The organism is Acinetobacter sp. 1000160, assembly GCF_000588715.1.
Classification (GTDB): Bacteria; Pseudomonadota; Gammaproteobacteria; order Pseudomonadales; family Moraxellaceae; genus Acinetobacter; species Acinetobacter courvalinii.
In genome coordinates this window covers 1-92,299 of sequence record NZ_JFWP02000012.1, presented here as the reverse complement: position 1 = coordinate 92,299, position 92,299 = coordinate 1, and the positions used below count along the sequence as shown (strand labels likewise).

83 protein-coding genes, 6 tRNA genes, 3 rRNA genes and 1 riboswitch are annotated in these 92,299 nt (G+C 44.5%); of the genes, 33 read left to right on the top strand and 59 right to left on the bottom strand.

Features of this window, described 5'->3' with window-relative positions; translation table 11 throughout:
• From J699_RS00915 to J699_RS01005, 19 genes are all read right to left on the bottom strand, one after another.
• A partial coding sequence (locus tag J699_RS00915; RefSeq protein ID WP_032871183.1) for a GTP-binding protein occupies positions 1-656 on the bottom strand: 656 nt, incomplete at its 3' end.
• A 164-nt stretch (positions 657-820) separates the two neighbouring features.
• A tRNA-Thr gene (locus tag J699_RS00920) sits at positions 821-895 on the bottom strand.
• 11 nt (positions 896-906) lie between these two features.
• Positions 907-982, bottom strand: a tRNA-Gly gene (locus J699_RS00925).
• Between the two features lie 29 nt (positions 983-1,011).
• Positions 1,012-1,095, bottom strand: a tRNA-Tyr gene (locus J699_RS00930).
• A gap of 52 nt (positions 1,096-1,147) precedes the next feature.
• Positions 1,148-1,223 (bottom strand) — tRNA-Thr (locus J699_RS00935).
• A gap of 99 nt (positions 1,224-1,322) precedes the next feature.
• Positions 1,323-2,816 (bottom strand): anthranilate synthase component I, encoded by a 1,494-nt coding sequence (gene trpE / locus J699_RS00940; protein WP_032871185.1) that lies wholly within the window; start codon positions 2,814-2,816, stop codon positions 1,323-1,325.
• A gap of 112 nt (positions 2,817-2,928) precedes the next feature.
• Entirely contained in the window at positions 2,929-3,594 is a 666-nt protein-coding gene (locus J699_RS00945) for a phosphoglycolate phosphatase (protein ID WP_005226384.1), read from the bottom strand.
• 71 nt (positions 3,595-3,665) lie between these two features.
• Positions 3,666-4,280, bottom strand: coding sequence for an FHA domain-containing protein (locus tag J699_RS00950; protein ID WP_005226382.1), 615 nt, complete (start codon positions 4,278-4,280; stop codon positions 3,666-3,668).
• Between the two features lie 62 nt (positions 4,281-4,342).
• Positions 4,343-6,610 carry a type II secretion system secretin GspD gene (gene gspD / locus J699_RS00955; RefSeq protein ID WP_032871188.1) on the bottom strand — a complete coding sequence of 756 codons (2,268 nt, stop codon included), beginning with the start codon at positions 6,608-6,610 and terminating at the stop codon, positions 4,343-4,345.
• Between the two features lie 40 nt (positions 6,611-6,650).
• Complete coding sequence (locus J699_RS00960; RefSeq protein ID WP_005280987.1) at positions 6,651-7,490, bottom strand: type II secretion system protein N; 840 nt, start codon at positions 7,488-7,490, stop codon at positions 6,651-6,653.
• Positions 7,490-8,233 carry a type II secretion system protein N gene (gspN, locus tag J699_RS00965; protein ID WP_005226377.1) on the bottom strand — a complete coding sequence of 248 codons (744 nt, stop codon included), beginning with the start codon at positions 8,231-8,233 and terminating at the stop codon, positions 7,490-7,492. The genes J699_RS00960 and gspN overlap by 1 nt, the downstream gene beginning before the upstream one ends.
• Before the next feature lie 177 nt (positions 8,234-8,410).
• Positions 8,411-8,737, bottom strand: a complete 327-nt coding sequence (locus tag J699_RS00970; protein WP_005280991.1) for an H-NS family nucleoid-associated regulatory protein — start codon at positions 8,735-8,737, stop codon at positions 8,411-8,413.
• Between the two features lie 379 nt (positions 8,738-9,116).
• Positions 9,117-9,563, bottom strand: coding sequence for an acyl-CoA thioesterase (locus J699_RS00975; RefSeq protein WP_032871191.1), 447 nt, complete (start codon positions 9,561-9,563; stop codon positions 9,117-9,119).
• Positions 9,564-9,571: 8 nt separating this feature from the next.
• Entirely contained in the window at positions 9,572-10,765 is a 1,194-nt protein-coding gene (locus J699_RS00980) for a hypothetical protein (RefSeq protein WP_032871195.1), read from the bottom strand.
• Between the two features lie 6 nt (positions 10,766-10,771).
• On the bottom strand, positions 10,772-11,599 hold the full coding sequence (locus J699_RS00985; RefSeq protein WP_032871196.1) for a hypothetical protein: 828 nt from the start codon (positions 11,597-11,599) through the stop codon (positions 10,772-10,774).
• Positions 11,596-12,372, bottom strand: a complete 777-nt coding sequence (locus J699_RS00990; protein WP_032871199.1) for a uroporphyrinogen-III synthase — start codon at positions 12,370-12,372, stop codon at positions 11,596-11,598. Before J699_RS00990 ends, J699_RS00985 begins: the two co-directional genes overlap by 4 nt.
• A complete protein-coding gene (gene hemC, locus J699_RS00995; RefSeq protein WP_032871295.1) occupies positions 12,372-13,289 on the bottom strand; it encodes a hydroxymethylbilane synthase in 918 nt (305 codons plus the stop codon). The genes J699_RS00990 and hemC overlap by 1 nt, the downstream gene beginning before the upstream one ends.
• A gap of 110 nt (positions 13,290-13,399) precedes the next feature.
• The gene (locus tag J699_RS01000; protein WP_004773988.1) at positions 13,400-14,140 is read right to left on the bottom strand and encodes a LytR/AlgR family response regulator transcription factor; all 741 of its coding nucleotides are present in this window, start codon (positions 14,138-14,140) and stop codon (positions 13,400-13,402) included.
• Between the two features lie 59 nt (positions 14,141-14,199).
• Positions 14,200-15,345 carry a sensor histidine kinase gene (locus tag J699_RS01005; protein WP_032871203.1) on the bottom strand — a complete coding sequence of 382 codons (1,146 nt, stop codon included), beginning with the start codon at positions 15,343-15,345 and terminating at the stop codon, positions 14,200-14,202.
• On the opposite strand from J699_RS01005, the gene argH reads away from it, so the two are divergent.
• Both argH and J699_RS01015 read left to right on the top strand, forming a co-directional pair.
• Positions 15,336-16,766: an argininosuccinate lyase gene (gene argH, locus J699_RS01010; protein WP_032871205.1), complete on the top strand. Its 1,431-nt coding sequence runs from the start codon at positions 15,336-15,338 to the stop codon at positions 16,764-16,766. The two genes, J699_RS01005 and argH, sit on opposite strands and share 10 nt — an antisense overlap.
• Before the next feature lie 49 nt (positions 16,767-16,815).
• On the top strand, positions 16,816-17,088 hold the full coding sequence (locus J699_RS01015; RefSeq protein ID WP_005226361.1) for an oxidative damage protection protein: 273 nt from the start codon (positions 16,816-16,818) through the stop codon (positions 17,086-17,088).
• A 297-nt stretch (positions 17,089-17,385) separates the two neighbouring features.
• On the opposite strand, the gene phoU is transcribed toward J699_RS01015, so the two are convergent.
• Entirely contained in the window at positions 17,386-18,108 is a 723-nt protein-coding gene (gene phoU / locus J699_RS01020) for a phosphate signaling complex protein PhoU (protein ID WP_004773981.1), read from the bottom strand.
• Between the two features lie 147 nt (positions 18,109-18,255).
• Positions 18,256-18,376, top strand: a riboswitch (TPP riboswitch).
• Positions 18,377-18,460: 84 nt separating this feature from the next.
• On the opposite strand from phoU, the gene thiC reads away from it, so the two are divergent.
• From thiC to gluQRS, 5 genes are all read left to right on the top strand, one after another.
• Complete coding sequence (gene thiC, locus J699_RS01025; protein ID WP_032871207.1) at positions 18,461-20,356, top strand: phosphomethylpyrimidine synthase ThiC; 1,896 nt, start codon at positions 18,461-18,463, stop codon at positions 20,354-20,356.
• 75 nt (positions 20,357-20,431) lie between these two features.
• Entirely contained in the window at positions 20,432-21,043 is a 612-nt protein-coding gene (locus J699_RS01030; protein ID WP_032871209.1) for an NUDIX domain-containing protein, read from the top strand.
• Positions 21,044-21,066: 23 nt separating this feature from the next.
• The gene (gene cpdA, locus J699_RS01035; RefSeq protein WP_005226353.1) at positions 21,067-21,882 is read left to right on the top strand and encodes a 3',5'-cyclic-AMP phosphodiesterase; all 816 of its coding nucleotides are present in this window, start codon (positions 21,067-21,069) and stop codon (positions 21,880-21,882) included.
• A 290-nt stretch (positions 21,883-22,172) separates the two neighbouring features.
• Complete coding sequence (gene dksA, locus J699_RS01040; RefSeq protein WP_005226351.1) at positions 22,173-22,703, top strand: RNA polymerase-binding protein DksA; 531 nt, start codon at positions 22,173-22,175, stop codon at positions 22,701-22,703.
• Positions 22,704-22,706: 3 nt separating this feature from the next.
• Positions 22,707-23,639 (top strand): tRNA glutamyl-Q(34) synthetase GluQRS, encoded by a 933-nt coding sequence (gene gluQRS / locus J699_RS01045; RefSeq protein WP_032882983.1) that lies wholly within the window; start codon positions 22,707-22,709, stop codon positions 23,637-23,639.
• A gap of 51 nt (positions 23,640-23,690) precedes the next feature.
• Here gluQRS and ftsW read toward each other — a convergent pair whose 3' ends face one another.
• From ftsW to J699_RS01075, 6 genes are all read right to left on the bottom strand, one after another.
• A complete protein-coding gene (gene ftsW, locus J699_RS01050) occupies positions 23,691-24,884 on the bottom strand; it encodes a putative lipid II flippase FtsW (protein ID WP_005226348.1) in 1,194 nt (397 codons plus the stop codon).
• 17 nt (positions 24,885-24,901) lie between these two features.
• Complete coding sequence (murD, locus tag J699_RS01055) at positions 24,902-26,254, bottom strand: UDP-N-acetylmuramoyl-L-alanine--D-glutamate ligase (protein ID WP_032871214.1); 1,353 nt, start codon at positions 26,252-26,254, stop codon at positions 24,902-24,904.
• A 114-nt stretch (positions 26,255-26,368) separates the two neighbouring features.
• The gene (locus tag J699_RS01060; RefSeq protein WP_032871216.1) at positions 26,369-26,659 is read right to left on the bottom strand and encodes a hypothetical protein; all 291 of its coding nucleotides are present in this window, start codon (positions 26,657-26,659) and stop codon (positions 26,369-26,371) included.
• 52 nt (positions 26,660-26,711) lie between these two features.
• Positions 26,712-26,963 carry a DUF6587 family protein gene (locus tag J699_RS01065; RefSeq protein WP_005281026.1) on the bottom strand — a complete coding sequence of 84 codons (252 nt, stop codon included), beginning with the start codon at positions 26,961-26,963 and terminating at the stop codon, positions 26,712-26,714.
• A 53-nt stretch (positions 26,964-27,016) separates the two neighbouring features.
• Positions 27,017-28,870 carry a ferrous iron transporter B gene (feoB, locus tag J699_RS01070; protein ID WP_032871219.1) on the bottom strand — a complete coding sequence of 618 codons (1,854 nt, stop codon included), beginning with the start codon at positions 28,868-28,870 and terminating at the stop codon, positions 27,017-27,019.
• Entirely contained in the window at positions 28,867-29,127 is a 261-nt protein-coding gene (locus J699_RS01075; RefSeq protein WP_005226344.1) for a FeoA family protein, read from the bottom strand. The genes feoB and J699_RS01075 overlap by 4 nt, the downstream gene beginning before the upstream one ends.
• Before the next feature lie 149 nt (positions 29,128-29,276).
• Here J699_RS01075 and xerD point away from each other — a divergent pair, with 149 nt between their 5' ends.
• From xerD to thrC, 4 genes are all read left to right on the top strand, one after another.
• A complete protein-coding gene (xerD, locus tag J699_RS01080) occupies positions 29,277-30,197 on the top strand; it encodes a site-specific tyrosine recombinase XerD (protein WP_032871223.1) in 921 nt (306 codons plus the stop codon).
• Positions 30,198-30,321: 124 nt separating this feature from the next.
• Positions 30,322-31,137 carry a DsbC family protein gene (locus tag J699_RS01085; protein WP_032871226.1) on the top strand — a complete coding sequence of 272 codons (816 nt, stop codon included), beginning with the start codon at positions 30,322-30,324 and terminating at the stop codon, positions 31,135-31,137.
• A gap of 129 nt (positions 31,138-31,266) precedes the next feature.
• Entirely contained in the window at positions 31,267-32,568 is a 1,302-nt protein-coding gene (locus tag J699_RS01090) for a homoserine dehydrogenase (protein WP_004773963.1), read from the top strand.
• Between the two features lie 107 nt (positions 32,569-32,675).
• The gene (thrC, locus tag J699_RS01095) at positions 32,676-33,815 is read left to right on the top strand and encodes a threonine synthase (protein WP_004656353.1); all 1,140 of its coding nucleotides are present in this window, start codon (positions 32,676-32,678) and stop codon (positions 33,813-33,815) included.
• Between the two features lie 126 nt (positions 33,816-33,941).
• On the opposite strand, the gene pbpG is transcribed toward thrC, so the two are convergent.
• Positions 33,942-35,006 (bottom strand): D-alanyl-D-alanine endopeptidase PBP7/8, encoded by a 1,065-nt coding sequence (gene pbpG / locus J699_RS01100; protein ID WP_126687697.1) that lies wholly within the window; start codon positions 35,004-35,006, stop codon positions 33,942-33,944.
• 210 nt (positions 35,007-35,216) lie between these two features.
• Here pbpG and J699_RS01105 point away from each other — a divergent pair, with 210 nt between their 5' ends.
• The 3 genes from J699_RS01105 to J699_RS01115 are packed head-to-tail and all read left to right on the top strand — an operon-like array spanning position 35,217 to position 38,902.
• A complete protein-coding gene (locus J699_RS01105; protein WP_004773961.1) occupies positions 35,217-35,852 on the top strand; it encodes a response regulator in 636 nt (211 codons plus the stop codon).
• A 26-nt stretch (positions 35,853-35,878) separates the two neighbouring features.
• Positions 35,879-37,447, top strand: a complete 1,569-nt coding sequence (locus J699_RS01110; RefSeq protein ID WP_032871232.1) for a sensor histidine kinase — start codon at positions 35,879-35,881, stop codon at positions 37,445-37,447.
• Positions 37,448-37,465: 18 nt separating this feature from the next.
• Entirely contained in the window at positions 37,466-38,902 is a 1,437-nt protein-coding gene (locus tag J699_RS01115; protein ID WP_032871235.1) for a sigma-54-dependent transcriptional regulator, read from the top strand.
• Between the two features lie 40 nt (positions 38,903-38,942).
• Here J699_RS01115 and J699_RS01120 read toward each other — a convergent pair whose 3' ends face one another.
• The 4 genes from J699_RS01120 to lptF all read right to left on the bottom strand — a co-directional run bounded on the left by J699_RS01120 (position 38,943) and on the right by lptF (position 43,962).
• Positions 38,943-40,115: a S41 family peptidase gene (locus J699_RS01120; protein WP_005281046.1), complete on the bottom strand. Its 1,173-nt coding sequence runs from the start codon at positions 40,113-40,115 to the stop codon at positions 38,943-38,945.
• 9 nt (positions 40,116-40,124) lie between these two features.
• Positions 40,125-41,669, bottom strand: coding sequence for a 2,3-bisphosphoglycerate-independent phosphoglycerate mutase (gpmI, locus tag J699_RS01125; RefSeq protein WP_032871237.1), 1,545 nt, complete (start codon positions 41,667-41,669; stop codon positions 40,125-40,127).
• A 122-nt stretch (positions 41,670-41,791) separates the two neighbouring features.
• Positions 41,792-42,862, bottom strand: a complete 1,071-nt coding sequence (lptG, locus tag J699_RS01130) for an LPS export ABC transporter permease LptG (protein WP_005281054.1) — start codon at positions 42,860-42,862, stop codon at positions 41,792-41,794.
• Complete coding sequence (gene lptF / locus J699_RS01135) at positions 42,862-43,962, bottom strand: LPS export ABC transporter permease LptF (RefSeq protein ID WP_005226334.1); 1,101 nt, start codon at positions 43,960-43,962, stop codon at positions 42,862-42,864. Before lptF ends, lptG begins: the two co-directional genes overlap by 1 nt.
• A gap of 153 nt (positions 43,963-44,115) precedes the next feature.
• Here lptF and J699_RS01140 point away from each other — a divergent pair, with 153 nt between their 5' ends.
• The 3 genes from J699_RS01140 to J699_RS01150 are packed head-to-tail and all read left to right on the top strand — an operon-like array spanning position 44,116 to position 46,626.
• Positions 44,116-45,564 (top strand): leucyl aminopeptidase, encoded by a 1,449-nt coding sequence (locus J699_RS01140; protein WP_032882982.1) that lies wholly within the window; start codon positions 44,116-44,118, stop codon positions 45,562-45,564.
• On the top strand, positions 45,557-45,964 hold the full coding sequence (locus J699_RS01145; protein ID WP_005281060.1) for a DNA polymerase III subunit chi: 408 nt from the start codon (positions 45,557-45,559) through the stop codon (positions 45,962-45,964). Before J699_RS01140 ends, J699_RS01145 begins: the two co-directional genes overlap by 8 nt.
• A gap of 35 nt (positions 45,965-45,999) precedes the next feature.
• Entirely contained in the window at positions 46,000-46,626 is a 627-nt protein-coding gene (locus J699_RS01150) for a hypothetical protein (RefSeq protein ID WP_032871241.1), read from the top strand.
• Between the two features lie 41 nt (positions 46,627-46,667).
• Here J699_RS01150 and J699_RS01155 read toward each other — a convergent pair whose 3' ends face one another.
• The 7 genes from J699_RS01155 to glnK all read right to left on the bottom strand — a co-directional run bounded on the left by J699_RS01155 (position 46,668) and on the right by glnK (position 53,507).
• A complete protein-coding gene (locus J699_RS01155; RefSeq protein WP_004773951.1) occupies positions 46,668-47,327 on the bottom strand; it encodes a riboflavin synthase in 660 nt (219 codons plus the stop codon).
• Positions 47,328-47,477: 150 nt separating this feature from the next.
• A complete protein-coding gene (locus tag J699_RS01160; RefSeq protein ID WP_032871244.1) occupies positions 47,478-48,317 on the bottom strand; it encodes an MIP/aquaporin family protein in 840 nt (279 codons plus the stop codon).
• A 381-nt stretch (positions 48,318-48,698) separates the two neighbouring features.
• A complete protein-coding gene (locus tag J699_RS01165; RefSeq protein WP_004773949.1) occupies positions 48,699-49,991 on the bottom strand; it encodes a DNA adenine methylase in 1,293 nt (430 codons plus the stop codon).
• On the bottom strand, positions 49,988-51,088 hold the full coding sequence (gene ribD, locus J699_RS01170; protein ID WP_032871246.1) for a bifunctional diaminohydroxyphosphoribosylaminopyrimidine deaminase/5-amino-6-(5-phosphoribosylamino)uracil reductase RibD: 1,101 nt from the start codon (positions 51,086-51,088) through the stop codon (positions 49,988-49,990). The genes J699_RS01165 and ribD overlap by 4 nt, the downstream gene beginning before the upstream one ends.
• Before the next feature lie 12 nt (positions 51,089-51,100).
• The gene (nrdR, locus tag J699_RS01175) at positions 51,101-51,565 is read right to left on the bottom strand and encodes a transcriptional regulator NrdR (RefSeq protein WP_005226327.1); all 465 of its coding nucleotides are present in this window, start codon (positions 51,563-51,565) and stop codon (positions 51,101-51,103) included.
• Between the two features lie 124 nt (positions 51,566-51,689).
• Positions 51,690-53,099: an ammonium transporter gene (locus tag J699_RS01180; RefSeq protein ID WP_009508419.1), complete on the bottom strand. Its 1,410-nt coding sequence runs from the start codon at positions 53,097-53,099 to the stop codon at positions 51,690-51,692.
• A gap of 69 nt (positions 53,100-53,168) precedes the next feature.
• A complete protein-coding gene (gene glnK / locus J699_RS01185) occupies positions 53,169-53,507 on the bottom strand; it encodes a P-II family nitrogen regulator (RefSeq protein WP_004656379.1) in 339 nt (112 codons plus the stop codon).
• A 275-nt stretch (positions 53,508-53,782) separates the two neighbouring features.
• On the opposite strand from glnK, the gene J699_RS01190 reads away from it, so the two are divergent.
• The 3 genes from J699_RS01190 to J699_RS01200 all read left to right on the top strand — a co-directional run bounded on the left by J699_RS01190 (position 53,783) and on the right by J699_RS01200 (position 56,507).
• Positions 53,783-54,010, top strand: a complete 228-nt coding sequence (locus tag J699_RS01190) for an accessory factor UbiK family protein (RefSeq protein WP_005226325.1) — start codon at positions 53,783-53,785, stop codon at positions 54,008-54,010.
• A 69-nt stretch (positions 54,011-54,079) separates the two neighbouring features.
• On the top strand, positions 54,080-55,567 hold the full coding sequence (locus J699_RS01195) for a YifB family Mg chelatase-like AAA ATPase (RefSeq protein ID WP_032871297.1): 1,488 nt from the start codon (positions 54,080-54,082) through the stop codon (positions 55,565-55,567).
• Between the two features lie 175 nt (positions 55,568-55,742).
• On the top strand, positions 55,743-56,507 hold the full coding sequence (locus tag J699_RS01200) for a sulfite exporter TauE/SafE family protein (protein ID WP_032871249.1): 765 nt from the start codon (positions 55,743-55,745) through the stop codon (positions 56,505-56,507).
• Between the two features lie 102 nt (positions 56,508-56,609).
• On the opposite strand, the gene J699_RS01205 is transcribed toward J699_RS01200, so the two are convergent.
• Positions 56,610-57,386 (bottom strand): TorF family putative porin, encoded by a 777-nt coding sequence (locus J699_RS01205; RefSeq protein WP_032871251.1) that lies wholly within the window; start codon positions 57,384-57,386, stop codon positions 56,610-56,612.
• 738 nt (positions 57,387-58,124) lie between these two features.
• Between J699_RS01205 and J699_RS01210 the strand changes: the two genes are divergently transcribed.
• Entirely contained in the window at positions 58,125-59,498 is a 1,374-nt protein-coding gene (locus J699_RS01210; RefSeq protein ID WP_032871254.1) for an OprD family outer membrane porin, read from the top strand.
• Positions 59,499-59,597: 99 nt separating this feature from the next.
• On the opposite strand, the gene ppa is transcribed toward J699_RS01210, so the two are convergent.
• Positions 59,598-60,125 carry an inorganic diphosphatase gene (ppa, locus tag J699_RS01215; protein ID WP_004656389.1) on the bottom strand — a complete coding sequence of 176 codons (528 nt, stop codon included), beginning with the start codon at positions 60,123-60,125 and terminating at the stop codon, positions 59,598-59,600.
• 114 nt (positions 60,126-60,239) lie between these two features.
• Positions 60,240-60,638 (bottom strand): MAPEG family protein, encoded by a 399-nt coding sequence (locus tag J699_RS01220; RefSeq protein WP_032871256.1) that lies wholly within the window; start codon positions 60,636-60,638, stop codon positions 60,240-60,242.
• A gap of 150 nt (positions 60,639-60,788) precedes the next feature.
• Between J699_RS01220 and J699_RS01225 the strand changes: the two genes are divergently transcribed.
• On the top strand, positions 60,789-61,181 hold the full coding sequence (locus tag J699_RS01225) for a hypothetical protein (RefSeq protein ID WP_005226313.1): 393 nt from the start codon (positions 60,789-60,791) through the stop codon (positions 61,179-61,181).
• Positions 61,182-61,230: 49 nt separating this feature from the next.
• Here the strand turns inward: J699_RS01225 and J699_RS01230 are convergent, their stop codons facing one another.
• The 5 genes from J699_RS01230 to J699_RS01250 all read right to left on the bottom strand — a co-directional run bounded on the left by J699_RS01230 (position 61,231) and on the right by J699_RS01250 (position 68,457).
• Positions 61,231-62,910: an AMP-binding protein gene (locus J699_RS01230; RefSeq protein ID WP_032871258.1), complete on the bottom strand. Its 1,680-nt coding sequence runs from the start codon at positions 62,908-62,910 to the stop codon at positions 61,231-61,233.
• Positions 62,911-63,067: 157 nt separating this feature from the next.
• Complete coding sequence (parC, locus tag J699_RS01235) at positions 63,068-65,287, bottom strand: DNA topoisomerase IV subunit A (RefSeq protein ID WP_032871260.1); 2,220 nt, start codon at positions 65,285-65,287, stop codon at positions 63,068-63,070.
• A gap of 250 nt (positions 65,288-65,537) precedes the next feature.
• Positions 65,538-66,182, bottom strand: a complete 645-nt coding sequence (locus J699_RS01240; protein ID WP_005226310.1) for a trimeric intracellular cation channel family protein — start codon at positions 66,180-66,182, stop codon at positions 65,538-65,540.
• Between the two features lie 52 nt (positions 66,183-66,234).
• Positions 66,235-66,705: a YchJ family protein gene (locus J699_RS01245; RefSeq protein ID WP_032871264.1), complete on the bottom strand. Its 471-nt coding sequence runs from the start codon at positions 66,703-66,705 to the stop codon at positions 66,235-66,237.
• Between the two features lie 168 nt (positions 66,706-66,873).
• Positions 66,874-68,457 carry a TerC family protein gene (locus J699_RS01250; protein WP_005226308.1) on the bottom strand — a complete coding sequence of 528 codons (1,584 nt, stop codon included), beginning with the start codon at positions 68,455-68,457 and terminating at the stop codon, positions 66,874-66,876.
• A gap of 325 nt (positions 68,458-68,782) precedes the next feature.
• On the opposite strand from J699_RS01250, the gene J699_RS01255 reads away from it, so the two are divergent.
• The 6 genes from J699_RS01255 to J699_RS01280 all read left to right on the top strand — a co-directional run bounded on the left by J699_RS01255 (position 68,783) and on the right by J699_RS01280 (position 74,568).
• Positions 68,783-69,409, top strand: coding sequence for a TIGR00730 family Rossman fold protein (locus J699_RS01255; protein WP_032871266.1), 627 nt, complete (start codon positions 68,783-68,785; stop codon positions 69,407-69,409).
• A gap of 197 nt (positions 69,410-69,606) precedes the next feature.
• The gene (mdtD, locus tag J699_RS01260) at positions 69,607-70,995 is read left to right on the top strand and encodes a multidrug transporter subunit MdtD (protein WP_032871268.1); all 1,389 of its coding nucleotides are present in this window, start codon (positions 69,607-69,609) and stop codon (positions 70,993-70,995) included.
• Positions 70,996-71,041: 46 nt separating this feature from the next.
• Complete coding sequence (locus J699_RS01265) at positions 71,042-72,010, top strand: hypothetical protein (RefSeq protein WP_032871269.1); 969 nt, start codon at positions 71,042-71,044, stop codon at positions 72,008-72,010.
• An 11-nt stretch (positions 72,011-72,021) separates the two neighbouring features.
• A complete protein-coding gene (locus J699_RS01270) occupies positions 72,022-72,783 on the top strand; it encodes a GH25 family lysozyme (protein WP_032882981.1) in 762 nt (253 codons plus the stop codon).
• Positions 72,773-73,840: a DNA polymerase IV gene (gene dinB, locus J699_RS01275; protein ID WP_032871273.1), complete on the top strand. Its 1,068-nt coding sequence runs from the start codon at positions 72,773-72,775 to the stop codon at positions 73,838-73,840. Before J699_RS01270 ends, dinB begins: the two co-directional genes overlap by 11 nt.
• Before the next feature lie 371 nt (positions 73,841-74,211).
• Positions 74,212-74,568 (top strand): RidA family protein, encoded by a 357-nt coding sequence (locus J699_RS01280; RefSeq protein WP_004773913.1) that lies wholly within the window; start codon positions 74,212-74,214, stop codon positions 74,566-74,568.
• Here the strand turns inward: J699_RS01280 and J699_RS01285 are convergent.
• The 5 genes from J699_RS01285 to J699_RS01305 form a co-directional block, all read right to left on the bottom strand.
• A complete protein-coding gene (locus J699_RS01285; RefSeq protein ID WP_005226302.1) occupies positions 74,565-75,104 on the bottom strand; it encodes a DUF2726 domain-containing protein in 540 nt (179 codons plus the stop codon). The genes J699_RS01280 and J699_RS01285 overlap by 4 nt on opposite strands.
• A 302-nt stretch (positions 75,105-75,406) precedes the next feature.
• A complete protein-coding gene (locus tag J699_RS01290) occupies positions 75,407-77,788 on the bottom strand; it encodes a YgiQ family radical SAM protein (RefSeq protein WP_009508435.1) in 2,382 nt (793 codons plus the stop codon).
• A 157-nt stretch (positions 77,789-77,945) separates the two neighbouring features.
• A complete protein-coding gene (locus J699_RS01295; protein ID WP_032871276.1) occupies positions 77,946-79,154 on the bottom strand; it encodes an MFS transporter in 1,209 nt (402 codons plus the stop codon).
• A gap of 78 nt (positions 79,155-79,232) precedes the next feature.
• On the bottom strand, positions 79,233-80,486 hold the full coding sequence (locus J699_RS01300; RefSeq protein WP_032871278.1) for an esterase-like activity of phytase family protein: 1,254 nt from the start codon (positions 80,484-80,486) through the stop codon (positions 79,233-79,235).
• Positions 80,487-80,636: 150 nt separating this feature from the next.
• Positions 80,637-81,044 carry a helix-turn-helix domain-containing protein gene (locus J699_RS01305; RefSeq protein ID WP_032871280.1) on the bottom strand — a complete coding sequence of 136 codons (408 nt, stop codon included), beginning with the start codon at positions 81,042-81,044 and terminating at the stop codon, positions 80,637-80,639.
• A gap of 80 nt (positions 81,045-81,124) precedes the next feature.
• Between J699_RS01305 and J699_RS01310 the strand changes: the two genes are divergently transcribed.
• The 5 genes from J699_RS01310 to J699_RS01330 all read left to right on the top strand — a co-directional run bounded on the left by J699_RS01310 (position 81,125) and on the right by J699_RS01330 (position 84,181).
• The gene (locus J699_RS01310) at positions 81,125-81,616 is read left to right on the top strand and encodes a DUF2938 domain-containing protein (RefSeq protein ID WP_032871282.1); all 492 of its coding nucleotides are present in this window, start codon (positions 81,125-81,127) and stop codon (positions 81,614-81,616) included.
• A gap of 10 nt (positions 81,617-81,626) precedes the next feature.
• Positions 81,627-82,202, top strand: a complete 576-nt coding sequence (locus tag J699_RS01315) for a flavodoxin family protein (RefSeq protein WP_032871284.1) — start codon at positions 81,627-81,629, stop codon at positions 82,200-82,202.
• A complete protein-coding gene (locus tag J699_RS01320) occupies positions 82,199-82,417 on the top strand; it encodes a DUF2798 domain-containing protein (RefSeq protein ID WP_032871286.1) in 219 nt (72 codons plus the stop codon). The genes J699_RS01315 and J699_RS01320 overlap by 4 nt, the downstream gene beginning before the upstream one ends.
• Positions 82,418-82,743: 326 nt before the next feature.
• Positions 82,744-83,307 carry a lytic transglycosylase domain-containing protein gene (locus J699_RS01325; protein ID WP_032871288.1) on the top strand — a complete coding sequence of 188 codons (564 nt, stop codon included), beginning with the start codon at positions 82,744-82,746 and terminating at the stop codon, positions 83,305-83,307.
• A 331-nt stretch (positions 83,308-83,638) separates the two neighbouring features.
• The gene (locus tag J699_RS01330) at positions 83,639-84,181 is read left to right on the top strand and encodes a lytic transglycosylase domain-containing protein (protein WP_050441713.1); all 543 of its coding nucleotides are present in this window, start codon (positions 83,639-83,641) and stop codon (positions 84,179-84,181) included.
• Between the two features lie 65 nt (positions 84,182-84,246).
• Here J699_RS01330 and cysK read toward each other — a convergent pair whose 3' ends face one another.
• The 8 genes from cysK to J699_RS01365 form a co-directional block, all read right to left on the bottom strand.
• Positions 84,247-85,248: a cysteine synthase A gene (gene cysK / locus J699_RS01335; RefSeq protein ID WP_032871290.1), complete on the bottom strand. Its 1,002-nt coding sequence runs from the start codon at positions 85,246-85,248 to the stop codon at positions 84,247-84,249.
• A gap of 122 nt (positions 85,249-85,370) precedes the next feature.
• Complete coding sequence (locus J699_RS0218925) at positions 85,371-85,910, bottom strand: hypothetical protein (protein ID WP_032871292.1); 540 nt, start codon at positions 85,908-85,910, stop codon at positions 85,371-85,373.
• Positions 85,911-85,937: 27 nt separating this feature from the next.
• A complete protein-coding gene (locus J699_RS01340; protein ID WP_032871293.1) occupies positions 85,938-86,768 on the bottom strand; it encodes a hypothetical protein in 831 nt (276 codons plus the stop codon).
• Between the two features lie 171 nt (positions 86,769-86,939).
• Positions 86,940-87,054, bottom strand: a 5S ribosomal RNA gene (gene rrf / locus J699_RS01345).
• Between the two features lie 158 nt (positions 87,055-87,212).
• Positions 87,213-90,105, bottom strand: a 23S ribosomal RNA gene (locus J699_RS01350).
• 373 nt (positions 90,106-90,478) lie between these two features.
• Positions 90,479-90,554, bottom strand: a tRNA-Ala gene (locus J699_RS01355).
• 54 nt (positions 90,555-90,608) lie between these two features.
• A tRNA-Ile gene (locus J699_RS01360) sits at positions 90,609-90,685 on the bottom strand.
• A 59-nt stretch (positions 90,686-90,744) separates the two neighbouring features.
• Positions 90,745-92,281 (bottom strand): 16S ribosomal RNA (locus J699_RS01365).
• The 16S, 23S and 5S rRNA genes sit together here with 2 tRNA genes alongside, the layout of an rRNA operon.
• Positions 92,282-92,299: the final 18 nt, after the last annotated feature.

Below are 92,299 nucleotides of genomic sequence, written 5' to 3'. Positions count from 1 at the left end.
TCTTCGATTGGCATCAAGAATGCTTTGTCGATTGCACGTTCTGGTTCTGGAATGTAAGAGTCAAGCGCTTCAACAAGAGCGATAACTGCTGATTCGCCATATTGACCAGCATCACCTTCCAACGCTTTAAGCGCTGAACCACGGATAACTGGAGTGTCATCACCTGGGAAGTCATAAGTAGAAAGAAGTTCACGAACTTCCATTTCTACCAATTCAAGTAATTCTTCGTCATCAACAAGGTCACACTTGTTCAAGAATACAACGATGTAAGGTACACCAACCTGACGTGAAAGAAGGATGTGTTCACGAGTTTGTGGCATTGGACCATCAGTCGCAGCACATACAAGAATCGCGCCGTCCATCTGAGCAGCACCAGTAATCATGTTTTTAACATAATCGGCGTGGCCCGGGCAGTCTACGTGAGCGTAGTGACGGATTGGAGAATCGTATTCTACGTGTGATGTATTAATTGTAATACCACGTGCTTTTTCTTCAGGAGCTGAGTCGATTTGTGAGTAATCTTTCGCTTCACCGCCGTAAGTTTTTGCACAGATCGTTGCAATCGCAGCAGTTAAAGTTGTTTTACCATGGTCAACGTGACCAATTGTACCCACGTTTACGTGTGGTTTGTTACGTTCAAACTTAGCCTTAGCCATTTTGATTTTCCTCGTTTACGTCGACACCAGTTTAGAGAAAAACAACCCTGAAAAACCTTCTTTATCGACATTCGCCTAAAAAACTAGACACCTAATACTTGAAAAGCAGACTATAATAGCCTGCTTCTTTAAAAACTTGTGGAATAACCACTAAACTGTATATCTGGAGCTCTTATCGAGATTTGAACTCGAGACCTCTCCCTTACCAAGGGAGTGCTCTACCACTGAGCTATAAGAGCGACATCTTCGATGGAGCGGGAGACGAGGATCGAACTCGCGACATGCAGCTTGGAAGGCTGCCACTCTACCAACTGAGTTACTCCCGCATGTTGGTACGACATCTATCGAAGTTAGATGGTGGTGAGAGAAGGATTCGAACCTTCGAAACTTTCGTAGCAGAGTTACAGTCTGCCCCCTTTGACCGCTCGGGAATCTCACCATATCACACTTACACAGTGCTGTTCTTTACTTTATACTACCACACTTTAAGATGGTGCCGGCACACGGATTCGAACTGTGGACCTACTGATTACAAGTCAGTTGCTCTACCAACTGAGCTATGCCGGCTCTTTCTTAGTGTTTCGTACGTTTCGTATCGGAACGGTGTGCAGTTTAGCAAAACTTAGAATCGATGCAAGTGCTTTTTTAAAAAAAACCGTTAAAAACTCATAAAATCAATCCGTTTGACGATAATTCAACCGCTTTGATCACTGCGCGAGCTTTTATTTGGGTTTCATTCCACTCAGATTCAGGATTTGAGTCCGCAACCAGCCCTGCTCCAGCCTGTACATAGACCTTTTTATCGCGAATCACACAGGTTCGAATGGCAATCGACATGTCCATTTCGCCGTGCCAGCCTAAATAACCCACTGCACCGCCAAACACCCCCCGTTTTACCGGTTCAACTTCGTCAATAATTTCCATGGCACGTATTTTGGGAGCACCGGAAAGTGTTCCAGCTGGAAAAGTCGCCTTAAATACATCCAGAGCATCAATATCATCACGTACCTCACCCTGCACATTAGATACGATATGCATGACATGTGAATAACGTTCGATCACCATACGGTCTGTCACTTGCACTTTACCAATCTTGGATACCCGCCCGACATCATTACGCCCAAGATCAATCAGCATTAAATGTTCGGCAATCTCTTTTTCATCCGCCAGTAAATCTTGTTCCAAGGCCAGATCTTCTTCTTTGGTTTTGCCACGTGGTCGGGTCCCCGCTAAAGGACGTACTGTTGCGATACCATTTTCCAGACGGGACAAAATCTCTGGTGATGATCCTACAATATGAAAAGGTTTTTGATCAGTCAGTGTCTGACCTTGCACCAGAAATAAATAAGGCGATGGATTTAAATGACGTAACGCACGGTAGACCTGTAAGGCCTCGCCATCAAAGTCAGATACCATACGCTGACCAGGCACCACCTGCATCACATCCCCCGCCCGGATGTATTCCTTAACCTTGTCCACGGTTTCCAGAAACTTTTCCTTGCCGGTAATCGATTCAAAATGTGGGGCGGTATGCGGTTTTGCTTGCAGACTCACTGGTGTTGCCAGTAACTGCTCTAGCTGATCTAGCTTGCCTTGTGCTTTATTATAGGCATCTGGCTCACTGACATCAGCATGATGGATCAGGAACAGCGTATCTTTTAAATTATCAAACACAATCACGGTTTGAGACAGCATCAACCATAAATCAGGTAGAGTCACCGGATCAGCTGCCGGGACATTCTTGAGTTTTGGCTCAATATAACGCACGGCGTCATAGCCTAAATAACCCACTAGACCACCGGTAAAGCTTGGTAAATCTGGTAGTTCGGCTTTGCTGGGAACTTTAAACTGACTTTGAAAATTACGAATATATTGAAACGGATCTGCACAATCCTGTTGCGTTACTGTGCCATCTGCTTGCTGGATGGTTAACACACCAGCATTGCATGAAAAAACGGTAGATTCGCCGAGGCCAATCATGGAATAGCGCGCCCAGTTCTCGCCACCTTCTACAGACTCAAATAGATAAGCTTGTTTCTGTTCCTTAAAACGTGCAAAAACAGATAACGGGGTTTCAGTATCAGCCAGGCGTTGACGATAAACTGGAATGGTGTTGTAGCCTGCTGCTTTTAATTGTTCAAACTGGATTGATGTTGTCATGAGTCATCTCTTATGGTTTCGATTTATCTGCGTTTCCCTGTTTTAATACTGCTTTAATCCCGCCATCGAAAAACCATCATCATCCTCATACCTCTTTCCCTATCTGATTTTCTTAAACTAACTCTGCCAGACGATCAACCACTTGCTGTGGCTGGCAGTCATAAATACTTTCCCCATGATTATAGCCATAGCTGACTACAATACAATCAATACCTGCACGCCTTGCAGCTTCAACATCATTGCTTGAATCGCCAATCATCAAGGTTTCAGCCGTGGTTATTCCTGCTTGCTCTACACAATGCAACAGCGGCAACGGATGCGGTTTACGCTCCGCCAAACTGTCCCCACCTACGACCATTTTAAAATAAGGTGCAAGCTCTAAAACGTCCAGAATTCCTCGGGCCAGATGTTCAGGCTTATTGGTGACACAGGCCATGGTAATATTATGGGCCTGACAATACTCCAGAAAGGGCAACACACCATCATATACCTGCGTATCGACACAGAGCTCTTGCGCGTACACCTGCATAAAGGTGCTTAACAGCTGCGTTTGCTGTTGCGCATCGACCTGTCCAAATAAATGGCTCAGTACCGCTTCACATAATTTTGCGGCACCCTTACCCACCCACACTCTCACCTGCGCTTCAGTCACCAGCGGCAGCCCTAGCTTGGTCAGACTCAGATTCATGGCACGATATAGGTCAGCGGCCGAATCTACCAGTGTTCCATCCAGATCAAATAACACCAGATGACGACTTTGCAACTGCGCAACAGACATGAAATTTCACCCTCATAATAAAAAAGGCACACCCAAGCGGGCATGCCTTTGATTGTAAAAGCTTCGCCCGATTATTTAAAGAACAGCCAGGCAATCACAGCTAAAATGATCAATACAATAATTGAAATAAGTCCAACCGAAGCATTCTTCTGTTGCTCTTTTTCTTCAGCCACACGTGAAACAGGCTCTTCAAGCGCAACAGGTTGTGGTTCAGGCACAGCCTGTACCTGCACACCTTCAGGAATGGGTGCCGGTTTTGGAATCGCGACCTGTTGTGGCATCCCGTCACGGGTAATCGGTGTTTCTGCCGCACGTTCGGCAATGCTCGGCATACCTTGATCATGCGTGTTTGCTGTCACAGGCTCTGCTTCAATTTCAGGTAATTCTGTTGCTGCCGCCGGCGCAAGTACCGAGAATACGAAGCTGGCAAACTGCAAAATATCACCATCATGCAATTCAGTTTCCTGCTCGATTCGCGCATCATTAATAAATGTGCCATTGGACGAGTTTAAGTCTTGCACCCAAAGCTGTTGATCTTTGAGTAACAACGCCGCATGACGACGCGAAATATCGGCGGATTGCAACAAAATATCGGCATCCTGATGTCGGCCAACCAACATATCACGCTCAATATTCAGTTCCTGCCCCGTAAATTCACCTGTAATGGCTTGTAATTTCCAAGTCATAGATGCATATCCTTTATCATTTTCCACAATCGTAACATTGTGACATAAGCGTTTCTGTGCAGCTACTGTGAAGACGCAGGGCGAATCGTAGTGGTAGTGACCGTATTTTTACTCCGCTCGGTTTCCTTCACCGGCAGCTGTACGGTTTTCTGCTGCAGCTGAGGCTGCTCAACCGCAACCGGCGTAGTCACCACAACGGTTTTTTGGGCTTGCATCGCGGTCGGAACCTTTTGATATGGGGAATTCTTCACAATCGCCTGCGGGTTATAAATATCTGCAACATTTTCAGGCAGTTTGGCAAAGTTGCCATTCTTGTCCATTGAAAGTTGCAAACTATAGAGCTGATTATAACGCTGCTGAGAAATACGACGTACGTCATTGGCATCACCAACAATGGTTGGATGGATAAACACCAGAAGATTACGCTTGATATTACTACGCGCATCGGCACGGAATAAACGCCCTAGATACGGGATACTACTCAGTCCAGGAATTCCCTGACGAGACAATGCGGTATTGTCCGCAATCAAGCCACCCAATACTACCGTTTGTCCATGCTCTGCCAGTACAGCGGTTTTAATGGCGCGCTTATTGGTCACAAGGTCGGTTGCCTGACCTTTATTGTTTTGAACATCAGATACTTCCTGTTCTACTTCAAGACGAACCGTACCATTATCCCCAATATGTGGAATCACTTTTAGGGTTACACCCACATCCTTACGCTCAACAGTGGTATAAGGATTAACACCTGTACTGTTTGTGGTCACTGAACCTGTCACAAACGGAACATTCTGACCGACAACAATATAAGCTTCTTCGTTATCCATCGTTACAATCGACGGCGTAGACAAGAAATTGGATTTGGTATTGGTTTTCAAGGCCTGGATCAGCGCGCCATAAGCCTTACGTGAATTATCAAAATTACCGACACCTATCGTTGCACCATTGCCTTTACTGGCATCTCCAGCAATCGCTGCCGCTGCACCACTTGCACCCCCAGTCGCATAACCTGCAGCAATCGATGCCAGACTTGCCCCGACATTACTAAAGCTAATCAGGCCGACACCACTGCTTAAATCTCCCAATGCCCATTGAATCCCCAGCTGGTCGGCATCATCACCAGAGACTTCAATAATCGCAGCCTCAATCAGGACTTGCTGGCGACGAATATCTAGCTGTTGAATCGCCGCTTCAACTTCACGCATCAATTGTGGCTCTGCTTTGACCACCAATGCATTTTGCGTTGGGTCAGCAATAATACTAATGCCTGCCCCATTAAAACTGGTAATACCTGCGTTTTGATTATTATTTGAATTGCTATTCAAATTAATTGAAGGCGTCGACACAGAAGAAGATGAAGAACCACTTGATGTGCCTGAATTCTGGTTATTTGAAATCAGGTTATTAATCGAATTTGAACTACTGTTGCTATTTGACGAAGATGATGATGAAACAGATTGCCCGGTGACCAGCCCCTGTAAAATCTCAGCCAGATTCTTGGCACTGGCATATTTCAAACGGAAGACTTTAAGCCCCCCTAAACGGTCTGCCGAGGGCACATCCAGCATTTCAATCATTTGACGCAAACGCTTGCGCGAGTCCGGATCACCTTTGATTAAGATACGATTGGTCCGGTTATCTGCAACCACACGGACACGCGATCCAATGAAGTCCTTGGATGCACCTGTGGCACTCATGGTCTCGAGCAAACCAATAATTTCTTCGGCCTGACTGGATTGCAGACTAATTGCCTCAATGTCGTTTTGCCCAGTTCCATCCAGATTACGCACGATATTTTCAAGCTGGTAAATATTGGTGGCACGGTCAGAAACAATTAAGGCATTGGTTCCAGCCACCGCAGCAAGATGCGCGAACTGTGGCATCAATGGACGTAATGCCGGGATCAGGTCATTCGGATTGGTATTTTGCAGCCAGATCACCCGCGTGACAATCTGGTCACCGCCAGCACGACTTCGGGCATCATAAGGAATACCCGAATTCTTGGCATTACTGTCTGGTACCAGTTTTACCGTATTGCCAGAAGGTAGTGCCACCACACCATTGACGTTGAGGACGCCCAGAAATAGGTCATACACCTCATCTTTATTCAGCGGTTTATTGGAAATAACCGTAACATTGCCCCGTACACGTGGGTCAACCGCAAAGTTCTTCCCGGTAATATCAGCAACTTCGTTAATAAATGCAGTTAAGTCCGCATCACGTAGATTGATCTTCCATGTTTGTGCTTGCACATGGGTACTGACTGTCGCAATTAAAGGCGCTGCAGCAAGTAATGCCCAAAGTGGACGTTGATGATTCAAGAAAGCCATAACCTGCACTTATTCCTAACTGATGTGTGACGTGTGATCACTAAAAACTTTGTTGTATGGTCATCACCTGATCACCACGTTTTATTTCTATTTTGGCATGCCCTTCACGACGTACTTGCTCTAATAATTGTACTTCGTTGAGCCCCTGCCCGACGCTTTGGCCATTGATCGACAGAATACGATCACCCGAACGCAAACCTAAGTTATTTTTTAAGCTTGAGGGCGTCTTATCCGAAATTTCATAGCCTTCCCCTCCACTACTGACGCCCATATTTTTCAGATATTGTTCCCGGTTATCCTGCATTTGCTGGATAGCCTGCCCTAAAGCAGACTGGGGCGAATTCTGAGCAGGCGCAGGAGCTGCTGCTGGAGGGACGCTTGTTCCATTATTTAAAACAGGCGCAGCCGGTTGATATAAACCATTGTCCAGTCCCTTAAATTTGACTTCACGTGTTGCACCATTGCCTTGACGCAAGATTACGTGATCCCAATACACTTCTGCCAGCTGATAGGAGGTAGAACCAACGGTCTCGCCTACCCGATAACGTTCAGCAGTATCATTCATTTTAATGACCGCAGAAGACAAGTAATTTGGTTGACCGAGCAATACACCCTGTAACTCCAGATTGATATTGTCATCGGCTGAAGCTGCTGCGGGTTCATTAAATAAGGCAAATGAACTGATATTGGGGACCTGGGCTTGCTGCGAACCCAGTTCAACCCGGTCAAACTGCATCGGTTGTGGCGGTGCAACCACCCACCAGAATAAGGAGGCCAGTTTCCAGCATAACCATAAAATCAGTAAAGCCAGAATCAGACCACTTAACTTATCCAGCTTCTGCCAACGCAATTGTTGCATTTTTTCAGTGATTGCTTTCATCAAAAACCACCCTGCAACAACGGCTGACGTGAACTGATCACATAGGTATCCAGACCGGCTTTACCTTGATAGGATGGAATATTCAATAACATGCGTTGCGTCAGCTGTACATCCAGCATCAGGTTGGCATCTAAGCTGAGATTCCCCATTTTCTGGCTACGCTGATCACGGATATCAATCTGGAGTTGGCCGTTTTCATCTTTTATCTCAGCCACCAAGGAAGGCATATTCATACGGTCCTGACGCTGACCAAAGGTATAACTCAAGGCACCGCCGCCCCAGTTCAACTGACCTTCTGCTGCGCTAAAACCTTTTTCTTTTTGATAGTTAAATTGCACGTCTTTCAATTGAATAGAATTTTCAGGCCATTGCCAGTTTGCAAAATACTTTAATGTTTCTGGCGAAATCGCACCCTGCAAATCCTTGATCATGATTTTTTGTCCTAAACCATAACCAAATACTCCATTGAATTGCGTATTACCGCTATGGATATCAAGATTTGCCCCTAAACGTAACAATAACAAATCTAAAGGACGGGTTTTCCAATGCACCGAGCCGCGTAGCTGGCCACGTTGCCAGTCGGCTTGCCCCTGCCAGATATTGCCGCTGACATTATGTAATATTTGATTATCTTTTGAGAATTTTGCAATTAACCATGTCGCTGGAATTTGTAAAATAATAAAAATTAAAAATGCAAAAATGGCGAAAAGCCACCATCTCCATTGCTTGGTTTTTTTCTTCATTCAACCCTTACCAACATGCAAAATATCATCCTTTTCGAGACACTCGCCCCTGAATGACATTATGCATACTTTTTCAACATCGCCAATTCTCTCATATAAAAAAACCAAGCTTTTTAAGCCTGGCTTTTGATTCAGGATAAAGCCATCGTATGACAAAACGATGACTTTAAAACTTGCTTAGATTAAGAAATCTTCAAGTTTTGCACCTTTTTCTAACTCGGCAACTAACCAGCGTGGCTGTTTACCACGACCTGTCCAAGTTTCCTCAGTATTGTTTTTGTTGCGGTAGCGTGGCTCTACAGCTTTACGCGTCGTTTTCTTACGCTTTTGCTCACCTACTTCTAATAACTCTTCAACGCTAAAACCAATTGCTTCAGCAATAGCAACAATTTGATTATAAGCATCTTCAATTGCCTGATCTTTTTTGCTGGCAATTAAAGCTTCAGCTTCAGCCTGTAAACGCTTTAAATCTTCTACCGATAATTCGCTAATATCTGGTTTCATTCGAACCACTCCAACTTAATAAGAAAAAAATATCACTCAAAAATAAAAATGAATTTAGAATTCTATTCAATATTAATTTATAAGCGATTAAATAATCAATATGAGAATAGCTCACTTAATCGTATATCAACAATAAAATGGTATTTTATTTACAATAAAACAAAAAAAGGGAGAATTTAGATATCTAAACAGATTTTAAAAATTAAATAAACAACCTTAACCAACACCAGTTATATTAACGTATTCTTAAATTTCACTAAAAAATTTCTTATTTTTTGATTTAGTTCATGGTGCTTTAATTTGCCTGTTTTTCCGGCCACTCAAAAGCACCACATTATGAAATTTGTTATATATTCAAATAAAATAGACATAATTGTCTTTATGATGACGGGCCTAATATTAATTGATGCCCGACATTTTCTTCAAGCTGAATAATTTTCTGCCGAATTGAATCCGGGATATTACGTTTGTTGGATGTTACCTTATCTACACAAACCATAACCGCCTCACCGGTGGCAATCATTTGATTCTGGGATTCACTCCATAATACATAATGCATACGAAATGCACTATTTCTTAACTCTTCAATACGCGCACCAATATGCAGCACATCGGGATAAAATACCGGCCGTAAATATTTACACTGACTCGAGGCAACCACCGTCAATATCTCCTGTTTGAAGATATTTAATGCCATTAAATAGGCAATACGGGCACTTTCCATATAGCGATAATATTGCACATTATTGACATGCCCAAACGCATCCATATCGCCCCAAGCCACGGATTGCTGATGAATAACCGGATAGACAGACAGTTCTTTCATATTTACACTCATATCTTGAAATTAAGAAAATTCACATCATTTTCAAATATTAAATTTAACTGTTTGATTAAGTCCTGATTATCGCCCAAGGTCGACTTAATTCTTAAATAACTCATTAATATATTATCAGGATATAAAGTTAATAACTGCTCTGCCTCTGCCTGACGTTGGGTCGCCATATAAATATGCCACTGTGCAAAAGCCAGCATAGGCACACTGGTATAACGCTGCTCCAGCTGAATAATGCGCTGCTCAACATAAGCATAATCCGGAATCTGCTTGAGTAACTGTTGCTGGAACCACAGATAAAACACTTCCGGGTCGAACTGATCTTGCAATAAATGTAAGGCCAGCTCTTCATGCTGCACGCTCATCTCAGGCATTCTGGCCAATAGTTTCAACCACAGCACCTTGCTGCTATAGGGACGGGTTTCAATCTCATCCTGCAACACCAGATAGCGCTGCTGTAATGCACCAAGGTCATCAACCGAGGCCTGATCAAAATGAATTAATAATTGCTGCAACCATAAATCACGATGTTCCGCATCTAACAACCCATATTGTGTGGTTTGCAAAAATAACCAGGGTTGTTGGAGCGCCAGTTTGCCCCATAGTGCAGTAATACGCTGCTGGTAAGCGGTTTCGATTTCAACCAGCCATGGGGAAAGCTGATGTTGCGCCAGAAACTCTAAATGGGTTAACGCTTTTTCGGTTTCTTTTTGCTCAAGGAAAATATCTATGCGTTGTAATTCAGCCAATTCAAAGGCCATCGGGGCTGATTTATCCAGACTCTGCAATGCCGCAACATAATCACCATTCTGATAATCAAATTGCGCATCAATAATATTGCTGAGCAGGCCTGACTGGGCAAATACCCGCTCTATAAAAACCTGCTGGTCTTTTGAGGCTTCAAGCAACCAGACAATACCGAGTTGCTCATAAGGATGTAATTGCTTGAAGTGCAGAATGGTTTCTTTTTTTCTTTGTTCCCGGGTTAAATAACGTTTAGCCAATAACCAGCATAATTGCAAGATCAGGCTAATCACAATAAACAGTGCAATTAAGCCCCACACACTACTCTGGAACTGCCATTCTCGCCAGTAGATATACGCATAGCCATTTCCATAGCCATAACTCAATACAGAAAATAATGCGAAAAGCACCAAAGCCGAGAGAAAATAAATCAACATTAATTGCTTCATGACAGATTATCCCAACAAACCTAAGCTGGTTAATTTCGGTGTTGGCACTGCTTGCTGGTTCAAGATTTTTTCTAGGCGCAGTTTCATTTTCTGGCTATTTTGATCTGGTAACTCGGCAAGTAACCGGATCACTTCCTGAACCGATTTCTGATATTCAGTCAATTGACCTTCATGCAAGGCTTGAGATGCCAGCAATAGCCGTAACTGTGCTTCTTTTAAGGTAATATTACGGCCCATTAAATCTGGCGATGAACGTTGCACTTTTTCCAGTTTAAACCAGTGCCACCATGTCGCACTTTCACCTTTTTCAATTGATAGTTTCGGATCTTGCAGGTTTTGTGCAATCTTTTGATCCAGTTGCTGCAATAATTGATCAAGCTGCTGCTGTTGCTGGGTTTGATTTAAAACAAATTGCTGAATCGCCTGTTTATCCTGCTCTATCGATTTAATCAGGCTATCTTGTAAAGCCGGTGAGACTGTATATTGCAGCACCTGCTGCTGGGCCTGATTCAATTGTTCCAGTGCATAAATAAACTGTTGCTGATCCAGTGCAAACTGCACCAGTTGCATGTGCTGCTTAATCAAGATAATCGGTGAGATGCCCTCAACTGTCATCGGCATTGAACTATTATCTGTAGGCTCAACCACACGATTATTTTGCAACTGACGCTGGACCGCGACAAATTGATCATTCAATAATGCATAACGCTGTTCAGTCTGGCTAAGCTGCTGTTGAAGCTGGGGAACGGTTTGAGAATATTGTGCAACATCGTAACTGAGTTTAGCCAACCACAATAAACTCAGCCCTAATATTAAATAACCAATTTTTCTCATACATGTCCTTGCCAGTCTCTCATGCGTTGAATGATCTCTGATGCAGATAAATTTTCAAGCTGAATAATGTTAAATGCTTTATTTGTCTGTGTTCTGGTATTTTCTAATAATTGTGCCAAGCGCTGTCCCAATACCAGATAAATCCATGTTCGGGGCTGCTGCACCTGCTCACAGATCTGCTGCCAGTAATTCCAGCTTGCCTCACTAGTGATCAGCACAGCAACCGTTTGTTGAGGCGTTATTTTCTTTACCATCTCAGGGAATATCTGAAAACTTTGTTGCGGACATTGACGGCGATAAAGCACAAAGTTGAGTACCTCAATCCCCTGCTGCTGCAATTGCTGCATCATGAACTGACGTCCGCCCAGTCCCCGCCAGAAGGCAATTTTTTTGACATTTTTCTGCTGCTTTAAAATAGGTAAATCCAGCATACCTTCCGAATTTTCGACCTGAGGCACATCACTGTGAATATTGAATCGGGCCAGTACCTGCGCAGTGGTTTGACCGACTGCAATCCAGCGGATATGTTGCAGCCTCTCCAGCGCGATCCCGGCATGCTGCAAATAGTGCATCCCTACCTCTACCGCTGTGGGGCTGACTACAACAATCACCTGCACCTGATCAAGCTGCTGATAGAGCTGCTGTAAGCCTTGCGAAAAAAGCTCTGGCACCAGTTCAAGTAATGGCAAGCCCACAACCTGATAACCAGCTTCGGATAATGCCTGTGTTAGAGCAGCAGCACGGTCTTCAGGACGGGTATTGATCAGCAGCATTAATACAACGCTTTTAGCAACTCACCTGCACCTTGTGCCAATAAGCGTTGTGCCAGTTGCTCACCCAGTTGCTCAGCCTCTGCTGGCGCACCAACCAGTTGTTCTTTTAATAAAGTATGTCCATCGACACTGCCCACTCGCCCTTCAATCTGAAGCTGATCATTGGCCAAAGTGGCATAGCCTGCAATTGGCACCTGACAGCCACCTTCAAGATAAGCATTAAAGGCACGTTCTGCGCGGACACAAATCGAGGTTTCTTCATGTTGTAATGGCTGAATCAGTTTTAATAATGCGTCGTCATTGATACGGCATTCCAATCCCAGCGCACCTTGTCCAACTGCTGGCAAACTCAGTACGGGCGCCAGACAATGCCGAATACGATCCGACAAGCCGAGACGTTTCAGGCCCGCACTCGCCAAGATAATGGCATCATACAAACCATCATCCAGTTTGGATAAACGGGTACCGACATTGCCACGTAGATCAATAATTTCCAGATCGGGGCGTTGCTGTAAAATTTGGCATTTACGGCGCAGGCTCGAAGTACCGACTTTTGCCCCTTGCGGCAATTCATCAAAATGCTGATATTGATTCGAAACAAATGCATCCAGCGGATCTTCACGCTCACAGATCACCGCCAAGGTTAAGCCTTCAGGCAAATGCATCGGCACATCTTTCATGGAATGGACCGCTAAATCTGCACGACCATCCAGTAAAGCCGCTTCAAGCTCTTTCACAAACAAACCTTTACCACCGATTTTTGCCAGTGGGGTATCCAGAATCTTGTCACCCTGCGTCACAAACTTGACCAGCTCAACCGTTAAATCTGGATAAAGTGCATTTAAACGAGAACGGATATGCTCGGCCTGCCAAAGTGCAAGCGGGCTTTGTCGGGTCGCAATTTTTAAGGTTTTCATAAATTCAAATGAAGTATTGATCAAAGCAATTGCTCCCAACTTAACTTGATCACCCGAAATTGCAAGTAAAAAATCATAAAGTGAGTATTGATTCAGCTGAAAAGCCGCATTTACAACTGATGCATACACTCTCTTAAACTTGGCAGATGACGACGGCTCACCGATAAACGCTCATCCAGTTCACGCAAGCGCACCTGATATTGACCTGCTGCAACCAGTTCCAGCCCTTCCAGATAATCCAGTGAGACCAGTGCATTACGGTGAATACGGATAAAACGGTCGGCAAACTCCAGTTCCAGATCTTTCAGTGTTTCATCAATCAGTACGCTGCCATTTTTATGGCGAACCGTGACATATTTTTGATCCGCTAAAAAATAATACACATTTTCCAAGGGAATCAGTTCCACCCCACGATAAGTCTTCGCAGCAATCTGTTGGCGTTGGGTTTTAGTATCGTACATATCATCTTGTTGTTGTAAGCCAGTCATTTGTGCTTGTGTAAGTTGGGTTAAATGATTAAATACCTGCTGTAGATCTTGTTGTGCAACAGGTTTAAGTAAATAGCCTTGTGCTTGAAATTTAAATGCTTCCAATGCATGTTGATCGTATGCTGTACAGAAAATAATGGCCGGACGAGGATTAAGCTGGCTGAGCTGTTCGGCACACTCCAGACCATTCATCCCGGGCATTTGAATATCCAGTAAAACGACATCCGGTGAGTCATTTTCAATATGATTTAACACATCCTGTCCATGATGCGCTGTCGCAATGACTTCATGTCCCATTTGAGTGACCAAACGTGACAAACGCTCTACAGCAAGAGGCTCATCATCAGCAATCAGAACTCTCATCCTATTCTCCTTGTCAGCGTTAACTTCATATCCATCATTTTTATGGTTAACTCGACTTATTATTTTACTTGATCGTGGTAATTTACCACCGTCGTATACAACGACGTTCCCCCGTAAATCTGAAACTTGACCGATTGCCCATAATAAGCTTTCAGGCGCTGCTTCACATTTTCAATCGCAATACCATTTCCTTTTCTCGATTTTATTGTATCGTGAGAATAAGGGTTAGTAATGACTATACTGACTTGATTTTGCAATATTTCAACCAATACGCTGATGGTTGATGGCTGCAAAACTTTTTCTACCCCATGAAAAATACTATTCTCCAGCAAAGGTTGCAACGTTAATAACGGAATCGTTGTCCGTTTTAATTCAACAGCTGTGGCCTGTATGTTCCATTCTACATTCAAACGCTCGCCCAAACGCATCTTTTCAATACTTAAATAGTGCTGGCATAAGTCAATTTCTTCCGCCAGACTCACCAGCTTCAGCTCCTGAAAGCTGGCACGGAATAATCTGGACAAATTAATCAGCATATTTTCCGCTTTGTCAGGATCAATCGCGATCAGGCTCACTACACTATTCAGGCTATTAAATAAAAAATGTGGATGAATTCGTGCCTGCATGGCCTGAATACGGGCATTTAACTCACTATATTGCTGATTCATCCATTGTTCACGCATGTAGAGATAGCGCATACAGAACGCGCCCAGTAACACCCCATAACCGAGGTGCAGGCTGGTCCCGTGCAATAGAATCTCTTCGGAAAATGGTCCGGAACGGGTCGCCCAATATTGCAGAATATTTACAACACAGGTGGTCAACAGCATAATCAGCTGTAATAGTATAAAGCCCAAAACCAGAGCGATTTTCTGGCTAAATCTGGCAAAAAAATCCTGAAAATAATCCACCAGTGCCGAAAAAGATAAAATCACCCAGTTAATAAAAAACATATATTGCAGGACACGAATGCCCTCTAAAGCCTGCCATGACCGAGCCTCAGCCAGCGCCAGCACCATCGCCAGTACATTACTGGCAACAATTAATTCCAATAAGTGTTGCCATTGCCCGATTTTCGTAAAAAAATAGGAGCCTGATGGATTTCCCCCCTGACGAGTTTGCGATAACTTCTTACGTCGAGTTTCGGCAACTGCGTTTGGATTTGCTATACTCTTTTTTATTTTACTGAGCCGCCATGACCACATCTTCTCAATCCTCTTCTTCAGCCAGCCCGAATCAAACCTCTGGAATGTGGGGCGGTCGCTTCTCTGAAGCAACTGATGCTTTTGTTGCAGAATTTACCGCATCTGTGCAATTTGACCAACGTTTTTATAAACAAGATATCGCTGGTTCAATTGCGCATGCCACCATGCTTGCGAAAGTAGGTGTGCTGACTGAAGCTGAACGTGATGACATTATTCAAGGTTTAAGCACCATTAAAGCTGAAATTGAAGCGGGTAACTTTGAATGGCGTATTGATTTAGAAGATGTGCACATGAATATTGAGTCTCGTTTGACTCAACGTATCGGCATTACCGGTAAAAAACTCCATACCGGCCGTAGCCGTAATGATCAGGTTGCAACTGACATCCGTCTCTATTTACGTGATGAAATCGATGACATCTTGGGCTTGTTGCTGCGTTTACAAAAAGGCCTGCTCAGCCTGGCAAGCAAAAACACCAATACGATTATGCCGGGCTTTACCCATCTGCAAACCGCACAGCCAGTGACCTTTGGTCATCATTTACTGGCCTGGTTTGAAATGTTGGTGCGTGATACCGAACGTCTGCAAGACTGTCGTAAACGCGTCAACCGCATGCCTCTCGGTTCTGCGGCATTGGCAGGTACCACCTACCCGATTGACCGTGCTTATACGGCTGAACTCTTAGGTTTCGAAGCAGTTTCAGAAAACTCTTTAGATGCAGTTTCTGATCGTGACTTTGCCATTGAATTTAATGCGGCGGCATCGTTAATCATGATGCACTTGTCACGTATGTCAGAAGAACTGATTTTATGGACTTCAGCACAATTCAAGTTTGTGAATATTCCTGACCGCTTCTGCACAGGCTCTTCCATCATGCCGCAGAAGAAAAATCCGGATGTACCTGAACTGGTACGTGGTAAAACAGGTCGTGTCTTTGGTGACTTGATCAGCCTGTTGACCCTGATGAAAGGTCAACCATTGGCATATAACAAAGACAACCAAGAAGATAAAGAGCCATTATTTGATGCGATTGATACCGTACGCGGTTCACTCATGGCTTTCGCAGACATGGTTCCAGCGCTTGTTCCAAATATCGAAATTATGCGTGAAGCAGCACTTCGTGGCTTCTCTACCGCAACCGATCTTGCTGACTATCTGGTGAAAAAAGGCGTAGCATTCCGTGATGCCCATGAAATTGTCGGTAAAGCGGTGGCTTTAGGTGTTGCAGAAGAAAAAGATTTATCAGAATTGACACTGCAACAGTTACAACAATTCTCTGATTTGATTACCGCAGATGTATTTGATAAAGCATTGACTTTAGAAGCTTCTGTGAATGCCCGTGACCATATTGGTGGAACTTCGCCGAAACAGGTTGAAGCTGCGATTGCGCGTGCGCACACTCGCCTAGAACAGTTATATTAATCTCCCTATATCCCTCTTTTACAAAGAGGGACTTTCACTGGATGCCATAATGACTAGACAAGTATTTTGCCGCAAATATAAACAAGAGCTTGAAGGCTTGGACTTTGCACCGTTTCCTGGTGCAAAAGGTCAGGAATTGTTTGAAACCGTTTCAAAGCAGGCATGGCAGGAATGGTTAAAACACCAGACCACGCTGATTAATGAAAAACGTCTGAATGTGTTTGAACCGGATGCGAAGAAGTTTCTGGAAGAACAACGTGAGAAGTTCTTCAATAATGATGAAAGTGTAGAAAAAGCAGAGGGTTGGACTGAGCAAAAGTAAGTCATTTTGCCTGATTCTGCGATAAAAAGAGAGCTGTTTTTAGCTCTCTTTTTACGTGACATTTACATAAGTAATAAAGCCTTACAGAGTATACACAGTTGTCTACATGACTCCTCAGACGCCTGCGCTTATAGTTGTATTCAGAAAGACAAAGAGATACGTTGATATCTCACGTAACGCATGATATTTCTCTCCCAGACTTTTCCCCCGAAGTCTGGGATTTTTTTTATCTATATATCCTGAAAATGAAAAAAACCGCCCATGATTGGACGGCTTAAAGTTATTGTATTTTTACATTTATTTCTGATGGACTTTCTGTTCAATTTCTTCAATGCTGGTATGACGCACATCCATACCTTTCGCCATATAAATGACTTGTTCTGAAATATTACGCGCGTGATCGCCAATACGCTCTAATGAACGCAATACCCACATCACGTTAATGACACGTGAAATATGACGCGGATCTTCAATCATATAAGTCATTAAAGTACGTGTCGCAGACTGATATTCACGGTCAATGTCGACATCGGCCATCACCACTTTCAATGCCTGCTCCACATCTAAACGGGCAAATGCATCCAGCGCGTCATGAATCATGACACGTACCTGATTGCCAATATGACGTGTTTCCATATAGCCACGTGGTGACTCACCTTCTTCACACAAGTTTTGTGCAATACGGGCAATCTTTGCCGCTTCATCACCAATACGTTCTAAATCGGTATTGGCCTTGCTCATGGCAATCACCATACGCAAGTCGATCGCTGCAGGATGACGGCGAGCAAGAATCAGGGTTAAACCCTCATCAATATCACGCTCAAACTGATTCACCGCATTGTCTTTGAATTGCACATCAATGGCTAAATTCGCATCTGTGTCTAATAAAGCATGAATTGAGTTGGCAACTTGTTGCTCCACCAATCCACCCATGGTCATAAACTTGGTATGCACATCTTGCAAGTCTTCATTAAATTGTGAAGAAATATGATGACTTAACACAGGATTGCTTGGGCTCACAGTATGCCTCCACTAGACACATGGAAAAAATGATTGGTGATTAGAACATAGAAATGATGAAAGTTTTATGACAATAGCATGGATTTAGGCATTGTAAATTGGTGTGAATTGATACAACAAAAATTTTTAAATCTGATAGTCTAAACACGTCGCTTGACGGAGCGCAGTTAACAAACTGCTGAGATTGTCTTAATCACAGAATTTAAAGACAAGTACCGTTGAACCTGATCAGGTTAACACCTGCGTAGGAATCAAGCCCAGCAAAAACTTAGCCTTTATTTATCATAGAGATAAATCCGCCATTGTTTTTGGTCGTGCTTGATTCGTTAATGCCATACATAAGGATCATGCCATGAACCAGTTAACGAATCTTTCCCCTGCTGATATTTCTGCTCAACATGAGCAAGACGCTAAAGATTTAACCCGTATCCTGCCGGCTTCAAGAAAGGTGTATGTCCAAGGGTCTCGCCCAGACATCCAGGTGCCTTTCCGTGAAATCAGCTTAACCGAAACACCGACAGGTTTAGGCGGTGAACACAACCCACCTGTGATGGTCTATGACACCTCTGGCGTATATACCGATCCCAATGTACAAATCGATTTAAATAAAGGTTTGCCACTGGTTCGCCAGAGCTGGATTGATGAACGTCAGGATACCGACATCCTTTCAGGCCTGAGCTCCGAGTTTGGGCAGGCCCGTCTCAAAGACATCCGTACTGCCGACATCCGCTTTGCCCATATTCAAAACCCACGTCGTGCCCAAGCAGGGAAAAATGTCACGCAAATGCATTATGCCAAACAGGGAATCATTACCCCTGAAATGGAATATATTGCGATTCGTGAAAATCAGCGCCAGCGTGACGGCGTCGATATGCGTCAGCATGCCGGACAAAACTTCGGTGCGCAGAATTTAAAAGAAATTACCCCGGAATTTGTCCGTCAGGAAGTCGCAGCGGGTCGCGCCATTATCCCGGCCAATATCAATCATCCGGAATGCGAACCGATGATTATCGGACGTAACTTCTTGGTGAAAATCAATGCCAATATTGGCAACTCCGCGCTCGGCTCATCGATTGATGAAGAAGTGGCGAAAATGACGTGGGCCACCCGTTGGGGTGCCGACACCATCATGGACTTATCGACTGGTAAGAATATCCATGAAACCCGTGAGTGGATTATCCGTAATTCACCAGTACCTATCGGTACGGTACCGATCTATCAAGCCCTGGAAAAAGTCGATGGTGTGGCTGAAGATTTAACCTGGGAAATCTTTAAAGACACTCTGATTGAACAAGCCGAACAAGGCGTAGACTATTTCACTATTCATGCAGGCGTATTACTGCGTTATGTCCCGATGACAGCGAATCGCCTCACTGGTATCGTGTCTCGTGGGGGCTCAATCATGGCGCAATGGTGCCTGGCACATCATGAAGAAAACTTCTTATATACACATTTCGACGAAATTTGCGAAATCATGAAAGCCTATGACGTGTCATTCAGCTTAGGTGATGGTCTGCGCCCGGGTTGCGTGCAGGATGCCAATGATGAAGCTCAATTTAGCGAACTTAAAACTTTGGGTGAACTCACCCATCGCGCTTGGGAGCATGATGTACAGGTGATGATTGAAGGTCCGGGCCATGTGCCAATGCACATGATCAAGGAAAATATGGACCTCCAGCTTGAGGTCTGTAAAGAAGCGCCATTCTATACGCTTGGACCACTCACCACCGATATCGCACCAGGCTATGATCATATTACCTCTGCAATTGGTGCAGCGATGATTGGCTGGTATGGAACGGCAATGCTGTGCTATGTGACGCCAAAAGAACACTTGGGCTTACCGAACAAGAAAGACGTTAAAGACGGCATCATCACCTATAAGATTGCCGCTCATGCAGCAGATCTGGCCAAAGGTCATCCAGGTGCTCAGGTTCGTGATAATGCCTTATCAAAAGCGCGTTTTGAGTTCCGTTGGGATGATCAGTTCAATTTAAGCCTGGATCCTGATACGGCGCGCAGTATGCATGATGAAACACTGCCAAAAGAAGCGCATAAATCGGCCCACTTCTGCTCGATGTGCGGTCCAAAATTCTGTTCCATGAAAATCACCCAAAATGTGCGAGATTATGCGCAAAATCAACACAATGCCAAGCAGTCAAATGATGCGGAAACAGAAGTTGAAGCAGGTCTCAATGCCATGAAAACCGCTTATCAGGAACATGGTCAAAAATTGTACCACAAAGTGTAAATCGACTAAAAAAAGATTTTCCTGCGAATCATTCTCGGTTAGGATGAGATATGTACAATCTCATCCTGATTGAAGATGACTATTCTTGACCACGCCAGCTATTCAGCCACCGACGTTACGATAGAATCTCGACAAACATTGTTTCGAGGGTTCATTCAAGTTGAGAAAGTGAGCTTAAAACACCGGTTGTTTCACCGGAAAGATTACTCGCCTCTCATTCAACGTGAACTGGTTCATCGTCCTGAAGCCGCTGGCGTTTTGCTCTATAGCGATCAGCAACAACGCTTTGCACTGATTGAACAGTTTCGTGTCGGGGCCGTCAATGATCCGGTTTCAGCTTGGCAACTTGAAATTATTGCCGGTGTGCTGGATGGAGACGAATCTCCAGAAAGTTGTATCCGCCGTGAAAGCCTGGAAGAGTCTGGGTGCGAGATCACTGAATTAAAACATTTATTTAGCTTCTACCCTTCTGCTGGGGCCTGCTCTGAATTTTTTCATTTATATGTGGCAGAGGTTCAGCTTCCAGAACATGGGGGCGTTTTTGGGATGCCAGATGAAGGTGAAAATATTCAACTGCATCTGTTTGATTATTCCCAGCTAGAAGCATTATTTCAAAACGGGCGGTTGAGAAATGCACCTGTGATCATGGCATTACAGTGGCTGGCTCAGCATATACAACAAAGATAAGAAATCTGAAGGGGCTAACGACGGTGACTTTCCAGGTCTCATCATTATCACAGCAAGATTTTGTGATGATACAGATTACCGATACACATTTATTAGAGTATCCCCATCTCGAATTTGTCGGCATGCAACCCGAGCAAAGTTTTCATGCGGTCATCGACTTGATGCGCCAGCAGCATCCGCATATCGACCTGATCATCCATACCGGTGATCTGGCCCAGTCGCCGACACCTTTAACCTATAAACGCTATGTACAACACATGCAAAGCTTGGGGATTCCTTTTTTTCATACCCCCGGTAATCATGATGATGTCACGCATTTCCCCTTTCATGAGCAAGATCCAACCCAACCGACCGTGGTCGAGTTAGGCCAATGGAGCGTGATCTTATTGAATAGCGCCCAACCTGAGCGTATTGATGGAAAAATTAGCGATATCCAGTTACAGCACTTAACCCGATTATTGACTCAATTACATGATCGTCATGTGATCATTGCCTGTCACCACCACCCTTTTGCCATGCAGTCCGCCTGGATCGATCAGCATAAGTTAAAAAACTCATCTGACCTGCTCGATACCATCAAGCCGTTTTCCAATGTTAAGGCGATTATCTGCGGGCATGTGCATCAGGATTCAGTCAATACCTGGCAAGGCGTTGAGTTCTTGTCCACCCCATCGACCTGTATTCAGTTCAGACCCAAAAGCGAAAAATTCGCGCTGGATGAGGAACACCCAGGCTACCGTTTAATCCGCCTGAAAGCCAATGGAGAACTGGAAACACAAGTCTATCGGCTACCTACTTCGCAGCGCATGAGTAGTTCTGAAGTGTTGGGATATGATTAGGCAATGGGTCAAGGGAATCGCTTTTGTCTGCATTTCATACCTTGTTTATGGCGTTTTAGCCGATAACACCATGCATGGCTGAAATAGCAGCAGTTCCTAAAACTTTTGATTACAAATTACATTGACGAATTCACACAAAATCTGGACGGGAATGACTACCATCTTGTCCAAAAACTCTATATGATGTCGACCCTTGATGGAAAAAACCATCGTAGGTTTCTATAAAAACACTTGCATATCACCATATTTTTTGCGTATAGATAGTACGTGTAAGATGAGGAATGCCCTATATGGCGAATGACAACCAAAATCAAGTCTTGGACGAACAGACCGAAGTGATCGACGATCAGAAAGCGGTGAAGCGCGTACGTAAAACCAAACCGAAAGCTTCAGAAGGTGGTACAACCGCGAGCTTATTTGGTATTGCGCCGTATCAGCCGAAGAAAAATGAAGAATACATGTCTGAAGGACAACTTGTGCATTTCCGCCAAATTTTAAACGCATGGAAAGCTGAGTTAATGTCTGAAGTTGATCGTACCTTGAATACCATGCAAGACGAATCAAGTGCTCTTCCTGATGTCAATGACCGGGCAACGCAAGAAGAAGAATTTGCGATTGAACTACGTACACGTGACCGTGAACGCAAACTCATTCGTAAAATTGAACAGTCGATTGAAGCGATTCAAAACGAAGACTATGGCTTCTGCGAAACCTGTGGTATCGAAATTGGCTTACGTCGTCTAGAAGCTCGCCCAACTGCGACTTTATGTATCGATTGCAAAACTTTGGCTGAAATCAAAGAAAAGCAAAACAACGGTTAAACCATGCTTGAACATACTGCGGAACAGCAAGCAGCTGTTTCGCCAGAATGCTTCCAACAGCAACCAGATTGCTGTCGCTACGTGGGTCGGTTTGCGCCATCGCCAACCGGCCCATTGCATTTTGGCTCGCTGCTCACTGCAGTGGCCAGTTACTGTGATGCCAAAGCCAATCATGGCAAATGGCTAGTCCGTATTGAAGATACTGACATTCCCCGCATTTATCCCCATAGCGAAACACACATCCTCTCCTGCATCGATGCCTTCCAGTTTGAGCCTGATGCCGAGATTATTTTCCAGAAAGACCGTTTAGATCTTTATGAGCAGGTGCTTGAACAACTCAAGCAATCAGAAGCCATTTACGCTTGCCAATGCACACGCAAGATGTTGGGTTCCAATCACATCTATGCCGGTACCTGTCGCAATCTGAATCTGGATTTTGCCCATCAGGCGATTCGTCTAAAAGTCGCGGATCAACTGATTTGCTTTCAGGACCGTTTACAGGGCCAGCAATGTTCTAACTTGCAAAATGAGTTAGGCGATTTTGTCTTGAAGCGTCGTGATGGCATTATCAGCTATCAACTGGCGGTAGTGGTCGATGATGATCGACAAGGCATTACCCATGTGGTTCGCGGTGCAGATTTACTCGATAATACCGCCCGACAAATCTGGCTAGGATCGCTATTAAATTATCCTACCCTAAATTATATGCCCCTGCCGCTGGCAATGAATGATCAAGGGCAAAAGCTGTCTAAACAGAATCTGGCCCAAGCCCTCGATATCAGCAAGGCACCCGAACTTCTGCAACAGGCAATTTTAGCTTTGGGGCAAGCTTTGGTTGAACTTGATCAGCCACGTATCATGCTACAACAGGCAGTACAACAATGGGATGTTGATTTAATCCCCAAAGGCATCCATTTAAGTGGCACGTATTTATAAGTCATAAAAAAGCCCTATATCATGACAGGGCTTTTTATTGGTTTGAATATGCTAGAAATTCGACTCTTCTTTCACAGGGTTCAGCTCTTGCGTTGATGCATCAATTTTCAGAATTAAGCTAATCATTGCCGCACACATCATCAACGAGGTACCACCGTAACTAATGAAAGGTAAGGTCAGACCTTTGGTTGGCATGAGACCCATGTTCATCCCAGCATTGACCAGAATCTGCATCAGGAAGATGATACTGATGCCATAAGCCAGATAGCCTGCACGCAGATAATTGTGCTGCAAGGCACGATGACCGATACGGATACAGCACGCCAGCATGGTAAATGACAGGATCATCACCACAGACACACCAAAGAAACCGAATTCTTCGCCTAATACTGCCAACATAAAGTCGGTATGCGCTTCAGGTAAATAAGACAGCTTCTGCACACTATGCCCCAAGCCCGTACCAAACCATTCACCACGACCAAAGGCCATCAAGGCATTCGAGAGCTGATAACCAACACCCAATGGATCTGCCCAAGGGTTGGTAAAGGAAATCAGGCGCTGGAAGCGGAATGGCTCGAAGATAATCAGCGCACTGACACCCGCAAAGATCGCACCCAACATAATCAGGAACTGAGTCGCTGGTGCACCTGCCAAGAAGAACACGCCGACCATCATCAAGACAATCACGACGGTTGCACCCAAGTCAGGCTCAGCAACGATAAAGCCCACGGTTAAGGCCATTACACCACTTAAACGCAATAGCCCTTTCCAATGCGTTCGCACTTCCTTGGCACGGCGTACCACATAATCCGCAGTGAAAATCGCCATGACAATCTTGGCAATTTCGGTTGGCTGCAAGGTAAAGCCGCCAATCTTGATCCAGCGATGCGCACCGTTCACTTCAGAACCTACCACCAGTACCGCCAAGAGCAGAACAATGGTAATGAGCCACAAAGGAAAGGCATTCTGAAACCACAGATTCAAGGAAACCCGATAGGTTAAAAATGCCACCACGGCAGCGACCACAATTGAAATGCCGTGACGAATGAGAAAGTAAAAAGGACTCTCATGGATATATTCCGCATAGGGCATCGACGCCGATGCAACCATGATTGAACCGAAACATAGCAGCGAAATCACACAAAAGATCAAGATATTGCGTGCTGTCATTTCTGCAGGTAGCTTAGGTAAACGATTCAGCAATTGCGAAATCTTCTGTACCGTATTTTGGGCCAAGTCAGCCATAGTTCTGTTCCTAGGTCTTATTTTTCATTCAAGGCATGCACACATGCCACGAATTGATGTCCGCGATCATTATAGCTTTTAAACATATCAAAGCTGGCACAAGCCGGTGAAAGTAATACCACATCTTCTGCCTGAGTCGCTTTTTGTGCCATTGCCACTGCCTCTTTCAGACTGGCAGCATGTTGAATCACGGTTGTACCTTGAATTGCCTGTTCAATCACTGCTGCATCTTCACCAATCAGAATCGCAGTCTTGACGTATTTTTGAATGGCATCGCGTAACGGCTTGAAGTCCTGTCCTTTACCTTGACCACCCAAAATCAATGCCAGTTTGCCATTTTTTACTTCAATGGCTGCACCCAGCCCATCAATCGCAGCAAGGGTCGCACCGACATTGGTGCCTTTCGAATCATTGTAATAACGTACGCCGTCAATGCTTTGAACGTACTCACAACGATGTTCCAGACCTTTAAAATGCTTTAAGCTTTCTAACATCGAAGCCATCGGTAAACCGATCGCCTCCCCCAGTGCCAAACAGGCCAACGCATTGGCAACGTTATGCATGCCTTGAATGTACATCTCGGAAGTTTTCAGCAAACGTTCTCTGCCACGGGCCAGCCACATGCTGCCATCCGCATCACGTAACACACCATATTGATTTAAATCAGGTGCATTCAGACCAAAGCTCTGCATCGGGGTCACATCAGGCACCAAAGGACGACTCAAATTATCGTCACGGTTATACACCACTTTTTTCACGCCTTGGAAAATGCGATGTTTGGCCTTGTGATAACCCAGCATATCGCCATGACGGTCGAGATGATCTTCGCTCATATTCAACACCACAGCCACTTCTGCATTCAGGTGCGATGTGGTTTCAAGCTGGAAGCTCGATAGCTCCAAAATGATTAATTCAGGGTGATCTTTAAGTAAATCCAATGCAGGGCGGCCCAGGTTTCCACCGACAGCAACTTTCTTACCAGCATCTGCTGCCATCAATCCGATTAAGGTGGTGACAGTACTTTTCGCATTTGATCCTGTAATCGCAACAATCGGCACATCTGTAGCACGGCGTAATAACTGAATATCCCCTACCACTGCAATGCCTTTTTCCATTGCTTGCTGAATTTCTGGAAGTTGCGGTGCCAGCCCCGGACTCAGAATAATTTCTTCTGCTTGTAATAAAAGATCCGTATCCAGTTGACCAAAGCTGGTCCGCACACCTGCTGGAATCTGGTCATGTCCTGGCGGGGTTGCGCGTGAGTCTGTGACTGCAACCTGGTAGCCCTGTTCGTGTAAAAAATTAACCGCGGATACACCGGAAATTCCCAAGCCAGCTACAACTTTTAATCCACCGCGCTGTATTAACATTTTTGCCCCATTTTTCGCAGATCACAGAATGGCAAAAATGTTAGCACTTTACTGTTTTAAATGCTTTTTCAGTTTTGGTTTTATTCAATCTTTTTTGTGTCAGTGCGTAAAAGCTTAAGCAGGTATAAAAAAGCCAATCCCCAATAAAGCCAAGATTACGGCCCCTAGCCAATCTACAGATTTAAATGCATAAGCTTTGATTTTAAGATCAATGAATTCTGGTCTTAGCCATAGGTAAATCAAGATTAAACATGAAATAAGCCAGGAGAGAGTTTCTTTATAAATATTCAGACCTTTAAACAAAGCAAAAAGATAAAGCAAGGTCACCACCAGAATAAAGCTCAATAAAATCAATTTATGTTTAGAGCTTAATGATTGTTTTTTACTGATTTGAGTCTGATTCATTTTTCTTGTTTCCAAAAAAATGCCCATCTTAGGATGAGCATTTTGAGTTTTATCAACGCCATTTCACAGTTTGCACGGATTCTGTTTTTTTGCTTTCAGCCTCATCGGTTGAACAGCCACAGCTTCCCCCACAACCCGCCACCATTTTAGGTTTTAACCATACTGCCAAACGCTGCCAGCCCATACGCTGACAGGTATTAGACAAGGCTAAGAATGCTGAACCTGCTGTTTGAGGGAATACCTTCTTAAAGACTACAACAGCACTCCACAGCACCAATACAGCAACAATCAAGTACTCAAACATAAGCGTCTCTCCAGTGGTTCCTCCCTTTTTCAAGGGAGGTTGAGTAGGATGTCTTAACCCCAGATGCGTGATGCAATCTGGTAAGTGAAGAAAGACATTAAATAGGCCAGACCAAACAGGTAGGCCGTCATTATCGATACATGTTTCCATGAACCTGTTTCACGGCGTACCGTTGCCAAGGTCGCTAAACAATGCGGCGCATAAATGAACCACACCAATAACGACAAGCCTGTCGCCAATGACCAGCCCGTACCGTCCGCACTAATCAGATGCGACAGACCCTGCGCAATTGCATCATCATCCGCACCCGATAAGGCATATACCGTACCCAAAGCCGCAACCACAACTTCACGCGCAGCCATGGCCGGAATTAATGCAACCACGATCTGCCAGTTAAAGCCAACTGGTGCAAAGATTGGCTGAAGCAAATGCCCTAACATCCCTGCAAAACTATAATCGATGTCAGGTAAAGTCGCCCCTTCTGGCGCTTGCGGGAAAGTACATAAGAACCAAAGTAAAATCGACAGGGCAAAAATAATGCCACCGACACGTTTTAAGAAGATCTTACCGCGATCCAGCAAGCCAATCCCGACACTGCGAATATCCGGAATACGGTAGCTTGGCAGTTCCAGTAACAATGCATGCTGTGATTTATCTTTCTGCAAAAATTTCATCACGATTGCCACACAGAGCGCACTGACAATACCCGACATGTACAGACCAAATAACACCAGACCTTGCAGGTTGAAAATGCCCCATACCGTTTGACTTGGAATAAAGGCAGCAATCAATAAGGCATAGACCGGTAAACGTGCCGAACAGGTCATCAGTGGCGCAACCATAATCGTGGTAAAGCGATCACGTGGATCACTGATACTCCGGGTGGCCATGATGCCAGGCACCGCACAGGCAAAGCTTGACAGCAATGGAATAAAGGCACGACCACTTAGGCCTGCTTTAAACATCAATTTATCCAGCAAGAAGGCAGCACGCGGTAAATAGCCCGATTCTTCCAACACTAAAATAAAGAAGAATAGAATCAAGATTTGTGGCAAGAACACCACCACACTACCGGCACCCGCAATAATCCCATCAACCACCAAACTATGCAGCAAAGGCTGAGAGATATGCTCGCCTAATGCTTCACCGAACCAGGCAAAGAATTCTTCAATGCCATCCATAAACGGCGCCGCCCAGGCAAACACGGCCTGAAAGACAATAAACATCATGATTGCAAGGCTAAGTAAGCCGAGAACAGGATGTAAGAAAATTTTGTCGAGGAAATCGGTACGCTTGTCTTCCTGATCAACAAAGTTCACCACATCTTTGAAAATCATATCGATTTTCTGATGATGAGTCCCGGTCAAGCCACTCAATTCAGTCTGTGGAACACTATACTTTTGCTGATCTAAGGCATGTAACAGGTTTTCGATACCAGCGTTACGCACCGCCACGGTTTCAACAACTGGTACACCTAAACGCTGTGAAAGTTTCTGGGTATTGATCTGGATACCACGACGGCGTGCTTCATCCATCATGTTCAATACAACCAGAATCGGACGGCCCAGCTCAATCACTTCCAGCACGAGACCCAGATGCAGCTTTAAGTTTGTGGCATCGACCACGCACAGGAAGGCATCTTGCTGGCCTTCTTCAGCGATTTTGCCCTGACAGACGTCACGGGTAATTTCCTCATCTGGACTGGTGGCTTGTAAACTATAAGTCCCAGGCAAATCCAGCACACGTACGGACTTTCCAGAAGGAAGCTGAAAATGTCCAACTTTACGTTCAACCGTCACGCCCGCATAGTTGGCAACTTTTTGGCGCGTTCCAGTTAAATGATTAAATAAAGATGTCTTACCGCAGTTTGGATTTCCCACAAGGGCAACACGTAACGCATCACTCATGCAGGTGCTCCTTCAAGTTGAATTTCAATTTTATCAGCTTCCGCCTTTCGTAACGCAAAACGCGTAAAACCGAGCTGGATTAGAATCGGATCACCACCAAAAATACCTTTGGTAATCACTTGCACTTGTGTACCAGGCACAAAGCCTAAACTTTCTAAACGAACCGCAACTAAATCTGGCTGTTGTGTCTCATCGACCAAGCGATCCACTTTCGTGATCACCGCTATCTGCTTGACTTTTAATGCTGACAATCGCACCGCTCTAACCCTTTACGCTCTTTATTATAGTATACAAGCAAATGAGAATAATTACCAAAAACAATCTCAATGGCATTTACCCTTTTGACAGTTCGACAACAATTCATTTTTCTTTTACAGTGCAGACAAGAAGGTTCAGCCAGTCCATTATGTTAAATAAAAAACCACGTATTCCAGCCGCCGTTAATATTCCGGAACATCTCGGATTTTTACAGGGTTTTCGTGATTATTTAGTCGCTCAAACGGTGAGTCCGCATACCCGTAATGCGTATTTATCGGACCTGATCCAATGTAGTGAATTGCATCGAACTGCCACCCTACCCGAATGGTCGAGTGACGATATTGCAGATGTGCTGATTGCGCTGACCAAGGCTGGAAAAAGTCCCCGTTCAATTGCCCGCTGCCTTTCTGCCTTAAGACAATTTTATAAATTTTTACGAGAACAAAAACTCAGGGAGGATAATCCCGTTGCGACACATCATTCTCCTAAAATTGGCCGGGCTTTGCCCAAAGATTTGTCTGAACAAGATGTTGAAGCATTGATCAATGCACCTGATACCAGCACTGCACTAGGCCTACGCGACCGTGCCATGTTCGAAGTACTGTATGCCTGTGGATTGCGCGTATCAGAATTACTCAACCTGAAACTTGAACTGATCAATTTAAAACAGGGCTACTTACGGATTACTGGTAAAGGCAATAAAGAGCGTCTGGTGCCTTTGGGGCAATTTGCCTGTGACTGGATTGAAAAATATTTGCTGGAATCACGCCCGCAACTGTATAAAAGCAGCACGGATTATTTATTTCTGACCCAGCACGGCGGCATCATGAGTCGTCAGAATTTCTGGTACGCGATTAAGCGTTATGCCTTACAGGCCAATATTCAGGCCGAGCTATCACCGCATACCCTACGCCATGCTTTTGCCACCCATTTACTCAATCATGGTGCAGACCTGCGCGTGGTACAGATGTTATTGGGCCATAGTGATCTTTCCACCACGCAAATTTATACCCATGTCGCCCAACACCGTATGCAAGAGTTACATGGCAAATACCACCCACGCGGCTAAAATCACCGTCTGTCCTGAATAGGTCTTAAACTTGGTTTTGTTCACACAGCATCAGCAAGATTTAACGAAGTGATTGTTTTTTTTTGGTATGCTAAAGCCCTTAAAACGTACAAAAAGGTTCTATATGTTGTTTACTCGGTCTCAGCTTGTAATTGCTTGTACATTAGCATCAACATTATTCATCAGTGCTTGCTCAAAAGAAAATTCAGCACAAAAACAAGATGCACTCACGGCAAGTGCACCTGCGACAGGTGAGGCTTCAACCTTAAATGAACGTAATGCACAGCAGCGTTTAGTCTCTACATTAGAAAAACATTTCAAGACAGCCAACATCAATGCCAAAATTCTTGCTGTCAAGAAAACTGAAGTACCCAACCTGTACTGGGTGAGTCTGGAAGGGATGGGTTCGGTCTATGCCACCGCTGATGGCCAATACATTATTCAGGGTGATGTGGTGCGTTTAGGCGACAAGCAACTGCACAATGTCAGTGATGCATTACAGGCCACCGAAAATAAAAAGCATTTGGCTTCCCTCAAGACTGAAGACTTGATCGTTTATCCGGCACAAGGTGGTAAAGCCAAACATGTGATTTATGTATTCACCGATTCAAGCTGCCCGTATTGCCATAAATTGCATGAACACCTGGCTGAAATTAATGCCAAAGGTATTGAAGTGCGTTATATCGCATGGCCACGTGGCGAACAATTCATGCCAACCATGCAGGCTATCTGGTGCAGTAAAGACCGTAAGGCTGCATTTGAGCAAGCAACTCAAGGTCAGCCTGTGACTGCTGCAGAATGTAAGAACCCAGTTCGTGATCAATACCAACTGGGCCTGAACATGGGCGTAAATGGCACACCAGCGATTTATAACGTTGAAGGAGAATATTTAGGTGGTTACATGACCCCTGAAGAAATTGTTCAACGCTTAAACAAATAAGGTAAACATTCCTTTCAAAATAACAAAGACCCGGGCGACAGATGAAAGATGATCTTAGCCCTAGTGTCTCCGCATTTTTTTAGCTATGATCAAGCTTCATTAAAATGATTGAATATAATGGAGTGTGACGTGAAACCAGTTCGTCTGGCGATACTCGGTCTTGGTACTGTAGGTGGTGGAGCCCTTAAATTACTACAAGAAAATGCTGCGGAAATTAAACGCCGTACCGGTCGAGAAATTCAAATTACACACGTAGGCACACGCCGTCCACGTCCAGATTTACAACTCGAAGGAATTAAACAAAGCGATGACTTGATGGAGATCGTGCGTCAACCTGATGTTGATGTAGTGGTCGAAGTCATGGGTGGCATTCATCCTGCGTATGAAGTCATTATGGAAGCCATTAAACATGGCAAACAGGTGGTGACAGCCAATAAAGCATTACTGGCTGAACATGGCAATGAGCTATTTAAGGCAGCAGAAGACAATGCGGTGCAGATTGCTTATGAAGCAGCAGTTGCAGGCGGGATTCCAATCATTAAAGTCATCCGTGAAGGTCTTGCAGCCAACCATATCGAATGGCTTGCCGGGATCATCAATGGTACAGGCAACTTCATTCTGACTGAAATGCGTGAAAAAGGTCGTGCCTTTGAAGATGTGTTAAAAGAAGCGCAAGAACTTGGTTATGCTGAGGCGGACCCAACCTTTGATGTTGAAGGCATTGATGCTGCACACAAACTCACCATTTTAGCTTCATGTGCATTTGGTATCCCGTTACAGTTCAATAAGGTCTATACCGAAGGCATCAGTAAAATCACAGCTCAGGACGTGAAATATGCAGAAGAACTTGGTTTCCGTATCAAGCACTTGGGTATTGCACGCCGTGCCGACAAAGGCATTGAGCTACGTGTGCATCCAACCCTGATCCCTGCGGAAGAATTGATTGCCAATGTCAATGGCGTGAAAAATGCCGTACTGGTGCAAGCCAATGCCGTTGGCCCGACTTTATATTACGGGGCTGGTGCTGGTGCAGGTCCAACTGCTTCAGCTGTGGTTGCAGACGTGATTGATATCGTGCGTGATATTTCGTATACCGAAGATGGCGCTGGAACAATTCCTCAGCTGGCCTTTGAAGCACTCACCAATGTGCCAATCCTCAGCCGTGAAGAAATGACCACAGGTTATTACATTCGCCTCAACGCTGAAGACCAAACTGGTGTATTGGCAGATGTGACGACCATTCTGAGCCGTGCTGGTATCAGTATTGATGCCATCATGCAGCAATCGCGCTTAAAAGACCTGATTCCAATCGTGATTTTAACCGATCCGATCGTTGAATCTAAAATGGACGAAGCGCTTGCCCAAATTCAAGCATTACCTGCAATTCGTGGCGAAATCGTGAGAATTCGTTTAGAATCGCTCGATAGTTAATCAGTTTAAATCCCCTCACCCTTCTTCACTCAAGAATGGAACTGCTCTCTTTTGAAAGGGAGCCTGTTGAGCGGGATTTTTTCTCTACCTTATATTGGAACACCATCATGTCGAATGCCAATCGTTATACTGGTCTTGTAGATCGTTATCGTGACCGTTTACCTGTGTCTGCAACTACACGCGCAATTTCTTTAGGTGAAGGTAATACTCCACTGATTAAACTCGAGAACATTCCACGTATTATTGGCAAAAACGTCGAAATTTATGTGAAATACGAAGGTCTGAACCCAACCGGTTCATTTAAAGATCGTGGTATGACCATGGCGGTGACCAAAGCAGTTGAAGAAGGCTCTAAAGCGATTATCTGTGCCTCTACCGGTAATACTTCAGCAGCAGCGGCAGCTTATGCAGCGCGTGCAGGCATTAAAGCATTCGTGTTGATCCCGGAAGGCAAAATTGCCATGGGTAAAATGGCGCAGGCAATGATGTACGGCGCGATCACCATGCAAATCCGTGGTAACTTCGACGATGGTATGCGTTTGGTCAAAGAAGTGGCTGATCAGGCACCTGTAACAATTGTCAACTCGATCAATCCGTATCGTTTGCAAGGTCAAAAAACCATTGCTTATGAAATCGTGGAAGCATTGGGTCGTGCACCTGATTATCACTGCTTGCCTGTCGGTAACGCGGGGAACATCACCGCACACTGGATGGGTTATACCGAAGCGGTTGCCAACCAACCTGCGGATCAGTTCGAGCAAGTGATTTATGATGCCGCGACAGATCAGTTCACAGGTCCTAAACCAGAAGGCCTGCCAACCATGGTGGGTTACCAAGCTTCTGGCGCTGCGCCATTCTTACGTGGTGCACCTGTTGAAAACCCTGAAACAGTTGCAACTGCAATCCGTATCGGTAATCCACAAAGCTGGAACCATGCTAAAGCAGTGGTACGTGACTCTAAAGGCTGGTTCGATGAACTTCAGGACAGCGAAATCCTGGAAGCACAACGTTTACTTTCAATGTACGAAGGCGTATTTGTAGAACCTGCGTCTGCCGCTTCAATTGGCGGTGCAATCCGTGACATCAAGGCAGGTAAAATTGCTGAAGGTTCTGTGATTGTATGTACCGTGACAGGCAATGGCTTAAAAGATCCAGATACGGCAATCAAGCAATGTGCTGATGCCGTGATGTTGTCTATTGACGCAACCATGGATCAGGTCAAAGACTCTATTCTTTCAAATATGTAAGCATCAAGTCTGAAATAAAAAAACCAGTTGCCCGCAACTGGTTTTTTTATGGGTTCACTTAGAATCAGTCATTTCTGACGGCAATAAAAAACGCTTCATTAAGAAGCGTTTTTACATCAACCGACATTAAACACGTTTTGGCAAACTGCTTAACCAGGTTAATAAATTGGTTGCATCACTATTGCGTGCTTGTGAACTTGGTGCACCCAATAACACGACCACAGCGGGACGTGAATTCACCGTCGTATGCATCACCACACAACGACCGGCTTCATTGATATAACCCGTTTTTGACAGGTTAATATTCCAGCCACCATTACGCACTAAAGCATTGGTATTGTTCGACTTGAGTACACGATAGCCAAGGTTGAAGTCATAGGTTGGTGTGGTTGAGAATTGGCGGATAAGACCGTATTGCGAAGCGGTACTCACCAGAATGCCTAAGTCACGTGCAGAAGAGACATTATGCGGATCAAGCCCGGTTGACTCAGCATAACGTGTCGAAGTCATGCCCAATTGCCTCGCTTTGGCGTTCATCGCTGCAATAAATGCAGGACGACCACCTGGATAAGTACGTGCCAATGCAGCCGCCGCTGGATTTTCAGACTTCATCAAGGCAAACAACAATGCTTCAGCGCGGTTCATCTTATCGCCAGCACGTAAGGTTGAGCTTGAGTTTTTACCGCCTGCACCCGCGAAATCAATCGACTCAAGGGTAATCTCTTCCGACATGTTTAAGCGCGCATCAGCAGTCACCACCGCAGTCATCAATTTGGTAATTGAAGCAATAGGAACCGACATGTTACTGTTTTTGCTGTACAGCACCTCACCTGTTTGTGCATCCATGACCAGCGCAGCACGTGCATTCACTGACGGCTGGCTGCTATAGCCAAACGTATCGCGAATCTGTGTCGATTGCTGCGGAGCACTTGAGGATGAAATTGAAGCTGAACCACCGTTACGTAATGTTGTGGTCACAGAGGTTGAACCTTGAGGACCAATCTCTAAGGGTTCATCATCTTCCATTAACTGGCTCGCATCACTTGCTGACCAGTTTAAGGTTGCTGAACCACTCGCACGCGAAGAAGCTGGATTGTTATTCACAACCAGTTCAGCAAAACTTGTTGAACTCCACGCCAACAAGATAGACATGCTTAGAACATGCATGATAGATTTTTTAGAATTTTTCACGACACAATACTCAACTCAGGACGCTGCACATTTGCGCTTACCACCATTATGCCTTACATTTGAACAAATCGGGTAAAGCTTTTGTAGACACAATTGTGTACAACTATTCTCTAAAAACGAAGAATAGGATTGCTAATTTTGTCGTTTCATTGCAAGCTAATTTTGCTTTATGTAACAAAAAACCAGTGTTTTTGAAAAAAGGAGGTCTTCTTGATCACTGTTCTCGTTGTTGATGATCATGAACTCGTGCGCACCGGGATTTGCCGTATGCTCGAAGACCACCCCGATGTCGAGGTGATCGGACAGGCTGAATCTGGAGAAGAAGCGATTGCGCTGGTTCGCCAGAAACATCCCCAAGTGGTATTGCTAGACGTGAATATGCCTGGCATTGGTGGAGTTGAGACAACGCGACGTTTATTGCAGAGTGCACCTGAAACCAAGGTCATTGCTGTCAGCGGTCTGGCGGAAGAGCCCTACCCATCCCTTTTACTCAAAGCAGGTGCCAAAGGCTATATCACCAAAGGTGCGCCAATCTCTGAAATGGTCCGTGCGATCAATAAAGTCATGCAAGGCGGCAAGTATTTTAGTGCGGATATTGCCGAGCAACTGGCGAGTTCTTACCTTTCTGACACCCAGCAGTCTCCTTTTGATGCTTTATCAGAACGTGAAATGCAGGTCGCAATGATGGTAGTGAACTGTATCAGCGCCCAAGAAATTGCAGATAAATTATTTGTCAGCGTGAAGACTGTAAATACTTATCGCTACCGTATTTTTGAAAAACTCGCGATTGACAGTGATGTCAAACTGACGCATCTTGCGATACGCTACGGACTGATCAAACCTTAAAATACTTACAATAATAGTCAACGCCTATGTTAGGGAAAATTGCATCATCGGTCTCTCAGACCGTCTATCGACTGGGCGTTTGGTATAGCGGCTATCGGCTGATTATTGCCGTTAGCCTGCTGCTGATTTATTTACTCACTGCCGAGCAACTCAGCAGTAATTATATTTATCCAAGCTTATATTTTTATACCCTGATTGCGTATATCACGCTGAATATCATTCAGCTTTTTGTCTTGCATCTGATACCTGTGCAGGTGTCCAGACAGTTGATTGTGATTTTCCTGATTGATGTGATCTGCTTGAGTTTAATCACATTTTCGGCAGGTGGGCCGAATCTGCAACTGAGCTTGCTCTATGTCATCATTATTTTCTCCTCGGCCATTTTATTAAATTCACAGTTATCACTGATCATCACCCTGTTTGCCGTGATCATGGTGGTTTACCAGCGCTTTTTGGGTGACTTCTTTGATTCAGCCAATTTAACTCATCTCGGCAATAGTATTTTTCTGGCCTTTTTATTTTTTGTGGTGCATGCCATTGGCCGAATTGCGGTTCAACGTTTTAAGATTTTAGAAACCCTCACTTTCCATCAATCGATTGAAATCCATCAACTGCAAAATATTAACCGTTATATTCTCGAGCAGATTGAAGACGGTTATCTGGTCCTGGATGAAAGCAACCATATTGTGCTGACCAATCCGGCAGCCAACACCTTACTGGGAATTTATCTACCTGTTTCTCTTGAAAAAACGCCATTAATCAAATTACAACCGGATCTATTTGAACTGATCAAGTTTAGTGATTTAAAAGACGGTGAAGAGTTCAGTTTTGAATCACAACAAAGCCCGTATACGGTTCATGTTCGGGTTAAACATCTGATCGTTCCTGAACAAGCGCTGGTGTTACTGATCTTAAAAGATGCCCAGAAACTGACCCAGCAGGTGCAACAACTCAAGCTGGCGGCATTAGGTCAACTTTCTGCCAGTATTGCCCATGAGATTCGCAATCCATTGGCCGCCATTGTTCAGGCCAATGAGTTACTCAAAGACAGTGATGCACATCAGCAAGAAATGCTGTCACGCATGATTAGCAAGCAAGCCAAACGTATTGATAGCATCGTCCAAGATACTTTGGCGATGGCTCGCAATCGGCCAACCGAAGCCCAACCCATCCAACTCACCTCGTTCTTTGACAGTTTATTGAATGAAGATCTGGCTGATGCCAAACAGATGATCCGGTTAAAACAACCCGAACAGACGACGATCGTATTTGATGAAAAACAATTACGTCAGGTGCTGATTAATCTGATCCGGAATGCGTTACGTCATAACGCCACCGATGCCCCCTTTATCGAAGTGGATGTTCATGAAAAAGAAGGTCGAATCTGTATTGATGTCATCGATTTTGGGATGGGTGTCTCAAAACGGGATATTTCTCAGTTATTCAAACCATTTTTTAGTACCGAAATTAAAGGAACTGGTTTAGGATTGTACTTGTCTCACACATTTTGCGAGGCGAATCATGCAAAGCTCACCTATATAGAGCGACAACAAGGAGCATGTTTCAGGATGGAATGCTCAAAATTCATAGATTAGATTAGGTTTTTCGGGGAAATGGCAACAAAACAACCACTCGTCTTGCTCGTAGACGATGAAGAGGATTTATGTCTTTTAATGCAGATGACGCTTGCGCGGATGGGCATCAAAACACATATCGCTTATCGGGTCGAACAGGCAAAAAAATTCTTCACTGAATTCCAGTACGATGCATGCTTAACAGATTTAAATCTTCCGGACGGGAATGGTTTAGACCTGGTAAAACATGTCACTCAAAACTATCCTAATACGCCGATCGCAGTGCTTACTGCCTATGGCAACATGGACATCGCCATCGCAGCACTTAAAGCAGGTGCCTTTGACTTTGTCAGCAAACCGGTCAACCAGATGCATCTGGATCAGTTAATCCAGAAAGCTTTGAACCGGCCTCAGCCAGAACAGGAAGCTGCTGAAACTGCTTTAGAAAACAAGCTTCTGATTGGACGTTCAGCACCGATCCAGCAACTTCGCATTGCTTTAAAGAAAATTGCACGTTCTCAAGCACCTGTATTTATCACAGGTGAATCAGGTACAGGCAAAGAAGTCGTAGCCAATCTGGTACATCGTTTAAGTAACCGCAGCGAAGGGCCGTTTATTGCCATTAACTGTGGTGCCATTCCAACGGAATTGATGGAAAGCGAGTTATTTGGACACAAGAAAGGCAGCTTCACTGGCGCAACACAGGACAAGCAAGGCTTAATTCTTTCTGCACACGGTGGTAGTTTATTTCTGGATGAAATTGCTGAATTGCCGTTAAACATGCAGGTCAAATTACTACGTGCGGTGCAGGAAAAGAAAATTCGTCCGGTCGGTTCAGATCAGGAGATTGATGTCGATTTCCGTGTGATCAGTGCCAGCCATCAGGATCTAGAAATGCTGGTCCAGCAAGGCCGCTTCCGTCAGGACCTGTTCTTCCGTATTCATGTCATGGATCTGGTGTTGCCGCCATTACGTGAGCGTGGTCAGGATATTCTGTTACTGGCCAATCACTTTATTCAAAAGATCAGTCAGGAATGGGAAGTGTCGGTGAAGACACTGTCTTCTCGTGCAGAGCAGTTCTTGTTACAGCAATATTTCCCGGGCAATGTACGCGAACTGCGTAATATCATTGAACGTGCCATTACACTCAGTGATGATGAAACCATTGATCTGGCTCACTTGCAAACTGCGCCGTTACGTAGCTCAATTGCAAATCCGGCGCCTGCATTTGCCAATGCACCGGCAGAAGAAATCGAAACGCCTCAACATTCTGCCAGTCCAACAATGAGTTCGAAAAAACTTCCAGCAGAAGGTTTGGAGCGCTATTTAGAGAATATCGAAAAAGAGATTCTGCTAAATGCCTTGAATCTTACCCACTGGAACCGGACTTTAGCGGCGAAAAAGTTGGGAATGACCTTCCGCTCTTTACGCTATCGACTGAAAAAATTCGGTTTGGATACCGAAGATGATGAATAAGTTTTAATCATAAAGCCCCTTTATTAAGGGGCTTTATTTTTTAATATCTACTTTTCAACACCAGATCAGTGACATGTTCCAGGTAGGTATCTTCTTTCATTTCAGGTGGCAAAGGCGAAATCTGGTTCGGCTGAATGCCTTGCCCTTCAATCATGTTGCCATTGGGAGTGTAGTAATGTGAGACCGTCATTTGCAAGGCAGCGCCACTCGGTAACGGGAACAGCTTCTGCACCACCCCTTTACCATAACTGTTTTCCCCCACGACCCAGGCACGCTTATGTTCTTTCAGCGCCGCGGTAAACACTTCTGCTGCCGAGGCGGAGCGTTTATTAATTAAAATGCCGAGTTTCAGATTCTGAAATTCAAAGGAAGGTAGGGCCTGAAATTGTTGATCACCTTCAGAACGGCTTTTGGTAGTCACAATCAGTCCCTGATTCAGGAACAAATCCGCTGACTCAACCGCAGCAGACAATAATCCCCCCGGATTATTACGCAAATCCAGAACCACGGCCTTGAGTTTGCTAGAGCTATATTCTTCGATTAAACGTTTAATTTCATTGGCAGTGTCTTGCTGAAACACTCTAATTTTAAGTACAAGTACCTGATTATGCATTAAAACAGGTTCAATATCGGTTTCTACTTTCTTGTTTCGGACCAGAATGGTGGTGCTGTTATTATTCTCGGGCTGGATCTGCACGGTACTGCCAATTGAGCCATACAGCAGGCCTTGTACCTGATCCTGATTAAGATTTTTTAATTCCTGATTGTCCACTTTAATAATGGCTTGGCCATTGCGCAAACCCAGCTTGCTCGAATCAGAACCCGCTTTTAAATCCTGAATCTGCCAGGATTTAGCATGTGCATCATAATTTAAATTAAAATCGACCGAGGCCAGATCGCCTTCGGTATATTGAATCAGTTGACGGTATTCTTCTGCCGACAGATAACGGGAATAACGGTCCAGACCACTGACCAGTCCTTTAATCGATTGCTGAAATAACGCATCGTCCGACTTCTTATCGACATAGTTATCTTTCACAATCCCGTAAATCTGGACAAATTGCTGAATCGATTCAATCGGGACTTCCGCCGTACGCGGCGCGTCTTCGGTCCATCCCGATGCATGGGTAACGGGTGCAGCATCAATACTATGCCCCCAACACATCAACAAACTTGCACATAAGGCTCGGTAAATGTTGTTGTGCTGGGTCATTGCTTCACCTTATTTTAAAGTAATTAAGTTCTTACCCTGCATTTCTGGCGGTACAGGAATGTGCATTAAATGCAGGAGTGTTGGCGCCACATCAGCCAATACCCCGCCTTCTGCAATAATTGCTTGCGTCGGGCCAACATAAATAAATGGCACCAGTTCAGTGGTATGTTGGGTATGCACCTGACCACTGTCATAGTCTTGCATTTGCTCTACATTACCATGATCCGCAGTAATTAACATGTGTCCTTTGTTTGCCATGACCGCATCGTAAACACGACCCAAGCAGGTATCCACCGTTTCAACCGCTTTGACTGCTGCATCAAAAACGCCGGTATGCCCGACCATATCACCGTTGGCATAGTTCACCACCAACAGATCAAACTCACCTGAATTGATGGCATTGACCAACTCATCGGTCACTTCATAAGCGCTCATTTCAGGCTTTAAATCATAGGTTGCAACATTTGGGGATGGAATCAGGATACGCTTTTCACCCGGATATTCATCTTCGCGACCACCGCTAAAGAAGAAGGTCACATGCGCATATTTTTCAGTTTCAGCAATACGCAATTGGGTTTTACCCAAATCAGACAGGTATTCACCAATCGAGTTTTTCAGCCCTTCTGGCATATAGGCAACTGGTGCATCAATGCTGGCCTGATAACGGGTCAACATCACGAATTTAGATAAATTCGGCAGCACTTTACGTTCAAAACCGGCAAAATCCTTTTCCACAAATGCACGGGTAATTTCACGGGCACGATCGGCACGGAAGTTCATGAATACAATGCTGTCGCCATCTTGTACTTTGGTGACATCACCGATGCGCGTGGCTTTAACAAACTCATCATTTTCATTGGCTGCATAGGCTTGTTCCAAACCTTCAACCGCAGAATTAACTACACGTACAGCTTCGCCTTCTGTAATTAAACGATAAGCCTGTTCCACACGATCCCAACGATTGTCACGATCCATCGCGAAATAACGGCCAATCATCGACACAATACGACCCTGAATTGGATATTGTGCGAACAAGGCATCCAGTTTTTCTAATGATGGTTGCGCACTGCGTGGTGGTGTATCACGGCCGTCCAGAAAAGCGTGTAAATACACTTTTGCACCGCGTTTTAACGCCAGTTCGCACATGGCGACAATATGATCTTGATGCGAGTGCACACCGCCTTCCGACAACAAGCCCATCACGTGTACGGCGCCATTGGCTGCTTTGGCCTTTTCAACCGCATCGACCAGAACTTCATGCTCAAAAAAAGCACCGGTACGAATGTCTTTAGTAATACGGGTGAAATCCTGATACAATACACGACCTGCACCCAGATTCATATGCCCGACTTCAGAATTACCCATTTGACCATCAGGCAGACCGACATCTTCACCGGAGCCAGAAATTAAACTATTCGGATGCTTGGCTTTCATTGCCGTGAGGTTGGGTGTTTTTGCTGCCAGAAAGGCATTGTCATCAACTGCTTCACGATGTCCTACGCCATCCATGATTACGAGAACGTGAGGAATTTTGCCAGCATTTGCATCCGTCATAATGGACTCTCTATTTGTCGATCATTTGTTCGGTCTATTTTACCGAAGTTTAAGGTATTTCTCTATGACCCCACTCATGGCTTTCATCAATAGCGATGATAGCGCCCATGAATCAAAGTCCTTTATCTTGCTCGATAAAGTAAGTAACTGCCTACCATAAAGATGAGCACCACCGGCATCAGCACAAACCATGCTGGAGAAGGGGCATAAACCAGACTCGCATAGCCGAGGAAATCTTGTAAGTAGAAAAAGCCCAGTCCGGTAAATAAGGCAATCACCAGACGGAAGCCCATCGACTGTTGGCGTAATGGTCCGAAAATGAATGAACAGGCGATTAACACCAGCGTAATCAAGGCAAACGGCGAGGTCACTTTTTGCCAGAACGCCAGCTCATAGGTTTTCGGTACCTGACTATATTCATCCATATAGCGCATAAAACTAATCAGCTGGCTTGGAGACAAATCTTCCGGGTCAAGGGTGACCATATGTACATATTTAGGCTGCAAGGCCAAACCCAGCGATTGCTGTGCATGATCGGTTTTAATGGCATTCCCTTGAGCCAGTAAATCCACCTGATGTGATTGTTCTAGCGTCCATTCGCCATCTTTAACAAACTGGCCCTTTTCAGCATTCACAAAAGACTGCAAACGGTAATCCTGATCAAAATCAATTGACTGGATATTACGTAACTGGCCTTTGGAATTGGCATAGTCAATATAAATAAAACGCTGCCCTTCACGGGTCCAGTAACCTTTGACTTCACCCAACGCCGCCACACTACGTTGCTTCTTGATACTTTGTGCCTGTTCATTGGTATAAGGAATCACCCATTCGCTCAGCACAAAGGACAATACAATCAATAGCAAGGCCGAACGCATTACCCAGCCGACGATTCGCCATAAGCTAATCCCGACCGAGCGCATTACAATCAGTTCACTGTTGGAAGCCAATGCACCCAGTCCCAGCACCGAGCCAATCAAGGCTGCAACAGGAAGGATTTCATAAAGATAATGCGGCGCTCCCCACATCACGTACAGGAAAGCCTGCCAGGCATTATAGTCAGGTTTGAGCGAACCTAATTCACCTAAATAGGTAAACAGAACCTGTAAGAAAGATAACACCAGCGTCGTGCCCAGCATGGCCAGGATCGTGGTTTTTGTCACATGTTTGGCGACTATTCGACGTGCTAACATCACAACCCCACTCGCTGAATACTTCTCTTAAATTTTGGTGCTAATTTTTGTTTACGCGCAAAAACGGCTGCGGCAATGGCATAAACAAGAAGAACCACTGGATATGCCCAGATATCAAGTTCTTCCTTACTGATTCGGGTCTTAATCGCAATCAATAACACGATCAGGCTGGCAAAGATAAAGATCGCGGGAATCAAACGATAGTAACGACCTTGACGCGGACTCACCTCAGACAATGCGACCGCCAGCATTAAAGCCACGATAATCACAAAGGGACCAAACACACGCCAGCCCAGTTCACTACGCACGACAGGATCATCACGTTTTTCCCATAACTTGGACATGGATAATGCTTCAACATCACCACTCTCAAATTTTACGTCTTTGTCATTTTCTAAACGTAAACGATAAGACTGAAATTCTGCCTGCGTGTAACGTGGTTGATTCGGATAAATCTCGTAACGGCGCCCCTGAACCAGATCCACCACATTGGCGGTATCATTGGCCACTTCAACCCGTGTTGCTTCTTTAGCCAGAATCATGACATCAGGTTTATCTGCCTGATTGCCTTTCTGATAGAAGAAAATATCTTTTAAGTTCTTGCGGTCTTCTGAAAGTGATCCCGCATAAATGGTATACGGCCCTGAAGAAATAAACTCTTTCGGACGGACCAAGTCAAATCCGGTCCGTACTGCCTGGGTACTGGTCAGTTTTTCAAACTCACGTAAGCCCCACGGCCCCATCCAGACCATTAAGCAGGTCTGTACCACCAGATATACCACGGTCATCGGCAACAGTAATCGGGCCAACTGATTGCGGCTAACGCCACTGCCATTTAAAACCGCCATTTCGTGGTCGACATACAGACGCCCGAACACCAGCATCAAGGCAATAAAGAAACCCAATGGTAAAATCAGTGTTAAAAATTCAGGTAAACGATAGCCGATAATGCTAAATAAGATCCCTGCATCCAAACGACCTTGAGCTGCGACGCCAAAATACTTGATCAAACGACCACCCATCATGATCATGGTCAATAGACCAATAACGACGAGAGATGTCGAAACCACCTGTTTGACGAGATAACGCCGAATAATCAAAGTAATACTTCCAAAAGACCAATCGAAGGTAACGCTAGTTTACCCGAATGTTAAAAATATAAAACCTATCGCTTGTTGCGGATTGCAACCTCATATCTGAAAGTGTTTAATGGACTTATCTTTCTTTTTTTCTCATTAGGTTCTATATAAACAATGAAATTTACACTTCAAAACGCATTCCCAACTCAGGCGTCTAGCGAATCTTTGTGGATTTTGGTTGATTCAGAACAATTACAACAGAACTTAAATACTTATCAAATCAACCATCTAGATGACATCCTTAACGCAAGCCAATATAAAGCCGGTTTTAACGACAACTTGCCGCTGCTTGCCAATATCTCTGTACAAGCCAATGCGCAATTATTAGGGCTAGGCAAAAGTGACGAGCTTAAAGCGACAAAATTAGCAAAACTTGCACAAAGCATTATCAAATCATCACAAAATAAATTTAAACAAATTAGTATCGATCTTTCAGTATTGCCTGCCGATCTACACTCTCTCTTTGTCTTGAGCCTTACGCAAGCGGCTTATAGTTATGACGAGTTTAAGTCGAAAAAGAATGAGTTTGTATTAGATACCATTCACCTGATTGCCAGCCAGACCACATTAGATGAAGCACAGTTAAAGCTGATTCATGCGGTTCAGTCGGGTCAAAACTTTGCCCGTGATCTGGGGAACCGTCCTGGAAATATCTGTTTCCCTGAGTACCTTGCAGATCAGGCTCTTGCGCTAGCCAAGCAATATCCAGACGTATTAAAAGTCACTGTACTGGATGAGCAGCAAATGGCGGATCTGGGCATGTATGCCTTCCTTGCCGTAAGCAAAGGTTCGGATCGTCCAGGCCGTATTGTCACCCTCGAATACAATGCCCAGATTGATCAAGCGCCTGTGGTACTGGTCGGCAAAGGTGTGACTTTTGATACAGGCGGTATTTCATTAAAACCAGGCTTGGGCATGGATGAAATGAAATTTGATATGTGCGGCGCAGCTTCGGTTCTTGGCACCATTCAGGCACTCTGTGAAGCCCAATTGCCTATTCATGTGGTGGGTGCAATTGCCGCTGCAGAAAATATGCCATCTGCTCATGCCACCCGTCCTGGTGACATCGTCACGACCATGAGCGGTCAAACTGTAGAAATTCTGAATACCGATGCAGAAGGCCGTCTGGTCCTGTGTGATACCTTGACCTATATCAAACGCTTTAACCCTGCCCTGGTGATTGATATCGCCACCCTGACCGGCGCCTGTGTGGTTGCGCTCGGTAAAGTAGTCAGTGGTTTATTCACACCAGATGATGAGCTTGCACAAGACTTGCAACAGGCAGGCGAACAGTCACTTGACCGTGTCTGGCGTATGCCGGTCATGGAAGAGTATCAAGAATTACTCGACTCACCTTTTGCCGATATTGCCAATATTGGTGGGCCATACGGTGGCGCCATCACGGCAGCCTGCTTCCTTGAACGTTTTACCCGTGACTATCGCTGGGCGCATCTTGATGTGGCAGGGACGGCATGGGTATCGGGTACCGCTAAAGGGGCAACCGGCCGCCCGGTTCCTTTATTGATGCAATTCCTGACAAATCGTGTTCAAGCGAATGGCTAAAATCAGTTTTTATCTCTTTGAAAACAGTCAGGAACGGCAAGTCGAAAGTGCTTGCCGTTTGTGTCGCAAGATTCTGAATCAGCATCCCCACATCTGGTGGTACTGTGCTGATCCAGACTTGCAAAATGAACTGGATGAACTGCTCTGGAGCTTTGATCCACAAAGTTTCATTGCGCATGGGATTGACCAGCCACACAGCCCAGTGTGTATTTCAAAAGATTTACCCCCCTCCAATGATTGGATCGTGTTTAATTTTAACAATCATGCACTTGAACAAACTCAAGATTTTCGCCACATTATCGAAATTATTGAAAATAATGAAACTGCGAAACAGATTGGGCGGGAAAAATTTAAACTGTATCGACGGTTGGGCATAGAACCTCGTACATTTAAATTATAAATTGGCGATAAAAAACATCATTTTAGGAGTGTCTTGTGGCATTAAATGTAGGTCAGGATTTTAAAAAACGCTGGTTAAATGCACCTGAGGCGGTTCGTCAGACCTATCAGGAAGATTTAGCACGTATCTGTGATCTGTTATTACCACAAACTTCGATTCAAACCTGGACGCAGAACGAGGAAAGTGCCCAACAGCGTTCTCAACAACGTATTGATCAAGCCTATGCCGATTTAAAAGCAGAATTGCTAGAACAGGCACGTATTCGTAAACAGCTCGCATTAGAAAAAGCACTGGCAGAAAAACGTGCAGCTGAAGCCGCCTATGCAGCCCAGTTACAAGCGGATGAAGCACGTCAGTTTGAGCAGCAAACCGAGAATCTAGTTGCCTTACGTGGTCATATCGATCAGGAAATTGCGCAACAGACCGAGCGTTACCAAACCAACCCGGAACAGCCAAGCATTGATTATGCACGCGGTCAGCGCATCGCGATTGATGATCAGCAAATTCTGTCTGAGCTGGAAAGTGTCCGTGTCCGTCTTGAACTTGAAGCTGAAGGCCTGATTGAGCAAGCAGTGACCGTGTTCCGCGCCAAGCTGCATGCACTGGCACAAGATGAAATTGAATATATTTTGAAGAACAGTGAGTTCTCGGACGAGAAATAATAAAAAGCCCAGTTTAAACTGGGCTTTTTATACTTGATCTTTTATTTTAAAAAACCGTTTTCAGCCAAGAATGCCATACTGATATTCGATTCGGTTTTCTGCTCAGCCGCCTTATCACCGAGCAACAAACGTTCGATATAACGTGCCAGTACATCCACTTCCAGATTCACTTTGCTTCCCACCTGCCAAGTGCCAATATTGGTACGTTCAGCAGTATGTGGAATCAGATTCAGGCTCAGAATATTGCCACGTAAGTGGTTAATGGTCAGGCTAATGCCGTCGACGGTGACCGAGCCTTTTTCGGCTAAATATTTAGCCAACTCAACAGGTGCTGTGACTTCAAAATACAAAGAACGTGCATCTTCGCGAACCAGCGTAATCTCACCCAGCCCATCAACGTGACCACTGACAATGTGTCCGCCAAAACGTGTGGTCGGTAACATCGCTTTTTCAACATTGACCGCCTGACCGACTTTCCATTGTCCGAGTGTGGTACGGTTCAGACTTTCGCGGGAAACATCTGCCGCATACCAGTTCTCGCCCCACTCGATCACGGTCAGGCAAATGCCATTGGTGGCAATCGAATCCCCCAGATGCACATCAGACATGTCCAGATCCGTCTGGATACGTAGACGAACATCACCGCCTACACTTTGTAGGCTCTCAACCTTACCTAAACTTTCAATAATGCCTGTAAACATGGGAGTTTCAACCTATCTTTATTGCAGTGTCTGCCACATTGAATCAGATACCTTAAAGCAAAGAACCCGAGATAACAAGGCGTCTCCCAAGCAAATCAAAAAGGGCGATCATCTGAGCGCCCTTTTGGTATTATTTATTGGGTGATGCATTTATTGCATTTCAGAGACTTGCTGATCTGTTGGGTCTTTGGTTGCAACCTGATTCTTGATCAGGAAATGGCTAAAGAAGAATTTATAACCCAACACACCTAAACATGCCCCTACGATTGGTGCAATGATTGGTACGATGAAATAAGGGATATCACGACCGCCGGTAAAGGCAACAGGACCCCAGCCTGAGAAATAAGCCACGATTTTCGGGCCAAAATCACGTGCAGGATTCATGGCAAAGCCGGTTAATGGGCCAAAAGAAGCACCAATCACGGCCACCAGCAAACCCACCAGAATCGGCGCCAAAGCACCACGCGGCAAACCATTGCTATCATCGCCAATCGCCATAATCAGCCACAGTAATAACATGGTAATAAACATTTCCACCATGAAAGCCTGACCCAGCGACAATAGGTGATGCGGATAAGTTGAGAAAATTCCAGCCAGTTCCAGACTTTCGACACTGCCCCGTACCATGTGGTGGGTCTGTTCGTAATCTACAAACAGATTGCTATATAAGCCATAGACCAGCAAAGCCCCTGTTGCAGCACCCGCCACTTGAGCAATGACATAAAAAGGAACTTTACGTTTATCAAAGCCAGCGAATAAAGCCAGGGCGATGGTCACGGCAGGATTGAGATGAGCCCCAGAAATACCTGCAGACAAATAGACAGCCAATGCAACGGCCAAGCCCCATACAATGCTGATTTCCCACAGACCTAAACTTGCACCTGCAAGCTTAAGTGCAGCCACCACACCAATACCAAACGATAAAAAAATTGCGGTAGCAAAATATTCGGCTACACATTGCCCCAATAAGGTGGGTTCCGAGCGACTCATAACAACCTCTCTTGGTCATCGCTGCAAATAGGCAAGACCCTAAATTAAGCTCGGCAAACTATATTTATTTTTGAAACGGGTCAATATGGTTTGGTAATTTTTTAAACGATTGGTCAAAAGATTTTTCTTCAAAAAACACCTCTAAAACCAACTAATAAGCTGACCAAAATACAACTCAAATATCTGTTTTTATTTATTTTTATAAAATTATGATCATTTTTTGCAGTAGCGCCAGCCCAACAGTCCAATCCAGTAAAAATGCGAGATATTTACCATAAAAACAGACACTTATCATATAAACCGATTTTATTTATCTAATTATCCGATTTAACAAAGAAACTGAATACAAAAACACCACTTTTAAAAGTGGTGCCCTGTATTTTACCAAAGTGCCAGTTGGGTACTGTTCCCGGTGGTATCGACTCCGCCCAGTTCTGCGAAGTGATATAACTGCCCTAACAACTGTCGTAACGGCGGTCCTGACTTGGCATGCGTATCGGTAATCACGATAAATTCCAGTACCCGTGCCCGCTCAGACTGACGCTGTTTACTCACGCGATAACGCGGTACATCCTGAGTCAGCAAAGTCACCTTACCGCGCTTTAAATTGGCGGTCAGCAAGTCTTTTGGCTCGATATTGCCATCGGTCGAGTAACTGGTCAAAATGTAACGCGCATTGATGGTTTCCAATAACTTTTCATAAGCCTCTTTGGCATATTTAGAAGAGTTATAAGGACTTGGCCGCTCTTTACGCCATGCCCGATCAATCCCGCTTTTAAAGCCTTTGGTATCCGGTGACGGTAAATCCACCTGATCCCATAAGGTCAAGGCATTGAGAACGTGATAGTTACTGCTATAGGCATGCTGGTTATAAGGCGGATCCAGATAAGCCACATCGACTTCGAAACCACTCATTTGATTGGCAAGATGCTGGGCATCGACACACCACATTTCAGCAGCAGGACGCTTAGGATCACCAATCTCACAGAAGCGGCTCGGTGTCAGCCACAATAAAGATTCAATCCGCTCCAAGGCGGTTTGGGTACGTCCACCCCAGCCCTGATGGAAACTTTTAAAGACACCACTGGTATTACTGACGAAACTTGCTGAATACAGTAGCGGTGCCAATAAAGCACTCATTTCCACATCATTAATCGCGCCCTGTGCCTGCCAGGTTGCAATCTGCTGACGAATCGCATCAATACGCATGCCATTGCGACGTTTGAAGAACAGACGATCCCGTGCAGGATCATAGACATCGTCATTGCGCGGGCATAGATTATGTGTGACCCAGCCTTTAACTTCAGGCAAGCGGTTCAGATAATCGATGGCTTTTTGGTAGCCCCCCAATTCTTTAAATGCGGGTGCATCAACACAGGCCAGAATCGCATGATTCAGCGCATGGCTATACGGCTCCCAGTCGTTGGCAATCACACGATAGCCATTCTGGCGGGCCAAACGTGAAACCACTCCACTGCCTGCAAAAAAATCCGCAAAAATCGGTGGATTCTTTTTCTTGCTATTCAGTGTGCCAGTAATCTCAAGCGCTTCTAAAATCAGGTGTAGAAGTCGACGCTTATTCCCGAGATAAGGAACTAACTGATGAAAAAGATATTCGTCAGTCGTACGGGCCGCATGACGACGTTTGTGATAAACCGATGGTTCTGGATTCATATCAACTCTTGGATAGGGAGCAATCTCAGGCGAATGTCTTGCCCGAGTTGGGTTACATCGACCAACTCAAATCGTCGTTGTTCTGCCATTTTGCTCAATTCAGCATTGAACATCGCACGGGCAGATTGACCAAGTAAAGTAGGTGCAACATAACTAATCATTTCATCAACCAAACCTTGCTGTAAAAAGGCGGTGGATAAAGTTGCACCTGCCTCAACCAATACATCATAAATTTGATATTGTTGAGATAAGGTCTGCAATAATTGATTTAAAGGTTGCGGTGGCAATTGTATCACGCCTAAATCGGCAAGTTCTTGACGAAATGGTGTCATCACCATCACGGTTTCAGGATTTTGCAATATCTTGGCAGACAAGGGTAGCTGACCTTGGCGATCTAGCACGATTCGTTTCGGCTGTACTACTGTCGAAACATCAACATCCGTCAAAGTACGGACATTTAACTCGCAATCATCTGCCAGCACGGTTTGGATGCCTGTGATCACGGCGCCTGAAATTGCACGCCAATACTGGACATCCTGACGCGCCGCAGTGCCGGTGATCCATTTCGATTCACCCGAAGCCATGGCGGTACGCCCATCCAGACTCGAAGCCACTTTTAAACGGACATAAGGCAAACCGGTCGACATGGCTTTTAAAAAGCCAAGGTTCAGTGTTTTGGCCTCATCGACACAAATCCCCGCTTCAACTTCAATGCCTGCATTCCGCAAGATTTGCACGCCCTTACCCGCCACCAGCGGATTGGGATCCGAGCAGGCCACCACCACCTTCTTGACTTGCGCTTTCACCAATGCTTCAGCACAAGGGGGCGTTCGACCATAATGGGCACAGGGTTCCAAAGTCACATAAGCCGTTGCATCTTTGGCAAGTTCATCCGCCTGACGCAGGGCAAAAACTTCTGCATGAGGCTGGCCTGCTCTAGGATGATAGCCTTCGCCAATCAGCTGTCCATCTTTGACAATGACACAACCCACATTTGGATTGGGCTTGGTTGAATATTGTCCAAGTCGTGCCAGTGCAATGGCACGTTGCATCCAGTACTGCTGTTCGGATAAATGATCTTGGGTTAACTCAGACATGGTTTCTCTAATTTAGTTTTCATTTTCGCGTTGTTGCATTTGTTCAATCTGCTGACGAAAAGCATCGACATCCTGAAAATCCTGATACACCGAAGCAAAGCGTACATAGGCCACATGATCCAGTGCAAACAGCGCCTGCATAACGATTTCACCAATGGTCCTGGATTTCACGTCCCGCTCACCCAAACGGCGAATATGTGACTGAATGTCACTGAGTACCGTTTCAATCTGTTCTTGGGTGACAGGACGTTTCTGTAAAGCATGCATCAATGAACGACGTAATTTTGCCTCATCGAACGGCTCATTCTTACCATCCGATTTAATGACGCGTGGCATCACCACATCATAACTTTCAAATGTGGTAAAACGCTCACCACAGATGACGCACTCACGACGACGACGAATCTGACACCCTTCAGCAGCCAGACGGGAGTCGATAACTTTACTATCAGCAGCGTTACAAAATGGACAATGCATAGTTGCGCGATTATTTAATCTCTTCGCCTAAGTGTAGCAAAGTTTCTGCAATTGCAGAACCAGCACCCGGAAGGCATAAAAAAACAGCCCCATGAGGCTGTTTTTACATCATATCTTGTATGAATTATTCAATACGTTCGCCATGTTGACTCAAGTCAAGACCCATACGCTCATCATCTGCGCTAACACGGATCCCGATCACCAGATCAATCACTTTCAGAATAATGAAGGTCACGATTGCACTATAAGCCATAGTTGCCAATACACCTTCAATTTGCACCCACAATTGGCCTGCAAACGTTGGCGCGAGTGCCACATTTGCAGCCTTGATGATCTCATCGCTATAGAAGATGCCTGTTAGAATCGCACCAACAATACCACCTACCGCATGTAGACCAAATGCATCCAGAGCATCATCCGCTTTAAGCAGGCGTTTCAATGCGGTAATTCCCCAGAAACACACCACACCACCGATGAGACCCATGATTAATGCGCCACCGACACCAACGAAACCAGCAGCAGGTGTAATCACCACTAATCCTGCAACTGCACCAGATGCACCACCCAATACTGAAGCTTTACCACGAATCACACGTTCAACAATCAGCCAAGAGAAGGCAGCAGCTGCGGCAGCAACTTGTGTCACCAGAATCGCCATACCTGCACGTGCACCCGCACCTAAAGCACTACCACCGTTGAAGCCGAACCAGCCGACCCAGATCAGGCTGGCACCAATCACGGTTAAGGTCAGGTTATGTGGCGCCATAGACTCACGGCCTAGACCAGTACGTTTGCCTAACATATACGCTGCAACCAGACCCGCAACACCGGCATTGATATGTACCACCGTACCACCGGCAAAATCTAATGCGCCTGCTTTAAATAACCAGCCATCTGCCGCCCAGACCCAGTGTGTAATCGGCGCATAAACCAGAATCACCCACACTGCGATAAAGGCCATAAATGCAGAATACTTCATACGGTCAGCGATTGAACCACTGATAATGGCAACCGTAATGATGGCAAAAGTCATTTGGAAAATAACGAACAGGCTTTCTGGAATGGTACCCGTTAAGGCATCGAAGGCTACGCCATTCAGCATGGCTTTAGCGAGATCACCGACATAGGCCCCTGAACCGGAGAAAGCCAGCGAGTAACCAACGGTCACCCAGATCAAGCTCACAAGAATCGCTGCAGAAAGGCTGAACATCATGGTACTCAGTACGTTTTTCTTACGAACCATACCCCCATAGAACAAGGCTAAGCCGGGAATCGTCATCAACAGCACCAAAGCCGTTGAAACCAGTACCCATGCGGTATCACCCGTATCGACCTTTGCTTCCGCAGCAGGTGCAGGAGTTGCTTCCACAGGAGCTGGCGCTTCTGCTGCAACAATATCTGTTGATGCAGTTGTGGTATCAACCGCTACAGCGTGTTCAGTAACAGGTGTTGAAGCAGCATCTTCTGCCCAAACCAGCGCTGAACCACCTAAGAGTGCGCCAGATAGACTGAGCGCCATAAGCATTTTTTTCATTCGTGTCCCCCAACCTGATTTCGCGAGCTATTGCTATACTTTTAATAGCTCAGCAAAGTTTGTGCCAACTTACACAGCATCTGGCCCAGTCTCGCCCGTACGGATACGGATCACTTGCTCCAAATTGGTCACAAAAATTTTGCCATCACCAATTTTGCCTGTGCTTGCGACACGCGTAATCGACTCGATCACGGCATCAACCATTTCATCGCTAATTGCAATTTCAATTTTTACTTTTGGTAAGAAATCAACAACATACTCTGCACCACGGTACAGTTCTGTGTGACCTTTTTGACGTCCGAAACCTTTGACTTCAGTTACGGTAATCCCTTGAACACCAATCTCCGAAAGTGCTTCACGCACATCATCCAGTTTGAATGGTTTTACAATTGCAGTTACAAGCTTCATGTTTGTTTTCCTTCGGCTTATTTTCACCAGTAAGGTTTTATGTTCAATTTTCATGCCAATATTTAAAGGTTGGGGGTTTTTAAATATCGGACATAAGCTTTCTTTATAACCTATTTAGCCTTGAAGATGTAGATCGTCCATCGAAAATAAGTATCATTTGCCGCTGTTTAACTGGATTGCTAAGTCATATACGCTTCTGGCCCGAACTGTGCTAGAGGATTGCGGCAAGCAGTGATACACTGAGCAGCAAACATACATAACTGATTGAGTCCCTTATGATTGAAACGCTTTTACAGGCTATTTTGCAGCAAGTCGATCAACCGAAAAAAGATTTAGAAAAAAATCTGCGCGCCTTGTTAAATGAGAGCATCGAAAAACTAGATCTCGTTTCAAAACAAGAACTTGATCGTCAAAGAACGGCACTTGAGCTTGCTAATCAACGTCTGACTGAACTCCAGCAACAAATGAAAACACTCGAAGACGTCATTCAGAACAAAAAATAGGCACCAACTCGGTGCATTTTGCACCCTTCAATGATTAAAAATAAAGCACCACAATGGAACAATAATAAGATGTCTTTTGCCAAGATCTACACCAGAGGGCTATTAGGACTACATGCCCCGCAAATTGAAGTTGAAGTACATATCAGTGCAGGGCTTCCTTCCTTAACCATTGTGGGTTTGCCAGAAGCTGCCGTGCGTGAAAGTAAAGATCGTGTACGTTCTGCCATCATCAATAGCGGTTTTCAATTTCCCACCAAGCGCTTAACTATCAATTTGGCACCTGCCGATTTACCTAAAGATGGTTCACGGCTGGATCTGCCGATTGCTTTGGGGATTTTGATTGCTTCTGGACAACTGCCAGAACACAGTACCGAAGGCTTTGAATTTATAGGGGAACTGGCACTGGATGGACATTTACGTCCCATATCAGGGGCATTAACCATCGCCATGGCCTGTCAGCAAGCGCGACATCGTTTGCTGCTGCCCTCTGGTAATCTGGAGGAGGCAAATCAACTTCCCGATTTTGAAGTCTATGCCGCGCAACATTTACAAGAAGTTTGTGCACATTTTTCGGGCAATGCCCAGCTGGCAGCTGCACCACAACGACCAAACTCAGCCGCATCTGCCTATCAATTTGATCTTGCCGATGTCAAAGGCCAATTACGTCCACGCCGAGCGCTAGAAATTGCCGCTGCGGGCGGACATTCTTTATTATTTAAAGGCCCACCTGGCACAGGTAAAACCTTATTGGCATCTCGCCTGCCTTCGATTTTACCGCCGCTCAATGCGCAGGAAAATCTTGAAGTCGCCAGTATTTATTCGGTAGCCAACGCCCCGCACAGTTTTGGCCAGCGTCCATTTAGAGCACCCCACCATACCGCTTCAGCCATTGCGCTGGTCGGTGGCGGTTCCCAACCCAAGCCAGGTGAAATCACCTTAGCGCATCTGGGTGTTTTATTTTTAGATGAATTACCTGAATTTGACCGCAAGGTGCTGGAAGTATTACGACAACCGTTAGAATCCAAGGAGATTGTGATTTCTCGTGCGGCACGGCAAATGACCTTTCCTGCGAATTTCCAGTTTATTGCAGCCATGAATCCTTGCCCATGTGGTTATGCCTTTAATCAGGACAGCCGGTGCCAATGTTCCCCGGAAAGTATTCAACGCTATCAAAACCGGATCTCTGGCCCATTGCTGGATCGTATTGATTTACATATTGATGTACCGCCGTTACAAGCTCAGGAACTACAAGACCGTACCCCCACCGAGAATTCTGCCAGTGTCCGGCAGCGTGTGATTACTGCCTACCAAAAACAGATCCAGAGACAGCAATGCTTAAATCAGGCTTTATCCCCCAAGTTACTGGAACAACATGCCCTGTTAGATGACAGTTCAACAAAAATTATTGAGATGGCACAGCAGCGTCTCAACCTGTCTGCACGTGCCTATCATCGGGTATTGCGCGTTGCACGCACGATTGCCGATTTAGCCGAAAGTGATCTGATCTCAAGCAGTCATTTAACCGAAGCACTGTCCTATCGGGGCAATCAGACCTGAGTTTTTTCTTTTGACATCCCAATAAAAGTATCCATCGAAATGCGGGTACTTCTATGAAGCATGATTTTAAAAATAAACAATAGAAGATGGAATCATCAGCACCAAGCGAGATCAATATTCCAGACAAGCAACCTGATCATTCCTCCCTAAACAACTTTCTCGCGGGCTGGCGATTATGACCTACGACACGGTGCTACTTAGCTTAGGATTCTTTGCCTTCTGTGGTGGCCTGATTGACGCCGCAGTAGGGGGCGGCGGTTTAGTTCAAATCCCTGCGCTATTACATGCTTTACCCCAGCACAGCATGACCACGGTTTTGGGCACCAATAAACTGGCGGTATGGGCAGGTACTGTTTCCTCTATTTTTAGATATGTGAATAAAATTCAATTGGTCTGGAAGTTGCTCATCCCGACCATGCTATCAGCCTTTATCTTTGCCTTTGTGGGTGCAATGACGATTGCACATATTCCCAAGCAATTGATGAGCTATCTTGTGTTTTTTTTACTCATCTTTATGGCGATTTATACCTTTCTCAAGAAGGACTTAGGCACCCATAACCGCTATGTGAACTGTGGAGCTAAAGAAATTGCTCTAGGAATCTTTTTTGGTGGACTCATCGGATTCTATGATGGTGTATTTGGGCCAGGGAGTGGCAGCTTCCTGTTGTTCTTGTTTGTCAAAGGCTTTGGCTTTGATTTTCTCAACGCCTCTGCATCAGCCAAAATTGTGAACATTGGCACCTTTAGTTCAGCACTTTTATTCTTTATCCCTACAGGTCATGTGCTATGGGAAATCGGCTTAATGATTGCAGTCTGTAATGTCATGGGCGCCTTCGTTGGTGTATTCCTGGCGCTACGCTATGGCAGTCAGTTTATCCGGATATTTTTTCTGTTCCTGTTAGTCTTTCTGATTATCAGAATGGGATTATCTATAGTCTGAATACATCGCCAGTCATTATTTGATTTGAACGCTCCCTCAAGCGAATATCTTTCCATATAAAAAGCCAGCAATAGAGCTGGCTTTTTGCTTATGCAAGCAAGCTTAGAAAGCTTTGGTCAAGGTAAATACTGCACCTGTTTCTGTGCCACGTTTATACGGCTGGAAATCTGCATCAATATTGGTGCCTACTGCAGCCAGTTCAGCAGTCAGGCCAGACACGGATTTGACGCTATAGGTCACACCCACTTTCCAGTCGACATAATTATCGTCGAGACCATCTGTTGCATCACTGTTAAAGTCATAGTTATCCACTTTGGTATAACCGACACTTGCCACTCCACCAAAGCCAGTATCCGCAAACGGAATATTATAAGTTGCGTTCACATACCAGCCGTTTTCATCAGCACCACCAAAATCATTGGTATAGTTCAAAGTCCCCAGTAGACTGTCTCCAGAGGCCAATACATTTTTAAAGCCCAGTTTTGCGTAGAGTTCTAACCAATTCAGGTCAGATGCACTTGGATAACCGTAATACCATAAACCAACATCTAAAGTCGGCTTACCGGCAAATGGTAGCTCAGTCGCATAGCCGACATAAGGGTCTAACTCGAGATGCGGATCAGCACCACCGAAATTAACATTTGAGCCCCATACCCCCGCATAAAGACCAGATGAATGCGTTAATGCAAAACCGCCCTGTACCGCTGGATCAGATTGGGTTTGAGTAATACCACGATAACGATAATCTGTCGTTAACGCAGCCGTTCCTGAAAAACTCAGACCGTATTGAGATAAGGTATTGGCCTCTTCTGCCATCGCAAAAGTTGAAGTGACAGCACAAATACTCAACGCGATCGCTTTACATGCAAATTTCATCATCTTGATCTCCCCCATGATGGATATTCGACTGATTTAAGTTTTAAATTACATCGCATAGTCAGTAGCAATTGCTGTGCCAACTCCATTTAAGCCCATATTCAGCTTGGTTTTATCCAATAACCTCTCTTGAATTAGATTTTTACGCTCTCCAAGTGAGTCCCTTACTGTAATCCTCTGAGTTTTTGAACTATTAAGACGCATTCATCCATTTAAGATTATTTTTCGCACAAAAAAGTGGCATATCTTGAACTGCAAAAACGTCTAGCTTGCTTAAAATATAGGCATTTCGTTATAAAAGTAGGCGATGTGCCATAAAAGTGCATAGTTAAAAACTTAAATTCGCCTGAACTTTTGTAACTTTTAGAACGGACAGTCATTGCCATTCGTCGGGATGTCATTTTTTGCAAATCAAGCTGAATATTTTTTAAACAAAGAAAAAATAAATATTTAAAATAAAAGAAAAATTACTTCAATAAATCACATAGTTTCATTCAAACCAAACAAAAAATAACCAGATTATTTTATATCCAAAATAAATGATATTATTATTAAAAATCATAAATTTAAGTTTATAATGTGCATTTTTTAAACAAGAAATAAATCATAAAATTTTATAAGTATTTTATTTAAAAATAATTAAAATTTTTTAATAAAAATCTATCTTTTTTATGCATAACTTATACAATTGATCAAAATTTCGGTCTTATCCCAAATTTATTATTTCTAATGAGGCGAGCTATGCCAAAGGCAAAGAAACTTACTTTAGCGGTTTTGATTAATGCCGCGTTAATTACCTCAACATATGCAAGCGAACAAAGCGAAGCAAAAGGACTTGTTGAAGATGCCAAAGGGGATATTTTATTCCGTACTGGTTATTTAAATCGTGACAAGAAAAACTACATTAACCAAGACGGTGAGGAAATACGAGTCAGAGATACTAGCTCATATGCCCAAACAGCGATGGTAAAACTGGAAACTGGTTTTACTCAAGGTTTGGTTGGCTTTGGCGCTGGAATCATCGGTGATGCTTCTTTTAAATTAGGCTCAAACAATAATGCTGGTAATGGCATGATTCCACGCGAACGCCTAAATGGTGTAGATGGCGCGGGTGACACATATGATCATTGGGCACGTGGTGGCGGTTTTGTTAAAGCACGTATCTCGAATACAACTGTAACTTATGGTACACAGATCCTTGATTTACCAGTTCTAGCAAGTAATACAGCCCGTTTGGTACCTGAATATTTTGAAGGTGTGTTAGCAAACAGCCGTGAAATTGATGGTTTAGAACTTACTGTTGGTAAATTTACCAAAAATCAGTATTCTGACCAGATTACCTCTGATGGTAACCAATTAGACCGCGCTGTCGTTTGGGGTGCTAAATATAAAGTCAATGATCAGTTAAATACCGCTTACTATGGTACTGACATCAAAGACCGCTTAGAACGCCACTATGCAAATGTAAACTATAAGCAAGCTTTAGCGAACAATAGTTCATTAACTTATGACTTCAGTGGTTATCATACTGACTGGGATCGTAAAGCAAATGATAGCTTATATTCTTATATTGGCTCTGCAGATGATAAATACCGTAACTCTATCTGGGCAATTTCTACAGCGTATAATACTGGCCCACATACTGTAATGGTTGCATATCAACAAAATAATGGTAAAGCTGGTTATGACTATGGTCTTGGTAAAGGCGTAGGTGATGGTCACCAAACTATTTACTTACCAAACTCTTATCTATCAGACTTTATCGGTAATGATGAAAAATCGGCACAGCTTCAATATAACCTTGATTTTGGTAGCTTCGGTGTACCAGGTTTAAGCTGGACCACAGCATTTGTATACGGTTGGGATATCGACACCAATGCAGCTGTTAAAAAGGGTAATGATGTCGTTGCTCGTGTACGTACTGCTGATAATGCAACTGAGCGCGAGTTCTTTAACCAAGTGAAATACACAGTTCAATCTGGTTTTGCCAAAGATGCAAGCTTACGTTTACGTCACTCATATTACCGTGCAAGTGATGCTTATCAAGCGGGTAACTATATCGGTGATACCAACGAATGGCGTATCTGGCTTGATATTCCTGTGAAATTATTCTAATTCACAGCTGACCAAGCAATAAAAAAACTCCATTCAAATGAATGGAGTTTTTTTATGACCAGATTTTAAAAATTTAAAACCTGGCCCAGCATTTCAAAGTTACTTTTTAGCCGCTTCGATTGCTTTAAGTACTTCAGCTTTAGCAACGTCAGCACCTTCCCAACCACTGATTTTTACCCATTTACCAGGCTCTAAATCTTTATAGTGGGCAAAGAAGTGCTCAACTTGGCTGATCAATAATGGCGGAAGATCCGTATATTCTTGAACATCTTTATAAAGTGGAGATAATTTTTCATGTGGAACAGCGATCAGTTTCGCATCGATACCACCATCATCTTCCATTTTTAATTTGCCCACTGGACGACAACGAATCACAGAACCAGCAGCAACAGGATGTGGAGTTACAACAAGTACGTCTAATGGATCACCATCTTCAGACAAGGTATTTGGTACATAACCGTAGTTTGCTGGGTAAAACATTGCTGTACCCATGAAACGGTCTACAAATAACGCATCTGAATCTTTATCGATTTCGTATTTGATTGGGGCTGCATTTGCAGGAATTTCGATAATGACATAGATGTCATTTGGTGCGTCTTTACCCGCAGGAATATTGCTATAACTCATATCAACACTCGTTTATATTGTGAAGTAGATGTAAATCGGACCGATTATAACGTGAATACAGCGAAAATGATGCTAGATATGTAGCGAGCTGGCGAATTTTATAGCCAGCTGTCATCAGGTCATTTTGATGGTAATCACAAATAGTAAAATTGGACAAAGTAGCGAGAAAAACCAGATGATTGAACGTAATGTGGCTAAATTGGCCAGATAGCAAATACCGTAAATAATACGAAAGACGATATAGGCCCAGCCAAAAGTCAGAATAAAGCGTTCAGGAACCACCATATATTCCGCCATCAAAATCGCAGCAATAAACAAAGGCAGACTTTCAAAGCTATTTTGTTGTACCGCATTTGCCCGTGCTGACAACCCTGTTGTTTTCGCTAAAAAATCACGAGGATTCTGATTATCTTTTGCTTGAAAACCACCTTTCGATTTTGCAATCAAGGTAAAAACATACGGCAATAAACATGCGACGATAATAATCAATATAATGCCGCTAATACCTTGCATGCTGACATCCATCATTTGAAGTTCTTCTGATCATGCTATCATAACTTATAATTTATTGAACATTCATGTGTGCTTGTTCAACAAGCGTTTCTTTTACACACCTTGTTTGTGTAAAAGTTGTGTTTTTTCATACTGTTTTAAGGTCAATCTATGCCGCAACCCGACCAGAAAGAAATGTTTGAGGTCCTTGCTCAACAACGCCAGCACCAGCAATTGGTTGATCGTGTACTCAAAATCGTATTACCGATCATGGCATTTCTACTCAGTGTGATTTGTGCCAATCTGAACTGGCAGTCTACGCTGGGTACTTTTGTGATTCTGACCGTTGCCTTTTATGCAGTCGGTATTTATCGCTTGACCCTCTGGCACTGGCTGACCGTGATTGTACTGTATGCTGTTGCCGATAATTATTTTAGCTTTAATGGCATTGATCCGACCCGTTTACGTTTCCAGCTGGCCACGATGGTGGTTTTTGTGGGCATCGTTGGTATTGGCCGACCTTATATTGACCGCTGGTTAATGAAATCAAATCGTACTAAATAAATCCAATAAAAAAAACGCCGCAATTGCGGCGCTTTTTTTAGCTTTATTCTTAAGCTGGTTTACGTAAGTCTTTACGTAAGATCTTACCGACATTTGATTTCGGTAATTCTTCCATAAACTCAACATAACGTGGGCACTTATAGCCTGTTAAGTTTTGTTTTGCATAAGCAATTACTTCTTCTGTGGTTAAAGAAGGATCTTTTTTCACGATGAATAATTTCGGCACTTCACCTGATTTTTCATCTGGAACACCAATTGCAGCCACTTCCAATACTTTTGGATGTTTCGCAATGACTTCTTCGATTTCACTTGGGTAAACGTTAAAGCCAGATACCAGAATCATGTCTTTCTTACGGTCTACAATCTTCACATAACCACGTGAATCCATTACACCGATATCACCGGTACGGAAGAAGTTGTCAGCCGTCATCACTTTCGCAGTTTCGTCTGGACGGTTCCAGTAGCCCTTCATGACTTGTGGACCACGGATCGAGATTTCACCTTGTTCACCCAGTGCAACTTCTTTACCGTCATCATCCAGAATCGCAACTTCAGTTAATGGCAATGGAATACCAATTGTGCCACTGAATTCAGTTGTAGCAGGTGGGTTTGCAGTTGCAACCGGAGAAGTTTCAGATAAGCCATAACCTTCGATAATGGTGGTACCTGTGATCTTTTTCCATGCGGCTGCAGTCGATGGCAATACAGCCATACCACCGCCCATTGCCATCTTCAGATTGCTATGGTCAAGCTGTTTGAATTCTTCGTTATTTACCAAGGCATTAAACAAGGTGTTTACCGCCGGGAAGAATGAAGGTTGATATTTACGTAATTCACCCACCACCGCAGGCAAGTCACGTGGATTTGGAATCAGGATATTGGCCTGGCCTTTATACATACCATAAAGCGCACATACCATGAAGGCAAAAATGTGATACAGCGGTAATGCGCACACGATGCGATCACCTTTAGCACTGTCAGAAGCACCAAATTTACTTGAGAAAATGGCTTCACACTGGAGCAAGTTGGCAACAAGATTACGGTGCGTTAATTCAGCCCCTTTAGAAACACCTGTGGTACCACCGGTATATTGCAATACAGCGGTATCGCTCAAGGTTAAGCTTGGACGCTTATAATTGCTTGGGCTGGCTTTGTTTAATGCCGCATTGAATTTAGTGTGACCCGGAATATTCCACGCTGGAATTTGCTTACGTACTTTACGTAAAACAAAATTGACGATGGTCCCTTTCAGGGTGCCGAGCATATCACCCACCGAAGCCACCACAACATGCTTCACAGGTGTTTTGCCAATAATGTTTTGATAAACATTGGCAAAGTTTTCAATAATCACTAAAACTTCAGCACCAGAGTCATTCAACTGATGCTCAAGCTCACGTGCGGTATAGAGTGGATTGACGTTGACCAGTACCAGACCTGCACGGAAAACCCCTAATGCCACCACTGGATATTGAAAAACGTTCGGCATCATTACCGCAACGCGCGAGCCTTTGGCTAAACCCAAAGTTTGTAAATAAGCTGCAAATTTACGGCTAGCGACTTCTAATTCATTAAACGTTAAAACTTTATCCATGAAGATAAAGGCATCACGTGAACCAAATTTTTGGAAATTGCGTTCAAAAATATCAACAAGTGAGGTGTTTTCAGCAGGCAGTTCAACTGTTTCTGGAATTCCTGTCTTTTGGTATTCAGCAAACCAAATTTTTTCCATAATGCCCTTATCTCCGAGTGGTAATCCTTAAAAATGTAACAACGTTACTTTCCATGGCAAAACATTTTTTTTAACTTTTTGAATTGCCCTGTCAATCTATCCAAACAATATGAATACATTGTCATATATAACGTATTTGTATCACAGAATACTAGCCTTATCTCTGAATGAGGAGTCTATTTGCTTTTTGATATCCACGTGGTAAAAGTTGCCCCTTTGTTGCTCTTTTTCCTAGATATTTTTGTAGATCATCCCCTTTCAACTTCAGATGCTGTTGTCCTGCATCGACTTGGATTATTTCATCTAACGTCAGGGTTGTCATGGATAAAATTTGCTCTTTTTCATCAAGTTGTATCAACTTGTTACCCTTCCCTTTGTTGAGAACTGGCAGTTCAGTTAAATCAATAATCAGTAAACGACCCGATGAACTCAGGATGGCAACGTGGGTGGCTTGCTGAATAGGCAAGAGTGGTAAAGCGGTGGCTTTGTCTGCAACCGTCAGGAAAGCCTTCCCTGCTTTGGCATTGGTGTCTAGCTGGGCCGCCTGACTCTTAAAGCCGTAACCATTGGAACTGGTTGCAATCAGTTCGCTGCTCTCCTCATCAATAAATACCTGAATAAAGGAAACACCGCTAGCGGGTGAAAGTTTTGAACTGAGCGGTTCACCCAAACCACGCGCCGAAGGCAGACTACTGATTGGCAAGGCATAACTACGCCCAGTCTCATCCAGGAAATACACACGCTGGTTGGTTTTACCCACTGCATGACTGAGATACTGATCACCCGCACGATAATTCAGATTTGCTGCGTCTACTTCTGCCCCTTTGGCAGCACGTACCCAACCGGCTTCCGACAATACGACAGTCACAGGCTCAGCAGGCATTAAATCCTGTTCTTTAATTTGCACTGCATCCGCACGCGCCACAATCGGTGAACGACGATCATCACCAAACTTTTTCGCGTCTTCTTTTAATTCGTTAATAATCAGGTTTTTTAATGATTCCGGATTGGCGAGTTGCTCACGAATAATCGCAGCTTTCGCTTCCAGTTCTTCCTGTTCACGACGAATTTCCATTTCTTCAAGCTTGGCCAAATGACGAAGTTTGAGTTCGAGGATTGCTTCCGCCTGAATCTCGTCAATACCAAAATGCTGCATTAGTACCGGTTTTGGCTGATCTTCTTCACGAATAATCCGGATCACGGTATCAATATCCAAGTAGGCAATTAAAAGACCTGCCAGGATATGTAAACGCTTTTCAATTTTGGTTAAATGATATTGCAAACGGCGGGTCACGGTTTGCTTACGAAGCTCGATCCATTCGAGCAGAATACGGCGAATCGATTTCACCTGTGGGCGACCATCCGCACCAATCATGTTCAAGTTGACACGATAGCTGGATTCCAGATCCGTGGTGGCAAATAAGTGACTCATCACGGTTTCGGCATCGACACGGTTCGAGCGTAATACAATCACCAAACGGGTAGGATTGGCGTGATCCGACTCATCACGAACATCACTGACCAACGGCAACTTCTTGGCAATCATCTGGTCTGCGATCTGGGTAATCACTTTGGAACCCGAAACCTGATAAGGCAGTTCAGTAATCACAATTTCATTTTTGTCGACCGTATACACGGCACGCATACGATAACTACCACGACCTGTGGTCTGAATTTTGAGTAATTCTTCTGGCGGGGTAATGATTTCAGCCTTGGTCGGTAAATCTGGGGCCGGAATATATTCTGCCAGTTTGCTATCTGAAGTTTCAGGATTACGAATCAGTGCGATGGTGCCCTTGACCACTTCACGCAAGTTGTGTGGCGGAATATCGGTTGCCATCCCCACCGCAATACCCGTGGTACCATTTAACAGGATGTTCGGGACACGTGCTGGCAACGTAATCGGCTCTTTCATTGAACCATCGAAGTTGTCCTGCCATTCACTGGTACCCTGCCCCAATTCGCTGAGTAATAACTCGCTATAGGCAGAAAGTTTGGCTTCGGTATAACGCATCGCAGCAAATGATTTTGGATCGTCCGGCGAACCCCAGTTACCCTGACCTTCAACCAGTGGATAACGATAGCTAAATGGCTGCGCCATCAACACCATCGCTTCATAACAGGCTGAGTCACCATGTGGATGGTATTTACCCAGTACGTCACCAACGGTACGAGCCGATTTTTTCGGCTTGCCTGTCGATTTCAGGCCAAGCTCACTCATCGCATAGACAATACGGCGTTGTACAGGTTTTAAACCATCACTGATATGCGGCAATGCACGATCCATAATCACGTACATGGCATAGTTCAGGTAAGCCTGCTCAGTGAATTCGGCTACGGAACGGTTTTCTGTTGCATGATGTGCAAGGCTGGTCATTTCAGCAAGTCATCCAAAATCATTGTTATCGTCAATGTTTTGTATGCTATGTGGATGCAGGCGTTGTGACAAGCCCTTGTTGTTGTTTAAACGTCAAATGGTGTCTTGCGAAGAGGACAAGACCTCAAAAGTTAAACATTCTTCATGATTTACCAGCCGATAAGCGGCATAAAGCCGCAATCTGGACCAGCATCTTTTGTTGTACAAAGTCGCTTCTTAGCGCGTATTTTTCTTTTTCAATTGAATCAGATCAATGCTCATCTGTGGAAGAAGCCGAGTCGGCATCATCTTCCTGATAAATAAATTTCGGCATTTCCAGACCAAAATAAATTGCGATCAAACGTAGGGTAAAGCCAAATACTAAAGTGAAAATTACCGTCAGATCATGCGGTAAACCCACTTCCAGACAGACCCAATAACAAATCACCGCGACAAAGGAAATACTGGCATAGAGCTCACGACGGAACACTAAAGGCACGTCATTACATAGAATATCGCGCAGAATACCCCCCGACACTCCGGTTAATACCCCTGCCACCGCAGACACTACAAAACCGTGTCCCATCGATAAGGCAATCTGGCAGCCAATGATGGTAAAGCCAATAAGACCGAGCGCATCCAGCACTAGAAAGATATTGCGCAGATGACGCATCCATTTGGCAATAATGATGGTGACAAAAGCCGCAGCACAGGTCAGCACTAAATATTCAGGATGTTTAACCCAGGTTAAAGGATAATGCCCGAGCAGCACATCACGCACCGAACCGCCGCCTAAGGCCGTGACACAGGCAATCAGTACCACACCAAACCAGTCCATACTACGTCGACCCGCTGACAATGCCCCAGTCATCGCTTCCGCAGTAATGGCAATAATATAAATTACGGTGAGTAACATCTGCCTACATCCCTAAATCAGGCGTAAAAGTGTGCGCTATTCTAAGACAAAGTTAGATGAATTGTGCACAACATTGTTTAAATTTTTTCCCCGAGCCACAAATGCAGGGTTGTTTCATGGTGATTTGCATATCCAGCGTTGGATCCAGGAAATACCACTGCTGTTGATGCAACACAAAATGTGAAATTTCATGATGCACATGAGCTTGTTTACCATCATGGTAATGTGCCTTAAACTCAACCAGCGCATGGGTTTTATCCAGCTTGGGCTGGTGCTGGACCACTTCCAGTTTCAGCCATTGATTGGACTGACTCCAGTCCGCAATTGCGGTACGGTCCAAAGCAGACTGTTGCCCTAAAGCCGTAGTTTCCAGAATATAATCAATCTGTTGCAAAGCAAAAGCGCTATAGCGCGAGCGCATTAATTGTTCGGCATTGAGTGCAAACTGCTGTTTCAAGTGTAAAGGCTGACAGCATTCAGCATAAGGTCCATGTCCGCAAGGGCAATTCTTTGACAAAATCATGTTGAATTCTCAAATAAAAATAGCCCGAGGACAACCGTTGCATCGCAACGATTAAACTCAGGGCTATCCAGTTTCTACTGCTTAGTTATTTCTTCACTCAAAGCACAGAAGACTTTCGCAAGACCCTTGCATACCGGATCTTGCGCAACAATGCTTTTCGGGCATTGCTTAATCTTGCTCTGGCTTCTCTTTGGCAATAATGCGCACTTTTTCAATTTTGTGGCCATCCATAGTGACCACTTCAAAGCGATAACCATCGACTTCAACCGTATCCCCATTTTCAGGTAAACGACCCAGGTGGAACAGGATATAGCCTGACAAAGTTGAATATTCTTCGCTTTCATCGACTAAATCTTTACCCAATAACAAAGACACATGACGAATATCGGTTGAACCTTCAAGCAACATCGAACCATCATCAAGACTTTCAGCCGCAGCTTCCAGCTCATCTTCATCAGGGAATTCACCCGCAATCGCCTCTAATACATCAATCGGCGTTGCAATTCCTTCAATGGAACCATATTCGTTCAGGACAATCGCCATTTGTAACGGTGCCTGACGTAACTGTTCCATGACCATTAAGACCTGCGCATTTTCATGCACAATCACCGGTTCACGTAAATGTTTACTAAAATCAATTGCACCTGTTTCAATATATTCGTTTAGCACTTTGTGCGTTAAAACAATACCTTCAATATTGTCCAGCTCACCACGTGCCACGATCAAACGTGAATGGGTCATGGCCATCAAACGTTGTTTCAACTCGGCAGGATCATCATCCAGATCTAACCATTCCAGCTCTGGACGTGGTGTCATCACCGACTTGACTGGACGCTCAGATAAACCAAGCACACCTTGTACCAAGACGCTGTGATACACGCCATTGTCTTCATCAAACACTTCTTTGGCATAAGCTTGTGTTGCCAATACATCTTCAGCTTCGTTGTTCTGACTTTCATTGCCATTACCTTTATTGCCAAGCATACGCAAGACGGCTGAAGCAGTGCGATAGCGTAAATCGGTGGTGGTAACCAGTTTTTCCTGATTACGGCGCATGGTCTGATTGACCATTTCCACCAATACCGAGAAGCCAATCGCTGCATACAAGTAACCTTTTGGAATATGGAAACCAAAACCTTCTACCACCAGCGAGAAACCGATCATCATCAGGAAGCCAAGACACAGGATCACCACAGTCGGATGCTTGTTGACAAAGTCCATCAATGGGCGTGAAGCCAGCAACATGATACCGATCGCAATGGTCACGGCAATCATCATGATCGACAGTTCTTTCACCATACCCACAGCCGTGATCACACTATCCAGCGAGAACACCGCATCAAGCACCACGATCTGTACCACGACCATCCAGAAGGCCGCATGTACAGGATTTTCTTCTTTCAGTGCTTGCTTGCCTTCAATCCGTTCATGCAGTTCCATGGTGCCTTTAAATAACAAGAACACACCACCAAACAGTAAAATCAGGTCACGACCGGAGAACGGATGATCGAAAATATGGAATAACGGTTCGGTTAAGGTCACCACCCAGGCGATCGAGGCCAGTAGCACCAGACGCATTAACAGGGCAAGGACTAAACCTACTCTACGAGCAGTATTACGTTGTTCAGGCGGTAATTTTTCTGCCAAAATTGCAATAAAAACAAGGTTATCAATACCCAGTACAATTTCCAGCACCACCAATGTTGCTAAACCAACCCATGCAGCGGGGTCAGACATCCATTCCAGAATCATTGACGTGACTCCTCTGCAAAATCAGCAATATTGTTATGAAGTTGAATTTTTAAAAGGTCGGCACGATGAGCCAAAACATTTTTTGTAGGAAATAGGAACAATGCGGAGCGACAACAACCACTACTCATAGAGGGACATAAATTAATAAAAGGATTTTCAGTATAGGCAAGATTTCACTGAAATTCATCTTTTTTATGTTGATGTTGATTGCAAATTCTTTCCAAGCGTTACAAAACCACTTTGTATGTAAAATGTGCATAAAACTGTCATAAAGCTCGATTAGCCTAGACAAGCACAACGAAAATGATAAGGTGAAAATAAACGAATGAATAGTGTTCTAATAATGACTGAAAAGAAAAGCATTACCCCTACTCCCATAAAAACCACCCAATCTCTCATTGCCCTTTATTGCGGTTCACGTACTGGCAATAAACCGATTTACCGTGATAAAGCCATCGAACTGGCCCAGCATATTGCCGCTCAGGGTCTTGGTATTGTCTATGGCGGTGCCAGCATTGGCTTGATGGGCCAAGTCGCCGATACCGTACTTGATCATAGCGGTGAAGTGGTCGGTGTGATCCCAGAATTCATGCTGGATTATGAAATTGCCCATCACCGTCTGACCGAGCTGCATATTGTCCAGTCCATGCATGAACGTAAGGCACTGATGGCCGAACGGGCCAGTGCCTTTATTGCCTTGCCGGGTGGTTTGGGTACCTTTGAAGAAATTCTGGAAATTGCAACCTGGGGACAACTCAACCAGCACCAAAAGCCCATGATTATCTATAACGTGAACCATTTTTATGATGCACTGATTGCGCAACTGGATCATGCCGTTGAAGAAGGTTTTTTACCGCCACAACATCGCGCCAAAGTTGTTATTTGTGACACGCTTGAACAAATCTCAAGTGCGATCAAGAACCTGAATACGCCAAGCCATATTGAAGTATAAGATTGCAATATAAAAAAGCGGATCGATTGGATCCGCTTTTTTTATGGCCCTTTAGTCTAGCAGGAGAATCCTGAGACGAAGCAGAGGGACTCACCAACATTTTAATGTCAGTTCCATGACCGCTATTTGACAATTTTTGTCTTTATTTCACGCCTGTTTGCATTAAACTAAAACTGAATTTTTACTCATCAAGGCTCATGACCAGCACAACCCATCAGGCAGTACAACCCGAATTCCGATTATTGGTCCTTCTGGTTTCCATTGGCTTTTTTATGCAGGCACTGGACACCACCATCGTCAATACCGCGATTCCAGCCATGGCTGTACAACTCAATGAAAACCCCTTGCAAATGCATGGTGTGATTGTGGCCTATGTATTGTCGGTTGCGGCATGTATTCCTTTAAGTGGCTGGCTGGCAGATCGCTTTGGTATCCGCAATATTTATCTGAGCTCCATGATCATTTTTAGTCTGGCTTCGCTCGGCTGCGGCTTATCCCAGAATCTGGAACAACTGTTGTTTTTCCGGGTGATTCAAGGGGTTGGTGGCGCATTGCTGATGCCGGTAGGTCGTCTGGCCCTACTCAAGATTATTCCACGCTCACAATTTCTTTCCGCCATGAGCCTGATGAGTCTGGCCGGACTGGTGGGCCCGTTAATGGGCCCGACCTTAGGCGGCTGGCTGGTGGAAGTCACCACCTGGCACTGGATTTTCCTGATCAATATTCCGATGGGTATTCTCGGGATGATCATGACCTGCAAAATCATGCCAAATCGCAAAGAACCTACAGTTAAATCCTTTGATTTAAGCGGCTTTATCTTATTAATTGTGGCGATGGTCGGCTTGTCTTTGGGCATCGAGAATATCGCGACACCGCAATATTCCCGGCTGGTCAGTTTAGCGCTATTGGCGGCTGGACTGATCGCTGCGGCAGGCTATGCTTACCATGCCCACACTCATCAGAATGCCCTGTTTCATGGGCGCTTATTTGGCTACAAAATTTTTTCGGTCGGCGTTTTAGGCAATTTCTTTGCCCGTTTGGGCAGTAATGCGATTCCATTTATTTTACCGCTCATGCTACAGGTAGCATTTGGTTTCGAACCGTTCATTACCGGTTTGATGATGATCCCGATGGTACTCGGCTCATTATTTTCCAAGCCCATCGTACGCCCACTGATTCAACGGGTCGGTTATCGCCGTTTCTTACTGACCAATACCGTGTTGGTCGGGCTATGTATTGCCAGTTTTTCCCTGATGACGGCAGCGACACCGCTGTGGCTGAAAATCTTGCATTTGTTTATCTTTGGTACTCTCAATTCATTGCAGTTTGTCGGTATGAATACCCTGACCTTGAAAGACTTACCTCAGCAGGATGCCAGCAGCGGCAATAGTTTCTTATCGATGATTATGATGCTGTCCATGAGTATGGGCGTGGCACTGGCAGGTACCTTGATCAATGTATTTGGTCAATATTACTCATCTGCTTCGATTAGCACCGCATTCCATGCCACCCTTATTACCCTCGGTTGTATCAACATCATTACGGCGATGGTCTTCTGGCAGATCCCTAAAGAAACCACCGATTAAAGATATTGCTGTGGCAACCATATCAAAATAATAAGGAAAATATTCGATGCTTATTCCCCGGTACTGGGCTGAAGCCAAAGTAAAAACCCGTATAGCAGGACGTCATTACACGCTTAAACGTTTTGGTTGGTCAGATCAGAGCCTAGCGGCGGCCCAAGTGCATGCAGAGCACCGTATTGCACAAGCGATTGAGAAGATTAAAGCCGGTGAAAACATTCATCGAATGGACCATAAAGCCTCATATAACGGTGCCGAAGGTCTGCCCATTCGCGAAGAAATTATTGCCCAGCATGATGATGTGGTGATCACGCGCAATGCCTACGGCGCCTTGTGCCTCAATACGCCTGATGTGCTATTTGCCGATATCGACTTTGCAGAATCCGCTCGGTTGACCGTGCATGTTGCTACTGTTTTCTTGCTGCTGTTACTTTCAATCGCAGTCACTGCTTATTTCATGTCCTGGCTGATTCTGGTTATTGGCCTGATGATGTCATTTCTACTGATCCGTGTTTTTGCCAAAAGTTTATCTAGGCTACAACAACGTTTTACCACGACACCTGAACAGCGCTCACTCGCCTCGATCCGCAACTTTTCTCAACAGCATCCGGACTGGCATTTGCGTGTCTACCGTACGCCAAAGGGACACCGGATCTTGGCAATGCATCGAACCTTTGATGCCAATGGAAAAGAAGCCGAGTTACTGTTTCAGTCGATCAAGGCTGATCCTCACTATGTCCGGATGTGTAAAAACCAGCACTGTTTTCGGGCCCGTATCAGTCCAAAACCGTGGCGCATTGGCATGCAGCGCTTAGGCTTCGGTGTATGGCCCGTGGATCAGCAACATGTCGCCAGTAGAAATAACTGGATTCACGATTATCAACAGCGTGCCGAACCTTATGCGTCCTGTAGATTTGTGGAACAATTTGGTAGTCAGATGGTCAATGCCAAGGCGAAACGGGTACAATTGCTACATGATCAATACTGCAAATCTGGCACTCATCTCGACCTCGCATAATTACTGATACTATGGCAAAGAAACCCGCAGCATCTTCCTTCTCTCAACACTATCCGACCTATGCCAGTATCGGATTAGCAGCCATGCTGGGTGTGGTGAGTTATTTCGGTCTGTTCTATCAACAGAAAGCTGCTGCGCAAGACTATGCCATTCGTGGTTTTGATGTTTCCCATCATCAAGGGGAGATCAACTGGAAAAAAATCTCTCCGATGCAATATCAATTTGTCTATCTCAAAGCCACCGAAGGCGGCGATTTCCGCGACCGTAATTTCCAACAAAACTGGCTCAAGGCTCGCGAACAAGGCTTACATGTCGGCGCCTATCATTTCTATCGCCTATGTCGTGACGGTAAGGGACAAGCTGAAAACTTTATTGCGACCGTGCCGAAGAAAGCGGATGCCCTGCCCCCCGCCATTGATCTGGAATATGACAGTAACTGTATCAATACCTATACCAAAGAGCAGTTACTAAAAGAAATTCAGGTCATGCATGATCAATTGCATAAACATTATGGCAAACAGCCGATCTTTTATATCTCGAAAAGCTTTTATCATATTGTGTTGATGGGGAATTTCACCGAAACGCCGCTTTGGGTCAGAGATTATGAAGGCAAACCTGAGCTCAAGGATGGTCGCCAATGGACGTTTTGGCAACATAGCAGTCAGGGAAAAATTGCTGGTATTCCCAAAGCAGTGGATTTAAATGTCTATGCCGAATCACCTAAACAATGGCGGATTTTCCTGAAACAGCAAGGCATTCAAGATGCCAAATGAATTACGAAAAATCATCCATATCGACATGGATGCCTTTTATGCCTCAGTCGAACTGAGAGAACGTCCTGATCTCAAAGATTTACCCGTCGTGGTATCTTCACACCATCCACGTGCAGTCATTGCGGCTGCCTCCTATCCAGCCCGTGTCTTTGGACTGCGTTCAGCCATGTCGATGGGACAAGCCAAAAAACTCTGTCCACAGGTGGTGGTGATTGAACCCAACTTTGAAAAATACCGTGAAGTTTCAGCGCAGATTCATCAGATTTTTCAGCAATATACAGCTTTGATTGAACCTCTATCCTTAGATGAAGCCTATCTGGATGTGACTGAAAATTTGAAGAATATTCCGAGTGCGACTGAAGTGGCGGCGCATATCCGTGCCGATATTTTTGCAACTACGGGACTGACAGCTTCTGCCGGTGTGGCACCAAACAAGTTTCTGGCAAAAATCGCCTCGGACTGGAATAAACCCAATGGCTTATTTGTGATTAAACCGCATCAAGTACTGAAATTTATTCAGGATTTAGCGCTAAGCAAAATCCCGGGAGTCGGTAAGGTCACTCAGGAACGATTAAGCCAGCTGAATTTGCATACCCTGGGTGATCTGCAAAAAATCGAAGAGAATGTCCTGATTCATCATTTTGGCAAATACGGCAAACAGCTGTATTTATATGCGCAGGGAGTTGACCACCGCCCTGTAAAAGCAGAACGCGAACGCCAGCAGATTTCCAAAGAGATTACCTTTGACGACGACTATACCCTCGAACAATGTCAGCATGCTTGGCAGCCGCTCGCCGAGCAGGTATGGCGCAGTTTGAATAAAAAACAACTGAGCGCACGCGGGGTCAGTGTAAAGCTTAAACTCAAGAATTTTCAGGTGTTGCAGCACAGTAAAAGTTTTAAGCAGGCCCTACAATCCCAACAGGACTTAGCACAAGTGGTTTTCCAGTTGCTTAATGAAATGCATATCGATCCGGCGTTTCAGTTCCGTCTGATCGGGGTCGGGGTTTACCAGCTACAGACGGCACAGGACGAATCCCAGCTTTCTTTATGGTAGTGCTGTTTTTTTAAACAGAAGCATGATTATTGTTCAAATTTATGTTTGCTTTTTATGCAATATTCAGTACTCTAAACAACGCCGTAACATTATCCATGTTATGCGCTTTGCTAAAGAAAACCTCGCTTTTAGCATCTGCTCCTGTGATTGGTGTGACGATCAAATCCGAAGATTACAGGGCACTTCCGATGTTGTTGAGTTGCTTCTTTTTCCAATCAAAATTCTTCATCTTTCGCTTTTCATTTCCTCCTTCATTCCCTGATGATTTAATGGAAATAGAAACTTTTCCCGCCTGATTTATACAAAATTACACTGCGATTCAATTGCATCAAGTACAATCCAGACAGTATCCCATTCATTAAGGAATCACTATGTCTGTGCAACGACTTCATGTCACTTCACGTTTTTGCGAGGTCGCAATTTCAGGAAATCTTGTTCATCTCGCAGGCCAACTGGCAGATGACACCAGTGTTGATGTAAGTGCACAAACACAGCAAACTTTAGACAATATTGATCGTTTTCTGGCAGATGCAGGTACAGACAAGACCCATATCTTATCAATTACCATTTTTCTAAAAGATATCGAACGAGATTATGCCGCCATGAATGCGGTATGGGATGCATGGATTGCTGAGGGACATCCCCCAGCACGTACCTGTGTCGAATCTAAACTCTATGCACCGGATGTTCTGGTTGAAATGACAGTGACTGCGGTTCGCCCTGATTAATACGATTTTACGGCGAATTCATTATATTTCATCATCCGCTCCATTTTTGGCAGCGGAGCTGATGTGACGACCGTGGTTGGAATGGTCATCGGTTCAAACAGATCAGGCATCAGATCTTCTCTTAGTTCCTGTTCGGTCGGAATACTGCTATAACGCAATACACGATAGCCGGCCAACTCGAGCAAACTGTCCTGATAATGTTTCTGATGCAGGCGATTAACATAGGATTCGTCTGCAATCTCAATAATCGCCAGTACCTGATGTTGCTGGTCGAGCACCACAAAGTCAGCCACCAAACCTTGATATTTACGGCGCGTATGTGCAAATTTGGTGGTGAGTAAGGCGTCAAAAGATACATGTGCCAATACGGTATGACGTGGCAAAACGGCTTGCAAACGCATTAAGGTGATCTGCTCGGCAATATTCAAAATACCGCGGCGTTTTAATGGACTGTCTTGACGCCTGTTTTGTTGAAGGCGGCGAAGTGCTAATGCTGTGATCAACAGCAACCCAACTATTGTTATGAAATAATACATTACCCATCAATCCCTTTAGATTTTTTATAATCATTTTTGGCTTTAAGCCAATTTTTTTAATCAATAACAGCGATAGCAAATTCATTTTGCAGTGCAAACTTAAGTTTTTTAATCGTATTTTTCCAGACGACCAAAGTCGTAACTGCCCTCTACCCTTTATTTATAATCATTACGCTGGCATTATTCAAGTCGTTATTGTCAGTTTATGTTTCCAATCCTGATGGTTTTGTGATCAAAATATAAATCTTTGCCTGCGATGAAAATAAAAAAGGCATGAAATATCATGCCTTTTTTCCATCAAATTAACGATGGGCTTTTGCTTTGGATTTTGGCTTGCCAGAGAATGGTCTCTTTTCACCTGTTTCACGTGGAGGTAAACCATTGTGCTGGGTTAATACCTGGCCTTTCTGCGGCCGTTTTTGCCCAGATGAAGAACGGTTTGAAGTTTGACCACGTTTGGCCGAGTCTCCCGCAACGCTCGAGTTCTTCTTACGTGCAGACTTATATTCTCCTTCAGCGGTTCCTTGTGGCTGATAGGTCGGAATCAAATGCTGTTTTGAATTACCAATCAGGTCAGAACGACCCATGTCCTTCAAGGCTTCACGTAATAACGGCCAGTTGTTTGGATCATGGTAACGCAAGAAAGCTTTATGCAAGCGACGACGTTTTTCGCCTTTGACAATGTCCACACTCTCCGTATAACGCGCCACTTTAGACAACGGGTTCTTGCCTGAATAATACATCGTGGTCGCAGTTGCCATTGGTGATGGATAGAAAGTCTGGACCTGATCGGCACGGAAACCGTTTTTCTTTAACCAGATCGCCAGATTCATCATGTCATAATCGGTGGTACCCGGATGCGCAGCAATAAAGTACGGAATTAAATATTGTTCCTTACCTGCTTCCTTACTGAAACGCTCAAACATCTGCTTAAAGCGGTCATAAGTCCCGATGCCCGGTTTCATCATCTTCGATAATGGACCATTTTCGGTATGCTCAGGCGCAATTTTCAGATAACCGCCGACATGGTGCTGAACCAGCTCTTTCACATATTCAGGATTCAGAACAGCCAGATCATAACGTAAACCTGAACCAATTAGGATCTTCTTCACGCCCTTGATTTCACGGGCCTTACGGTATAACTGAACCAGAGGCGCATGATCGGTATGCAGGTTTTGGCACACACCTGGATAAACACATGATGGCTTACGGCAATTCTTTTCAATCTCAGGATCATTACAGTGCAAGCGGTACATATTTGCGGTTGGACCGCCGAGGTCCGAAATAATGCCGGTGAAATTTGGTGCAGTATCACGGATTTTTTCAATTTCACGCAGAATTGAATCTTCCGAACGGTTCTGAATAATCCGGCCTTCATGTTCAGTAATCGAACAGAAAGTACAGCCACCAAAACAACCACGCATGATATTCACGGAGAACTTGATCATGTCAAATGCAGGGAAACGCGCATTGCCATAGGCTGGGTGCGGTAAACGTGCATAAGGCAAATCAAACACGTAATCCATTTCCTCAGTCGTTAAAGGAATTGGTGGTGGATTGATCCAAACATCACGCTCACCATGACGCTGTACCAAAGCACGCGCATTACCCGGATTGGTTTCCAGATGCAAAATACGGTTGGCATGGGCATAGAGTACCTGATCATTGGCCACTTCTTCAAAAGAAGGTAAACGGATCACGGCCAGCTCACGTGGCGGTAATTTATGTTTAATTGCTTTTGAGGGTGCAGCTTTCAGCTGTACGATCTGGGTATCTGGATCCAGATTGTCGCCTTCACGCACAATCGGGTTAGCCACAATTTCTTTCTGGAAGTTTTGATATTGTGCCAGTGAATTGCCTTTTTCTTTTTCAACTTCACAGCCATCAATATCTTCGGTCATCACATAAGGATTGATAATCGGATCGACACGGCCAACAGTATCGACGTCATTACTGGCAATTTCGACAAATTGTGCTTTCGATTTTTTATTATGTTTATTGATGATAAATGCGGTACCGCGAACATCGGTAATCTCGTGAACTTTTTCACCTTTGGCCAAGCGATGCATCACGTCGATAATGGCGCGCTCGCCATTGCCGTACATCAATAAATCAGCCTTCGAATCCATCAAGATTGAACGACGGACTTTATCGGACCAGTAATCATAATGTGCAATACGGCGTAGACTGCCTTCAATCCCGCCGAGTAGAACAGGTACATCCGGGAAGGCTTCACGACAACGCTGGCAATAGACAGTTGCAGCACGGTCTGGACGTTTATTTGCTTCATTATTCGGTGAATAGGCATCATCAGAACGGATTTTACGATCTGCCGTATAACGGTTGATCATCGAATCCATGTTCCCTGCGGTTACGCCCCATGCAATGGTCGGTTTGCCTAAAACGCGGAAGCTCTCGACATTGGTCCAGTCTGGCTGGGCAATGATGCCGACACGGAAGCCCTGTGCTTCTAACACTCGCCCGATCACCCCCGATACAAATGAAGGATGATCAATATAAGCATCCCCACACACCAAGATAAAGTCACATGCATCCCAGCCGAGCAGATCCATTTCTTCTCGTGACATCGGCAAAAATGGTGCGGGTTCAAAACACGACGCCCAATATTTGTCGTAATCAAACAGCGCTTTTGGCGCGGTCTGCGTGGTATAGGCAGTAGACATGGCTTGCGAATCTCGGCTAGCAGATGGAGGAGAGACATCTAAAGATGAAAGCCGATCATTTTAACATGAATTTCATTCATTTTCCCTGTTTATAAAACATTCAGGAACAAGAGGATAACAAATTATTTGTATAAAGTTTAAACAAAGCTGCTCTGGCTTAATTTTTTTGCGGCACTTTACGCAATTGCAATGCTAAAAGCAGCCCCAGCATTAACACCACCGCGACCATGCATGTAATCCCCGTCCAGCCAAAGTTTTCCCAGACCAGACCACCGCTACTGCCCAATAAACTTGACCCGATGTAATAGCAGAGCAAATACAGTGAAGATGCGACTGCACGGTATTGCACGGCCTGTACAGAAACCCAGCTACTGGCAGTCGAATGCGCGGCAAAAAAAGAAAAAGTAAAAATAATCAGCCCGAGCAGAATCGTCCATAAAGATGGAATTAAAGTAATTAACACCCCCAGCATCATGGTAAGTAACAGCACCGGTAGCACCTTATCGCGCCCATATTTAAAGCCCCATTTGGCAGCTTTGGGTGAACTATAAATCCCGGCCAGATACGCGATCGAAATCAGGCCAATCCAGGTTTGTGATAAATGAAAGGGAGCTTCCAGCAAGTGATAACTAATATAGTTAAATACAGTGACCAGACAGCCCATCAAGATAAATCCTTGGGCAAACAGAATCCGTAATTTCGGATCTTTTAAATTATGCTCAAACGCCGCCTTAAAACGGGAAAAACGGAATGGAAAGGGCTTGAAATGCTGTGATTTGGGAAGTAACAGATAAAATAGACAGGCGATAATGAAATTGATAAAACCAATTGCATAAGTTGCTGCTTGCCATGAGATAAAGTCAACCAGTACCCCTGCAATCAACCGTCCCCCCATGCCGCCAATGGCTGTACCTGAAATATATAACCCCATCGCGAAGCCAATATCTTTTTGCGCAATTTCTTCACCAATATACGTCATCGCTACTGCAGCCACACCGCTGACCGCTAGACCAATAAAAACACGGGTGGTCAGGAAAATTTCCCAAACGGGAAACGACGCACTCAACAGCAATAAAATCGAGACCAGAAATAAGGCAAATACCATGATCGGCTTACGCCCAAAACGATCAGAAATAAAACCGGTGAATAGCAGACCGATTGCAAGTGCAATGGTTGAAAAAGACAGTGGGAAACTGCTATGGGTAGGCGTTACATGAAAGAATTCTGCAAAAATCGGCATCATCGGCTGAACACAGTACAACGATGAAAATGATGCAAAACCGGCAAAGAACAAGGACCATAAAATCGCAGTAAACGATTTTGAACCATACTCGATATGGGTTGGGCGCAACACTGATTCAGACATGAGGACTCCTTATGCCCAATCAGTATACGCCTTCAGCCGAAATGCGGAATGATCATTTCGGCGATTTTGACCGAATGTTTAAAATAATGCTTTAGGCAGACGAATCTGAATAATTTCATTGTCGTCGGCAAGTTTGGCGTTACGTCCCGATGAACCCGGGAAATTATTGTCATTCAATACCGTCAAAGTCGTGCCATTTTCAATGATGACATCTTCAATGGTCTCAAATGGAAATGCAAAAACCTTACCTGTTCCAATATCCCCTGCCCGCACGTTGCCATATAAAGCATCTGGATTGGCAATCTTCATCAAGTCGACCAGATCTTCACGCGCTACCGCTTGTTTAGGCTCATTGAACTTAATCCGGATCAGTTTTTTATATCCGCCTAGATTATTCTGGCTCACATCCCGCTCGATAATGATGCCTTCTTTGTCATTAAACAATTGGAAATCGCCAATATTGGTGGCTTTGCTATTCAGCTCAAACCAATAATAAACACCGGTATAGGCTTTTTTCTGAAGGTCAAACTGAGAAATCAGTAGTCGGCCAGTTGCATCATTCAGTAAAGGTTTTTCCAGCAAAGGATATAAATACTTGCCATCTGGTGAAATTGCCATGCCCTCGAAGCCACTACTGCGCCCCACCAGAGGCTCAACATAATTGATATTGGCTTTATTCAGTTGATTTTGTGGCGAACGTAATTCTTGTGCCGGATTCAATGGATTTGGCAATCCAATCGGCGCATCGAGCAAGACACCTTCTGCCGAGAAGTGCAACAGATAAGGACCAAACTCGTCGCCAATCCAGTAGCTTCCATCCGCAGCACGTTGCATCGATTCAGGATCAAAATCCGCCCCAGTCAACAAACGCTCTGCGGTATTGCCATTCACAATTTCAAAAGGAATCAGTTTATTGGGATCACGTAGCTGGATAAAACCTTGCACAGCCACTTGTCCTGTGCCTTTAGCTTTGCTTTTAAAGTCTGCTTTGATTTTATAAATACGTAACAAGAAATCGGCTGAATTGTCCTGTGTGCCAAAACCGTTATCGGCCATGGCCATATAACTACCATCCGCATTTTTCAAAGCGGCAGAAAAGCCTTGTACCGGTTGGCCTTTAAATGGCGGATAAATTCCATTGGCACCACTCACGGCTTTACCCGAGTCGGGGCCAGCCGCATAAGTTGCAACATCAATTTTGGCAAAAGAGACTAAAGTAGGCTCGGTAACTTTCTCTGTGGGTGTGGTCTGATCTTGTTTATTATCATCGTTACAGGCACTGAGTCCTAAAGCTGTACTGCACAATACGGCCAATAAAGTTTTCTTATTCATGGTTTTATACGCTTGGTCAAAAATTACGCCAATTTAAGCAAGCTTTGATGACATTTTTACTGCAATCGCATGAACTCTTTATGGCGAAAATATGACAATGTAACCCGACATTTTGTTTTATAAATTACGCTAATGATCGCCTATCCGGTCTTACTCAAGTTTGATCGGTCGATATGCACCCGCAATCGCAGCTTTTAAAAAGTTTTGAAAGGTTGGGCATTGCATATGATTTTCTGCGGGGCATACCGCAGCATGTCTCAGTCCCTGGCTGATAAAATCCAGGCGCTGGATCATGAGTTGCAATTGTTCAGCTTTTTCATTGAGCATGGCGCGATCCAGTTCAGGCTGACCATTTTCGCCAAACATCTGTGCAATTTCATTGAGAGAAAAACCTGCCGCCCGCCCCAAAGCAATCAATGCCAATTGATCCAGAACCTGCTTGCCATATTGTCGGCGTAATCCATGACGCCCTATTGATTTGATTAAACCTTTTTCTTCATAAAAGCGTAAGGTTGAGGTGCTCACATGGGCCCGCTTCGCAACTTCTCCAATATCCATAAATACCCCTTGACTTCAAGTTGACTTGAACTTGCACACTATCTTTATCGCGTTTTACGCAAAAAAGATCAAGGTGAAAAATGGAAACTGCAGAACTGTTATTTCAAATCCTGTGTTTAGGTGTCGGTGCCACAATCATGATGGATATGTGGCTATTGCTGTTAAAAACACTCAACCGCCCAAGCTTAAATTTTGCTTTGTTGGGCCGTTGGTTGGGCTGGATGTTTCGAGGCAAGTTCATCCATGCATCGATTGCGCAAAGTCCTGCCATCCGACAGGAATATGCCTTGGGTTGGCTGGCACATTACAGTGTCGGCATGCTGTTTGCGTTCAGCTTTGTGCTGATTGTTGGAGAAGCATGGTTACGACAGCCTCAATTTAGCTCTGCTTTTATTTTCGGGGTGATTACAGTGCTTGTTCCCTTCTTGATTATGCAACCGGCTATGGGGGCAGGCTTTGCCTCAGCTAAAACAGCACAGCCTTTGCATAACTGTCTACGAAGCCTGATCAACCACGCTATTTTCGGCTGCGGTTTATATCTCAGCGCGCTATTGCTTGCATTATTTCACTGAGGGATCAACCATGAAATCGATTGCCATTATTTATCATAGCCGTCAGGGCCACACCCAGTTTATTGCCCAACAGATTCAACGCGGTATAGCGCAAGTTGGACAGATTAAAACTGATTTATTCAGCGCTGAGCAGTTAATGTCTCAACCCGAATTACTCTGTCACTATGACGGACTGATTTGGGGCTCCCCCACCTATTTGGGTGGTGTTTCAGGCACATTCAAACAATTAATGGATGCCACAGGGCCTTTATGGAAAAAACAAGCATTTAAAGGAAAATTAGCCGCAGGATTTACCGTTTCCTCACTGCCCGCAGGGGATAAGCAATCTACACTGATTTCACTTTTCACCTTTTCGATGCAACACGGTATGATATGGGTTGGTAACCCTATTTTACCTGAGCAACATCAAGGGGTTCCGTATACGCAAGCAGCCAATCGTCTCGGCTCATGGACTGGGCTTATGGCACAAGCTGAACATGCCAGTGCAGCAGATGCCTTTGATTTTGGTGATATCAAAACTGCCCAGCTATTTGGACAAAATTTTGCATTCAGCTTAAGTGCATATCAAGGAGTGGTGATCACGTGAAAGCAGCAAGTCTTTTATTTCCATTGGTTTTGTCCTGCATGATGTCTTTTTTAATTTCTGGCATCACTACATTAAAGGCAGTCGGTTTTATCGAACATTTCTTTGCCATGTGGATGTCAGCCTGGATCGTGGCGTGGATGTTTGCCTTTCCTAGCGTATTGGTCTGTGCACCGATTGCACAAAGGTTGGTAGGATGGATTCTAAAGAAACACTAATTGGGACTTTGTAAGCAAAAGCCTACAGTGACTGTGGTCATTGGCGAATATCCCTAGAGAGATAGATTCACTAAGATATGAAGCATAGAGAGACAGGATGTCTCATTCAGAATAACAAGAACACAGGATGTGGTCGTTGACAGGAGTTGGCGGCAAGAAACCAAATATGAAAAGCCTCGACAGGATGTCGGGGCTTTTTTATTGTCCTTGAGTTTGTTTGAATACAAAAAAAGTAAACGATTTAACTTACGATTCTGCATTGACTCCCTGTGGCTTGCTACCTACTATCCGCATGTTTTATATATGATGGTCAGTCTTGTTTTACGATGATAATTTACAACAAATTTTGCTTTTCTCGGTTCCCAATCACTTTTGCCAAATTGAGTGTCGTCCTTTTCATTAGCTATTTAACCGCTGCCTGTACCAGTACTCAAGGCCCTTCTGTACGTCAATCTCAACAATTTGCAACAGGAATCCAGAACGCCTACTCCGTTGCGCCGAGCACAGCTAATCGCGTTGCTCCGATCATTCTCAAAACTGCTGAACGACATAACATTTCCCCGCATTTACTCGCTGCACTGATTCGTCAGGAATCCAGTTATCGCACGTTTGCCCGCTCCTCTGCGGATGCAGTGGGATTAACGCAGGTCCGTCCAAAATTCTGGCAACAGTTTTGTCCAGGTGATCTGTATGATGAACATGTCAATATTAATTGTGGTGCCTATATTTTGGCGAACTACTATCAATCTACTGGAGACTGGGCAAAAGCCTTGGGTTATTACAATGTGGGTCCGACAGGCTATCGCAGAAGCCCGTATATGCGCCAACAAGCTGAACGTTATGCCAGCTCAGTCAAACGGCATGAACAGTCCTTGAAAGAAGCTTTATAAACCTTGTCGGTAAAAATCTACACCGGTTGGCGTCATTGGCGAATGTCGTCATTATCTTACGTTCATTAATATTGGACTCATACAGGGACAGGACGTCTCATTCAGAACAATAACAGCACAGGATGTGGTCATTGACAGGAGTTGATGGCAAGAAACCTAATATGAAAAGCCTCGACAGGATGTCGGGGCTTTTTTATGTCCCGTTTAAAAGAATGAATACGGTAAAACAACTGCTATTGACTCCCCTAAACCGAGTGCATACCATCCTAATAATTTTATTCTGTCTCGGGTCTTGGTTTTGCAAATCGTCTCTACATCAACTGATCAAGGTATGACTTCTCACGCGCTCGGTTCACTTTTTTTAAAGCTCAGCCTTATCATTATGGCAGTGAGTCTTTCCGCGTGTAGTAGCTTAAGCGGATCATTTGCAAATCGCTCGAATCAACTCTCCTCAGGCTTACAAAACGCTTATTCTGTTTCACCCAGCACGGCCAATCGTTTATCACCGATGATCATTCAAAGTGCTGAGCGTTATGATGTATCGCCGACTTTACTGGCCGCGCTGATTCGACAGGAATCCAATTACAATAGCGCTGCCCGCTCACCAACGGGGGCCATTGGTTTAACCCAAATCATTTCCAGTCATTGGAATCAGGCTTGCCCAGGCAATCTTTATGATGAAAATGTCAACATTAACTGTGGCGCGCATGTCCTCTCGACCTACTATCGATCTGCTGGAAGCTGGTCCAAAGCCGTAGCCTATTACAATGTTGGCCCAACAGGTTATCAACGTAGCTTCTGGACACGGCATAAAGGTAAAAAGTACGCCCGCTCGGTGAAACGCCATGAAAAAACCTTGAAAAAAGCCTTATAAAAAATACAGCAAAAATGAAAAAACCATGCGCTTAGGCATGGTTTTTTATAACTTGAACAATAGATTTAAGCTTCGTCAAACAGACCTTCAAATAAGACTGAAGATAGGTAACGTTCACCGCTATCCGGTAAGATCACCACAATCGTTTTACCCGCATTTTCAGGACGTTCTGCAATTTGAGCTGCCGCCGCCAATGCTGCACCACTGGAGATACCAACCAAAATCCCTTCTTGAGTTGCACACTTTCTTGCCCACTCAATGGCATCCGCACTATTCACAGCTACAACTTCATCTACCAAATCTAGATCTAAGTTCTTCGGAATGAAGTTGGCGCCAATACCTTGAATTTTATGCGGTGCCGGGGTAATGCTTTCGCCATTTTTGGTTTGAGTAATGATTGGAGATTCAGCCGGTTCAACTGCTACAGAATAAATTGGCTTATTCTGAACGTGCTCAAAATAACGAGAAATTCCGGTAATGGTTCCGCCTGTGCCGACACCAGCCACGAGAATATCAACTTGTCCATTGGTTGCCTGCCAGATTTCAGGACCAGTGGTATCGACATGAATTTGAGGATTGGCTGGATTTTCAAATTGTTGCGGCAAGAAATATAGTTCTGGATTTTCCGTAGCTAAATGAACAGCTTCATCTACTGCACCTTTCATTCCTTTAGCAGGCTCAGTTAAAACCAGATTTGCACCTAAAGCTTTTAAAACCTTTCGGCGCTCCAGGCTCATACTTGCAGGCATGGTTAAGGTAATTGGATAACCTTTTGCCGCTGCAACAAAGGCTAAAGCAATCCCTGTATTACCACTGGTCGGTTCAACAATATGCATGCCAGCTTTCAGTACACCACGTTTTTCTGCATCTGCAATCAAAGCAGCACCAATACGACACTTCACTGAAAATGCAGGATTGCGGCTTTCGACTTTGGCTAAAACCGTTGCACCCGTTTTAATCAGACGGTTGATACGCACTAAAGGTGTGTTCCCAATGGCTTCGGCATTGTTTGAATACACTGCGATCCCTAGGTTGGCTGGTGCTGGAAATTGCTGATCAGTTGACATGTTATTTCCCTTCAATCATTATTTATGATAAGTTTTTAAAAATATACCGCCAATAACCTTACAGCGGAAATAGAAAAAAGTAAAATAATACAAGTTTTTCTCTTTGAGATCATTTACTAATCTCAAAAATCAAAAACTTCCACATATATACTCTGTTCATTAATATATTTTTCAAATATTGGTGAATATTTTTTTATTGCATTCCTATTTTCCTGAATAAAATAAAATTTGGCCTCATTATTATCTTTAAATTTCATTATAATCGCATTATTACTACCATTAGAGAGCATATTATCTATAGAATATAATAATGGTTTCCCTCTATAATCCCTATTATAAATAAGTAAACTCTTTACTTCACTACAATCGTAAATATTTTTATCAATCTTGATTTTACTAGTAGAAAAAATTATTGATCCACTACACTTTCCACGTAAAGTCTGTATTTTCCCCTTTCTTCTGAATCCTCTGACCACATACACCACAATAAAAAAAAGCGCCAATAAATGAACAAGATGATATAAATTGGAAGCATAGATTGGCTTTATAGAAAATAAGAAAATTATAATAGCTAAAGAAGAAAAACTGAGAATCAGCAACATTTTATCTAATGTAATATTTTTTTCTTTATTAGGATAAAATACCTTTAAGTCAAAACACATAATTCACCTCAGATTAAATCTCTTTACTCAATTCTCATACCAAAAATTTAAAAATAATAATCCAATGACCAAAATAGTCATGCCTAACCAAAAAATATTATTTATCCTCTTTGTTCTATTCAATTGATCTATATCCAGCATGAATGTCTCAGGATCAATACATAAAAGAGAGCTAAACAGAGAATCTATATGTGCCGTGGGATTCTTTTTCCTTAACTGCTGTAAGAAAACACTAAGCATGAATTCTTTATTTTTCAATGGATAAATTCTTAACATTGAGAAATTAGGTTCAAATAGGTTGTATATCTTGACGTGATTACCCGTATTAGTACAATTATAAAGAACAGAGAATATATAATTACCTGCCTTTGCTGGAATAATAGTTACATTGGTAATTTGATCAAATTCTAAGTATTTACTGGTATTATCTAATAAAATGAATTCAATATGATCATCCTTTATCGCGTAGTTTTTAACAGCCTTTTTTTGAGTTGCTCTGGGCTTAGAATAAAAAAATAGAATCAATAAAGGCATGATAAAAGCGACTAAAAGCAACTTAATCCATTGATCTGCAATAAACTGATCTATATCAATATTGCCTAGATCAATAATTTCATCTATGAGTACAAGTCCTAGAGAGATGAAGATAAATAAGAGAAATAGGGCGAAAACCAACATTAAATATTGAAAAATGGTTCTCCAAAAAGGGGCTACTTGACCATAAACTGGCAAATCATATTCAGAGCCATTTTTATTCGGAATGATGTCAATCAGCTCAAACTGTTTCAATTTATTGCTATTATTTAGATCGCTAGGTTTAACCTGGTACTTTTTCCGCTTTTTAACTAATTTACGCATTTATACACCGATAAACTCTATTTTTAGAAGGTCTAGATAAGTTGGTAATAATCTAAAAATAGATGGATCAAGGCTAAAACTTAGAGACAAGTTATATTTTTCATCTATTATATTTTTTCTATCCAATAAAAAACACCCCCAACCGTCAGGTTAGGGGTGTTTAGATTTAAAAGCTGGCGATGACTTACTCTCACATGGCAAGTGCCACACTACCATCAGCGCTAAGAGGTTTCACTTCTGAGTTCGGGAAGGGATCAGGTGGTTCACTCTTGCTATTGTCGCCAGCAAACTGTTTTGGTTTTGGGTGGTCTTACGTTTTTTGCCACTTAGTACCGAAAGAGTTATTAACGGATTAGTTAATTGAGTCGTATTGTAACTAGTTTTGACACTAAATCAAGTTATGTATTGAATTTATCTTGAATACAACAACTGTTTGGGTGTTGTATAGTCAAGCCTCACGAGCAATTAGTATTGGTCAGCTTCACACGTCACCGTGCTTCCACACCCAACCTATCAACGTCCTAGTCTCGAACGGCTCTTTAGAGGAATAAATTCCTAGGGAAATCTTATCTTGAGGTAGGCTTCCCGCTTAGATGCTTTCAGCGGTTATCCCTTCCGAACATAGCTACCCGGCGATGCGACTGGCGTCACAACCGGTACACCAGAGGTTCGTCCACTCTGGTCCTCTCGTACTAGGAGCAGATCCTCTCAAATTTCCAGCGCCCACGGTAGATAGGGACCGAACTGTCTCACGACGTTCTAAACCCAGCTCGCGTACCTCTTTAAATGGCGAACAGCCATACCCTTGGGACCTGCTTCAGCCCCAGGATGAGATGAGCCGACATCGAGGTGCCAAACACCGCCGTCGATATGAACTCTTGGGCGGTATCAGCCTGTTATCCCCAGAGTACCTTTTATCCGTTGAGCGATGGCCCTTCCATACAGAACCACCGGATCACTAAGACCTACTTTCGTACCTGCTCGACTTGTGGGTCTCGCAGTTAAGCGCGCTTTTGCCTTTATACTCTACGCGTGATTTCCGACCACGCTGAGCGCACCTTCGTACTCCTCCGTTACTCTTTAGGAGGAGACCGCCCCAGTCAAACTACCCACCAGACATGGTCCTCGCCCCGGATTACGGGGCAGAGTTAGAACCTCAACATTACCAGGGTGGTATTTCAAGGACGGCTCCATTAGAACTAGCGTTCTAACTTCAAAGCCTCCCACCTATCCTACACAAGTAAGGTCAAAGTTCAATGTCAAGCTGCAGTAAAGGTTCACGGGGTCTTTCCGTCTAGCCGCGGGTACACTGCATCTTCACAGCGATTTCGATTTCACTGAGCCTCTGCTGGAGACAGCGCCGCCATCATTATGCCATTCGTGCAGGTCGGAACTTACCCGACAAGGAATTTCGCTACCTTAGGACCGTTATAGTTACGGCCGCCGTTTACTGGGGCTTCGATCAAGAGCTTCGCTTACGCTAACCCCATCAATTAACCTTCCAGCACCGGGCAGGCATCACACCCTATACGTCCACTTTCGTGTTTGCAGAGTGCTATGTTTTTAATAAACAGTTGCAGCGGCCTGGTTTCTGTGGCTGCCAACAGCTCAGGGAGCAAGTCCCATCACCGTCAGCAGCGTACCTTCTCCCGAAGTTACGGTACCATTTTGCCTAGTTCCTTCAGCAGAGTTCTCTCAAGCGCTTTGGTCTACTCGACCTGACCACCTGTGTCGGTTTCGGGTACGATTCCTGTGTAACTGAAGCTTAGAGACTTTTCCTGGAAGCATGGTATCAGCCACTTCACTGTACAAGTACAGCTTGCTATCAGCTCTCAGCATAGAGCACCCCGGATTTGCCTAAGATGCATGCCTACAGCCTTCCACCTGGACAACCAACGCCAGGCTGACTTAACCTTCTCCGTCCTCTCATCGCATTACACAGAAGTATTGGAATATTAACCAATTTCCCATCGACTACGCCTCTCGGCCTCGCCTTAGGGGTCGACTCACCCAGCCCCGATTAACGTTGGACTGGAACCCTTGGTCTTTCAGCGAACGGGTTTTTCACCCGTTTTGTCGTTACTCACGTCAGCATTCGCACTTCTGATACCTCCAGCATACTTCTCAATACACCTTCATCGGCTTACAGAACGCTCCCCTACCACGTATACTAAAGTATACATCCGCAGCTTCGGCACATAGTTTTAGCCCCGTTACATCTTCCGCGCAGGCCGACTCGACTAGTGAGCTATTACGCTTTCTTTAAAGGGTGGCTGCTTCTAAGCCAACCTCCTAGCTGTCTATGCCTTCCCACATCGTTTCCCACTTAACTATGATTTTGGGGCCTTAGCTGGCGGTCTGGATTGTTTTCCTCTTGACTACGGACGTTAGCACCCGCAGTCTGTCTCCCGGATAGTACTCATTGGTATTCGGAGTTTGCATCGGTTTGGTAAGTCGGGATGACCCCCTAGCCGAAACAGTGCTCTACCCCCAATGGTATTCGTCCGAGGCGCTACCTAAATAGCTTTCGGGGAGAACCAGCTATCACCAGGCTTGATTAGCCTTTCACCCCTATCCACAAGTCATCCCCTGGCTTTTCAACGACAGTGGGTTCGGTCCTCCAGTTAGTGTTACCCAACCTTCAACCTGCTCATGGATAGATCGCCTGGTTTCGGGTCTATACCCAGCAACTAAACGCCCTATTAAGACTCGATTTCTCTACGGCTCCCCTATGCGGTTAACCTTGCTACTGAATATAAGTCGCTGACCCATTATACAAAAGGTACGCAGTCACACCACGAAGGTGCTCCCACTGCTTGTATGCATGCGGTTTCAGGATCTATTTCACTCCCCTCACAGGGGTTCTTTTCGCCTTTCCCTCACGGTACTGGTTCACTATCGGTCAGTCAGGAGTATTTAGCCTTGGAGGATGGTCCCCCCATATTCAGACAAGGTTTCACGTGCCTCGCCCTACTCGTCATCATTATGTGTGCCCTTTCGTGTACGGGAATATCACCCTCTACGTTCGCACTTCCCAGAGCGTTCCACTAGAACACACATAACTTAATGGGCTGCTCCCCGTTCGCTCGCCGCTACTAAGGGAATCTCAATTGATTTCTTTTCCTAAGGGTACTGAGATGTTTCACTTCCCCTCGTTCGCTTCATAAGCCTATGTATTCAGCTTATGATACCCGCCTTTTAGCGGGTGGGTTCCCCCATTCAGAAATCTCCGGATCAAAGGATATTTGCCGCCTCCCCGGAGCTTTTCGCAGGCTATCACGTCTTTCATCGCCTCTGACTGCCAAGGCATCCACCACATGCACTTAATTACTTGACTATACAACCCCAAACAGTCGTTACACCTACAAGTGGGTGTAGCAACAGAATCAATGTAAACATTAATTCATACAGCTTGTTGTTTCGTGAACTTAATCACCGTACAGCTTCAATCTAAATTCATATACCAAAACGCTTGATTCAGTGTTTTTGCTAGTTCTCATTTCATTCAACTTAAACATCGAAATGTTTAAATCAAAGAATGAGTGAACAATTTATTTCAGACTCAATTCTACTAATCTGTTAATGATTAACTACCACCTCGTCGGTGCGTAGTAAACTGTGATAAATCACAGAGATTAATAAACCAGTCAACTTGGACTGTATTCACTAAACTCTATAATCTATTTAGCTCAGAATTACTAAGTAATTCATGGTGGAGACTAGGAGAGTCGAACTCCTGACCTCCTGCGTGCAAAGCAGGCGCTCTACCAACTAAGCTAAGTCCCCAGCTTAAAATCATAATGAACGATATATCTCAATCTCAGCTTCAGCTATCAGATTTGGTGGGTCTGACAAGACTTGAACTTGTGACCCCACGCTTATCAAGCGTGTGCTCTAACCAACTGAGCTACAGACCCTCAGATACATCTTCGAAGAACAACTTGTTGTGGATTCTTACCGGTCACCAATCTTTCGTTAAGGAGGTGATCCAGCCGCAGGTTCCCCTACGGCTACCTTGTTACGACTTCACCCCAGTCATCGGCCACACCGTGGTAACCGCCCTCTTTGCAGTTAGGCTAGCTACTTCTGGTGCAACAAACTCCCATGGTGTGACGGGCGGTGTGTACAAGGCCCGGGAACGTATTCACCGCGGCATTCTGATCCGCGATTACTAGCGATTCCGACTTCATGGAGTCGAGTTGCAGACTCCAATCCGGACTACGATCGGCTTTTTGAGATTAGCATCCTATCGCTAGGTAGCAACCCTTTGTACCGACCATTGTAGCACGTGTGTAGCCCTGGCCGTAAGGGCCATGATGACTTGACGTCGTCCCCGCCTTCCTCCAGTTTGTCACTGGCAGTATCCTTAAAGTTCCCATCCGAAATGCTGGCAAGTAAGGAAAAGGGTTGCGCTCGTTGCGGGACTTAACCCAACATCTCACGACACGAGCTGACGACAGCCATGCAGCACCTGTATCTAGATTCCCGAAGGCACCAATCCATCTCTGGAAAGTTTCTAGTATGTCAAGGCCAGGTAAGGTTCTTCGCGTTGCATCGAATTAAACCACATGCTCCACCGCTTGTGCGGGCCCCCGTCAATTCATTTGAGTTTTAGTCTTGCGACCGTACTCCCCAGGCGGTCTACTTATCGCGTTAGCTGCGCCACTAAAGCCTCAAAGGCCCCAACGGCTAGTAGACATCGTTTACGGCATGGACTACCAGGGTATCTAATCCTGTTTGCTCCCCATGCTTTCGTACCTCAGCGTCAGTATTAGGCCAGATGGCTGCCTTCGCCATCGGTATTCCTCCAGATCTCTACGCATTTCACCGCTACACCTGGAATTCTACCATCCTCTCCCATACTCTAGCTTCCCAGTATCGAATGCAATTCCCAAGTTAAGCTCGGGGATTTCACATCCGACTTAAAAAGCCGCCTACGCACGCTTTACGCCCAGTAAATCCGATTAACGCTCGCACCCTCTGTATTACCGCGGCTGCTGGCACAGAGTTAGCCGGTGCTTATTCTGCGAGTAACGTCCACTCATCTTAGGTATTAACTAAGAGAGCCTCCTCCTCGCTTAAAGTGCTTTACAACCAAAAGGCCTTCTTCACACACGCGGCATGGCTGGATCAGGCTTGCGCCCATTGTCCAATATTCCCCACTGCTGCCTCCCGTAGGAGTCTGGGCCGTGTCTCAGTCCCAGTGTGGCGGATCATCCTCTCAGACCCGCTACAGATCGTCGCCTTGGTAGGCCTTTACCCCACCAACTAGCTAATCCGACTTAGGCTCATCATTTAGCGCAAGGTCCGAAGATCCCCTGCTTTCTCCCGTAGGACGTATGCGGTATTAGCATTCCTTTCGGAATGTTGTCCCCCACTAAATGGCAGATTCCTAAGCATTACTCACCCGTCCGCCGCTGGGTCAGTTACCGAAGCAACCTTCCCCGCTCGACTTGCATGTGTTAAGCCTGCCGCCAGCGTTCAATCTGAGCCATGATCAAACTCTTCAGTTTAAAATCATTAGTAGCTTA

What these genes read in the sequence shown, in the direction of transcription:
- trpE (WP_032871185.1), bottom strand. Translation starts at nt 2,816, where the DNA reads ATGACAACATCAATCCAGTTTGAACAATTAAAAGCAGCAGGCTACAAC.
- J699_RS00945 (WP_005226384.1), bottom strand. Translation starts at nt 3,594, where the DNA reads ATGTCTGTTGCGCAGTTGCAAAGTCGTCATCTGGTGTTATTTGATCTG.
- J699_RS00950 (WP_005226382.1), bottom strand. Translation starts at nt 4,280, where the DNA reads ATGACTTGGAAATTACAAGCCATTACAGGTGAATTTACGGGGCAGGAA.
- gspD (WP_032871188.1), bottom strand. Translation starts at nt 6,610, where the DNA reads ATGGCTTTCTTGAATCATCAACGTCCACTTTGGGCATTACTTGCTGCA.
- J699_RS00960 (WP_005280987.1), bottom strand. Translation starts at nt 7,490, where the DNA reads ATGAAAGCAATCACTGAAAAAATGCAACAATTGCGTTGGCAGAAGCTG.
- gspN (WP_005226377.1), bottom strand. Translation starts at nt 8,233, where the DNA reads ATGAAGAAAAAAACCAAGCAATGGAGATGGTGGCTTTTCGCCATTTTT.
- J699_RS00970 (WP_005280991.1), bottom strand. Translation starts at nt 8,737, where the DNA reads ATGAAACCAGATATTAGCGAATTATCGGTAGAAGATTTAAAGCGTTTA.
- J699_RS00975 (WP_032871191.1), bottom strand. Translation starts at nt 9,563, where the DNA reads ATGAAAGAACTGTCTGTCTATCCGGTTATTCATCAGCAATCCGTGGCT.
- J699_RS00980 (WP_032871195.1), bottom strand. Translation starts at nt 10,765, where the DNA reads ATGAAGCAATTAATGTTGATTTATTTTCTCTCGGCTTTGGTGCTTTTC.
- J699_RS00985 (WP_032871196.1), bottom strand. Translation starts at nt 11,599, where the DNA reads ATGAGAAAAATTGGTTATTTAATATTAGGGCTGAGTTTATTGTGGTTG.
- J699_RS00990 (WP_032871199.1), bottom strand. Translation starts at nt 12,372, where the DNA reads ATGCTGCTGATCAATACCCGTCCTGAAGACCGTGCTGCTGCTCTAACA.
- hemC (WP_032871295.1), bottom strand. Translation starts at nt 13,289, where the DNA reads ATGAAAACCTTAAAAATTGCGACCCGACAAAGCCCGCTTGCACTTTGG.
- J699_RS01000 (WP_004773988.1), bottom strand. Translation starts at nt 14,140, where the DNA reads ATGAGAGTTCTGATTGCTGATGATGAGCCTCTTGCTGTAGAGCGTTTG.
- argH (WP_032871205.1), top strand. Translation starts at nt 15,336, where the DNA reads ATGACCACATCTTCTCAATCCTCTTCTTCAGCCAGCCCGAATCAAACC.
- J699_RS01005 (WP_032871203.1), bottom strand. Translation starts at nt 15,345, where the DNA reads ATGTGGTCATGGCGGCTCAGTAAAATAAAAAAGAGTATAGCAAATCCA.
- J699_RS01015 (WP_005226361.1), top strand. Translation starts at nt 16,816, where the DNA reads ATGACTAGACAAGTATTTTGCCGCAAATATAAACAAGAGCTTGAAGGC.
- thiC (WP_032871207.1), top strand. Translation starts at nt 18,461, where the DNA reads ATGAACCAGTTAACGAATCTTTCCCCTGCTGATATTTCTGCTCAACAT.
- J699_RS01030 (WP_032871209.1), top strand. Translation starts at nt 20,432, where the DNA reads ATGACTATTCTTGACCACGCCAGCTATTCAGCCACCGACGTTACGATA.
- dksA (WP_005226351.1), top strand. Translation starts at nt 22,173, where the DNA reads ATGGCGAATGACAACCAAAATCAAGTCTTGGACGAACAGACCGAAGTG.
- gluQRS (WP_032882983.1), top strand. Translation starts at nt 22,707, where the DNA reads ATGCTTGAACATACTGCGGAACAGCAAGCAGCTGTTTCGCCAGAATGC.
- ftsW (WP_005226348.1), bottom strand. Translation starts at nt 24,884, where the DNA reads ATGGCTGACTTGGCCCAAAATACGGTACAGAAGATTTCGCAATTGCTG.
- murD (WP_032871214.1), bottom strand. Translation starts at nt 26,254, where the DNA reads ATGTTAATACAGCGCGGTGGATTAAAAGTTGTAGCTGGCTTGGGAATT.
- J699_RS01060 (WP_032871216.1), bottom strand. Translation starts at nt 26,659, where the DNA reads ATGAATCAGACTCAAATCAGTAAAAAACAATCATTAAGCTCTAAACAT.
- J699_RS01065 (WP_005281026.1), bottom strand. Translation starts at nt 26,963, where the DNA reads ATGTTTGAGTACTTGATTGTTGCTGTATTGGTGCTGTGGAGTGCTGTT.
- feoB (WP_032871219.1), bottom strand. Translation starts at nt 28,870, where the DNA reads ATGAGTGATGCGTTACGTGTTGCCCTTGTGGGAAATCCAAACTGCGGT.
- xerD (WP_032871223.1), top strand. Translation starts at nt 29,277, where the DNA reads ATGTTAAATAAAAAACCACGTATTCCAGCCGCCGTTAATATTCCGGAA.
- J699_RS01085 (WP_032871226.1), top strand. Translation starts at nt 30,322, where the DNA reads ATGTTGTTTACTCGGTCTCAGCTTGTAATTGCTTGTACATTAGCATCA.
- thrC (WP_004656353.1), top strand. Translation starts at nt 32,676, where the DNA reads ATGTCGAATGCCAATCGTTATACTGGTCTTGTAGATCGTTATCGTGAC.
- J699_RS01110 (WP_032871232.1), top strand. Translation starts at nt 35,879, where the DNA reads ATGTTAGGGAAAATTGCATCATCGGTCTCTCAGACCGTCTATCGACTG.
- J699_RS01115 (WP_032871235.1), top strand. Translation starts at nt 37,466, where the DNA reads ATGGCAACAAAACAACCACTCGTCTTGCTCGTAGACGATGAAGAGGAT.
- J699_RS01120 (WP_005281046.1), bottom strand. Translation starts at nt 40,115, where the DNA reads ATGACCCAGCACAACAACATTTACCGAGCCTTATGTGCAAGTTTGTTG.
- gpmI (WP_032871237.1), bottom strand. Translation starts at nt 41,669, where the DNA reads ATGACGGATGCAAATGCTGGCAAAATTCCTCACGTTCTCGTAATCATG.
- lptG (WP_005281054.1), bottom strand. Translation starts at nt 42,862, where the DNA reads ATGTTAGCACGTCGAATAGTCGCCAAACATGTGACAAAAACCACGATC.
- J699_RS01140 (WP_032882982.1), top strand. Translation starts at nt 44,116, where the DNA reads ATGAAATTTACACTTCAAAACGCATTCCCAACTCAGGCGTCTAGCGAA.
- J699_RS01145 (WP_005281060.1), top strand. Translation starts at nt 45,557, where the DNA reads ATGGCTAAAATCAGTTTTTATCTCTTTGAAAACAGTCAGGAACGGCAA.
- J699_RS01155 (WP_004773951.1), bottom strand. Translation starts at nt 47,327, where the DNA reads ATGTTTACAGGCATTATTGAAAGTTTAGGTAAGGTTGAGAGCCTACAA.
- J699_RS01160 (WP_032871244.1), bottom strand. Translation starts at nt 48,317, where the DNA reads ATGAGTCGCTCGGAACCCACCTTATTGGGGCAATGTGTAGCCGAATAT.
- J699_RS01165 (WP_004773949.1), bottom strand. Translation starts at nt 49,991, where the DNA reads ATGAATCCAGAACCATCGGTTTATCACAAACGTCGTCATGCGGCCCGT.
- ribD (WP_032871246.1), bottom strand. Translation starts at nt 51,088, where the DNA reads ATGTCTGAGTTAACCCAAGATCATTTATCCGAACAGCAGTACTGGATG.
- nrdR (WP_005226327.1), bottom strand. Translation starts at nt 51,565, where the DNA reads ATGCATTGTCCATTTTGTAACGCTGCTGATAGTAAAGTTATCGACTCC.
- J699_RS01180 (WP_009508419.1), bottom strand. Translation starts at nt 53,099, where the DNA reads ATGAAAAAAATGCTTATGGCGCTCAGTCTATCTGGCGCACTCTTAGGT.
- glnK (WP_004656379.1), bottom strand. Translation starts at nt 53,507, where the DNA reads ATGAAGCTTGTAACTGCAATTGTAAAACCATTCAAACTGGATGATGTG.
- J699_RS01190 (WP_005226325.1), top strand. Translation starts at nt 53,783, where the DNA reads ATGATTGAAACGCTTTTACAGGCTATTTTGCAGCAAGTCGATCAACCG.
- J699_RS01195 (WP_032871297.1), top strand. Translation starts at nt 54,080, where the DNA reads ATGTCTTTTGCCAAGATCTACACCAGAGGGCTATTAGGACTACATGCC.
- J699_RS01200 (WP_032871249.1), top strand. Translation starts at nt 55,743, where the DNA reads ATGACCTACGACACGGTGCTACTTAGCTTAGGATTCTTTGCCTTCTGT.
- J699_RS01205 (WP_032871251.1), bottom strand. Translation starts at nt 57,386, where the DNA reads ATGATGAAATTTGCATGTAAAGCGATCGCGTTGAGTATTTGTGCTGTC.
- J699_RS01210 (WP_032871254.1), top strand. Translation starts at nt 58,125, where the DNA reads ATGCCAAAGGCAAAGAAACTTACTTTAGCGGTTTTGATTAATGCCGCG.
- ppa (WP_004656389.1), bottom strand. Translation starts at nt 60,125, where the DNA reads ATGAGTTATAGCAATATTCCTGCGGGTAAAGACGCACCAAATGACATC.
- J699_RS01220 (WP_032871256.1), bottom strand. Translation starts at nt 60,638, where the DNA reads ATGCAAGGTATTAGCGGCATTATATTGATTATTATCGTCGCATGTTTA.
- J699_RS01225 (WP_005226313.1), top strand. Translation starts at nt 60,789, where the DNA reads ATGCCGCAACCCGACCAGAAAGAAATGTTTGAGGTCCTTGCTCAACAA.
- J699_RS01230 (WP_032871258.1), bottom strand. Translation starts at nt 62,910, where the DNA reads ATGGAAAAAATTTGGTTTGCTGAATACCAAAAGACAGGAATTCCAGAA.
- parC (WP_032871260.1), bottom strand. Translation starts at nt 65,287, where the DNA reads ATGACCAGCCTTGCACATCATGCAACAGAAAACCGTTCCGTAGCCGAA.
- J699_RS01240 (WP_005226310.1), bottom strand. Translation starts at nt 66,182, where the DNA reads ATGTTACTCACCGTAATTTATATTATTGCCATTACTGCGGAAGCGATG.
- J699_RS01245 (WP_032871264.1), bottom strand. Translation starts at nt 66,705, where the DNA reads ATGATTTTGTCAAAGAATTGCCCTTGCGGACATGGACCTTATGCTGAA.
- J699_RS01250 (WP_005226308.1), bottom strand. Translation starts at nt 68,457, where the DNA reads ATGATTCTGGAATGGATGTCTGACCCCGCTGCATGGGTTGGTTTAGCA.
- J699_RS01255 (WP_032871266.1), top strand. Translation starts at nt 68,783, where the DNA reads ATGAATAGTGTTCTAATAATGACTGAAAAGAAAAGCATTACCCCTACT.
- mdtD (WP_032871268.1), top strand. Translation starts at nt 69,607, where the DNA reads ATGACCAGCACAACCCATCAGGCAGTACAACCCGAATTCCGATTATTG.
- J699_RS01265 (WP_032871269.1), top strand. Translation starts at nt 71,042, where the DNA reads ATGCTTATTCCCCGGTACTGGGCTGAAGCCAAAGTAAAAACCCGTATA.
- J699_RS01270 (WP_032882981.1), top strand. Translation starts at nt 72,022, where the DNA reads ATGGCAAAGAAACCCGCAGCATCTTCCTTCTCTCAACACTATCCGACC.
- dinB (WP_032871273.1), top strand. Translation starts at nt 72,773, where the DNA reads ATGCCAAATGAATTACGAAAAATCATCCATATCGACATGGATGCCTTT.
- J699_RS01280 (WP_004773913.1), top strand. Translation starts at nt 74,212, where the DNA reads ATGTCTGTGCAACGACTTCATGTCACTTCACGTTTTTGCGAGGTCGCA.
- J699_RS01285 (WP_005226302.1), bottom strand. Translation starts at nt 75,104, where the DNA reads ATGTATTATTTCATAACAATAGTTGGGTTGCTGTTGATCACAGCATTA.
- J699_RS01290 (WP_009508435.1), bottom strand. Translation starts at nt 77,788, where the DNA reads ATGTCTACTGCCTATACCACGCAGACCGCGCCAAAAGCGCTGTTTGAT.
- J699_RS01295 (WP_032871276.1), bottom strand. Translation starts at nt 79,154, where the DNA reads ATGTCTGAATCAGTGTTGCGCCCAACCCATATCGAGTATGGTTCAAAA.
- J699_RS01300 (WP_032871278.1), bottom strand. Translation starts at nt 80,486, where the DNA reads ATGAATAAGAAAACTTTATTGGCCGTATTGTGCAGTACAGCTTTAGGA.
- J699_RS01305 (WP_032871280.1), bottom strand. Translation starts at nt 81,044, where the DNA reads ATGGATATTGGAGAAGTTGCGAAGCGGGCCCATGTGAGCACCTCAACC.
- J699_RS01310 (WP_032871282.1), top strand. Translation starts at nt 81,125, where the DNA reads ATGGAAACTGCAGAACTGTTATTTCAAATCCTGTGTTTAGGTGTCGGT.
- J699_RS01315 (WP_032871284.1), top strand. Translation starts at nt 81,627, where the DNA reads ATGAAATCGATTGCCATTATTTATCATAGCCGTCAGGGCCACACCCAG.
- J699_RS01325 (WP_032871288.1), top strand. Translation starts at nt 82,744, where the DNA reads ATGATAATTTACAACAAATTTTGCTTTTCTCGGTTCCCAATCACTTTT.
- J699_RS01330 (WP_050441713.1), top strand. Translation starts at nt 83,639, where the DNA reads ATGACTTCTCACGCGCTCGGTTCACTTTTTTTAAAGCTCAGCCTTATC.
- cysK (WP_032871290.1), bottom strand. Translation starts at nt 85,248, where the DNA reads ATGTCAACTGATCAGCAATTTCCAGCACCAGCCAACCTAGGGATCGCA.
- J699_RS0218925 (WP_032871292.1), bottom strand. Translation starts at nt 85,910, where the DNA reads ATGTGTTTTGACTTAAAGGTATTTTATCCTAATAAAGAAAAAAATATT.
- J699_RS01340 (WP_032871293.1), bottom strand. Translation starts at nt 86,768, where the DNA reads ATGCGTAAATTAGTTAAAAAGCGGAAAAAGTACCAGGTTAAACCTAGC.